The following is a 115,343-nucleotide window of genomic DNA, read 5'->3' as shown; positions in this document are numbered from 1 at the left end:
ACAACTGCGACACCAGCAACCTGCCGCGGCACGACGGCTTCCAGAAGGGCGACCGCTGCGTCACCACCGAGTTCGGTGAGGTCTCCTCGGCCGCGAACAACACGTCGCTGCTGATCACCCAGGCCCCGCGCCAGGTGACCGTGAACACGCCGTTCACGCTGCAGGTCAGCACCCGCAACCTGATCCGTGACCGGTTCCTCGCGGCCGGCGCCGGCGGTTACTACGTGGAGAGCTCGGTCCTGCAGAACGGCATCGAGCGCGGCCACTTCCACACCGCGTGCCGGATGCTGCCGAGCACCACCGAGGCTCCCGACCCGTCGCCGGTGCCTGCGTTCTTCGTGGCCACCGAGGACAAGAAGGGCGCCGCGGCTCCGGACGTGGTCACCATCCAGGTTCCGGGCATGCCCACCACGGGCACCGCGCAGTGCGCCTCGTGGGCCGGTGACGGCTCGCACCGCATCCCGATGATGGAGCGGGCCAACGAGACGCCGGCGTTCGACGCCGTGCGGATCACCGTCCGCGCCGCCCGGGGCGGCAACTAACTGATCGAGGAGTGCAGCCGAGAGCCCGGAGCCGAACCCGCCCGGGTGGGGTAACCGACATTACCCCGCCCGGGATGGGACCCCCCGTCGGAACCGGTGGTCGCCCTTCCCCCTGACGGACGACTTCACGGCAAGCTCCCCCAAGGCGACCAGGATCACTCGGGTGTCCGGTCGCCCACCGATGGCCCTGACCGGGAGCGCGGTCAGGGCCATCGGCCTGGGTAGAGTGGCTCCGGTGAGCCGCCGCCTGACCCCGCCCGAGCGTTATGCCTTCGGCGCGTCGCTCGGCTCGATCCAGGCGCGACACAGCGACCCCTGTGTGCGGGTCAGCGCGAGCGAGCTCTGGATGGCCGCCCGCACCCCCGACGGCCCGGGCACGTTCCACCTGGAGCTCTCCGCGGGCGAGCTGGTCGCCACCGCGTACGGTCCCGGCGAGGACTGGCTGCTCGAGCGGGCCGACGCGATCGCCGGTCTGCGCGACGACGTGAGCGGCTTTCCGGCCCTGGCCAAGGCCCATCCGCTGGTGCATCGGCTGGCGCGTACGTTCTCCGGGCTGCGGATGCCGGCCACCGGTCTCGTCTTCCCCCGCATCTTGCGGGCGATCCTCGAGCAGAAGGTCACCGGCGTCGAGGCCGGCCGGGCGTACCGGAAAATCTGCCGGAAATTCGGGGAGCCGGCGCCGGGCCCGGCCGATCTGCTCCTCCCGCCCGATCCGGCCGCGATAGCGGCGACGCCCTACTGGGCCTTCCACCCGTTCGGCGTCGAGCAGCGCCGCACCCAGACCCTGCTGCGCGCCGCCCGCGAGGCCGACCGCATCGAGCGCTGTGCCGACTCCGCCGAGGCGACCCGGCGGCTGACGGCCCTGCCCGGCATCGGCCCGTGGACGGCGGCCGAGGTGGTGCGCGTCGCCTACGGCGATCCCGACGCGGTGAGCGTCGGCGACTACCACATCCCGAACACGGTGGCATGGGGACTGGCCGGCGAGCCACGCGCCACCGACGAGCGCATGCTCGAGCTGCTCGAACCGTTCGGCGGCCACCGCGGGCGGGTCTGCGACCTGCTCGCGCACGGCGGCATCGGGGCGCCCCGCTTCGGCCCCCGCATGCCGATCCGGTCGTTCGCCCGGTTCTGATGAGCGTGTCCCTGCCACTCTGGGTACGTTGATCCCCTCGTGATCGGTTTGACCCGGGAGAACTGACGACAATGGGTGGCACAGGCGGAGAGATCGTCCTGGTCCTGGTGCTCGTGCTGGTGAACGCGGCCTTCGCCGGCAGCGAGATGGCGCTCGTGTCGCTGCGGGACAGCCAGGTGCAGCGCCTCGAGCGGCAGTCGCGCAGCGGCAAGACTCTGGCGCGGCTCACCCGCGACCCGAACCGGTTCCTCGCGACCATCCAGATCGGCATCACGCTGGCCGGGTTCCTCGCCTCGGCCGCCGCCGCGGTGTCGCTCTCCAAGCCGCTGCTCGGGCCGCTTTCGTTTCTGGGCGACGCGGCCCAGCCGGTCGCCATCGTGATCGTCACGGTCGCGCTGACCTTCGTGACGCTGGTGATCGGGGAGCTCGCGCCCAAGCGGATCGCCATGCAGCGCACCGAGGGCTGGGCGCTGCTGGTCGCCCGGCCGCTCGACATCCTCGCGGCCCTCTCCCGCCCGGTGGTATGGCTGCTCGGCGCGTCCACGAACCTGGTGGTCCGGCTGGCCGGCGGCGACCCGTCCGCCCAGCGCGAGGAGGTCACCACCGAGGAGATCCGCGACATGGTCGCCGCCCAGCAGGACTTCTCGGCCGAGCAGCGCACGATCATCAGCGGCGCCTTCGAGATCGCCGACCGGATCCTCCGCGAGATCCTCGTGCCCCGCCGCGACGTGCTCACCCTGCCCACCGGCGCCCCCGCGCACGAGGCGCTGCGCGCGCTGATCGCCGGCGGCCACTCCCGCGCGCCGGTCGTCGGCCCGGCCGGCCTCGACGACGTGATCGGCGTCGTGCACCTGCGCGACCTGGTCGACGCCGAGGGCCCGGTCGACGCGGTCTGCCGTCCCGGCCTGTTCCTGCCCGAGACGCTGCGGGTCTCCGACGGGCTCCGGCAGATGCGCTCCGAGCACGCCCAGCTGGCGCTCGTGGTCGACGAGCGGGGCGCGATCGACGGGATCATCACGATGGAGGACCTGGTCGAGGAGATCGTCGGCGAGATCTACGACGAGACCGACCGGGACGTGGCCGCGGTGATCCGCGAGAACGACGGCGCGCTGCTGATGCCCGGCTCGTTCCCGATCCACGACCTGCCCGACATCGGCCTGCACGACGAGTCGAACGCCCACGAGGACGGCGATTACACGACCGTGGCCGGCATGGTCCTGGCCGCGCTGGGCCACATCCCCACCGGCCCGGGCGAGGTGGTCGAATTGCCGGAGTTCACGGCTGAGGTAGTCGAAGTGACCGGCAGGGCCATCACCAGGGTGCGCCTGCGCCCGCTCCAGTCGCTGGCGGAAGAGGCGTAGGCGTCACAATTGCTGTGCGAGGAGGTGACCTCCATGCAAACTGGCGGCGTGGCTTTCACCCTGACGATCGACTGCGGCGGCGGCGGCATCAAGGGCTCGGTCCTGGACGAGGCCGGCACGATGCGGGCGCAACCCCTGCGCGTCCCGACGCCATATCCCCTGCATCCCGACCTGTTCGTGAAGACGCTGGTGCAGCTGGGCGAGCGTCTGCCGACCGCCGACCGGGTCACCGTCGGCATGCCCGGCATGCTGCGGCACGGCGTCGTCGTCGCCACGCCGCACTACATCACCCGCTCCGGCCCGCGCACGCGGATCGACCCCGACCTGGTCGAGGCCTGGCACGGCTTCGACTGCCGCACCGCGCTGGCCGAGGCGTTCGGCCTGCCCACGCTGGTGCTCAACGACGCCGAGGTGCATGGCGCCGGCGTCGTTGCGGGCACCGGCTGCGAGCTGATGCTCACCCTCGGCACCGGGCTCGGCTGCGCCCTCTTCGACGGCGGCGTGCTGGCGCCGCACCTGGAGATGTCGCAGGCGCCGGTGCGCTGGGGGATGTCCTACGACACGTACATCGGCGAGCACGAGCGGCGCCGGCTCGGTGACGCCCTCTGGTCGCGCCGCGTGCGCAACGTCGTCGACGGCCTGCGCCCGGTCTTCCTCTGGGACCGGCTCTACCTGGGCGGCGGCAACTCCCGCCTGATCACCCCGACCCAGCTGGCCCGCATGGGCGACGACGTGGTCGTGGTCCCGAACACGGCCGGCATCGTCGGCGGCGTGCGCGCCTGGTCACTGGGGACCGCCCGCTGACATGCGTCCCGGCGCCGTCCTCCTCGACTTCGGTGGTGTCCTCGCGGACGCGCCACCGCAGCGGGCCGCACCCCCGTCGCTGGTCCTGCGCATCTTCAACCTGTCGCGCGGCGCGCTGACGCCCGGGGCGATCCAGCGGTCGCTCACCGAGGGCGCGGTGAAATGGGCACGCTGGCGCGACGAGGACTGGCCGGACGAGCTGTCCCAGGCCGAGGTCTGGGAGCGTTTCATCCTGCCCGGCTGGCCGCCGGCCGCCCAGGTCCCCGTGCGCGGCGCGGTCAAGAAGCTCAGCTACGAGTGGACTTACCGCGACAATTGGGAGATCCGGCCGGGGATTCGCGAGGCGTTGTGTGCCTTCCGCGAAGCCACCATTCCGCTCGCGGTCGTCAGTAACACCCTTTCCGGTGCCGCTCACCGAGATTTCCTGATAAAGGCGGGCATCAGTGACTTTTTCGTGGTGCAGGTCTACAGCGACGAGGCCGGCGTCCGCAAGCCCAACCCCCAGATGATCTGGAACGCCACCGACGAGCTGGGCGTCCCCCCGGAATCCTGCTGGTTCGTCGGCGACACCCCCCGCCGCGACATCCTCTGCGCGCGCCGAGCCGACGTCGCCCTCGCCATCCTCATGCGCTCCCCGCGCACCGCTTCCGAGCCCGCCGGCCCCGACCCCGACGAGACGATCGCCGACGGCTTCGAATTACGAAATTTACTGAAAAAACACCTTTGACCGTACGAGGTTGACACCCACCCCAACCGCATCGGTACCCGTCCTTGCCCACCGCTTTCCAGCTGGTTGCAACTCCCAGCCGTCCGCACGCTACGGCCCGGCGGCCGCCTCTCACACCACGCCGGCGGACGCGACCCTCGGCGGTGTGGCGGGCCGCTCCACGCCTGGGGGTCTGCGCGCAGGTTCCATGTGAGGCTTGCGGGTGATCGTCCGGGCAGGTTGGTGCCGGCTCTGCTGATCGCCTGCGATACGGCGATGGCGGTGGTGTTGACCAGGCAGAACGGGCACGCCGAGAGCACGTCCGGCAGCGGGCGGCGCCGATGTTCGCGGGCGGGCCTGGGGTTGTGTCGCTGGGCCGGAAGCGGGGTGCGGCCTAGGGATGCAACCAGCCGGAAAGCGGCAGGCAGGGGCGGCCGCAGTTGCGGTTGGGTGGGCGTCAACCTCGTACGGGCAAAGGATGGGTCTGCCAGATGGTGGTTTGGCGGGTGGGGACGCTTTCCAGGGACTCGATCACCGGGACCTCGTAGGTCGCCTGCCTGATCATCGCTTCGGTGGGGAGGTAGGCGCGGCCGGGGTCGCCCACCAGGACCAGGCAGCCTCGGGCGGCGGCTCGCCGTAGGAAGGGGAGGACGCGGGCGGCCATCTCGCGGCTGTAGAAGACGTCGCCGGCGAGGATGACCGAGGCTGCGGGGTTTGTGTCGAGGACGTCGGCCTCCAGGGTTTCCAGCGCGACGTTGTTGGCGATGGCGTTGGCCTCGGCGGCGGCCAGCGAGTAGGGGTCTATGTCGTTGGCGGTCACCGGGTGGGCGCCGGCCCGGGCCGCGGCGATCGCTACCAGGCCGGAGCCGGTGGCCAGGTCGAGAACGGAACGGCCGTCGACCAGGTGGGGATGGTCCAGGATGTGGCGGGCCAGGGCCTGTCCGCCGGCCCAGGCGAAGGCCCAGAACGGGGGCGGCTGCTCCTGGCCGGACTCCTCGGTCTTCTCCCAGAGGGCTATCGGCTCGTCGGCCTGGTAAAGGGAGATCTCGGGGACGAACGGGACGGCGGCCAGCCTCGTGTGGCTGTGGATGAACTGCAGGAGCACCCGGCGATTGTCTCAGCTGCGGTTTGGTCAGGCCGATCTGCAACTCCGACTCTTATGCCGGAGGGGAGCACGATGCCGCCACGCTGGGCCGCCGGGCTGTTCGGCGGGTGGATGGTGGCGCTCGTGGCCGCGTTCGCCCTGGTGCCGGACGGTCAGGTCGTCGTGCGCCTGGGTGCGGGGCTGTCCGCGGTGGCGGCGATCTGGTGGGGTGTGCGGCGCAATCAGGCCAACGACCGGGCGGCGTGGGGGCTGCTCGCGGGAGCGACCGGGATCGCCGCGCTGCCGCAGCCGTACGCGGTTGCCGCCTATCCGGTGCTCGCCGGCGTTCTTCTGATCTTCATTCGCCGCCGTGGTGGCGGGGCGCCGGATCGCGCGGCGCTGCTCGACGCGCTGATCGTGACGGCGGGCGCGGCGCTGCCGGTCTGGACGTTCCTGCTGGAGCCGCGGCCGAGCGTGCGCGACGCGACGCTGCTCGGTGGCCTGCTCTGCGTGGGCGTGCTGACCCGGCTGCTCACCTCGTCGGGGCACCGGCCGGTGGCGGGCGGCCTGCTCGGCGCGGGGATCGTGGCGATGATCGCGGCCGGCGTCGGCGACCTGGCCGGGCCGGGGGCGTTCGCGCTCTTCGCCGGGGCCGGACTGGCCGCATTGCACCCGTCGATGACGCAGCTCAGCGTGCGCAGCGCCGACCCGCCGAGCGAGGGCGGTCACTGGCGGGTGGCGGTGCTCGGGCTGGTGATCCCGGGCGTGCTGCTGGCGGCGGGACCGTCGGTGTTGGGCCTGCTCAGCGCGTTCATCCTGCTGCTGGTGCTGCTGCGGATGGCCGGCGCCATGGCGAACCACCGGCAGGCGCTGGCCCGCGAGCGCGGGCTGCGCCAGGCGTCGGCGGCGCTGGTGTCGGCGGCCGACGTCGACGCGGTCGGCGACGCCGTGCGCACGGCGGTGGGCCAGCTGCTTCCGGCGGACACCCCGCACGGGGTGGTGCTGGCGATGGCGGTGCCCGACGACCTGCCGCTGGCCAAGGCGGCCGACCGGTGGGCCGGCATCGTCCCGACCCGGGACCTGGACTGGGCGGTCGCCGTGCGGCTCACCCACTTCAGCACGACGCTGCGCCACCCGATGGTGCTCACCGACCGGCCGGCCGGAGAGCCGCTGGTGGGCGTGCTGCACGTGGCCGCTCCGGAGCCGGCGCTGCGCGGGCTGCAGCGGGCCATCGAGGTGCTCGCGGGGCAGGCGGCGCTCGCGCTCGAGCGGATCCAGCTCAGCGACGAGGTGATCCGGCGCAACAGCGAGACGTACTTCCGGACGCTCGTGCAGAACACGGCCGACGTGATCCTGATCGTCGGGGACGGGCTGCTGATCCGGTATGCGAGTCCGTCCGCTTTGCGAATTTTCGGGTTCGATCCGGCTGGGTCCGTTTTGCCCGATTTGATCCACCCAGATGACCGCGGACTGCTCGAAGCGCCCCACGACGACGTCGATCTGCGCGGACCCGGCGACGTCCTGCTCGAGATGCACGTCTCCGACCTGCGCGACGAGCCGACCGTGGCCGGGCTCGTGATCACCCTGCGGGACGTGACCAGGCAGCGGCGGCTCGAGCAGGAGCTCACCCACCAGGCGTTCCACGATGCCATGACCGGCCTGGCCAACCGGGTGCTGTTCCACGACCGGCTCGAGCACGCGCTCGCCCGCGGCGCCCGGGACGGATCCGTGGTCGGCGTGCTCTTCATCGACCTGGACGACTTCAAGATCGTCAACGACACACTCGGGCACGCGGCCGGCGACACGCTGCTGATCGCGGTGGCCGACCGGATCGCGGGGGCGCTGCGGGCCGACGACACCGCCGCACGGCTGGGCGGCGACGAGTTCGCGGCGCTGATCGAGAACGTGAACGACCCGGGCGCGGTTGAGGAGACGGCCAACCGCATCCTGGCCGCGCTCGCCCCGCCGGTCGTCATCGACGGCCAGACCTCGCTGCACGCGGTGGCCAGCATCGGCATCACCACCACGCCCGAGGCGGACACGGCGGACGAGCTGCTGCGGCAGGCCGACCTCGCGCTGTACGTGGCCAAGGGCGCCGGCAAGAACCAGTGGCGGCGCTACCAGGCCCACCTGCACGGCGCGATGGTGGAGCGGCTGGAGCTGCGCTCGGCGCTCGACCACGCGGTGAACGAGGGCCACTTCCTGCTCGCGTACCAGCCGATCGTGGAGCTCGGCTCGCAGCAGCCGGTCGGCTTCGAGGCGCTGGTCCGCTGGTTCCATCCGACCAAGGGCGTGGTGTCGCCGGCCGAGTTCATCGAGGTCGCCGAGGAGAGCGGGCTGATCGTGCCGATCGGCCGCTGGGTGCTGCAACAGGCGCTGCACACGGTCGCCCAATGGCGCCGCGTCCTGCCGCTCGACCGGCAGCCGTACGTCTCGGTGAACGTGTCGGTGCGGCAATTCCGCGAGGCCGGCTTCGTCGACGAGATCGTGCAGGCGCTCGCCTACGCCGGCGTGCCGCCGGCGGCCTTGATGATCGAGCTGACCGAGACCTTGCTGGCGGGCGAGCACGAAACGGTCTGGCGTGACCTTGCGGCGCTTCGCGAGCATGGCGTACGCGTGGCCATCGACGACTTCGGCACCGGCTATTCGTCGCTCGGCTACCTGCGCCGCCGCCCGATCGACGTCGTGAAGATCGACAAGTCCTTCATCGACGACATGGTGGAGAGCCCGCAGCAGCTCGCCCTGGTGACGGGCATCGTGAGCCTGGCGCAGTCGCTCGGTCTCACCGTGATCGCCGAGGGCATCGAGTCGCCCGTGCACCGCGACCTGCTGGCCCGGCTCGGCTGCCCGTACGGCCAGGGCTACCTCTGGTCGAGCCCGGTCGACGGCACCGAGGCGCTGGCCCAGATGGCCAATGGTGAACAATCGATGGCGGCGTAATGTCCCCGGGATGAACATCACTTCCCTCCGTGCTCCCCGTCGCGCCGCCGTCGCCGCGGTGGCCATCACCGTGGCCGTCCTCGGTGGCGCCGGCGTCGGCTGGGCCGCCGCGACGACGACCGCCCAACCGGCGATCAAGACGATCACTCCGCGCTCCGAGAAGGACGTCACCAACATCGACGTCCTCCGGCAGCAGCTGCGCAACTATTACGGCGACCCGCTGGGCACCGGCCAGTTCGCTCCGGACAGCAACTACGCCCGCGAGGCGTCGCACGTGGCCGCCGACGGCGCCGGTTACCTGAGCCACTTCCGGTCGCACGGGCACGCCACCAAGGCGATCATCCTGGACGTCGACGACACCACGCTGGCAACCTGGAACTACGAGATCGTCAGCAACTGGGCGTTCAACCCGGCGACGAACGCCGACTACGTGAACGGCCAGCTGTTCCCGGCGGTGCCGGGCATGGTCGCGACGGTCAAGGCGGCCGAGCGCGAGGGCTACGCGATCTTCTACCTGACCGGCCGCCCGACCACGCAGGAGCCGGCCACGCTCGGCAACCTCACCGCGGACGGGGTCGGCGTGGACGCCGGATACCCGAAGCCGACGACCCTTCGCGACGGCGAGGACGGCCTGTTCACCAAGCCGGACGTGAGCGTGTACCCGGACTACCTGAAGGCGGCCTGCGCGGCCGACCCGGGCGGCAAGTGTACGACCATCCACTACAAGTCGGCGACGCGGGCGCACATCGAGTCGCTGGGCTACGACATCGTCGCCAACTTCGGCGACCAGTTCAGCGACCTGAAGGGCGGCCACGCCGACAAGACCTTCAAGCTCCCCAACCCGAACTACTACCTGCCCTGATCTCGCTTGGCCCCCATCGCCGGCACGACCTCGTGCACCGGCCGGGGGCTCAGAAGTGCGACCGGCGGCGGTAGTGTGTGCCGCCGCCGGTCGCAGCCCGCAGCTCGCAGAGCAACGTGGTCAGGGCGTGTCGGCGATTCGCCCGCTCCCCCGCATCCCGTCGGTCGAGCCGGACGACCTGGCCGGCTTCTTTCTTCTCGTCGCGCCTGCCGGCGGGCTGAAATCGCCGGGGTGCAGCCCGGGCGCTCGCGCCAAGGGCGGCGGGGTGCCCGAGCGGCGGACGTTTCAGCCCGGCCCTGCTCGGCGGTGCGAGCGGCCCCCTGTACTTCGCTGCTGAACCGGCGGGAACGGGCGTGATGTGCGTCGGGCACCCAGGTGCGCGCCGCCAGGGACTCGAACCCTGAACCCTCCGGTTCCCGGCGACGCGGGTGACGAGGGCCGTTATAGCTGGTCGGCGTGCAACGCCGTGGGCATCGGAAATCACGAGGCGGACCCCGGACAGGCCCCGGGCCGTCAAGCTGCGCAGGAACGCCAGCCGGCCCGCGCCGTCTTCATTGCTGGAGACCTTCAGACCCAGAACCTCGCGGCCGCCGTCTGCGCCGTCGTCCCGCATCGTGGCCGCTCATTCCCGCATTCCAGTCGCGGCGCCCACCCAGCGGGAGCTGTGATCGATACGTCGCGATATGGCCGCCCCGGACCCCCGTCGCCTAGGCACCCCCCGCCCAAGCGTGAAGAGTTTCTGTTCGCTACGAACAGCGGTTCTTCACCGTCGCGATAGGCGAAGCCAAGGCTGTAGATCGGGATGAAGCGCCCGCCACCCGCCGGGCCGAGCGTGCGCCTGGGAAACGGACCAGCGGCGACGCCGACACCCGCGCCGTGGACGACTCAACAGGTCGTCCTAACGCTTCCCGGCCTTTCCCGCATAGATTCGGTCGACAAGGAACGGCAGCGCCCCCGCCACCACCATCGCCGCTCGATATTTGCGGGGTACCACAATCCGTCGGCGCGGGCGGCGCAAGGCTCGCTCGATCGCCGCCGCCACGATCTCCGGGCCCGGCAGGTTCGTGCGGCTGTTGAAGCCGGTGTCGATGAATCCCGGTTCGATCAGCGTGACCCCGATGCCCGTTCCCACGAGCTCTCGCCGTACCGAGTCGTTCATCCCGCGCAGCGCGAATTTGGTGGCCGAATAGACGCCGCCGAGTCCGATCTCGCCGGCCACCGACCCGATGTTGACGATGGCGCCCGATCCCTGCTCTCGCATGATCGGCACCACCGCCCGCATGAGCCGGATCGGCGCCACCAGGTTCACGTCGATCGTCTCGGTGACCACGTCGTCGTCGGTGAGAACGGACGCCTTGCCACCCACGCCGGCGTTGTTGACCAGGCCGTCGATCCGGCCGTCCACCTCGAGGGCACGGGCCACTAGCGCGTCGATCGCCGCGGGATCGCGTACGTCGGTCGGCACCGCCACCGCCGCCGAGCCGATCTCCGCCGCCGCGTCCGCAAGCTCGGCCGCGCGCCGGGCCGCGAGCACAACCGTGAAACCGGCCCGCCCGAGCCGAACCGCCGCGGCGCGGCCGATTCCGCTGGACGCCCCGGTGATGATGACGACCGGCATGACTCCCCTTTCCGCGGGAAAAACGGCGCCGCCGACGACCGGCGACACCGTTTATCCGGCGACGGGGATCAACCTATCGCTTGCTGTGGTACGCCTCGACGATGTGGCTCGGGATGCGCCCGCGCTCCGACACCTCGAACCCGTTCTTGTTGGCCCACTCGCGAATTGCCTGGTTCTGGTCGCGGCTGGCGCGGCCCGTGCTTGCCGGTGCGCTACGCCGGCCGGCGGCGACGAGTCCGCTGCGGCCGACCCGGGTGGCCGCGTTCAGGAACGGGTCGAGCGCCTTACGCAACTTGCCGGCGTTCTTCTCGGAGAGGTCGATCGTGTAGTTCACACCGTCGAGTCCGAACTCGACGGTGCGGTCGGCCTCTCCGCCGTCGAGGTCGTCGGTCAGAAGGGTTATTACCTGCTTGGCCATGGTGTGCCTGCTCCTACAGCGATGTCATTTGAGTGACGACTATGCGCACGCGGCGTGGCGCCGCGAATGTCGATACGCATTCATTCTGTCTCTCGCCAGTTCTCAGTGCAAATTACCCCATCGCATGTCGCAATTCTGCCCGTACGCCGGTGTGGGGAAAGTCCCGTCCGCGGGCGCCGGGTGCACTCGTTCGGAGGTTCGGGGTGTCACACACTTTTCAGCTTCGTCAATGTCCTGTAACGTGTCGTGGGAGCGCTCCCACCACCCGTCCCCGCGGGATCCCCTCTCAAGGAGCTTCGCAATGAGACGTGCCATCCGAGCCCTCTCGGCCGTCGGCCTGCTGGCCGCCGCGACCGTGACGGCCTTCGCCGTCGCCGGACCAGCGGCGGCCGACACGCAGATCTGCGAACAGTACGGCAGCACCACGATCGGCGGTCGTTACGTGGTGATGAACAACCGCTGGGGCACCTCCGCCCAGCAGTGCATCAACGTCACCGGCACCGGCTTCTCGATCCAGACCCAGCAGGGCACCGGCAACACCAGCGGCGCCCCGGTCTCCTACCCGGCCGTCTACCTGGGCTGCCACTACACCAACTGTTCGCCCGGCACGAACCTGCCGATGCAGGTCAGCTCGATCTCGAGCGCGACCAGCAGCATCAACTACCAGTTCATCTCGGGCGCCACCTACGACGCCGCGTACGACATCTGGCTCGACCCGTCGCCCAAGAAGGACGGCGTCAACCAGCAGGAAATCATGATCTGGTTCAACCGCCAGGGCTCGATCCAGCCGATCGGCTCGGTGGTCGGCAACGCGACCATCGGCGGCCGTAACTGGGAGGTCTGGCGCGGCAGCAACGGGTCGAACGCGGTCGTCTCGTACGTCGCGCCGTCGGCGATCTCGAGCTGGAGCTTCAGCGTGCTCGACTTCATCAACGACGTGAAGAACCGCGGTGCGATCACCAGCTCGTGGTATCTCACCAGCATCCAGGCCGGTTTCGAGCCGTGGATCGGCGGCGCCGGCCTGGCCGTCACCAACTTCTCGGCGGCGGTCAACGGTGGCGGTCAGCCCACCACCCAGCCGACGACGCAGCCCACCACCCAGCCCACGGGCGGGACGTCTGCCTGCCGCGTCACGTACGGCACGAATGTCTGGAACTCGGGATTCACCGCGAACGTGACCGTGGCCAACACCGGCAGCGGCACGATCAACGGCTGGAGTCTCGGATTCACCCTGCCGAGCGGCCAGACGATCACCTCGTCGTGGAACGCGACGCTCACCGGATCGAGCGGTGCGATCACCGCCCGCAATGTTTCCTGGAACGGAAGCATCGCGCCGGGTGCGAACGCCTCGTTCGGATTCCAAGGCACCTACTCGGGCAGTTTCTCGAACCCGCCCTCATTCGCGCTCAACGGATCGAACTGCACCACCGCCTGACCCGATCAGGCTCGCCAGACCCGAGCCGCCTCGTCGCCGATTCTCCGGTGCCGGGGCGGTTCGTCCAATTCAGAATTGAAGCGCCGCCGGCGCCGACGCCGGAACCGCCGGTGTGCGTGGCGGGATCGGTACGACGCGTTCATATTCCGCGCCGAGCGGCGGGCGCCGATCGGTGTCGCCCTTGTTCGGCCAGAGAGACATCGCCCGCTCGGCCATCGCCGTGATGGTCAGCGACGGATTCACGCCCAGATTCGCCGGAACGGCCGCGCCGTCGACGACGTGCAATCCGGCGTACCCGTAAACGCGGTGATACGGGTCGACCACGCCGGTCTCCGGGGAATCGCCGATCGTGGCGCCGCCGAGAATATGGGCGGTCATCGGAATGTCGAAGATGTCGCCGACCGTGCCGCCCGGGAACCCGCCGATCTTCTCGGCGATCCGGCGGACCGCCTCGTGCCCCTGCGGAATCCAGGTGGGATTCGGCTCGCCGTGACCCGGGCCGGTGGTCAGCCGGCCGCGCTTGGTGCGCCGCACGGTGAGCGAGTTGTCGAGCGTCTGCATGACCAGCGCGATGATCGTGCGCTCGCTCCACCGGCGCACCGACAGCGAGCGGAGCAGGACGTACGGGTGGCGCAGCGCCTGCCCGAGGAACTTCACCGGCCGTGGCACCCGGCCGCCGCCGTCGACCAGCAGCGTGGCGAGCAGGCCCATGGCGTTGCTGCCCGGGCCGTACCGCACCGGCTCGATGTGGGTCGTGGCGTCCGGATGGAACGACGAGGTGATCGCCACGCCGCGCGAGAACGGCTCGGCGGGCACCGCGGCCGCCTGCGCGCCGAGCAGCGCCTCCGAGTTGGTCCGGGTCAGCGCGCCGAGCCGGGCCGACACCCGGGGCAGCACGCCGGTGTCACGCATGGCGTGCAGCAGCCGCTGAGTGCCGAGCGCTCCGGCCGAGAGGATCACCTGATCGGCGGTGAACTGTCCCTTCCGCGTGGTCACCACCCAGCCCGGATCGCGGAAAGCCAGCGAGACCGCCTCGGTGTCCGGATGCACGACGGCGCCCGCCTTCTCGGCCAGATACAGGTAGTTCACGTCGAGCCGGTTCTTCGCGCCCACCTTGCAGCCGATCATGCAGTTGCCGCACTGGGTGCACCCGGTACGGGACGGGCCCGCGCCACCGAAGTACGGGTCGGGGACGGTCACGCCGGGCGAACCGAAGAAGACACCCACGGGCGTACGGCGGAAGCTCGAACCCACCCCCATCTCCGAGGCCACCTCCTTGATGACCACGTCGGACGGCGTCATCGTGGGCTGCTCGACCACCCCGAGCATGCGCGAGGCCTGGTCGTAGTGCGGGGCGAGCTCGGCGCTCCAGTCGGTGATGCCCGCCCAGTGCGGGTCGTCGAAGAACGTGGCCGGCGGGCGGTACAGCGTGTTCGCGTACACCAGGGAACCGCCGCCGACCCCGGCCGCGGACAGCACGACGATGTCCTTGAGCAGCGTGATCCGCTGGATGCCGCGCAGCCCGAGCCGCGGCGCCCACAGGAAGTTCCGCAGGTCCCACGAGGTCTTCGGGAGCGTCGCCGGGGTGAACCGCCGGCCTGCCTCGAGCACAGCGACCCGGTAGCCCTTCTCGGTGAGGCGCAGCGCGCTGACACTGCCGCCGAAGCCGCTGCCGACGATCACGACATCGAAGTCCGCCATCGCATTACCCTTCCATTACCGGCCGGTAACCGGAAGGGCTCGCGACCGGCGAAGTTAAGTCGCTGTTAGGCCGGCCGAAGGTGGCGCGCGGCACGGTGACCACCATGAACAAGGAACCCACGGGACTGCTCCTCGCGCACCGCGCCATGCTCCGCGACCTCGACCGGCTTGCCGAGCTCACGGCCGCGCTGGCCGGTGGCGGAAACCTTGACCGGCGCCGGGCCGCGGCGATCGCGGCATACCTGAGCGACTTCTGCGACAGCCTCCACCACCATCACCGCGCCGAGGACGACGTGCTCTGGCCGGTCCTCGAACGGCGGGCCGGCGTGCACGTCGACCTGACCGAGCTCACCGACGACCACGGCGTGCTCGACCCCAAGCTGACCCGGATCCGCGCCGGGGCCCGGGACCTGGCCCGACGGCAGGTGGTCTCGCCCGAGCTCGCCGCCGACCTGGCCGACCTGCGGGACACCCTGACCGAGCACATCGCCGACGAGGAGCGCACGATCGTCCCGCTGATCAAGCAGTACCTCTCCGACGAGGACTGGGCGACGGTCGAGTCCGAGGTCCGCAAGCGCGGCGGCAAGATGTCGTTCGAGGTGCCCCGCATCCTCGCGGTCTGCACCGAGGCCGAGCTGGCCGCGGCCCGCAGGGACGGCGGCATCCCGCTCGCTCTGATGATCAAGCTGCTGCCGGTGCCGTTCCGCCGCCGCGAGCGGCTCGTCTTCAGCGCCTGAGCCGCTCCAGCAGAGCACCGGCGGAGTCCCGGTACGCGATATCGCCGGAGAGCGCGAACAGGGCGGCGTCGACCGGGCCGCCGTAGAGGCTGCCCGAATCGAGGCCGGCGACCCGCCCCGCGAACGGCAGCAGCTCCTCGAAGATCTCCCGCCCGGTCGCGGCGTCGCCGAGCCGGGCCGCCGCGTGCCCGCGCATCGCCGTGAGGCCGAGCCAGTAGTAGTTGCGGTCGATCGGCAGTCGCCGGGCCCAGACCTCCTCGGCCTCCGCGCGCCGGCCGGCGTCGAGCAGGGCCAGCACGAGCGGATCGCTGATCCGGCCGGCGAACGCCTCGTCGGTCGCCAGCAGCTCGTCGACCAGCGGGGACAGGTCGCCGCGGAACACGGCTACGCTGACCCGGCCGACGGTCACCATCAGCGCGCCGTTCATCGCGCCGTGGTCGGTCAGCCGGCGGCCCACGTCCTCGTACCGGGCGAGCGCCTCGTCGGTCCGCCCGGCCAGCAGCGAGAGCAACCCGTCGAAGATCGCGACGACCGCGAGCAGGCTGCTGAGCTGCCCGGTGGTCGAGCGGGCGACGGCCCGGGCCATCTCGGTCCGCGCGCCGTCCAGGTCGGTGTGCGCCGCCGAGTCGAGGAACAGCAGCCAGTGCGCCACCGCCTCGTGGTCGATCTCGCCGGCCGCGACCGAGGCGGCCAGGTACTCCTCGGCGGTGGAGCGGCGGATCGCCCGCAGGTCGGGCCCCAGCGCCGAGTACGCCCGCGCGTTCAGCGCGCCGCAGAGCAGCCGCAGGTCGCCGACCGTGCGGGCCAGGTCCAGGGCCTCGGCGCTGACCTCGGCGGCCGCGGCGTCGTCGTGGCCCTCCAGCTCGCGGAAGAGCGCCAGCAGCAGCCGCACCCGAGCCACCGGGTCCGAAATGCCATCCAGGAAATGATATATACCGTCGACAATCGAAAAATCCGGTGAACGACTCTGCCGGGTGGTCCACACCAGCGGCGCGTCCCACGCGGTCAGCAGCGCCGGATCGGGCGGCACCGAGAGGTACAGCGACCGGGCACGGACGATGTCCCCGGCCCGGGCATGGGCGTTCACCGCCGGCGCGAGCAGGTCGGTCGGCGCCCCCGTCGCCCGGGTCCCGGCCAGCGAGCGCAGCCGCAGCGCCGACCGCCACTGCGCCGCCGCCTCCCGCCACGATCCGGCCTCCTCGGCGGCACGCGCGGCATTCGTCGCGTACGGAATCGCCTCATGAGCCGTGGCCGGACCGGCCGCCGCCGCGGCGTGCCGGGCGAGAGTCGCGGCATCCGCCCGGTGGGCGCCCAGCACCGAGAGCGCCCGGCTGTGCAGCCGCGCCCGGCGCAGCAGCGGCGTGTCCTCGTAGAGCGTGTCCCGCACCAACGCGTGCGTGAACCGCACAACGCCCGGCACCGGCTCGTCGAGCAGCCCGGCGAGTACCGCCGCCTCCAGCGCGTCGAGCACCTCGTCGGGGTCGCGGCCGGCCACCTCGGCGAGCACGTCCACATCGGCCTCCCGGCCCAGCACCGCGGCCTGGCGCAGCGCCGCCGTCACTGGGTCGGGCAGCCGGGCGACCCGCCGGCGCAGGACCTCGCGCACTCCCGCCGGCACCGCGGTCCCCGCCGCGTCCGTGCCCTCGGCGGCTAGCAGCCGGGCCAGCTCGCGCACGAACAGGGGGTTGCCGCCGGTGCGCTCGGCGACCAGCGCGAGCACGTCCGGCCCCGCCGCCACCAGGCCCTCGCGTCGCGCCAGCGCGGCGATCGCCTCGGCGTCGAGGCCGCCGAGCAGCAGGTGGGCCGCGGTCGAGGTGAGCAGCGCGCCGATCGTCGCCTCCAACTCGTCGCCGCGGTCGGTGGTGCGGTACGTGACGATCACCAGCAGCGGACTGGGCGCTCGCTGGGCCACGACCTGCCGGAGCAGTTGCAGGGTCAGGTCGTCGGCGCGGTGCACGTCGTCGAGCAGCACCACGGCCTTCCCGCCGTCGAGCCCGGCCGCGATCGCCCGCCCGAGCCGGAACGGGTTGGCCGGGCCGTCGACCGGTTCCGAGCCGAGCGCCTCCGACCAGGCCCAGCCGGGCGGCGCGCCCTCGACCTCCGGGCATCGTCCACGATGGACCTTCCAGCCGCCGGTGGCGAGCGCGGCGACCGCGGCCTCGGCGAGCGTGGTCTTTCCGGCGCCGGCCTCGCCGCCGATCAGCACGACCCGGGCGCCGTGCCGCGCGGCCTCGTCGGCGGCGGCCGCGATTGCCGCGAGTTCCGCCTGTCGTCCCCAAGTTCCTTTGCCCGTACGGGGGAAAGAGTCAACCGGGGCCCTAGTGACCGATGCCGCCGGCGGCAACGGGACCGGCGCGTCGAGAGCCGGCGCCTGCGCGAGGATGTCCGCCTCCAGCGCCCGCAGCGCCGGACCGGGATCGACGCCCAGTTCGTCGGCGAGGTGCCGCCGGGTCCGGCGCAGCGCCTCCAGTGCGTCACCCTGGCGCCCGCTGCGGTAGAGCGCGAGCGCCAGCAGCCGTACCGCCTCCTCGCGGCCCGGATGGTCGTGCAGGTGCCGCTCCATCGTGGCCACCACGATCGCGGCCCGGCCCAGCGCCAGCTCCGCCTCGGCCAGCGACTCGACCGCCGCCAGCCGCAGCTCGTCGAGCCGGGCCGCCTCGGGCCGGGCCCACGCCTCGTCGGCCACCTCGGCGTACGCGCCGCCCCGCCACCCGTCCAGCGCCTCGGTCAGCAGCCGGTGCCGGGCCGCCGGGCCCTCCTCCGCCGCCTGTCGCACCAAGTCGTCGAAGCGCCACGCGTCCACCGCCTCGGCCGGCAGCCGCAGCGCATACCCGGGGGCCGCGCTGACCAGCACCGCCGCCGGGGTACGCCGCAGCCGGTCCGGCTCCAACGCCCGGCGCAGGTGCGACACGTACACCTGAAGGGTGGCCAGCTGCCGGGCCGGGACGTCGGCGCCGCCGCCCCACAGGTCCTCGATGATGCGGTCGGCCGAGACCACCTCGCCGCCCGCCACCGCGAGCCGGGCCAGCACCGCCCGCTGCCGGGGCCCGCCGAGGTCCGCCTCGCTCCCGCCGACCGTCGCTCGCAGCGGCCCGAGCACGGCCAGAGTGACGTCCCCGCCCACTCAGGCTCGCAGCAGCACTTTGATGTGCTCGCCGGAGGCCGCGTCGGCGAAGGCCGCGGCCGCCTCGTCGAGCGGCCGCACCGCGGTGGCCAGCCCGGACATGTCGACCCGGCCGGTGACGAGCAGGTCGATGGCGTCCGTGAAGTCGTCGGGGAGATACGTGGCGCTGCCCTGCACGCGCAGCTGACTGTCCTGGATCATCGGCAGCGGGATCGTCACCGGCGCCGGCGGCACCCCCACGACCACGACCGTGCCCCCCTTGTTCGCCATGGCCAGCGCCTGGTCCATCGTGGACTGCTCGGCGACGCAGTCGAAGACGACATCGGCGCTCTCACCGAGCGCCTCTCGGGCGAGGCCGACCGCGTCGGGCGCCGTCGCGTCGATCACCGCGTCCGGCCCGAACTTCGCGGCCCGTTCCCGGCTGCGCGCCGACCGGGCCGTCATGACCACGGATTTCGCGCCCTGCGCCCGGGCGACCTGCAGCGTGAGCAGCCCGATCGTCCCCGTCCCGAGAATCGCCACGGTCTTGCCGGCCAGCCCACCCACCAGCCGGGAGGCGTGCACCGGTGTGCCCAGCGGCTCGATGAACGCGGCCTCCTTCCAGTCGAGCGCCTCCGGGATCACGTGCAGCCGCCGCTGGTCGACGGTGAAGTAGTCGGCCATGCCGCCCTGGTCGTGCGCGCAGCCGAAGAAGCGCAGGTTCTCGCAGATGTTCTCCCGGCCGGCCCGGCACTGCTTGCACTGCCAGCACGGCAGGAACGGCTCCATCGTGACCCTCGTGCCGACCGCCAGGGCCGGGCCGACCCCGGCGCCGACCGCCTCGACCGTCCCGCTCACCTCGTGCCCCGGCGCGTACGGCAGGGTGATGAAGGGATGTTTGCCCTGCAGCGCGTGCACGTCCGACCCGCAGACGCCGGCCATCGCCATCCGCACGAGCACCTCGCCGTCCTTCGGCTCGGGAACGGGCGCCTCCACCAGGGTCACCCCGCCGGCGTCGACGACGACCCGCCTCACGGCAGATATCCCAGGCGGCGTGCGGTCACGATCGTCTCCATCCGGCCATGCGTTCCCAGTTTGCGCATCGCGTTGCGCAGGTAGCTCTTCACCGTCTCGGGCAGCAGCCCCAGCCGCCGCGCCGCCTCCGCGTTCCCGCAGCCCACCGCGACCATGGCGAGCACGTCGAGCTCGCGCGGCGAGAGCGGGTTGATCTCGGCTGCGCCGGGCCCTTTCGCGATCAAGCGATCGGAGATCTGCTGCAGCCGCGCCCTCAGCGCGGGGTCCGAGGTCTCGGCGGCGAGCGTACGGAGGTCGGCATGCGCCAGCCGCACGTCCTCCCACTCCCGCGAGGTGGTGCCGGGCGCTCCCCGGACGGCCGCGGTCTCGAGCTCGGCCATCCGCCGGGCAACCTCCCGCCGCACAGTCGCCTCGGTGCCCAGCCGCAGCGCGACCCGGCCCATCGCCTCCACGGCCCGGCCGCCGACGGCGATCGGCTCGCGCGTGCCCGCGTAGAGCACGGCCAGCACCGACCCGTTCAGGCCCGGGCCGCCGAGCGCCACCGGAACCGCCGCGATCGCCCGCAGGCCCTCGGCGCCCACGTGCGCGTCGTACTCGTGGCTGATCCGCGGGTCGGCCGCGTAGTCCTCGACCCGCCCCGGCCGCGCCGTCGTCACGACCCGGCCGCCCAGCCCGTTCCCCGCGCTGACGATCAGTCCATGCAACGCGGGCGTGGCCGTCCCGGCGAACTCGGAGAGCCGCAACTGCCGCCCATCGGCCGAAACCACCCCGCCGAACGCGACCGGCAGGCCGGTGACCCGGCGAATCCGGCCGAGAGCGGCGGGCAGGTCGGCTGTTTCCCACACGTTCACAGCATGTCACGCCACCCCGGTTTCCGGCTGTCATGCATCTACCCCCGAACAGGGGTGGCGGGACGGCCAGAACCGGCTCATGCTGCGCAAATGCTTGCCTACTCGTCTGGTACCAGTACCGCGCCCCTGCTCGGCGAGACGATCGGGGCCAACTTCGAGCGCGCCGTCGCCCGCTTCGGCGACCGGGAGGCGCTGGTCGACGTGGCGGCCGGCCGACGGTGGACCTACGCCGAGCTCGACGCCGACGTGAACCGGCTGGCGCGCGGCCTCCTGGCGCGCGGGATCGCCAAGGGCGACCGGGTCGGGATCTGGGCGCCGAACTGCGCCGAGTGGGTGATCACCCAGTACGCGACCGCGAAGATCGGCGCGATCCTGGTCAACGTCAACCCGGCCTACCGCACGCACGAGCTCGAGTACGTCGTGAAGCAGTCCGGGCTTTCGCTGCTGATCAGCGCCGTGTCGTTCAAGTCGAGCGACTACCGATCCATGATCGAATCGATCGGGTTCGGTGACGTCGCGTACATCGGCGAAGCCTCGTATTTCGATTTGTCGGTCGACGGGGACATGACCGAAATTTCCGGGCGGGCCGCCAGCCTCGCCTTCGACGACGCGATCAACATCCAGTACACGTCCGGCACGACCGGCTTTCCCAAGGGCGCGACGCTCTCGCACCACAACATCCTGAACAACGGCTACTTCGTCGGCGAGCTGATCAGCTACACCGAGCAGGACCGCGTGTGCCTGCCGGTCCCGCTCTACCACTGCTTCGGGATGGTGATGGGCAACCTCGGCGCGACCTCGCACGGCGCCTGCATCGTCCTGCCCGCGCCCGGCTTCGACCCGGCCGCCACGCTCGCGGCGGTGGCCTCGGAACGGGTGACCAGCCTCTACGGCGTGCCGACGATGTTCATCGCCGAGCTAGGCCTGCCCAACTTCGCCGACTACGACCTCTCCTCCCTGCGCACCGGGATCATGGCCGGCTCGCCGTGCCCGGTCGAGGTGATGAAGCGGGTGGTCGCCGAGATGAACATGGCCGAGGTGGCGATCTGCTACGGCATGACCGAGACGTCGCCGGTCTCCACGATGACCCGCCCCGACGACAACCTGGCCCGCCGCACCGAGACCGTCGGCCGGGTGATGCCGCACCTCGAGTCCAAGGTCGTCGACCCGGTGACCGGGCTCGTGGTGGAGCGGGGCGAGCCCGGCGAGCTGTGCACCCGCGGCTACTCGGTGATGCTCGGCTACTGGGAGCAGCCCGACGCCACCGCCGACGCGATCGACGCGGCCCGCTGGATGCACACCGGTGACCTGGCCACGATGGACGCCGACGGGTACCTCAACATCGTCGGCCGGATCAAGGACCTGGTCATCCGCGGCGGCGAGAACGTCTACCCGCGCGAGGTCGAGGAGTTCCTGTACTCGCACCCGGACATCGCCGACGTGCAGGTGATCGGCGTCCCCGACGCGAAGTACGGCGAGGAACTGATGGCCTGGATCGTGATGCGCCCCGACACCACCCCGCTGACCGCCGAGGCCGTGCGCGCCTACTGCGCCGAGCGGCTCACGCACTACAAGATCCCGCGCTACGTGCACATCGTCGACGGCTTCCCGATGACGGTCACCGGGAAGGTCCGCAAGGTCGAGATGCGCGAGCAGGCCATCGACATCCTGGGGCTGCAGGAGGCCGCGGCGATCAAGAAGGCATGACTCGGGCGATCTTGATGGACGAGCCGCTGCTGCCGGCCGCGGGGTAGGCCACGCTGCCGTCCGCGTACGACTTGAAGGCCTGGTAGTTGTGGTCCTTGACGGCGATGGTGAACTGCTTGCCGATCGCCGACCCGGTGCCGGAGTCGTAGAGCTGCGCCCGCATCGAGGAGCCGGACTGCCAGGCCAGAAGCATCCTTCCCGACCCGTACGAGACCAGGTGCGGATGCTGCGAGGCGGCCGACGTGGTGATGTTCTTGTTCGCCGCTGAGCTGCCGGAGAAGTGCGCGAGCCGCACCTTGCCGCCCTGGCTCCACGCCGTCCAGTAACCCGACGACTTGGCCGGCACGAGATCGCCGCCGAAGAGCGTGCCGTCGCAGGTGCCCGCCGCGACCGTGCGATAGGGGTTCGGCTGGGCGATCCGGCAGTTGTTGTCGGTGGCGCAGACCATCACGAACTTCTTGGCGCGCGGGTCCCACACGATCCGCGAGGTCCAGGCGTGACTGCAGCCGACCTCGAAGCTGCCGTGCCCGCTCACCAGCGCCCCCGACTTGCTGACCACCTGCATCCGGTCGCCCTCGTGGATGTCCACGCAGGAGCCGTTCTTCACGGTGATCGCCACCCCGAAGTACGCCGCGTAGTTGCTGCCGTCCGAGGCGAGCCGGCCGTGGTGCTGGTACCACCAGACGAACCGGGCGCCGTCGTCGTAGCCGCCGCGGGCGTCGGTCAGGTTCGTGACCTGTCGCTCCCAGACCTCCTTGCCCGCGTTGTCGAAGCGGATCATCACCATCTTGTTGCAGGGGCTGGACTCGCCCCCGCAGAGCGGCCCGGTGTGGCAGTCGCCCTTGTGGGTGAGCAGCAGGACCCCGCCGGTCGCGTCGGCCTGCACGTCCTGCAGGTCGATGCCGGTGAAGCTGGTGAGCGTGCCGGTCAGCTTGTCGTCGCAGCCGAGCCGGCCCAGGTGCACCTTGCCGTCGGTGCCCAGCCAGGCCAGCCACGATCCGCCGCCGGGGGTGGCCGCGATGGCCATCGGCAGCGGGTCGGTGTCGCTCTCGCCGCCGTACCCCTTCACGGTCGAGCCGACGCCGACCTGGGTGACCCGCGAGACCGGCGCGGCGCCGACCGGCCGGGCGCAGGCGCCGGCGGTCTTCGGCGCGGCGGAAGTGGCCTTGGCGGACCGTGCGGCGGGACCCGGTGCCGAGGCGGCGACCGCGGGCGCGACGGACGCGGAGGCCCCGGCCGCGGCGGCCTCCCCGGCGGGGGACGAGCTGGATGAGAACCACCCGTTGGCTCCGGCCGGCAGGACAAAAGCCGCAATTCCGACGAGAGCGATGACCCCGGCGGCCACCCCGATCAGGGCGAGACGACGACGCGGTTTGCGGTGACCGGGGACCTCATGCGTGCTCATCAGCGCGGCACTCTACTGGGCACGCTCCCACGAGGTCCTTTGGTGATCCTTAAGCTTTCACCGGCGGTAGATCGTGATCGAGTAGCCGACGCTGTCGATCTCCGTGCTCGACGAGATCAGCTGCTGCAGCTTGCCGGTGGCCAGCGCCACCCGCGAGTCCGACACCACGAGCAGCCCGTGCACCTGGTCGTTCGGCACGGCGAGCGGATTCTTCGCCTGGATGCCGTAATAGCCGGGAACGCCGCCTCCCTTGTAGACCAGCCATACGGGCTCGCCGGGATACTTCGTCCGCAGCCGGACCCCGAGCCGCCCGAGATCCTGCCCCCAGTCCACGTTGGCGTCGTGCAGGTTGAGGTGGGTGTGCGAGGTGCCGCCGAAGGCCTCGTTCGAGTACGGCAGGTAGTACGGGAACGTCAGCATCGAGCTGACCGCCACGAACGCGACCAGCGCCGCCGTCCCGATCCGCGCCCACCGGAACCTTATGAGCACCACCGTCCCCGCCACCACGGCCAGGAGCATGGGCATGAAGATCACGTACCGGGTGCCGTAGTCGCGCGCCCCGGTCATCGCCACCAGCATCAACGCCCCGGCCGGCACGATCAGATAGAGCGTGGCCACCCGCAGCGCCGGCTTGACCAGCATGGTGATCGTCCCGGCCACCCACAGCGCCATCATTCCGAGCGGAGTCTTGATCAGCAGCGCGGCCGGCTGGTAGTACCAGAGCGCCCCGCGGTAGGCGTGCCCGAACAGGAACCCGTTGAAGGTCCGGGTCTCGAACTGGAACTGGATCAATACCCCGTCGCGGTACGCCTTGGGCAGCGGCAGCAGATTGACGGCAAGCTCCCGGAGCCCGCCCGGGTGCGCCAGGTTCGCCGGCGGCGTCCACCGCAGTCGCGGGTCGACGGCCAGATAGACCAGCCACACCACCGCGACCGCGATCAGCCCCACGCCGATCGCCGCGACGATCCGCCAGGCCAGCTTCTGCCACCATCGGGAGGGTTTTCCCACCACAAAAGGTGACAAGAGCGTTAAAAGCAGCACCAGGGGTACGGCGGGAAGCGCGCTCATTCGGGTGGCGAGCGCGGCGCCCAGGGCCACGCCCGCCAGCGGGAGATAGAGCCGAGGCCGCTGCCGGGAGCGCCACAACAACCAGAACGTCGTGAGCAGCAGTCCGGCCGCCGGAACGTCCAGCGTGGCCAGCGAGCCGTGCGCGATCACGTCGGGGGAGAAGGCGTACAGCGCCAGCGCCACCAGCCCCGCCCACGGCCCGGCCAGGTCCCGGGCGAACGCCAGCACCACCAGCCCGAACAGCAGCGTGAGCACGATCATCGGGATCCGGGCCGCGAGCATCACCCGGAACGGGTTGTTGCCCGTCTCGTACAGCAGATGACGGCCCTGGAAGGTCTGGTCGCCCTGGTAGGACGGGTCGAGCCGCGGGTCGACGAAGGCCATCCCGGCCGCCATCGCCAGTTTCGCCAGCGGCGGGTGCTCCGGGTTGTAGAGCACGATGTGCTCCCGGGTCAGCACCTCGGCCGTCGCGACGTAGACCGGCTCGTCGGTCGTCGGCGACTGCTGGATCGCCGTGGTGACCATGGCGAACGCCATCCCACCGAGTAACGCGACCACGACAAGCAGGTAGATCAGCCGACCAGCACGCACCGCGCAACGTTAGCCGGTGAATTCGCCCTCCGGCCGGTTCTCCGGGTCGGCGTGCTTCTCCTGCTCGGCGGCGCGCAGTTCGACCCGCCTGATCTTGCCGGAAATCGTCTTCGGCAGGTCGGCGAACTCGAGCCGCCGGATCCTCGCGTACGGCGGCATGTGCTCCCGCGCGTACGCGAAAATGGTCTGCGCCGTTGATTCGGAAGCCTCCCAGCCCTCCGCGAGCACGACGTAGGCCTTCGGCACCGCCAGGCGAAGCGGGTCGGGCGAGGGGACCACCGCGGCCTCGACGACGGCCTCGTGCTCGATCAGCACGCTCTCCAGCTCGAACGGGGAGATCCGGTAGTCGGAGGCCTTGAACACGTCGTCGGTGCGGCCCACGTACGTGATGTAGCCGTCCTCGTCGCGGGAGGCGACGTCGCCGGTGTGGTAGTAACCGCCGGCCATCCGCTCGGCGGTCAGCGTGGCGTCGCCGTGGTAGCCGACCATGAGCCCGGTCGGACGAGGCTCGAGTTGCACGCAGATCTCGCCCTCCTCGGCCGGCTCGCCGGTCAGCGGGTCGATCAGCTCGATCGTGAAGCCGGGCACCGGACGGCCCATCGAGCCCGGCTTGACCGGCTGGCCTGGGGTGTTCGCGACCTGCACGGTCGTCTCGGTCTGCCCGAAGCCGTCCCGGATCGTCACGCCCCACGCCTTCGCCACCTGGTCGATGACCTCGGGGTTGAGCGGCTCGCCGGCCCCCACGACCAGCCGGGGCGGGGTGCGCAGGGCGGTGAGGTCGGACTGGATGAGCATGCGCCACACCGTGGGCGGCGCGCAGAAGCTGGTCACGCCGCAGCGCTGCATCTCGGCCATCAGCCGGCCGGCGTCGAACCGCGTGTAGTTGTAGATGAACACGCAGGCCTGGGCGTTCCAGGGGGCGAAGACGTTGCTCCAGGCGTGCTTGGCCCAGCCGGGCGAGGAGATGTTGAGGTGGACGTCGCCGGGGCGCAGCCCGATCCAGTACATCGTGGACAGATGCCCGACCGGGTACGACTGGTGGGTGTGCTCGACGAGCTTGGGCCGGGCCGTCGTTCCGGAGGTGAAGTAGAGCAGGAGAGTGTCGGTGGCGCGGGTCGGCTTTTTGGCCTCAAAACCGACATTTCCGGAATATGCCTCGTGGAAGTTTAGCCAGCCCTCTACTGCGTCGCCAACAGCGATCTTGGTGGCGTCGACGGACTCGAACTTCGCCGCCGCGGCCGACGTGGCGATCACGTGCTTGGCGCCGCCCCGGGCGACCCGGTCGGCGGCGTCGGCCGGACCGAGCAGGGGCGTCGCGGGAATCAGCACCGCGCCGAGCTTCATCACGGCCAGGATCGTGTCCCACAGCTCGACCTGGTTGCCCAGCATCAGCACGATCCGGTCGCCGCGCTCGACACCCTGGGCCCGCAGCCAGTTCGCCACCTGACTCGACCGGCGGGACATCTCGGCGAACGAGAACCGCTGCTCCGCGCCGTCCTCCTCGACGATCCACAGGGCCGGTGCGTCGTTGCCCTCGGCGATCACGTCGAACCAGTCGAGCGCCCAGTTGAACTCGTCCAGCGCGGGCCAGGCGAACCCGGCGGACGCCGTGTCGTAGTCCTCCGAGTGGGCGAGCAGGTAGTCCCGCGCTGCCCGGAATGCCGCTGTGCCCGTCGTCATCGCCCCAGCCTGCGCCCGTACGGCGGCGCGGCGCCACCCCCGTCCGGGGGTGCCGTCGTTCCGGGGTGCGCTTAGATGCCGACCGTGCGGGTGGCGACCAGGCCGCGGCGCACATCACCGGTCACGCACGCCATTTCGACCGGGGCGCCCGGGTGCTCGATGCCTCGGCTCGCCTCGTAACCCGGCGTCGCGTAGGCCGCCGCGCACGCGTCGGCGGGCAGCGTGATCTCGGCGGCGAGCATCCGGGTGCCCGGGCAGGCCACCATGCTGGGGTAGACCTCGACGTGCAGGAGCGGCCACCGGCCGTCGTGCGCGCCCGGGAAGATGCTGGTGAACCGCGCCCACCCGGCCGTGTCCGCGGTCTGCACGCCGCGCAGGTAGTTCTCCCGCTCCAGCCCAGGCGAGTACAGCGAGTAGTTGCCCTCCCGGTCGCACTGCCAGAGGTACACGGCGAAACCGGGCAGCGGCCGACCCGAGTTCGCGCTGGTCAGCCGCAGCCGGATGTCGAGCGGCACGCCCCGCGCCACCCCGTTCGCGGTGCCGAAGCCGCGCCGGATGTCGCCGCGCACGATCCCCGAGCGCGCCAGCGTGGTCGCCTCCGGCCCGGCTGCGAGCGCCGCCACCGTGACCCCGCCGGCCAGGCCCATCATGCGGCGGCGCCGCACCAGCGGGAAGTCGTCGGTCAGGCCGCTGTCGTGCCGGCTCCGCGTCTCAAGCATGCGATCCATTGGGCAGGCGTTGGGTTGCGCACCCGCATCGCTTCCGGTTTCAGCTCAGGTGTTTCGCGTACGCGCGAAAAGGGATTGTCACCGTTGCGGGCGTGCACTACTGTTTTGGGGAGTCCGCACGGAGCGCGCACGAAAGGGGATCGAGATGATGTGGCAGGCCGCCAATCGAGCTGACCTCGCCGCATTCGTTGCGACGATCGATCGTGCCGCCATGCCCCGCCCGCTGGGTGGGCGCGTGCGACGAGCGACGAAGTGGCGCTCCCCGGGAGTGAGCTGGCGAAACGGCTGACGCCGTCACGGTTTCCGCCGCCGCCCTCCCGCTCCGGGAGAGGCGGCTTTCTTCGTCTCCGGGCCTTGGAGCCTCGTCTCCGTGGCCACCGGGACCGCGCGGGAACCGTGCGATATTCGACCTGTACAGGTTCAATTCCTGCCGTCCGTGCGTGCCATTCTTCAGTCCATTTCAATAGTGTTTCTGAGATCCCAGGAATAGGGGCGAGGAGCGGCGTTCACGCGGGCCGGCTGCGGTGGGTGAGGCAACCACCGGGCTAGCTGGACGGGAATACTTGCGCTACCCGGCCAACGCGGGCGACGCCGCCCTCGCCCCAGCGACAACCACCCCAACGTCCCACGAGAGAGCCGCACGGTGGCCGCCCCCGCTGGGCGTCCGGCTTCCGCATGGCGTGGCCACTGCCGCGCGGCGGGTGCCTTCGGTGCCGTTGCCTCGGGCGTACGTCCGTGATCGAGATTTGCCCGCGTGTGCCGCCATCGGTGTCGGCGCCGCGGTCCAGAGGGCTCGTAGCTCATCGGGAAGAGCACCCGTCTTGCAAACGGGAGGTGGCCGGTTCGAGCCCGGCCGGGTCCACGTCGTGCGGAGGTCGGATGGTTCGACACCACCCGGCGACATACACCCCTGTAGCGCAGCGGGAGAGCGCGCCGGACTAGCAGTCTTCAGTCCTTGTTAAGGGCGGCTGGGCGGGGTGGTCGGATGGGAATCCGGAGGCCGGGAGTTCGAGTCTCCCCAGGGGTACGGCGCACCGACCAACCGTCAGGTGGTGACGTTCAGCCAGCCGCCGTCGACGTAGAACGTGGAGCCGACCGTGTAGGAAGCGCGGTCGGAGCAGAGGTAGACGAACAGGTCGGCTACCTCCTCGGGGGTGGCGAAGCGGCCGATCGGGGCGTTGTCGTCGGCGATCTTCTGGAGGTACTGCTCCCAGGTCTGGTCGGTGCCCTCGGTGAGCAGCTTCGCGGTCTTGACCCAGTCGCCGGTCATGACCAGGCCGGGGTTCACCGCGTTGACGCGGATGTTGTCGCCGATGAGCTCGTTCGCGAGGCATTTCGAGAACATCACCAGCGCGGCCTTGGTCACGTTGTAGATGGGCTCGTAGCCCAGCGGCTGCGTGGCGCAGATCGAGGCGTTGTGCAGGATCACGCCGCCGCCGCGGGCGCGCATGCCGGGCGCGAGCGCGCGGGCCAGCCGGACCGCGGCCATCACGTGCAGCTCCCAGTAGAACTGCCAGCGCTCGTCCGGCGCGGTCAGGATCTTTTCCTCGCTCCCGGTGCCGGCGTTGTTGACGAGGATGTCCGCCCCGCCGAACTCGGACGCCACTGCCGCCGCCAGCCGCTCGGCGCCGTCGGGCGCGGTCAGGTCGGCCGGTACGGTCACCACCCGTACGCCCTCGATCTCGGACGCCAGCGTGCGCAACCGCTCCTCGTCGCGTGCGCAAAGCACCAACTGGACGCCCTCGGCCGCCAGACCGAGGGCGACCGCCCGGCCGATGCCGGCGCTTCCTCCGGTGATCACGGCCACCTTGCCGGTCAGATGCAGATCCATGCCGCCGACGTTAGTCGCGGCGGCGGAGGTCCGTGCCGACGTCGTGCAGGTGGCGCAGGGCCTGGGCGTACGAGTCGGTCAGCGAGGTCATCTCGTACGAGACGCCGATCTCGTCGCAGAACCGCTGGACGATCGGCTGGGCCTTGCGCAGGTTCGGCGTGGGCATGGCCGGGAACAGGTGGTGCTCGATCTGGTAGTTCAGGCCGCCCAGGGCCACGTCGACCAGGACGCCGCCGCGGACGTTGCGCGAGGTCAGCACCTGCTTGCGGAGGTAGTCCTCGGTTCCGTCGGGGTGCGGCATGCCCTTGTGGTTGGGGGCGAACGTCAGGCCCAGGTAGACCCCGAACAGCGCCTGGTGCACCACGAAGAAGGCGAGCGCCTGAAGCGGGCTCAGCACCAGGAGCAGGACTCCGGCGTACGCGATGAAGTGGGTTGCCAGCAGTGCGCTCTCGACGCGGCGGCGCTTGACCGTGCCGTTGCGCAGCGCCCGGATGCTTTCCCGCTTGAGCGAGAGGCCCAGCAGGGTGAGCAACGGGAAGAAGAAGTAGGCCTGGTACTTGGTCAGGAAGCCCTTTCCGGCGGCGGCCTCGCGGCTCCACACCAGCACGCCGGGGCCGACGTCGGGGTCGAGATCGTCGTGGTTCGGGTTGGCGTGGTGCTTGGTGTGCTTGTCCATCCAGTAGCCGTAGGACATGCCGATCCCGAGGTTTCCCGCGATCAGTCCGGCGCGGCGGCTCGGCGTGTTCGTCCGGAAGACCTGCCGGTGGGCCAGGTCGTGGGCGACCAGCGCGAGCTGGGCGAACACCACGGCCAGGAACGCGGCCACGGCGAGCGTCCACCAGGAGGAGCCGACCACGAAGAAGGCGGCCCAGCCGCCCACCAGCGCCGCGCCCACGAGGCCGAGGCGCACCACGTAGTAACCCGGTCGTCGTTCCAGGAGGCCGGCGGCGTTGATGCGCCGGCCCAGCTCCGCGAAATCGCTCCCGGCCGTGCGCGGCCGCTCTGCCATCGTCGTCATGCGTCAAGCCAATCGGACGGAGAGATCAAAGTCAGGAGCGCTAGGCCCCCTTCCAGGAGTAGTGCTAGCCCTACCGCGATCAAGGCTCCCGACCGGTAAGGATGGTGGGCATGGAGACCAGGGACTGGATGCGGGACGGGTTGCGGGCGGTGGCCGGCGGCGCGCTCGCGATCGCCCTGTCCCTGACGAATGTCGTGCTGTTCCTGCTCTTCGTCCTCGCCCTGATCATGACCCCGGTCCTCGGCCTCGGGCTCGTGCTGCTGCCGCTGGTCACGTCGCTGGTCCGGCTGCGCGCCGAGGCCGGCCGCGGGGTCGCCGGCTGGTGGGGCGTGCCGGTCGCCCGGCCCTATCGCCCGCGCCCGCCGACGATCGGGTTCCTGGGCTGGCGGGCGTACCGATGGATCATCACCGACCCGGCCACCTGGCGCGACTTCGCGTGGCTGATCCCGGGCGCGATCGTGGGGCTGGGGCTCGGTCTCGGCTCGCTGCTGATCCCGCTCTACGGCCTCCAGGGCGTCGTGCTGCTTCCACTGTGGATCTGGCTGGGCACCGGGTGGTACGGCTACGGCGTGATCTGGCCCATCGAGAGCGTCAGCGAGGGCTTCCTCTCCCTGCCGCAGGGCGCCCTGTTCCTGGCCATCGGCCTGGCCGTCGCGCCCTACCTGCGCCGGTTCGACGCCCAGTTCGCGCGGCTGTTCCTCGCCCCGACCCGCAACGCCGAGCTACGCCTGCGGGTCACCGAGCTGACCGTCATCCGGGCCGACACGGTCGACGCGCAGGCGGCCGAGCTGCGCCGCATCGAGCGCGACCTGCACGACGGGGCGCAGGCCAGGCTCGTCGCGCTCGGCATGACGATCGGCCTCGCCGAGGAGATGGTCGAGCGCGACCCCGCGACCGCCCGCCGGCTGCTGGCCGAGGCGCGCGAGGCGAGCAGCACGGCCCTGGTCGAGCTGCGCCATCTCGTGCGCGGCATCCATCCGCCGGTGCTGGCCGAGCGCGGGCTCGACGGGGCGGTCCGGGCGCTCGCGCTCCACCTGCGCATCCCCACCAGCGTCGACTCCGACGTGACCGAGCGGCTCGACACGCCGGTCGAGTCGGCGGCGTATTTCGCGATTGCCGAGGCCCTGGCCAATGTGACGGTGCACAGCGGCGCCACCTTCGCGTACGTCAGCATCAAACGCGACGACAGCCACCTGCTCCTGGAGGTCGGCGACGACGGGCACGGCGGTGCCGACCCCTCCCGCGGCACCGGCCTGCGCGGCATCCAGCGCCGCCTCGCAGCATTCGATGGCACGATGACGCTGTCCAGCCCGCCGGGCGGGCCGACCATCGTGACCATGGAGCTGCCGTGCGCGTTGTCATCGCCGAGGACCACGCTCTCCTCCGGGACGGACTGACCCGGCTGCTGGAGGCGTTCGACTTCGAGGTCGTCGCGACGGTCGACGACGGCCCGTCGCTGCTGCCCACGCTGCTCGAGCAGAAACCGGACGTCGCGGTGGTCGACGTCCGGCTTCCGCCCACCTTCACCGACGAGGGCCTGCAGGCGGCCATCGCGGCCCGCACCCGGGTGCCCGGCATGCCGATTCTCGTGCTGTCCCAGCACGTCGAGCCGTTGTACGCGCGCGAGCTGCTCGGCGACAGCGTCGGCGGCGTCGGCTACCTGCTGAAGGACCGGGTGTCCAACGTCGGCCAGTTCATCGACGCCGTTCACCAGGTCGCGGGCGGCGGCACCGTGATGGACCCGGAGGTCGTGGCCCGCCTGCTCGAGCGCAGCCGCCCGCTCGACGTGCTGACCGTCCGCGAGCGCGAGGTCCTGGCCGAGATGGCGGCCGGCCGCTCCAACGCGGCGATCGCGGCCAAACTCTTCGTCACGGAGAAGGCGGTCAGCAAGCACATCAACAACATCTTCACGAAGCTCGGCCTGCCCCCGTCCGACGACGACAACCGCCGCGTGCTGGCCGTGCTCGCGTACCTCAACGCGTGAGGACGGAACGCGTGAGGCCGAAACGGGCGTGACGCCGAAACGGGCGTGACGCCGAAACGGGCGTGAGGCGGAAACGGGCGTGAGGCCGGGCCATGGTGGAGTGGCCCGGCCTCGACGCGGTCAACTACAGGTCGTGCCGTTGAGCGCGAAGCCGCTCGGTGCGGCGGTGTTACCGGTATGGGTGGCCTGGAAACCGATCGTCGTCGAGGCGCCCGGTGCCAGCGCGCCGTTGTAATTGACGTTCGTCGCGGTCACCGCGCCGCTGGTCGGCGAGTAACTGGCGCTCCAGCCGGACGTGATGTTCTGCCCGGACGCCAGGTTGAACTTCAGCGACCAGCCGTTGATGGCGGCCGAGCCCGTGTTGGTGATGGTGATGTTGTCGGTCAGGCCGTTGTTCCAGGCGTTCACCGAGTTGGTCACCTTGCAGGTGCTCGTGCCGCCGCCGGGGTTGGTCGGCGAGGTCGTCGGCGAGGTGGTCGGCGGGGTTGTCGGCTGCGTCGGGTTGTTGCCCTCGCTGACCGTGATGTTCGAGCTGCCGCTGCTCTGGTAGCCCTCGGTCGCCAGGATCTGGTAGTTGTGCGTCCCGAGGTTCAGGCCGAAGCTCGCCCACGCGTTGAAGTGGTTGGCCGTGGTGATCGTCCCGCCGGTGCGGTGCGACTGACGCACGCTCCAGTACTGGTAGAACGTCGCCGTGCCGATGATCGACGGCTGGTTGACCCGCTGCGTGCGGTAGATGTCGTAGGTGCTGCCGTCGGTGGTGACCGAGCCCAGTCGGGTGGCGCCCGAGCTCGGGTTGTACGAGCCGAAGTTGTCGACGATGTAGTACTCGATCAGCGGGTTGGTGGTCCAGCCGTACAGGGCCAGGTAGCAGTTGCCGCCGCAGTTGAAGGAGCCGGAGTAGTTCACCGTGTGGTTCGAGCCCGGGTTCCAGCCCTTGCCGACCACGGTGTTGTTGATGCCGTTCCACTGGACGCTGTAGTTGCCGCCGGCGCCGAGCGTCATCGTGACGTTGCCGCTGTCTTTCCAGTACGAGAAGAAGTAGCCGTTGTGGGTGCCGGTCGTGTTCGAGGTGACCGTGCGATCGGCCTCGGCATGGGCGACGCCGGCCACGGCCACGGAGGCGGCGGCCAGCAGGACGGCGGTGGCACCGCTGATGAGCAGTCGCATGCGGTTGCGCCCGCGACGCTGGACGGGAACGGGAACGGGGGACTCGGTCACGCGCGTGCATCCTTCCTCAAGAGGGCATGACGCGACGCAGCGTGGATGGTCAGGACGAGACCACCGCCGTCAGCGTCGGCCACGCCGGGGGATGTGCTGGTGGCGATGAAGTTCATCGATGAATGAAGTATTGGTCGGCCCCCACGCGAAGTCAATAACTTTCGGAGCGTTCCCGAAAGAACCGAGACTCATCCCGTACGCCGGGCCGAGGCATATGTCCAGTTCAGTGACCGAATCGTGGGTCGCTGGCTCAAACCGAAGCCGTTATCCGCGGTCGTCGCCGATAGCAGTTCTGTCATTGCGGCCGAAAGTTTCGGAGGTTGCGCCGAAGTGGGCGACATAGTGCCAGACGCGTTTCAGGTCCTGCTCGTCGTGGCGGCCGGTGCGGGCGGCGTCGCCGATGACGCGCGGGGTCAGCTGCCCGTCGACGGCGATCGCGGCGCCGAGGTCGACGTAGCGGGGGCCGCGGTACTCGGGGTGCCGCGCTAGCTCGGCGACGGCTAGCCGGAAGCCCGGGTGCCACTCGAGCGGGCAGGGCAGGCGCTGTGCAGCCGCCTCGACATCGGTGCCGCGATAGCAGGGATCCAGCACCAGGGCCTCGACGTCGCGGTCGAGCCGGACGGGCCCGTGGACCTGCGCCTCGACATAGTCGTCGAGACCGTCCTTCGTGTCGGCCCGGGCGAGGTCGATCAGCGACATGCGGTCGGCGACCGCGAAGGCCGTGGGCTCCAGGACGCTGTCGGGATAGCAGAAGGTCGCCCGCGCCAGCACCGCCGCGGTCAGCCGCAGATGGGCCGAGCCGAACCGCGGTGCGGCGCCGACGGCCTTGCCGCGGAAGTTCAAGGCGCCGTAGACCGGTCGCAGGTGGCCCGGGGCGTCGTCGTAGGCGCCGCCGAACATGCGCTGCTCCCACCGCCATCGGTCGCCGCCGGGGAAGGCGGTCAGCCCGCCGCTGCTGGTGCCGGTGACGAACTGCGACAGGTACATCCCGCCGTCGGCCAGCCGTTCGATGACGGCGCCGCGATCGGGGTGGAAGTTGAGCGTTATCCGCAGGGACGGGTCGACCGGGCCGCCGGTCGACAACGCGGTGACGTGACGCAGGGCCCGCCGGCCGTACGCGTGAAGATCCACTCAGGTGGTGTGCAGGAGGCCGCCCGATTGCCAGGTGGACCAGGAGAGGTTCCAGTCGCCGTAGCCGTCCCAGCTCGGCATCGTGGGGCCGCCGGTGTTGGTGTAGATGGTCACGTCGCCGACGTGGGCGAAGGCGAAGAAGCGCTTGGCGTCCGCGTCCCGGAGGTTGGTGCAGCCGTGCGAGGTGCTGCGCTGGCCGATGTTCCCGCCGTTCCAGGCGGCCGAGTGGACGAACTCGCCGGAGTTGGTGATGCGGACCGACCACGGCACCTTGAGGTCGTAACCGGGCCCGGTCATCCGCTGGACCTGGTCCCTCTCCATGACGACCTTGACGCCGGAGAAGGTGGGCGTACTCGCCTTGCCGAGCGAGACCGGGACGCTGAAGACCTGCTTGCCGTCCGAGGTGACGACCATGCGCTCCTTGTGGCCGTCGATCCGGCTGATGTTGGCGGCGATCGTGGACATGTCTAGCGTCAGGCTGTTGTCGAACACCATGCCGGTGCCCGCCGAGTGACCCTTCGTGGCCAGGTCCATGTGGATCTTGGCGTGCGCGGGCCAGTAGTTCTGGAGCCGGTAGTGGGCCTCGATCGGGTACCCCGAGTAGATCGCGGACCGCTGGAAGAACCAGGCGCCGTCGGCCGGCTCGCCGTTGACCGTGACGGTCGTGGCCGCCGCGAACTCACGAGCGTCGGTGATCTTCGCGGACAGGTACGCGATGATCGGCATGCCCACGCCCCACGAGGAGCCGTCGCCCTGGAACAGCCGCACGTGCACCGGCTTCCCGGCCGGCGTGGGGGAGGCCGACGCGGAGGCCGCCGGGGGAGCCGACGCACCGGCCGACGAGCCGCCCGAGGCCGTCCCGCCGCGCGCGGCCGAGTCTTTCGACGAGCCACCGCAGCCCGCCGGCAACGCGAGGACCAGGCCAAACGCCACCAACGTCGCCGTCGACCGCCACGAGCGAGAACGTTTCATGACTGCGACTCTGCTACGAACGAGCCGCACGTGCCACTCGCGGACCTGGTTTTAAGAAGCTGCAAAGCCCGAATTGCCGACGGTTTGAGCGCAACCGACCACTCAAGCCCGGCGGTCGCGTCACGGCCCGGTGTTTGGCCTGGCTTGCGTTGAGCTACGGGTTCGCGGCACCTGCGGTTGGGGGCCCCTCGATCCGTACGATATGGGTATCAAGAAGCGATGAAGCGGGAGTTGTCGACGGCCATGACCCGCACCTCGTCCTCCTTGAAGCCCGCCTCCAGGAGCTTGTCGGCGAAAAGGGCGAGCCCGTCCTCGACCGGTGGGTTGAACGGCTGGCCGAGGTCGCTGGAGAGCACGGAATGCTCGACCCCGACGGCGCGGATGTTGTCGAAGAGGTCCGGCCAGGCGACCTTGCCGGTGTACGGCGTGGTGAAGCAGCGCTCGAGCAGTGCCCCCTCGGCGGCGAGCGTGCGCTGATCCTCGACCGAGAGGCGCTGCGAGGTGAACTCGGGATGCGTCACGACCACTCGCCGCACGCCGAGGGCGCGTGCCTCGCGCACGACGGCGAGGATCTCGGCGGCGGAGAGATGGCCGGTGGCCAGCACCATGTCGTGCTTGGCGATCACGCGCAGGACCTTGCGGACGTCCTCCCGGACGGTGCCGTCGTCGGACAGGACCTCGACCACGTCCGGGACGATGCCCTGCGCGTGGAGATCGGCCTGGAGCGCGCCCCACATCGCCGGTTTGCTTCCGGGCAGGTCGGCGGCGGTCGTCGAGCGCTGGTTGCGGGAGTCCACCGTGGGCATCCAGACGATGCGGGCGCCGAGGCGGCCGGCGATCTCCACGGCGGCCGGGTTCATGCCGCCCATCGAGCCGTTGAGCGTGATCGCGCCGAGGACGTCGACGCCGGGCACGGCCTTGCTCACGACCGCGGCCCGTTCCGCCGTGGTTACGTAGTGCGATTTGATGATAAATCCGGCAAGCCCGACGGACGCGAACCGCGCGGCCAGGGAGAGGTCGTCGATGCGCCGGTCCATCACGTCCGGGGCGATGTGGACGTGGGTGTCGTAGGCGCCCGAGACGAGCTCGCGGGCGGCGACGGACGGAACGGGATGGTCGGTCATGACTCTCCTAGAGGGCGGCGGGTGGTGTGCGACAACGTTGATTCGACCTGTCCGAGATGGACGCGCATGGCCCTCTCGGCGGCCTCCTCGTCGCGGGACGCGATGGCCTCGACGATCGCCGTGTGCTCGGCGAACGAGTGCGTGGCCCGGCCCGGGACGAGGATCGTGCGGAACTGGAAGCGGACCAGCTGCGCCCGCAGCCCGGTGATGAGCCGGGCCGCCGTCTCGTGCCGCGCCGCGGCGATGATGGCGGCGTGCAGGGCGGCGTTGCCGTCGGAGTAGCTCAGCAGGTCACCCTCGGACAGCTTGCGGCTCATGCCGGCGAGGATGCGGCGGATCGCGGCGATCTCCTTGGCGGTGGCCCGGCGGGCGGCCTCGCGCGCGGTGAGCGCCTCGAGCACGGCGCGCGCCTGGAGGATCTCGACCGCCTCGGCGTCGGTGACGACCCGGACGCGGGCGCCGCGGTGCGGAGTGAGGATCACCACACCGTCCTGGCCGAGGCGGAGCAGCGCGGTGCGCACGACCGCCCGGCCGACCTGGAGCCGCTCCGCGAGATCGGCCTCGACGAGGCGTTCGTTGGGCATCAGCTCGCCGCTGTAGATCAGATTCCGCAGGCGCAGATAGGCGTCGTCGGCGGCGGGCGACGTCAAGCGCGGGTCCTCTCCCAGGGAACGGATTGCTCACAATCTTGTGCACAGGTCTGTGGACTGTCAACCACGTCGTGACCTGCGTAGATGTCCATTTCGGACGTCAAAAGGCAGTATACGACGTCCGGTTTGCACCGGTAAGCGTGCCATGACACGGCAACATGCCTGCTCTACGATCTCGACCGGACGCGGGCCGGACGGACGCGTGTCGATAGACGCGACGTCCACGCAGGTCGGTCGAACAGACAGCTCCGCCGGCTGGTCGGGCGGATTCTCAGGAGGCATGGATGATCAGACGCTCTCGTGTGCTGGCGGCGACGCTGCTGGCCGCAGTGCTCGTGACCGCGAGCGCGTGCTCGAGTTCGGACGACGACAAGGGAACGACCGGCAGCGCGGGGGGATCCGGCGACCTCAAGAAGGTCACCTACGTGACCGCGTTCGGCGCCGTCGGGCGGGACGCCTTCGCCTGGGTCGCCAAGGAGAAGGGCTTCTTCAAGGACGCCGGCATCGACGTCGACATCCAGAAGGGCGCGGGCAACGTCCAGAACCTCACGCTGATCAAGTCGGGCCAGGCGCAGTTCGCGGCGCTCGACTTCACCGGCGCCGAGATCCAGGCCGGCACCGGCAAGTTCACCAACTGGCGCGCGGTCGCCGCGATCCACCAGCAGACGCTGGTCTCGATCATGACCACGGCCGACACCGGCATCACCAAGCCGACCGACCTGGCCGGCAAGACGGTGGCCACCGCGACCGGCTCGGTGAGCGAGCTGCTGTTCCCGGCGTACGCGAAGCTCGCCGGCCTCGACCCGAAGACGGTGAAGCTGACCGGCGCGCAGTCCACGGCGCTCAACGGCCTCATGGCGCAGCGCAAGGTCGACGGCCTGAGCACCTTCCTGCTGTCCAAGAAGGCGCTCGAGACGGTGTCCAAGAAGGACGTCGTCGTGATGCCGTACAGCGAGTTCCTCTCCGACCTGTTCGGCAACGCGATCATCGCCAACGAGAACCTGATCAGCAGCGACAAGGACCTGGTGAAGAAGTTCACCGACGCGGCCATGAAGGGCCTGCAGTACTCGCTGGACCACCCGGAGGAGGCGGCCGCGATCCTGCACAAGGCCGAGCCGACCGCGGCAGAGCCGGCGGCCATCGGCGAGATCAACGCCATGAAGCCGTACGTGTCGTCGCCGAACGGCGCGCCGCTGGGTCACCTGGACCAGGAGCGGGTGGCGCGCAGCATCGCCATCCTGCAGGGCAACGGCCTCATGCCGGCCGGGCTCACGCCGGAGAAGGTCGTCGACTTCAGCTTCATCCCGGCAAGCTGACGCGCTGACGCCCTTGGTGCGCGGGGCGGATAGGATCCGCCCCGCGCCCAACATCGACGGAGCAACATATGACCGAATCTCGAGTGTGGAGCAACGCGGTGCTCCCCACCCTCGGCGTGATCATCGCGGTCACGCTGTGGTGGCTGGCGACCGCGGTGTTCCACATCGACCCGTTCTACGTGCCGTCGCCCGCCGACGTGGTCGAGACGTTCTTCCGGACTCCCGGCTTCCTGCTCCAGGAATCGTGGATCACGATCCAGCGGGTGCTCATCGGATTCGCCGTCGCCGTGACCCTCGGCCTGGTCATCGCCGTCGTGCTCGGCTCGTCCCGGACGATCGAGCGGATGGCGCTGCCGGTCCTCGCCGCGGTCAACGCGATCCCCAAGGTCGCGCTCGCCCCGCTGCTGCTGGTCTGGATGGGCTTCGGCGACTCCCCGAAGATCGTCATGGTGATCCTGGTGAGCTTCTTCCCGGTGATCGTCTCCACCATGGCCGGCCTCACCTCCACCCCCGCCGACCTGCACGAGCTGGCCCGCTCGCTCAAGGCGAGCTGGTGGCAGACGTTCGTGAAGGTGCGCCTGACCTGGGCGCTTCCCCAGGTCTTCGTGGGTCTCAAGGTGGCGACCCCGCTGGCCATCATCGGCGCGGTGATCGGCGAAGTGGTCAACCCCGACCACGGCCTCGGCTCGGTCATCGCCGGCTCGAGCGCCAACAGCGACACCGCCCTCGCCTTCGTCGCGCTGGTCCTGCTGGCCGTGATCGGCGTAGTCATGTTCTACCTGGTCGCCGGGCTCGAGCGCCTGCTCGTCCCGTGGGCCAAGGCCATCTCCTCCTGATCCGGGGTCAACTCATGATCACCATCGACGCGGTATCGCAGACGTTCAAGGGCAGGTCCGGCCCGGTCGAGGCGATCAGGGACATCAGCCTGACCATCGGCGAGGGCGAGTTCGTCACCGTGATCGGCCGCTCCGGCTGCGGCAAGTCGACGCTGCTCCGCATGATCGCCGGCCTGCTCAAGCCGACCGCCGGCTCGGTCACCGTCGCCGGCTCACCGGTGCGCGAGCCCCGCCGCGACGTGGCCATGGTCTTCCAGAGGCCGGCCCTGCTCCCGTGGCGCTCGGTCGAGGACAACGTCATGCTCCCGGTCGAGATCTTCGGCTGGCGCAAGTCCGAGTACCGCCCGCGCGCCGAGCACCTCCTGGAGATGACCGGCCTGTCCGGCTTCCGCAAACGCCTCCCCCACGAGCTGAGCGGCGGCATGCAGCAGCGCGTCTCCCTCTGCCGCGCCCTGATCCAGAGCCCCAAGGTCATGCTGATGGACGAGCCGTTCTCGGCCCTCGACGCGCTGACCCGCGAGGAGCTGGCGGTCGAACTCCAGCGCATCCACATGGACCTGGGCACGACGATCGTCTTCGTGACCCACTCCATCCAGGAGGCCGTCCTGCTGGCCGACCGCGTCGCGGTGCTGAGCTCCCGCCCCGGCCACCTGCGCCGGGTGGTGGAGATCCCGATCCCGCGGCCGCGCACCTTCGGCCACAACGCCCACATGGAGCAGGTGGCGGGGATATCGGCCGAGCTGCACACGCTCCTACTCAGCGACGACCATCTGCAGGCGTCCCCACAGACCTAGAGACCGATACCGTACGCATCGACGGGCGCCCAACCGCAGGTGCCGCGAACCCGTAGCTCAACGCAAGCCAGGCGAAACGCAAGGCCGTTGCGCGACCGCCGGGCTGAAGTGGGTGGTTACGCTCCGGGCGTGGACTACGACGCCGAGCTGGCCGGTTACGACGTGGCGCTGCACCGGGCGTGGGCGATCGGGGCCTACGACCGGGTTCTCGACATCGGCTGCGGCGCCGGTGGCACCACCCGGGCCGCGGCCCGCATGACCTCGGCCGGCAGTGCCTTCGGCGTCGACGTGTCGGCGCCGGCCATCGCGCGTGCCCGGTCGGTCGCCGCGGCCGAGGGGCTGTCCAATGTCGCCTTTGAGGTCGCGGACGCCCAGACGCATCCCTTTGAGCCGGGCTCCTTCGACCTTGCGATCAGCCGGTTCGGGACGATGTTCTTCGACGAGCCCGTTGCTGCGTTCGCCAACATCGGCCGTGCGCTGCGCGCGTACGGACGGCTGGTGATGTTGATCTGGCAGTTGGGCGAGCGCAACGAGTGGGACGTCGCGATCCGCCAGGCACTGCCGGGTGAGCCGCCGCCGGGGCCGGATCCGTTCTCGCTGGGCGATCGGCGGACCGTGGAAGGCATCCTGGCGGCGGCCGGCTTCACCGACGTCGAGGCCACCGGCGTCGAGGCGCCTGTCTACTTCGGGCCCGACACCGACGCCGCCCTGGCCTGGGTCCGGGGCTTCGCGTGCACCAGCGGCGTCCTGCAACGACTCGAACCGGCCGCCGCCGCCCGCGCCCTCGCCGGTCTGCGCGACATGCTCGACGCTCACCGGACCGATGACGGCATCCGGTTCGGCTCTCGCGCTTGGATCGTCACGGGCCGCCGGGCTCAGGTGATCGAGGCTTCGTAGATGGCGCCGATCGCCGCGTCCAGGGTCTTGGTGAAGTCGGCGTCGCTCTGGTCGCGCCGCAGGTCCTGCACCAGCGCCCGGGAGAAGCTGGCGATCAAGCCGTGGTTGCGGGCCAGCCGGGCGTCCGCCTCCGACTGGCTGTAGCCGCCGGAGAGGGCGACCACCCGCAACACTCGCGGGTGCTCGATCAGCTCGCTGTAGAAGTTGTCGACCGTCGGGATGGAGAGCTTCAGCATCACGCGCCGCCCGTCCGGCAGGTCGCCGAGCCGGGCGAGGATGCCCTGTTTCAGCAGCGCCTCGGCGGCGGCCTTCGAGGGGCTGTGGATGTCGACCTCGGGCTCGAGGATCGGCATCAGGCCGGCGTCGAGGATCGTGGCCGCGTACCGGAACTGCTGGTCCAGGATCGCGTCGATGCCGCCGGCCGAGTCCGAACTGATGAACGAGCGCATCTTGGTGCCGAAGACCCGGCGCTCGGCTGCGCGCGCGAGCAGGCCGTCGAGCCTGGTGAACGGCTTCATCAGGCGCACGCCGTCGGCCTCGGCGGCCAGGCCCTCGTCGACCTTCACGAACGGCACGATGTTCTTCTGTTCCCAGAGGTACCGCGGGGTGGGCAGGCCGGCGACGTCGCGGTCCATCGTCTGCTCGAACAGGATCGCGGCGAGGATGCGGGCGCCGGTGAAGGCCGGCGACGTGATGATCCGGGCCCGGAACTCGTGCATGAGGTCGAACATCTCGTCCGAGTTCGCGTAGTCCGACTCGGGCACGCCGTACTCCGCCAGCGCCTTCGGTGTGCTGCCGCCGCTCTGGTCCAGGGCGGCCAGGAAACCCGTGCCTTGAGCGATCTTCGACTGCTGGTCCATGCCTCCAGCTAAGCGCAGGCGCCCGCGTTCCGCACCGTGACCACCGGGCCGGGCCGGTGGTCACGCGCGCGAACCGGCCTCAGTGCCAGGAGAGCCGGGCGACCCGTCCCTTCTCCCCGGAGGCCCAGCACGAGCCGTCACCGGCGCACAGCACCGCGTCGAAGCTGCCGGTGTCGAACTTTCGCCAGTTCCGCCCGCCGTCCCAGCTCACGTCGCTCCCGGTCGGCCCGACGGCCAGCGCCGCCGGCCCGCGCCCGATCCAGGTCGCCCCCGACCGGTATTCGCCGGGAACCGTCCGAGCGACCGTCCAGGTGTGTCCTCGCAGATAGGCGGCTCCGTCGGGCGCCGCATCCGGCACCGCGAAGTCGCCGCCCACGGCCAGCCCATGACCGGGGTCGCGGTAGGCGAGGCTGAAGATCCCGGCGCTGGGCCCGCTGGGGATCGGCGTGGAGGTCACCGACCAGGTACGCCCGCCGTCGCCGGACGAGAAGACCCGGGACGTCGCCCCGCCCCCGGAGGCGAAGAACGCCTTGCCTCCGGACGACACGAGACAGGTCCCGCTGGCGGCGAAGGCGAACTCGCCGTCCAGCGCCGCCGGCATCCCCGCCGTCGGCCGCACCTGCCAGGATCGGCCGCCGTCGCTGGTGGCGAGGATCCGGAACTTCCCGCCGACCGGGTCGGAGAGCGCGAGGCCGTGCCGCCGGTCGAGGAACGTCATGCAGTCGTAGAACGCGTTCGCGTCCTGGTTGACGAACGCGGCCGTCCAGTTGCGGCCGCCGTCGGAGGTCGTGTAGATGCGGGAGTCGGTGCCGTTCCCGATGGTCAGGGCCACCGCGCTGCGGGCGTCGAAGGCCTCGATGTCGCGGAACTGGAGCGCCGCGGCGTCGGCCGGGCCGACCGACGCCCACCGGCGGCCGCCGTCGGTGGTGCGCAGGATCGTCCCCTCGGTGCCGGCGACCCAGGCGACCTTGGCGCTGACCGGGGCGAGCCCGCGGAACCGGATCGAGGTCAGCTGGGTGTCGGAGAGCTGCCAGTGCGGCCCGTGCCCGGTGAAGCCGGCGGTGGCGGCGAGCACGGCCACCCCGGCGATCGCGATCGACAACTTTCGCTGCAACATCATGAACCGGAAACTACCGCGATCGATCGAGCAGGTCACGCAGTCGTACGGTGTCGGCGGTCGTCCATCCCGGCGGCGGGGCCAGCGCGGCCCAGCCGTCGACGGTCCCGGACTTGTAGACGTGGCCGTGCCCGGTCGGCGCCTTGTTCGCGAAGATCAGGTCGACCGTGGTCTGCCAGAAGGTGATCACCGGGTACCAGTGCATGGCGGGCATCACGTCCGGTCCGCGCTCGCCGTGCAGCCACTGCGGCCGGTGCCAGAGCAGGCTGGGGCTCACCCAGACGACCGGGTCGGACGAGTTCTGCATGTAGACGACCTTGGGCGGCGGCCCGGTGCGATCGCGCAGCTCCGAGGCCTGGCTGGCGAACTCGATCGGCAGTGCCGGGTAGGACGGGTCCCACACCGGCGTGCCCTCGGCCCGGTCGCGGGTGAGCTGCTGGTGGATCGGGTTGGCGAAGGTCGGCCCCTCGAGCAGGATGCCGTCGGCGCCGGTGACCATCTTCTCGGCGCTGCCGAAGGTCTTCTCGGTCCCGTACGTCCCCAGGCTCTCCCCGAAGATCAACAGCTTGGGCCGGGCGTTGGCGGGCATCGCGGCCCAACGGTCGTGCACCGCCGTGATCAGGGCCGATGCCGCGTCGACGACCTGCGCCCGGCCGAACAGGAAGCAGAGCGCGCTGGGCAGGTAGGAGTACTGCATCGAGACCAGCGCGGTGTTCCCGTCGTACATGTACTCCAGGGAGCTGGTCACGTCGTTGTCGACCCAGCCGGTGCCGGTCGGTGTGAAGACCGCGACCACCGCCCGGTCGAACGCGCCGGTACGGTCCATCTCGCGCACCAGCAGCGCGGCCCGTTGCCGCACATCGTCGCTCGACTCGAGGCCGGCGTACAGCCGGATCGGCTCGGTCGCCGGCTTGCCGCTGAACGCGGAGAGCTGCGCCATGCTCGGCGCGTTGGTGACGAAGTTGCGGCCCTGCCGGCCCAGCGAGTTCCAGCTCACCAGCGAGCCCGGCGCGCCCGAGCGCAGCGTCGACATCGGCTGGACCACCCCGTGCCCGGTGCCGCTGTCGGTGATCGCGGCCGACCGGTCGGCGGTGGTGTAGAGGTTGTCGACGAGCAGGCCGTCGAACGCGCCGTAGCTGAGCACGGTGACCACGATGAAGCCGGCGCAGTACGCCGCCGACTCGGGCACCAGCCGCACGAGCAGCCGGGCGACGCCGTGCGCCGACAGCCGCAGCAGTCGCGCGGTGAGCAGCAGCAGCCCGAAGGTGAGCAGGCTGACCCCGACGGTGCGCAGGGCGTCGTACTCCTGCTGCGGCTCCATGCCCAGGCGCATGCGCAGCTCACGCTGCCAGCGGGCGCCGAGCCAGAGGAAGACGACGATCAGCAGCGGGACCAGCGCGAACAACAGCCGCCAGGCGATCATCTCGATCCGGCGGCTGGGCCACCAGCGCAGGCGCACCACGGCGCCGATCGCGGTGCCGGCCGCATAGCCCAGGGCGGCGGTCAGCCCGGCGACGATTCCCTGCAGGAGCCAGGAGCGGGGGAGCAGCGACGGGGTGAAGGAGAGGCAGTAGAAGACGGCCGACAGGCCGAAGCCGGTCACGCTGAGGCCGCAGCGCATCACCCGGCGGCGTGGCGGCGCCGCACCGGTGACGGTGGAATTCTCGGGACTGCGCCGCGGCGCGGGAAGCCAACTGCGTCGCGGCGCGGCCGAGTCAGGTAGGGCCGTCACCACCAGCCTGCGCATAGGCGCACCCCCACAGCCGCTCGTCTTGCCGCCCGGCTACCAGATCGAAGACTCGTCCGATCCTTGCGACGCCGCAACTACGTTCTGGCGTCACTCCTCCATCTTGTGCCACGCGCGCTTCCGTCGCGAGGTCACAAATCGCTCAAAGGCCGACATTTAGCGTCTTGGCCGGGGAAGACGGGGGATCTCCCCTAGGTAGGCGATTTTTCATTCAGCTTTGCGCCCGCTTGCCGATCTCAATGCGGAGGAGGGGGTGAGCTATGCGGCTGCGTACCTGGATAGCGGTCGCCGTGAGCGTGCTTTTGCTCGCCGCGGCCGGGACCATCGGCATCCTCGTGAACCGCTCGGCGCTGCGCGCGGCCGACACGGTGCACCGGGCCGACTCGCAGGCGCTGGCCGTCAACAACGGCACCCTCACCCGCCAGCTCCAGCTGTTGTCGGCCAGCGAGCTCGCCGACGTCATCACCGAACACGTGCTCCAGCTGTCCAAGAACAGCGCGCCCGACCGGCTGGTGCTCAACACGCTGGTCGCGAAGAGCTCGACGTTCGGGTACGGCGCCCTGATCACCGACCTGTCCGGCAACGTGCTCACGGCCAGCCGCACCGACGGGCTGCCGTCCGGCACCGACACCGGCTGGAAGCCGCTGCGCACGTCGCTCGCGGCCGGTGAGCCCGGCTTCTCCTCGGTCATGAAGGTGGACGGCGTCTCCCTCGAGGCGGTCGCCGTGCCGATCGTCGTGAGCGGGACCCCGGCCGGCGTTCTGATCGGCCTCAACGCCCTCGCCAGCACCTCGCTGCAGCAGTACCTCGAGACGCTCCGGGACGAGACGCACACGACCATGGTGGTCGACTCGACCGGCACGATCGGCGCCACCGACAACCCGGCCAACGTCGGCAACAAGGTCGACCCGGCGATCGTCGCGGTGATCGGGAAGACGCCACGCGGCGGCACCTACCTCGAGTACACCGCCGGCGGCACCCGGATGATCGCGATGGTGGTCGGGCAGCTGCCCGGCGGCTGGGCGTACGTGCGGGTGCAGACGAAGTCGTCGTTCGACGGCGCGGTGCACAGCAAGAGCCAGACGCTGAACCTGACGCTGCTCGCGATCATGCTGATCGGGGTCACCGCGATCTCGATCCTCGGCTACCGCACGATGCTGCAGCGGCGCCGGAACGACGCCCGTTTCCAGGCCCTCTTCCAGCACGCCCCCGACCTGGTGTCGGTCCTCGACGAGAAGGGCCGGATCGCCTACTCGAGCCCGAGCGCCGGGGCGGTGCTCGGCTTCGAGACCGGCCGGCTCGTCGGCACCAGCGTCTTCGACATCGTGCACCCGGAGGACCGGCCGTACATGCTCCACCACTTCGGGGTGCTGCTGACCGAGCGGGACGCGGTGGTGCGCCTGCAGTGCCGGATCCGGCCCGCCGACGGCGAGTACCGCTGGTTCGAGTTCACGGCGTCCAACCAGATGCACAACCCGGCCCTGAACGGCGTGGTGATCAACGCCCGGGACGTGTCGGACACCCGGGCCTTCCAGGAGCGGCTGGCCCACGAGGCGGCGCACGACCCGCTCACCGGCCTGCCCAACCGGCGGCGCATGCAGGACGTGCTGGACGCGTCGCTGCGTGACGACGCCGTGGCGGTGCTCTTCGTCGACCTCGACGGCTTCAAGCCGGTAAACGACGCGCACGGCCACGAGGCCGGTGACGAGCTCCTGCGCCAGGTGGCGGCCAGGCTGAGTGCCTGCGTACGGGAGAACGACGTGCTCTCCCGGGTCGGCGGCGACGAGTTCGTCATCCTGATGCCCGGCGTCTACGACCCGGCCGACACCGAGGCGATGTGTGCCCGCATCCGCAACTCGGTCGAGTCCCCGTTCGTGATCGAGGGCCACGAGGTCCGCATCGGGGCGAGCGTCGGCGTGCACCTGGCGCCGCTCTCCTGCGACCCGGACGAAGCCCTGCGCGCCGCCGACCACGCCATGTACACGATCAAGAAGTCCCGCTCCGGGCCTGCTCTGGCCATGGCCGGCCGACCCGGCCGGCACCGCGCGGAGCCCTGACGCGGCACACTGGAGGTTCCTGCCCCGACTCGCGAATCGGCGGTGACCGCGTGTCCCGGATCCTGTCCCGGCGTGACCTCGACTTTCTTCTCTACGAGTGGCTCGACGTCGAGGCGCTCACGGCGCGGGAGCGGTTCGCCGAGCACTCGCGGGAGACGTTCGACGCGTTCCTCGACCTGTCGGCGCGGATCGCCGAGCGCGACTTCGCCCCGCACAACCGGCGCAACGACCTCGAGGAGCCGACCTTCGACGGCGAGCGGGTGCACATCATCCCCGAGGTGGCCGCGGCGCTGCGGGCGTTCAACGAGTCCGGCCTGATCGCGGCCACCATGGACGAGGAGCTCGGCGGCCTGCAGCTGCCGGTCGTCGTGGCCCGGGCCTGCTTCCTGTGGTTCCAGGCGGCGAACATCGGCACCTCGTCGTACCCGATGCTGACCATGGCGAACGCCCACCTGCTGATCACCCACGGCTCGCCCGGGCAGGTCGAGACGTTCGTGAAGCCGATGCTCGAGGGCCGCTTCACCGGCACGATGTGCCTGTCCGAGCCGCAGGCCGGCTCCTCGCTCAGCGATGTGCTCACCCGGGCGACGCCGGCCGGCGACGGCGCGTACCGCGTCACCGGGAGCAAGATGTGGATCTCGGGCGGCGACCACGAGCTGGCCGAGACGATCGTGCACCTCGTGCTGGCCCGGGTGGCCGGCGACCCGCCCGGGGTCAAGGGCCTGTCGCTGTTCGTCGTGCCCAAGCACCTGGTCGCCGCCGACGGCACGGTCGGCGAGCGCAACGGCGTCGCGCTGGCCGGCCTCAACCACAAGATGGGCTACCGCGGCACCACCAACGCGGTGCTCTCCTTCGACGAGGCCACCGGATACCTCGTCGGCGAGCAGGGCAAGGGCCTGGCCTACATGTTCCTGATGATGAACGAGGCGCGGATCGGGGTCGGCGCCGGCGCGGTGGCGCTCGGCTACACCGGCTATCTGCACGCTCTCGACTACGCCCGGGAGCGGCTGCAGGGGCGCCCGGTCGCGGCCAAGGACCCGGCGGCGCCGCCCGTCCCGATCGTCGACCACCCCGACGTCCGACGCATGTTGCTTTCTTCGAAGTCGTACGTCGAAGGGGGTCTTGCCCTGGTGCTCTTCGCGGCGAAACTCCTGGACGAACCGTCGGCCGAGAACGACCTGCTGCTCGACGTGCTCACGCCGATCGTCAAGGCGTGGCCGTCGCAGTGGTGCCGGCTCGCCGACGACCACGCCATCCAGATCCACGGCGGCTACGGCTACACCCGCGAGTACCCGGTCGAGCAGTTCTACCGCGACAACCGGCTCAACTCGATCCACGAGGGCACCGACGGCATCCAGGCGCTCGACCTGCTCGGCCGCAAGGTCGTCATGCGCGACGGCGCCGGCCTCGCGCTCCTGCTGTCGAAGATCCGCGAAACCGCGTCGCAGGCCCCCGTAGAGTTGGGCGAGCCTGTGCTGGCGGCGGCCGATCGCCTCGCCCGCACCACGGCCAAGCTGTGGGCCGGCGGCGACCCCACCGTCGCGCTCGCGAACGCCACCGCCTACCTCGACGCCGCCGGTCATCTGGTGATCGCGTGGCTGTGGCTGTCGCAGCTGGCCGCTGTGGGGGACAAATCGGGCGACTTCTACGAGGGCAAGCGCGTGGCCGCGCGGTACTTCATCACCCACGAGCTGCCACGCACCGGCCCGCTTTTTGATCTGCTCGACTCCCGGGACACCCTGTTGGTCGATCTTAAGGACGCCTGGCTGGGCTAACGTGGGCCCATGGCTTCTCCGGCTACGGAGGTCGAGGTCGGTGACTACCAGGTCCGCGTCTCCAACCCGGGGCGGATCTACTTCCCCGACCTCGGCCTGACCAAGCTCGACCTGGTCAACTACTACCTCGCGGTCGGCGACGGCATCGTCCGCGCGCTGCGCGAGCGACCGTGCATGCTGCACCGCTTCCCCGACGGCCTGGCCGGCGAGAAGGTGCACCAGAAACGGGTGCCGCACGGCGCGCCGCCGTGGCTCGAGACGGTCCGGGTGAAGTTCCCCCGATACAACCGGCATGCCGACGAGCTGTGTGTCACCAAGGTGGCCGACGTGATCTGGGCGGTGCAGATGTCGACCGTCGAGTTCCACCCGTGGAACTCGCGGCGGGCGAACACCGAGCAGCCCGACGAGTGGCGCATCGACCTCGACCCGATGCCGGACTGCCCGTTCGACCGGGTGCGCCGGGTGGCCGGCGTCGCCCGCGAGGTTCTCGACGAGCTCGGCATCACCGGATACCCGAAGACGTCCGGCGGCCGCGGCCTGCACATCTACGTGCGGATCCGCCCCGACTGGCCGTTCGGTGAGGTGCGCCGGGCGGCGCTGGCCTTCGCCCACGAGGTGGAGCGGCGCGCCCCCGACGACGTGACCACCACCTGGTGGCGCAAGGATCGCGACCCCACCAAGCTCTTCGTCGACTACAACCAGAACGCGCGCGACCACACGATCGCCAGCGCGTACTCGGTGCGGGGCGTGCCCACCGCGACCGTCTCGACCCCGATCGACTGGTCGGAGATCCCCGACGTCGACCCGCGCGAGTTCACGATCACGACCGTGCCCGCACGTTTCGCCCGCCTCGGCGACCTGCACAAGACCATCGACGACGAGGCGTTCTCCCTGGAGACCCTGCTGGAGTGGGCCGACCGGGACGGCCTCGATCTCGCCGAGGAGGAATCATGAGGCTCACCGTCGAGCTGCAGCGCACCGGCGGCAACACCACCGGATTTCAGATCCCCGACGAGTTCGTGGCCGAGCTGGGTGGCGGCGGCCGGCCCAAGGTCGCGGTGACGGTGAACGGCTTCACCTTCCGATCGTCGATCGCCAAGATGGGCGGCACGTACTGGCTGGGCGTCAGCGGCGAGCGGCGCACCGCGGCCGGCATCGAGGGCGGCCAGGTCTACGACCTCGACATCGAGCTCGACACCGCGCCGCGCGTGATCGAGACCCCGGAGGACCTGCGCGCCGCGCTGGACGCCGAGCCCGCGGCCGGGGAGGCCTGGCAGAAGCTCAGTTACTCGCACCAGCGTCAGCACGTCGAGGCCATCGCCTCGGCCAAGACGCCGGAGACCCGCGCCCGCCGGGTGGCCAAGGCGCTGGAGATGCTGCGCCGCTGACCGGTCAGTTCGGACCGGTCAGTTCGGCTTGAACGCGATCGCCGGGTCGAGCAGGCGCACCCACCCCGGCCGCCAGGCCAGGGCCCGCGAGTCCATCTCCTCCTGCAGGTTCGTGCGCCACGGCCCCGACACCCCGTCGTCGGCCCACCACTGCGGCCACGAGTCGTACCGCCGCTCGATCTGGACCCCGTTCGCCGTCGTCCGCACCCGCAGGAACAGCCACCGGCCGTACCGTGGATCGGCCTCGGCCCGCCGCAGGCGCCGCACCAGGTCGTTCAGCTCGTGGAACGCCTGGTGGCGGGTCTCGCCGGCGCGGTCGCCGGGCGGGAGGTCGCCGGACTGCACGCTCATGCTGGCCGCGTCGGCGTAGACGAGCACCGTGCAGCGCCCGTCCCCGGCCGGGGAGCGCTCGCGCATCCACTCGGCCAGCGCGTCCAGCTCGCCGGTGGCCGGGGGAGCGGGCCGCCGTAGCTCGTCGGCGTCGTGCATGGCCGCCCACACGAGCCGGTCGTGCTCCCCCTGGCTGAGCTTGCGCACCCGGCGCATCGACGGCCGCTCACCCGGGGCGATCCGTGGCGGCCGGGTGCCGGCCGTGATCCCGCCACGCCCCGCCGCGAACAACGCCGCGCGCAGGTCGAGCGCGGGCTCGGTGAGCCGCCCGAGCAGCCGCTCGAACGCCCCGCCGGTGACCTCCCCGCGCACGGCCGTCGCGAGCAGCCGCTCGGAGGCCTCCCGCACGTCGTCGCGCTCGGCCGGGGTGTCCAGCGCGTGCTGCCCCCACTCCTCGACGATCTCGCCGAGCTCGCGCAGCGTGTTCTCGTTGCTGAGCACCGCGCCGACCGTGTCGCCCAGCCCGTCGGCGAGGCCGTCCCGGTACCGCACCCGCGACCAGCGCCCCTGGTCGTGCCAGACCACGAACCCGAGCCGGTCGGCCTCGGCGAGCGCGGCGAGGTCGTCCCAGGGCAGCCAGGCCGGCGCGCCGGTCAGCAGGTCGAGCGGCGGATCGGCCGACGCCGTCGCACTGTGATCACGGTCATACCCGAACAGCACGGCCCGCGCCCCGTCCAGCAGCGCCAGCCGGGCCCAGCTACCCCCGTGATCGTCGTGGTGAGCCCCGCGCTCGTCGACGAACCACACGTCGGCGTAGCCGATGCCGGTCAGCGCGGCGGCGAGGGTCGCCCACCGGGTCCACAGCAACCCGGGCGTGGGCAGGTCCACGTCGGTCAGCATCCGTCCACTGTGCCAAATGGCTCGGCACCGATGTCACCCACCTGGCCCCTCGCGTGCGCACTGCGAAAGGTTGCCGTTCGGTGGCAGCGATCCGATCCCGGTAAGTCCACGCACCATCCGGGCGATGGGACATCCGGCCCTGACCTCGACCCTCAGAAACGGATCATGCTCACCCACACCCTCGGCGCCGTCGGCGCCGCGCTGTCCATGTCCCTCTCCTGGCCCCAGGTGTACAAGTCCTGCATACAGCGCCGCACGACCGGCCTGTCCGCCACCGCCAGCGCCCTCGGCGCCGCGATGCCCCTCGGCTGGATCACCTACGGCACGCTCAGCGGACAGCGAATTCAGATCGTGACAAACGTGGTGACCGGCGCCGCCGGCCTGGCCATCCTGGTCGCCCTGCTCGCGACCCAGCCCGCCCTGCGCAACCCGCGGGCCCTCCGCCTGAGTGCCACCGCCTTCGGCGCCGTCCTGACCACGGTCGCCCTGAGCGGTCTGGCGGCGGCTCTTCCGGGCGTACGCGCCGGCCAGGTCGCCCCGATGCTGGGGCTCGCGCTGGCCGCCGTCTCCGTGCTCTCGAACATCCCCCAGCCCCTGGCCCTGCTGCGCGACCGCACCCAGGACCTCTCCGGCCTGTCCCCGCTGCGCTGGCGGATGGGCGCCGGCGCCTGCGCCTCCTGGCTGGTCTACGGCCTCGGCACCGCCCAGCCCGCCGTCTGGGCCTCCGCGGCAGCCGGCCTGACCGCCGCCGTGATCGTCTGCGCCGTCCTGCACCTGCGCCGCGAGCCCACCCCGGAATTCGCCACCCCCCGCTGGCGCGACGGCATCACCACCCGCACTCTCGCCATGACCGGCATCTGACCCGTCCCGCCCCGGCCACTTTGCTCTGCGCACCCATACGCCCTGCTCTGCGCACCTATACGCCCTGCTCTGCGCACCTATACGCCCTGCTCTGCGCACCTGTACGCGCGACGGGAATCCGGGCGTCTGGGAAGGAAGCTGCACGCGTCAGTTGCGCGTATATGTGAGCAGAGCAAAGGGCTGCGGAGTGGTACTGCCGTCGGAGGCATGCGGGGAGTTACGCGGGTGACCAGGCAGCGCCCGGGCCATGGGAAGCCGGCCGCGCTGCCCGGCCACCGCGACCGGCCGGCACCCAGGGTGACCAGGCGGCGTCCGGGGCGTGACGGACTAGCAGGAGCCGTTGCAGGCCAGGACTCGGAGGCGGTCCAGGGCGCCGTTCCACTGGTTCGAGTCGCCGGCGAAGGGGCCGGACGACGAGTACTGCCAGAAGGACCAGGTCGGGGCGCCGGCCGGCAAGGTGCCGGGCGCGCTCGCGTAGCGGGCCAGCCAGAGCGGTGAGTTGGCCCAGAAGCCGCTGTAGTTGCCGGTGCAGCTGGTCCACCAGTCGGTGGTCGTGTAGATGACCGCCCAGCGCCCGGTCCGGTCGTGGTAGCGGTTGAGGAACGCCGCGATCCAGGAGCGCATCGAAGCCTGCGAAAGGCCGTAGCAGGTGGCGCCGTACGGGTTGTACTCGATGTCGAGGGCGCCGGGCAGCGTCTTGCCGTCCGCCGACCAGCCGCCGCCGTGGGCCAGGAAGTAGTCGGCCTGGGCCGAGCCGCCGGCGCCGTTGGGGAGGGCGAAGTGGTAGGCCCCGCGGATCATGCCCACGTTGTACGACCCGTTGTACTGCTGCGCGAAGTACGGGTTGGTGTAGGAGCTGCCCTCGGTGGCCTTGACGTAGGCGAACCGCGAGCCGGCGCTCCACTGTGCCGCCCAGTTCACGTTCCCCTGGTAGCTGGCGACGTCCTGACCGTACGTGACGGTGGCGGCCTGCGCGGGCGAGGCTACCGCTAGCCCCGCCAGCACGGCCGCCGCGACGACAAGTGCCCGGAATGTCACGACCGAACCTCCGTTCAGTTAGGAGACCGGTCGATTCATTCATAGAAGTTGATGGATATCAAGTGATCCGGCGGAACCCGCCATCGGTGGGTTTCCAGTCGGCGCTGTCCCGCGTGTCCACGGGCAGTCCGGCGATCGACGCGAGGGTGATGAGCAGGAAAAAGATCAGAACTCCGAGTGCCATGACACAGAGTTTTCTCCGCCTCGCCCATGGTCGACAGTGGCAGAGATGCCACACACCTTCAATATCCTGCCAACCCGCCGTATGCTTCGTCACATGCTTCGAAACGTCGCGGTCATCGCGCTGCCCGAGGTGGCGGTCTTCGAGCTCGGTGTGCTCTGCGAGATCTTCGGGTATGACCGGACCCCCGAGGGCCTGCCGGGCTACGACTTCGCCGTGTGCTCGCTCGACGCCCGCCCGGTGCGCACCCACGCCGGCTTCGACATCTCCCCGAGCGCCGATCTCGCCCGGGTCGAGGACGCCGACCTCGTCGCCGTCGCGCCGTACTACCACACGGGCTACGCGGTCGACCCGGCCGTGATCGGCGCGCTGCGGCGGGCGCACGAGCGCGGCGCGTGGGTGATGAGCGTCTGCACCGGCGCGTTCGCGCTCGGCGAGGCCGGCCTGCTCGACGGCCGTCGCTGCACCACGCACTGGCGGCACACCGACGACCTGTCCGCGCGCTACCCGGCCGCCCTGGTCGACCCCGGCGTGCTCTACGTCCAGGACGGCAAGATCCTGACCAGCGCGGGCACCGCCGCGAGTGTCGACGCCGGCCTTCATCTCGTACGCCAGGAGCACGGCTCCGAGGTCGCCCGGATGCTCGCCCGCCGGATGGTCGTGCCACCGCACCGCGACGGCGGCCAGGCGCAGTTCATCGAGACGCCCCTGCAGCCCGTCGAGTGCGAGACCCTCCAGCCCGTGCTCACGATGGTGCTCGGGACGCTCGACCGGCCGCACAGCGTCGACACCATGGCCGAGCTCGCGCACATGGCCCCGCGCACCTTCGCCCGCAAGTTCCGCAGCGAGACCGGCGCGACCCCGCACGACTGGCTCACCAACCAGCGCCTGCTGCTGGCCCGCCGCCTGCTCGAGGACTCTGATCTCGGCGTCGACACGATCGCCGAGCGGGCCGGTTTCGGCAGCGCCGCCACCCTGCGGCACCACTTCGCCCAGCGGCTGAGCACGACCCCGCAGGCGTACCGTGGGACTTTCCGGTCACACGCGGTGTGATTCGGTCCCCACGCGGGGAAACTGGCGGTCATGACCGTCTTCGTGCTCTTCGGCGCCACCGGTGATCTGGCCGCCCGGCTGGTGCTGCCGGCCTTCTGGACCCTCGCCAACGAGGGCCTGCTTCCCGAGGACTGGCTGCTGGTCGGAAACGGCCGCGGCGACGTCTCCCACGAGAACTTCCGGGCACACGTACGCGAGGTCCTGGGGTCTCCGAAGAAGGGGTGGGCCGAGTTCGCGAAGCGGCTGCGTTTCGCGGGTGGCGGCTTCAACAGCGACTCGCCCGGCAGCCTGCTCGACGTGATCGGCGAGGCGCGCGCCCAGATCGGCGTGAACTCGCAGCTCGTGCACTACCTCGCGATCCCGCCGGTGGCGTTCCCCGAGATCACCAAGGCGCTCGGCGTGCACGGGCTGGCCAAGGGCAGCCGGGTCGTCTACGAGAAGCCGTTCGGCACCTCGCCGGAGTCGTTCCGCTCGCTCAACCGGCAGGTGCACGCCGTGCTGGACGAGTCGCAGGTCTACCGGATCGATCACTTCCTCGGCAAGGAGGCGACCCAGCAGCTGCATGCGATGCGCTTCGCCAACCAGACGATGGCCGCGATCTGGAGCCGCGAGCACGTCGAGAGCGTGCAGATCGACGTGCCGGAGACGCTCGACGTGGCGAACCGGGCCCAGTTCTACGACGCCACCGGCGCGGTGCTCGACATGCTGGTCACCCACCTCTTCCAGGTCGCGGCCGAGGTCGCGATGGAGCCGCCGGCCTCGCTCGGTGCCGCCGATCTGCAGGCCGCGCGCGAGACGGTGATCCGCCGGTTCCGCCCGATCGACCCGGCCGAGGCGGTGCTCGGCCAGTTCGCCGGCTACCGGGACATCAAGGGCGTGGCGCCGAAGTCGCGCACCGACACCTTTGTGGCCGCCAAGCTCTGGATCGACTCGCCGCGCTGGCGCGGCGTTCCCTTCCTGCTTCGCACGGGCAAGCGACTGGCCGCCAGCGAGCAGAGGGTTTCCCTTGTCCTGCGTACGCCCGGAGCACCGTTCCGGAAACTCCCGCCGCAAGCGAACGTGTTGTCGTTCTCGCTGGCCGGCGACGGCGAGGTCGACCTGACGCTGCTGGCCAAGAAGCCCGGCATCGCGGACGACCTGGAACCGGCGTCGGTCGCGCTGCCGCTCGCGAGCTTGCCCGAGGCGGATCCGATCCCGGCGTACTCCCGATTGATCCACGACGTGCTGATCGGGGACCGTGCCCTCTTCACGCGCCCGGACGGTCTCTCGGCCGCCTGGAAGGCGGTCCGTCCCCTGCTCGACACGCCGCCGCGGACGATCGCGTACGAGCCGGGCTCCTGGGGGCCGGCCAAGGCGCGGAAGCTCGCCGCGCCGCATCGATGGCTCCTGGGACAGTGATCCAAAACTCTTCAGTTCAAACTTGTCAGTCTGGACTGAATAGTTCTACGGTTGAGGCATGCACGAGATCCCTGCCTCGGCGATCCAGGCGGCCGGTGAGCTGCGCGCGGTGTTCAGCCGGCTGCGCCGCCGATTCCGCGAGGTCACCGACGTGGGCGACCTGACACCGTCGCAGACGTCGGTGCTCAGCCGGCTGTCCCGGTTCGGCCCGGCCTCGGCCAGCGAGCTCGCGGCGGCCGAACGCGTCCGCCCGCAGTCGATGGCGGCCACGCTGGCCGGCATCGACCAGCACGGCTACCTCCAGCGCACCCCCGACCCGCACGACGGCCGCCGCCAGCTGATCTCGCTGACCGACAGCGGCGTCGAGTTCGTCGAGGGCACCCGCCGCGAGCGCGAGGAGTGGCTCGCCNNCNCCCNCGCCGCCGAGTTCACCGAGGAGCAGCGGCAGACGATCCTGTCCGCGCTCGCCCTGCTCGACAAGCTGGCCGAGAGGTGACCGCGGCCGTCGAGACCCGCACCTTCGATCGGCGGCTCATCGTTCCGCTGGTGCTCGGCGCCGTGCTCAACCCGATCAACTCGTCGATGCTCGCGGTGGCGCTGGTCCCGATCGGCCTCACCTTCCACGCGGTGCCGGCGCAGACCGCGTGGCTGGTCTCGGCGCTCTACCTGGCCACCGCCACCGGCCAGCCGGTCGTCGGCCGGCTAGTCGACCGCTACGGCGCCCGCAGGCTCTACCTGGCCGGTACCGCCCTGGTCGGCGTGGCCGGGGTGATCGGCGCGCTCGCCCCCTCGCTCAGCTTCCTGATCGTCTCCCGGGTGCTGCTCGGCCTCGGCACCTGCGCCGGCTACCCCGCCGCCATGTACCTGATCCGCCGCTCCGGCGTCGAGAAACCCGGCGGCCTGCTCACCGCGCTGAACGTCTCGGCGCAGACCATCGTCGTGATCGGCCCGACCCTCGGCGGCCTGCTCATCGGCGCGGCCGGCTGGCGGGCGCTGTTCGCCGTGAACATCCCGCTCGCCGTCGCCTGTCTCGTGCTCGGCGCGATCCTGCTGCCCCGGCACGACGGCGACACCGAGTTCGAGCACCGCCTCGACCACCTGGGCATCGGCCTGTTCGCGGGCACGCTCACCGCGCTGATGCTGTTCCTGATGAGCCCCGCGATCGGGCACCTCTGGCTGCTCGCGCTGACGGTCCTGCTCGCGGCCGGCTTCGTGGGCCGCGAGCTGCGCTACGCCGACCCCTTCCTCGACGTCCGGGTCTTCGGGGGCAACCTGCCGCTGATCACGACGTACGTGCGGACGCTGCTGGCGATGACGGTCTCCTACGCGTACCTCTACGGCTTCACGCAGTGGCTCGAGGCCGGTCGCGGCCTCAGCGCCTCGCACGCCGGCCTGATCCTGCTCCCGATGTCGCTGGTCGCCATCACCGTCTCCACGATCACCGGCCGGCGCGCCGAGTTTCGCGGCAAGCTGCTGGTCGGCGCCATCAGCCAGGTCGTCGCCTGTGCCCTGATGCTGGTGCTCAACTCGACCAGCGCCCTGTGGATCCCCATCGTCATATCGATCATCTTCGGCCTGCCCCAGGGCCTGAACAGCCTGGCCAACCAGAACGCGGTGTACTTCCAGGCCGACCCCGACCGGATGGGCGCCTCGGCCGGCCTGCTGCGCACCTTCGCCTACCTGGGCGCCATGGTCTCGTCGGCCGCCACCGGCGCGTTCTTCAAGGACGGCGCCGACACCGCGGGTCTGCACGACCTCGCCATCTTCCTGATTGTCACCGCCGGCCTCCTGCTCGTCGTGGTCCTGGCCGACCGTTCCCTGCGCCGCATCGGCGGCGCTCCCGTCACGAAAGGTTCCCCCGCATGACCGTCTCCACCCTCGATCCCAAGACCGCGCTGGTCGTCATCGATCTGCAGGCCGGGGTCGTGGCCATGCCGACCGTGCCGCACACCGGGCCGGAGGTTCTCTCCCGGGCCGTCGCGCTGGCCGAGGCATTCCGCAAGTACGACCTGCCCGTGGTCCTCGTCCGGGTGAGCTTCCAGCCCGACGGCGCCGACGCTGCGGGCGGCCGCATCGACGGCGGCCCCGCGCCGGCCGCGCCGCGCCCCGCCGGCTGGGACGTGCTGGCCTCCGAGCTCACGGCGCCCGGCGACATCGTCGTCACCAAGCGTAACTGGGGCGCCTTCCACGGCACCGACCTCGACACCCAGCTACGCCGCCGCGGCGTCACCCAGATCGTCCTGGCCGGCATCGCCACCAGCATCGGCGTCGAGTCGACGGCCCGGGCCGCCCACGAGCACAACTACCACGTCACGCTGGCCACCGACGCGATGAGCGACCGCGACCCCGACGCCCACCGCAACAGCATCGAGAAGATCTTCCCCCGCCTAGGCGAGACCGGCACAACCGCCGAGATCCTCGAGCTGCTGGCAAAGACACACGGCTGACCGCCAATCCGGCGGCCCGCCAATCCGGCGGCCAGTCAGCCGGCGGCCAGTCAACCGTCCCGACCGCCGGTCGGCGGGCCGCCGTGCCGTATTCAGCGGGCGGCGGCCTTCAGCCAGGCGACGGCCTCATCGACAGCGCCCACCGTGGCGGCCGCGGGTGGCGCCGGCGGCCGGTCGACCAGCACGACGGGGATTCCCTGCTGGCGGGCGGCGACGAGCTTGGCGTCCGAGCCGCCGCTGTCCTTGCTGACCAGCACATCGATCCGGTGCTCCCGGAGCAGCCGAGATTCGCCCTCGACGGTGAACGGGCCGCGATCCAGCACGACCTCGAGCTGCCGGGGCATCGGCGGCGCCGGTGGCTCGACCGAGCGGGCCAGAAACCGGCAGGCGTCCAGGCCGGCGAACGCGGCGATGCCCTGCCGGCCGGTGGTCAGGAAGATTCGTCGCCCGAGTCGGGGGAGCAGGGCGGCGGCGCTCGCCAGGTCCGGCACGCGCCGCCAGTCGTCGCCGGCCTGTTCCGTCCAGCCCGGTCGCCGCAGCACAAGCAGCGGAATCCCGGCGGCCGTGGCCGCGGCCGCGGCGTTGGCGCTGATCCGCTCGGCGAAAGCGTGCGTGGCGTCGACCAGCACGTCGACGCGCCGCTCACGAAGGAAGGCGACCAGGCCGTCGACTCCGCCGAACCCGCCGATCCGCACCTCGCCCGCCGGGAGCAGGGGAGAGCTGGTCCGCCCCGCGAGCGAACTGATCACGGTGCCGTCGGGCAGCGCGCCGGCCAGGGCTCGCGCCTCGGTGGTCCCGCCGAGAATGAGGACCGTCACGAGCGGCACCGGTCGGCCGAGTACAGGTGGCTGTCGGGGAACTGGGCGGCGGTGAGGGCCCGGCCCACGACGATGACGGCGGTGCGGCGGATGTCGGCCTCCTTCACCTGGGCGGCGATGTCGGAGAGGGTGCCTCGGAGGATCACCTCGTCGGGGCGGGAGGCGTAGGCGACCACCGCGACCGGGCAGTCGGGGCCGTAGGACGGGAGCAGGTCGGCCACGACCGCGTCGATGCGCTGGACCGCCAGATGCAGGACCATCGTCGAGCGGCTGGCCGACAGCGTGGCCAGGTCTTCGCCGGCGGGCATGGCGGTGGCCCGCTCGGCGGTGCGAGTCAGGATCACGGTCTGGGCCACCCCGGGGACGGTCAGCTCGCGGGCCAGCGACGCCGCCGCGGCGGCGAAGGCGGGGACGCCGGGGACCACGTCGTAGGGGATGTTCAGGGCGTCCAGCCGGCGCATCTGCTCGGCCACGGCGCTGAAGACCGACGGGTCGCCGGAGTGCAGGCGGGCGACGTCGAGGTCTTCGGCGTGGGCGGCGGCCACCAGAGCGATGATCTCGTCGAGGGTCAGCCTCGCCGTGTCGACCTTGCGGCAGCCGGGCGGGCACTCCTCGAGAAGCGCGGACGGGACCAGGCTGCCGGCGTAGAGGCAGACCGGGGCGGACGCGAGCAGCCGCAGGCCGCGGACGGTGATGAGGTCGGCCGCGCCGGGGCCGGCCCCGATGAAGTGGACCGTCACGTCGTCACCGACCAGATCGTCACCGGCATCATCGTTCTCCACCCCGTGAAGCCGCCGACCGGCGAGCCCCGGCTGACCGTCAGGCGGGTCAGCGAACCACCCAGTTTGGCGTAGGCCGACGCGACCACGGCCTCCGACTCGACGGTCACCGCGTTCGCCACCAGCCGGCCGCCGGGCCGCAGTGCCGCGAGGCAGGCGTCGAGCACGCCGCCGGCGGTGAGACCGCCCCCGATGAACACGGCGTCGGGCGGGTCGAGCCCGGCCAGCACGGCCGGTGCCCGTCCCTCTATGACCGACAATTCAGGCACGCCGAGCAAAGCGGCATTTGTCCGAATTGTTGCGCAGCGTGCGGGCGACGCCTCGACGGTGACGGCCCGGCAGGACGGATGACTGCGCATCCATTCGATCCCGATGCTGCCCGAGCCCCCGCCGACATCCCACAGCAGCGCATCGGGGATCGGCGCGAGCGAGGCCAGGGTCACCGCGCGCACCTCACGCTTGGTGAGCTGCCCATCCGTCTCGTACGCCGAATCCGGCAACCCGGGCACGACGGCGGTCGCCGGCCCGTCGCCGCAGGAGACCGCGACCACGTTCAGCGGATCGCCGGGCGGCACCGACCAGCCCGCGGCCGTTCCCGACTCGATCCGCTCGGCCGGCCCGCCCAGCTGGGCGAGCACGGTCACCTCGGCGTTCCCGTACCCGGCGCCGACCAGCACCCCGGCCACCAGGGCCGGCGTCGACGCGTCCCGCGAGAGCACCAGAAAGCGCCGGCCCGGGTTGAGGCAGCGCCGGACGGCGTCGACCGGGGCCGTCACCAGGCTCAGCACGTCGGTCGTGGCGAGCGGCCACCCCAGCCGGGCGGCGGCGAGCGAGGCCGACGACGGGTGCGGTTCCACGCGTACGCGATCGGGGCCGAGCAACCGCACGAGCGTCGCCCCGATCCCGTGGAACATCGGGTCCCCGCTGGCCAGGACGCAGATCCGGCTCCCGCGCTCGGCGTCGATCAGGCCGGGCAGGGCCGGGAGCAGGGGCGTCGGCCAGGGCATCCGCCGGGCGGACACCGACGCCGGGAGCAGGTCGAGCTGCCGGGGGCTGCCGAAGATCACGTCGGCCACGTTGAGCGTGCTTTCCCCCGTACGGCAAAGGTCTGACCACCCGCCGGCGCCGATGCCGACCACCGTGACCAGGTCGGGTTTGTCGGCGCGCATGGCGCGACGTTATCGCGGGCCCGGCACCCGAGAATTTCCGGATCCCGTTGAGCGATGCCCGTGCCCGCTGCGTATCTCCATCAGACGGCTCCCCGAGACCGGGTCGTCACGCCGGCCGCAGGGGGTGGACGGCGCCGCAGGACGACTGCCGGACGGGTGAAGGACGATGGCGCAAGGACCGCCGATGTTCCAGACCTCTCGTGAACAGCGCTATGCGCAGGCCGACGAGGACGCGCAGTTCTTCGCCGACCTGCGCGCGATGCCGGACGAGGACGACTCGTGGGACGCGCCGGTGCGCGACGCGCGCGATTCGTCGCCGGTCGAGCAGCACGCCCGGTATGAGGAGGATGTACGGGATGTGCGGGAGGCACGTCATTCGCGGTTGTCGGACCCGCGGATGCCCGAGCCCGTCGACCCCTGGCACGACGACTACGACGACCGCGCCTCGGACGCGCGGCAGGTTCCCGAGATCGACGACCGCCGCCCGTCCACCTGGGATTCCTACATCGACGAGCAGCCGTACGTCGACGAGCGGCTCGAGCCGGACGACCCGTACCGGCGCAGCGACATCATCGTCGAGTCGCAGACCGACCCGACCGGCTGGAAGGCCACCGGCCCGGCCCAGCCGCCCATCCCCGACGACCGGCCCCCGGCCGAGGCCGTCAGCGGCAACCGCCTGCTCACGATCCTGCTGTTCTTCTCGGGTCTGGCCACCAGCGTCTCGCTCTGGCTGTTCGACACGCAGGCCGGCGCGATCAACAACACCCCCACGACGATGCTCGCGGCGGGCCGCATCACCGGCCTGATCGGCGGCTATCTCCTGTTCATCCAGCTGCTCATGATGAGCCGGGTCTCCTGGCTCGAGGAGTGGGTCGGCGCGCGCGACCTGCTGCGCTGGCACCGCTGGCTGGGCACCACGCTGGTGGTCTCGGTGCTGGCCCACATCGTCTTCATCACGTACGGCTACGCCCTCACCGCGAAGTCGGGCGTCGTCGACCAGGCGTGGACGATCGCCACGACGTTCCCCGACATGCTCAAGGCGGTCGCGGCGACGGTCATCCTCGTGGTGATCAGCCTGATCTCGATCCGGGCCGCGCGGAACAAGCTGCCGTACGAGCTCTGGCACCTGATCCACCTCACCGGGTACCTGGTCCTGCTGCTCGGGTACGGCCACCAGGTCGCCAACGGCGCCGACCTGAGCGGCAAGTTCGCCTCGGTGTTCTGGCCGGCGCTGACCGCTCTGGTGATCTCGGCCCTGGTCTGGGGCCGCCTGATCGAGCCGCTCTGGCTGAACCTCCGGCACCGCTTCGAGGTCGCCGAGGTCGTGGCCGAGGGCGCCACCAACACGTTCTCGATCTACATCGACGGCAAGAACCTGCAGAAGCTCCCGGCCCAGGCCGGCCAGTTCATGCGCTGGCGCTTCTTGACCCGCAACGGCTGGTGGCAGTCGCACCCGTTCTCGCTGTCGGCCGCGCCGAACTCGGAGTGGCTGCGGCTGACCGTGACCGCGGTCGGCGGGCACACCCAGCGCCTGGGCCTGATGAAGCCGGGCACGCCGATCTGGGCCGAGGGGCCCTTCGGCGTCTTCACGGCTCAACGGCGTACGCGTCGAAGGGCTTTGTTGATCGCCGGCGGTAGCGGTATCGCGCCGATCCGGGCCCTGCTCGAGGACATGCCCCCGGACACGATCGTCATCTACCGCGCCTCGCGGCCGGACGAGCTGGTCTTCCGGGGCGAGCTGGAGGAGCTGGCCGAGCGGCGGGACGCCTGGGTCCGGTACATCGTCGGGTCGCGCAACGACCCGGGGCCGCGGCGGCTGTTCACGCCGAGCGGCCTGCTCGGGCTGGTGCCGGACGTGTCGCGCCGGGACGTCTACCTCTGCGGCCCGCCCGGGCTGGTCGAGGCGGCCGTCGACACGCTCCGCGAGCTCGATGTCCCCGACAGCCAGCTGCATCTCGACCCGTTCGAGTTCTAACCTTTCGGACATTTCCGAATTTCGGAGGAAAGATGCGACGTAGTACCGCAGCCGCCGTGGGCACTCTCACGGGCGCCGCCCTCATCGTGGGGGTGCGCCTGAGTGTCCAGCCGCCGGCGCCGCCCGCCGCCGCACAGTCCCCGGTCGATCTGGTCGACAACCCGTCGACGCCGAAGCCGTCCGGCTCCGCCGCGGCGAAGAAACCCGCGGGCAAGAAAACGACCGCTCCGGCCCAGAACAAGTCCGGACTCAAGGACGGCACCTTCAAGGGCAAGGGCTCGACCAACCCGTACGGCACCGTGCAGGTCACCGTGAAGATCTCGGACGGGAAGATCACGGCGGTCGACGCCACGTACCCGCTCACCGGCAACAGCGCCACGATCAACCCGGTGGCGATCCCGAAGCTCAAGCAGGAGACCCTCCAGGCGCAGAGCGCGAAGGTCGCCGCGGTCTCCGGAGCCACCTACACCAGCCAGTCGTACCAGGAGTCCTTGCAGGCGGCATTGGATTCGGCCAAGGCGTAGGGTCGCTGCGTGCGCCACGTCGAGCAGGTCATGGGTACGGCCGTCAGCATCGAGCTGGCCGACGACCGCCCCGGGCCGGAGCTCCGGGCCCTGATCGACGACGTGTGCCGGTGGCTGCACGAGGTCGACGCGCGCTTCTCGACCTACAAAGAGGACAGCGAGGTCAGCCGCATGCGCCGCGGCGAGCTGACCCTGGCCGACTGCTCCGACGACCTGCGCCACGTGCTGAACGCCTGCGCCGACCTCTGGCGGGACACCGACGGCTACTTCGACGCGTACGCGGGCGGCCCGCTCGACCCGTCCGGTTACGTGAAGGGCTGGTCGGTCGAGGTCGCCTCGGCCCGGCTGGCCGCGGCCGGCTCGGTCAACCACTACATCAACGCCGGCGGCGACATCCGCATGCGCGGCCATCACCCCGACGGCGGCCCGTGGCGGGTCGGCATCCGGCACCCGTGGGAGGCCGACAAGGTCAGCTGGGTGCTGGCGCTGACCGACGGCGCGATCGCCACCTCCGGCACCTACGAGCGCGGCCACCACGTGATCAACCCGCGCACCGGCCAGCCGGCCCGCGGGCTGCGCTCGGTAACGGTGGTCGGTCCCGACCTGACGCTGGCCGACGCGTACGCGACGGCCGCGCTCGCCATGGGCGAGGCCGGCCTCACCTGGCTCGCGAAACTGGCCACCGACGGCTACGACTCGGCCGTCGTCACCGACGACGGCCGCGCCTTCAGCTCAGCCAACCTCCCCGCCGCCGTCTGACCCGCCTCGACCGGGTGGAACAGCCTGATCTGTTCGATGCGGCCGCCGGACAACCGCATCAGCCACAACACACCCGGTGGGCAGTGCTCCGGATCCCAGGCCGGGCTGAGCAGGTCGCACTCCAGGATGGTCACTCGCCGGCCGGCGGTCACCGCGGCCATGCGCTGGCGCACGCCCGCGAGCAGGTCGCTCTCCATGATCTGTACGAGCGGCTCGTGCCCGTGGAACCGCTGCCCCTGCGGGCCGATGAGCCGCAGGCCGGGCACTGCCAGGTCGGCCAGAGCCCGGCGGAATTCACCGAGCGGGGCGCAGGTCAGCAGGTCCTGCGCGTCGCGGCGACGCCGGGCGGTGAGCGCGCCGAAGTCCGTCCCGGCCCCGGCGGGCTCGGCGAGCAGTCGTCCGGTCAGGCGACGCCGCGCCTCGTGCAGCCGGCTGCGAACGGTACCGACCGGAACCTCACACGCCGCCGCGATCTGCGCGTACGAGCGGGCCTCGGTGAAGTACCGCAAAAGCACGGTCAGCTGCAATGGCTCCGGGAGCGAGTCCAGCGCCGACCACAGCCAGTCGCGCAGGGCGTGCTCCTGCACCACCTGCTCGGGCCCATCGGCGATCGCGGGCACGGTGTCGAGGTCGGCCACCGATGCCTCAAGCCGGCGCCGGCGCAGCCGGGCCCGGCACTCGTTGCGGGTCACCGCCCGCAGCCACGCGCCGGCCGCCGCCGGGTCGCGCAGATCGCCGATCCGTCGCAACGCCGCCAGCATCGCGTCCTGCACCGCGTCCTCGGCGTCCGGGCCCCACCCGAGCAGGCTGACGGCGACCGCGCGCATGGTGGCCCGATGCCGTTCCAGCAGCAGCCCGAGTGCGGCCGGCTCGCCGCCCAGGGCCGCCCGCACCAGGTCGCCGTCGTCGGGGCGAGCGTCCACGACCAAATCCTCGGCCCGGACCGCGAACTTTCCAACGGCCCCGCGCATCGGGTAACCGACACGCCCGCCGCCGGCGGGCCGAATGGATCGGAGAATCCGATGCGAACGATCGTGGATGGCGTCGATCTCTATTTCGACGTCGAGGGTGCGCAACTCGAGGTGGACGGCCTCGGCCTGGCCGAACGGCCGACCATCGTGGCCCTGCACGGCGGTCCCGGCTTCGACCAGGGCTACCTGCGGCCCGGTCTCGGCGCCCTCAGCGCGCTCGGTCAAATGGTCTTCCTCGACCTGCGCGGGCAGGGCCGCTCCGGGCGTCCGCCGGTGACCACCTGCACGCTCGAGCGGATGGCCGACGACGTCGCCGAGCTGTGCGACCGGCTCGGTATCGCCCGGCCGGTGGTGTTCGGGCACTCCGCCGGAGGTTTCGTCGCGCTGCACCTGGCCCTGCGCCACCCCGGCACGGTCCGTGCCCTGATCCTGTGCGACACGAACGCCACGCTGCGGCCGCTCGCCGATGACGACCCTCCGCCCAGCCTCGCGGAGCGCACCTCGTCCGACGCGGCCGCCCTCGCCGGGCGGATGTTCGGCGGGGATTTCTCCCCGGAGACCATGCGGGCGTTCCAGGAACAGGTCGCACCCGCGTACGCGGGACCGGCGCACCCCGACATCCCCGGCCGGCTGTTCCCGCTCAGCACCTTCAGCGGTGAGATCGCCCGGCACTTCTTCGGCGTCCTCGCGCCCGGTTACGACCTGCGGTCCCGGCTGGCCCACATCGACGTGCCCACCCTGGTCGCCGTCGGGCGGTACGACTGGTTGTGCCCACCGGTCGCCGGCCGGATCCTGGCCGAGGGCATCCCCGCGGCGGAGCTGATCGAGTTCGCCGAGTCCGGACACTTCCCCTTCGCCGAAGAACCGGCCGCGTTCCAGGCCGCCGTCGGCGCGTTTCTCGCCCGGATCGGCGTCCTTCGCGCGACCTGACCCAGACCTGACCCAGCCGGCCGGCTATGCGCTCGCTCGCCAGGCGGCCAGGCGCGCCGCCGCCTTCCGGCCGAGGGCGATCGTGTCGCCGAAATCGGCCGAGCTGCACTCCCAGCCGATCACCGCGAGGAAGGCGATGGCGTCGCCGACCCGGGCCACGGCCCAGAACATGCTCTGCTCGGAGCCGTCGTCGAGCGGGTCGCCGGCGTCATCGGTGGCCGGCCGTCGCTGCTCGATGAGGGCCGACTCGTCGCCGGCGCCGAGCTCGCCGCGCAGGAAGTTGGCCACCGGCACGCCGGCGGCGTCGGACTGCGACCCGCACCCGGCCACCGCCGCCCGCAGAGCCGTCATGAACGGCCCGGCCGCCGCCTCCCGGTAGACCAGGATGTCCTGGTAGATCTCGGCCTTCGGAGTCGCCTCGGGCGGCGAGCCCGGGCTGTTGTAGAGCAGCCGGAAGGTGGCCCGCAGGGTGAGCCGGTCGCTCTGGTCGTACGCGGCGCCGCAGAACGACGGCAGCGACCGCTCGCCGTCGGCGAGCCGCTCCGGCATTCCCTTGATCTGGCCCGGCACGTCGGCGGCGTGCAGAAAGGCGCTGTCCGGCACGGACGCCACGGAACTGGTCATCGTGAGCCTCCTTTCGACGGTCCTCATGCGACATACTGCCGTCTTTGGTCACGCCGGGGGGACCGTTCTGTCGATTTGCCGCTTAGGCTCTCCGTGTCGCTGTCATGGAGGAGGGGCCGATGAGCGTCTTGTCGGAACTGGTGTCCGGGATCAACTCCGGAACGATCGAGGTCATCGACCTCACGGCCCCGCTCTCGAGCGAGACGCCGATCCTCAAGCTGCCCCCGCCGTTCGCCGACACGATCACGTTCAGCCTCGAGGAGATCAGCCGCTACGACGACCGCGGCCCGGCCTGGTACTGGAACAACATCCACACCGGCGAGCACACGGGCACGCACCTCGACGCGCCGATCCACTGGGTCACGGCGAAGGACGGCGACGACGTCTCGCAGATCCCGGCGCGGCGGCTGTTCGCGCCGGCGGCGGTCGTCGACCTGTCCGACCGGGTCGCGGACAACCACGACTACCTGCTGACCATCGACGATCTCCGCGATTGGGAGCTGTCGCACGGCCCGCTTCCGGCCGGTGGGTGGCTGCTTCTGCGTACGGGATGGGACGCGCGCTCGGCCGACCAGGAGGCCTTCCTGAACGCGAACGAGACCGGCCCGCACACGCCCGGCATCTCGGTCGAGGCCGCGAAGTGGCTGGCCGAGGAGGCGCCGGTGATCGGGGTCGGGGTCGAGACGGTCGGCACCGACGCCGGCACGGCGCACTCGTTCGACCCGCCGTTCCCGTGCCACTCGTTCGTGCTCGGCGCCGGCAAGTACGGCCTCACCCAGCTACAGAACCTGCGCCTGCTCCCGCCGACCGGCGCGGTCGTGCTCGCGGCGCCGCTGCCGATCGTGGGCGGCTCGGGCAGCCCGACCCGAGTGCTGGCCCTCGTCGAGCGATGACTGCTTCTTCCTTTTCGGTGGCTGACGTTGTCGGCGCGACGCTGGCCCGGCTCGGCGCCGACCACGTCTTCGGTGTGGTGGGCAGCGGCAACTTCCACGTGACGAACGCGCTGGTGGCCGGGGGAGCACGGTTCGTGGCGACCCGGCACGAGGGCGGGGCGGCCACCGCGGCCGACGCGTTCGCCCGGGTCAGCGGGCGGCCCGCCCTGGTCACGGTGCATCAGGGGTGCGGGCTGACCAACGCGATGACCGGGCTGGCCGAGGCGGCCAAGAGCCGTACGCCGATGGTGGTGCTCGCGGCCGAGGCCACGGCGCCCCGCTCGAACTTCCGGGTCGACCAGGACGCGCTGGCGATCGCGGTCGGTGCCTCGCCGGTGCGCGTTCGCGGCGCGGAGACGGCGGTCGAGGACGCCGCCGCGGCCTGGCATCTTGCGGTGGGGGAGCGGCGCACCGTCGTACTCAATCTGCCCTTGGATGTGCAGTCGGCGGAAGCATCTCTCGTAGATCCCCCCGAGGTGGTTGTTGCGGCGCTGCCGGCGCCTTCGGTCATGGAGCTGGCGTCGCTGCTGGCGGGGGCCGCGCGGCCGGTGTTCATCGCCGGGCGTGGCGCCGTCGGGCATCGCGATGAGCTGCTGGAGCTGGCCGCCGCGTGCGGGGCGCTGGTGGCGACGTCGGCCGCGGCCAAGGGGCTGTTCGTCGGGGATCCGTGGGCCTTGGACGTTTCGGGCGGGTTTGCGACGCCGGTCGCCGCCTCGCTGATCGCGGATGCCGACGTTGTGGTGGCCTGGGGATCGTCGCTGAACATGTGGACCACGCGGCACGGCGCGCTGATCGGGCCGGCGGCGATCGTGGCGCAGGTCGACCTCGATCCGTCCGCGCTCGGTGGCCATCACCGGGTCGACGTGGGAATCGTCGGTGACGTGGGCTCGTGCGCCCGGGCCGTGCTGTCCGCCCTGCCCGGAACGGCCGCGGGGTATCGGTCACCGGAGGTGCTCGCTCGGCTGGGTGCCTCCGGGCGATGGCGTGATGTGCCCTACGAGGACGACGGGGACGAGCTGCACATCGACCCGCGGACGCTGACGATCGCGCTGGACGATCTGATCCCTTCCGCGCGGGTGGTCGCCGTCGACTCCGGAAATTTCATGGGATATCCGTCGATGTTCCTCTCGGTGCCGGACCAGCGCGGGTTCTGCTTCACGCAGGCGTTCCAGTCGATCGGGCTGGGTCTGGCCAGCGCGCTGGGCGCCGCCCTCGCGTCGCCGGGACGGCTGCCGGTGGCGGCCTGCGGGGACGGCGGGTTCCTCATGGCGATCGCCGAGCTCGAGACGATTTGCCGTCTCGGGCTGGGCATGCTGATCGTGGTCTACAACGACAGCGCGTACGGCGCCGAGGTGCACCATTTCGGGCCGGGCGGGCATCCGCTGTCCACCGTCGTCTTCCCGGAGACCGACATCGCCGCGATCGCCCGGGGCTACGGCTGCGAGGCGGTCACCGTGCGTGGCGCCGATGATCTGGGTCCGGTGGCGAAGTGGCTGGCCGGTCCGCGCACGGCGCCGATGGTCGTGGACGCCAAGGTCGCCGCCGGCCGGCCGTCGTGGTGGCTCGAGGAGGCCTTCCGCGGGCACTGATGGTTTTTTGCGGGGAAACGCCTGGTGAACCCTTTTGTCTGACGTCTGCTTTCCGGATCGGGCGGTTCTAAGGTTCCGGCTGTGACAAAGCCCCACGCCGCACTACTGACCGTGGCGGCCCTGACCCTGGCCGGCCTGACCGCCTGTGGCCACCACTCCGACCCGGCGGCGGTCGAGGTGAGCCGCGGCAGCTGCGGCGTCGGCTGGAAGTCCCCGCACGGCGGCGACCAGACCGTCCAGGTCCACAACGTCGGACCGGTGACCATGGAGGTCGAGCTCGTCGACCCCGCCACCCACGGGGTGTACGCGGAGATCGAGTCCCTCGCGCCGGGCACCACCCGCCCGTTCCACCTCGTGTTCGCCCGCGGGTCGTACGCGTTCACCTGCCTGCCCGAGGACAGCGACGCCGAGACCGGCCCGGTCGTGACGGTCAAGGACGGCCCGGCCACCGGCGCCGCGCCGATCGTCCCGGTCAGCGAGGTCGACCTCGGGCCGGCCGTGACCGCGTACCGAGCCAACGTCTCGGCGGGTCTGGCCACCCTCGCCGCGGATGTGACCGCCCTGCGCACGGCCCTCTCGTCGGGTGACCGGGCCCGGGCCCAGCGCGCGTGGCTGGTCGCGCAGATGGCCTACAGCCGGCTCGGCGCGGCCTACGACACCTTCGGCGACTCGGCCGACGCGATCGACGGCCTGCCCGGCAGCGGTTCCTTCGCGGGGCTGCGCCGGATCGAGCGGGGCCTGTGGCACGGCGAGTCGCTCCCTCTTCTGTCCGCGGTTGCCAAGGCTCTGGCATCCGATGTGGCGAGCCTGCGTACCGACTTCGCTCGCGCGCGAACCGACCCGAACGACCTGCCGCTGCGCGCCCACGAGATCCTCGAGAACACCCTGCAGTTCGAGCTGACCGGCGCGGCCGACCAGGGCGCCGGCGACGGCCTGGCGATCATGTCGGCCAACCTGGACGGCACCCGGATGGTCCTCGACGCGCTCGCGCCCGAGCTGCGGCCGCGCTACACCCGCTGGCCGGTCGTGAACGACGAGGTGACCGCGCTGCGGAAGCTGGTCGCCGCCCAGCACCGCGGCGACCGCTGGACCCCGGTCGGCGCGCTGTCGCGGGCCGACCACGAACGCCTCGACGGCGCCCTCGGCCAGCTCCTCGAGGACCTGGCCCCGATCGCCGCCATCGGCGAGGTCAGGAGGACACAGTGAACAGCAGCCGGCGCGGCTTCCTGCGCGGACTCGGCGCCGGCGCGGTCGGCATCGCGAGCGGCGCCGCCGTCACGGCCGCCCTGGAACGCCCCGGCCACGCGGCGTCCGCGCCGAGCCCGGTCTTCCACGGCCTCCACCAGGCCGGGGTCGTCACGCCGGCCCAGCCGCACGCCACCCACGTGGCCCTCGACGTGCTGGCCACCGATCGGGCCGGCCTCGAGGACCTGTTCCGCACGATCACCGAGCGGGCGCGCTTCCTGACCGCCGGCGGCGTACCTCCGGAGATCGGTATCGCCGGGCCGCCGGCGGATTCCGGGGTGCTCGGTCCGCTCGTGCCCGCCGACAACCTGACCGTGACGCTCGGTGTCGGCGCGTCCCTGTTCGACGGGCGGTTCGGGCTCGCGGCGCACCGGCCGCCGGCGCTCACCGCGATGCCGGCCTTCCCCGACGACCACCTGGACCCGGCCCGCACGCACGGCGACCTGATGCTCCAGCTCTGCGCCGACAACCGGGACACCGTGGTGCACGCGCTGCGCGACATCGCCCGGCACACCCGCGGCGGCATGCAGATCCGCTGGCGGGCCGACGGGTTCATCGCGCCGCCGCGGCCGTCCGGCACGCCGCGCAACCTGCTGGGCTTCAAGGACGGTACGTCGAACCTGCACGTCGACGATCGGGCCGAGATGGACCGGTTCGTCTGGCTGCCGGCCTCCTCGTGGGAGGCCGGTGGGACGTACATGGTGGTGCGGGTGATCCGGATGCTGGTCGAGTTCTGGGACCGGGTCGGCATCGTCGAGCAGGAGCGGATGTTCGGCCGCCGCCGCGACTCGGGCGCGCCGCTCGACGGCGACCACGAGACCGACGTCCCCAAGTTCGCGGAAGACCCGGTGGGCGAGGCGATCCCGCTGACCAGCCACATCCGGCGGGCCAACCCGCGTACGCCGGCCAGCGAGCCCAGCCGGATCCTGCGCCGGCCGTACAACTACGACAGTGGCGTGGACGAGGTCGGCGACCTCGACATGGGACTGGTCTTCGTCTGCTTCCAACAGGACCCGGACAAGCAGTTCGCCGAGATCCAGCGGCGGCTCGCGGGGGAGCCGCTCGTCGACTACATCCAGCCGGTCGGCGGCGGATACTTCCTGGTCCTGCGGGGAGTGCGGGACGCGACCGACTACTTCGGATCCGGGTTGCTCAGCCTAACCTAAGTCATCACTGCTTCATACAGACTTTCGCCGACCGTCCCGCGCTTGGCGATGATCGGCGTAAGCCGCGGAGAAGAGTTCCTGTCGCAAACCGTTCACGCGACAGGGAGGCAAGCATGGGGTTCAAACCCCTCTCCTGGAACCGCAAGACCAAGATCGGCTCGGTGGTCGTCGCCGCCGCGCTGATCGTCGGCGCCGGCGCGCCGGCCTGGGCCTCCGGCACCGGGCACTGGTGGGGACACGCCCCCCAGCACCGTCCGACCCGGGTGGCGCGGTCCCGCACCGCGATCGACCACGTGGTGGTGATCTTCGACGAGAACATCTCGTTCGACCACTACTTCGGCACGTACCCGGAGGCGGCCAACACCGACGGCACCCCGTTCCACGCCGCCAAGAACACGCCGAAGGTCAACGGGCTCAGCCACACGCTGCTGACCAAGAACCCGAACGCCTACAACCCGGACCGGCTCGGCCCCGACCAGGCGCTGACCTGCGACCAGGACCACGGCTACGGGCATGAGCAGCAGGCGTACGACGGCGGCAAGGCCGACAAGTTCGTCGAGTTCACCAACCACGACACCTGCACGGGCGCTCCGGTGATCTTCGGTGAGCCCGGGCTGGTCATGGACTACTACGACGGCAACACCGTCACCGGTCTGTGGAACTACGCCCAGCACTACTCGCTCAACGACAACTCGTACGACACGAACTACGGGCCCTCCACGCCCGGCGCTCTCAACCTGGTCTCCGGGCAGACCCACGGCGTGTACGCCGTCGACTCGGTGACCGGGAAGAAGACGACCGACGCGTACACGGTCGCCTCGCCGGACGCCAACGGCGTGGGCACGGTCATCAACGACCCGGACCCCGCGTTCGACGACTGCTCCGACAAGAACCACACGGCCACCTCGCCGCTCGCGGTGATGACCGGCCAGAACATCGGCGACATGCTGAACCGCAACGGCGTCACCTGGGGCTGGTTCCAGGGCGGTTTCCGGCCCACCGGCACCGCCGGCGGCTACGCGGTCTGCGGCGCGACCCACAACAACGTCGGCGGGAACGCGGCCGTCGACTACAGCCCGCACCACAACCCGTTCGCGTACTACAAGTCCACGAGCAACCCGAAGCACCTGGCCCCGACCTCGGTCAAGGCGATCGGCCACACCGACCGGGCCAACCACAACTACGACCTGTCCGACTTCGACGCCGCGGTGAAGGCGAACAACCTTCCGGCGGTCAGCTACATCAAGGCGGGCGAGTACCAGGACGGTCACGCGGGCTACTCCGACCCGCTCGACGAGCAGACGTTCCTGGTGCACACCATCAACGAGCTGCAGAAGTCGCCGCAGTGGAAGTCCACCGCCGTGGTCATCGCGTACGACGACTCCGACGGCTGGTACGACCACGTGACGGCGAAGGTCGTCAACGGCTCCTCCGACCCGGCCAACGACCAGTCCGCGCTGTGCGGCAAGGCCCAGGCCTCCGGCGGCTACGCCGACCGCTGCGGCTACGGCCCGCGCACCCCGCTGCTGGTGATCAGCCCGTGGGCCAGGACCAACCACGTCGACCACACGCTGACCGACCAGACCTCGGTCCTGAAGTTCATCGAGGACAACTGGGGCCTGGGCCGGGTCGGCGACCACTCGTTCGACATCCGAGCCGGAACCCTGAACAACATGCTCGACTTCCGGCAGCACCCGAACACCCACCCGCTGCTCCTGGACGAAAAGACCGGAGCCGTGCTCAGGCACTAGCACCACGCCGGGACGGCGCCGCGTGCTGGCGGCGCCGTCCCACCCCTTCGTCCCCGGCCTCGCCCTGCTCCTGGTCAGCGACCCGCCGCGTCAGCCGGCGGCACCTTCACCAGCTCGCATCGAATCGGCGGCGGCGCGGCAGCGGCGCTCATCGGCCGGGCGGCCGGCGGCGGCGTAGGCCGATGCGGCTTCGTGCAGCATGGCCGCGGCCTGGGCCGGTTGGTTCTCGGCGCGGCGCAGTGCGGCGCGCGCCTCCCAGATGGCCGCCGGCCATCGTCCGCCCTGCCAGAGCCCGGCGATTCGTTCGGCGTCGGCCAGGTGTCGACCTGCCCGCAGCAGCTCGCCCGTGCGGGCGGCGGTGATGGTGGCCTGGACGCGGTAGTTGATGGAACACGGCTCGCACACGACCGTGGTGTCGGCGAGCGCGCGCTCGGCTGCGGTCAGGGCGATGCGGGCGGCAGGTGGGTCGGTCGCGGCCTCCACCGCGACGCCGAGCAGGCGCACCAGGAGATGAGACCGCAACCGGGAATCCTGGACGGTCGAGCGCCCCTGGTCGAGGAGGGCAGCGGCGAGGTCGGGCCGGCCGGCCGCGGTCTCGAGCTGGGCGAGACGCTCCAGGCTCAGGCAACAGCCCGAGGTCCCGCCGGCCGCCGCGTTGTCGCGCAGCGCTCGCGTCAAGTGGTCGCGAGCCTCGTCGTAGCGGCCGGCGCCGAGCAACGCCTCGCCCAGCATGAGCCGGGCTACGCCGCGACCCGGTTTCGACGCCGACTCGTCGGCCAGTGCCAGCAGCTCACGCGCGTACTTCTCGGCATCCGGGGCCGGCACGGCGCCGGACAGGTGGTACTCGGCGAAACACAGGTGCCCGTCAAAGGCGGCCATGGTCAGCTCGTCGCGGTGGCGCAACGATGCGGTGAACTCCTCCCGGAACACCTGGTGCCAGCGACCGGTGAACGACGCGACCAGCGCGAGCAGGGTGCTCGCATCCCCGAGCTCGTGGGCCAGCCCGGCGTCGACGGCCAGATCGCGAGCCTGCCGGGCCAGCCGTTCCGCCTCGGCGAAGTCCTGCCGGTTCAACTGCACCAGGCCGGTCGCGATCAGCACCGCGGCCCGCTGCGCGGGTTCCGGCGGCTGCTCCCCCTCGGCCGCCAGCACCTGTTCGTACACCGCGATGGTGGCACGGTCCGGCCCGACCCCGACGTACTCGCGCAGCGCGTCCCGGAGCCGTTCGAACTGGCGGATGGCCTCGCGTCGGCGCCCGCCGGCCAGGTGCTCGCGCATCAGCTCACGGTGGGCCTGCTCGTCGGTCGGGTCCAGGGCGACCACCTTCGGCCAGTCGCCCGCGCCCTTGAGCGTCGCGAGATGCCGCTCCCGCAGCCGCTGCCGCGGCTCGCCGGCCCAGGCCTCGTACCGGTCGCCCGGAACGGGATCGCCGTGATAGAGCTCGGCGGCGCGGGCACAAGCGGCCGCATCCCGCGCGGCGAGCGCGGCCTCAGCGGCGGCACCGAAGACGTCCGCGTCGATGTCGACCTGGCCGGGCCACAGCGACAAGACCGCCGCCTCGGAGTGGATCGCGTCGTCCGCCCTCATCGCCCGCCGCGCGTAGTGAACCGCCTTTCGCAGGTTCGCACCCGCCGCTTCCGCACCCAGCTCCGGCCACAGCAACTCCATCACCTGCTCGCGATGCAGCGTGTGTGACGGCGCGAGGGCCAGAACCTTGACCAGATCGGCCGCCCTGCGGCTGCGCCACGCGTCCGCCGGCACCGGCCGGCCGTCGACGACGACCTCGAAGCCGCCGAGCACTCGCACCATGCACCGGCCCATGCCCGCACGATAGCGCCGGTGAGGACGGCCGGGCAGCCACTCGATCTGGGAACGGTTTGAGAACGGTGCCGCTCATAGCGTGGCCACACCGCCGCGAGAGCCGCGACGGGATCGGAGAAGGGAAACACGCCATGCCGCTGTACATGGACGTCCACAACTCGTTGCCCGACGGCGCCACCGCCGCCGCCGTTGCCACAGCTCACGCCGAGGACCTCAAGATCCAGGGCGAGCACGGCGTGCGCTACCTCAACTACTGGGTCGACGCTCCCGCGGGCAAGGTCTTCTGTCTCGTCGAGGCCCCGAACGCCGAGGCGGCGCACGCGGTCCACCGCGCCGCGCACGGACTCGTGGCCGACGAGATCTACCCGGTCGAGCAGGGCTGACGCGATGGTCGGCTGTCACCTTCAGCTACCGATCGCTGATCCTGATCGCTGCGATTGCCGATCGGGTCTCGATCAGATGCGCGGCGCCGTCGTCCAATGGGCGAGACGGCAGCTCGCCGCCGACAAGCGCTGAAAGCGGCCCGGACAACAGGAATTCGACATGCACGCATGGATACCCGGACGGCGTGGCGCCGAGCCGATCGTCATGGCCGAGGTCGATCGCCCACGACCGTCGCCGGACGAGGTCGTCGTCTCCGTCGAGGCGTACTCGATCAATCGAGGCGAGACGTTCCTGCTGGAGGCGCCACCGCCGGCCTGGCGACCGGGCAAGGATGTCGCCGGTACGGTCGTCCGGGCCGCCGTCGACGGCGGCCCGGAGGTCGGCCGGCGCGTGGTCGCGCACCCGGAGCAGGGCGGCTGGGCGCAGGAGGTGGCGGTGCCGGTCGGCAAGGTCGCCGTTCTCCCGGACACCGTGACGACCACGACGGCCGCCGCCCTGCCGCTGGCCGGGCTGACCGCCCTGCGGATGATCCGCGCGCTCGGACCGCTGGCGGGCCGCCGGATTCTGCTGACCGGGGCCTCCGGCGGTGTCGGCCACTACTTCACCGAGCTGGCCGCCGGCCAGGGCGCACTCGTCACGGCGGTCGTTTCCACGCCGCAGCGGGGCCGGCGGCTGATCGAGCGGGGAGCCACGGAACTGGTCGACGACGTGGAGAAGGCCGAAGGGTCCTTCGACGTGGTCGCCGAATCCGTCGGCGGGTCCACCTTCCCGGCCGCTTTCTCGCGGCTGCACCCGCGCGGGCTGTTCCTGTGGTTCGGCCAGGCGAGCCGGACACCGCCCACGATGGACTTCTTCGACTGGCGCGGCGGCGCGAGCGCGACGCTGCGCAAGTTCAGCTACGTGGACAGCGACATCCCGGACGGCGAGGACCTTGCCACGCTGGTCCGGCTCGTCGCCGCCGGCCGCCTGCACGCCGAGATCGGCCGCGTCGAGAGCTGGCGCAAGACACCCGAGCTAGTACGCGCGCTGGTGGCGCGGGAAATACGCGGCAACGCGGTACTCACCGTCGATTAGCGCGGTACTCACCATCGATCAGAAGGAGAAGGAATGTCCGACACCGAACGGAGCAGGGCCGTCGTCCGCGATTACGTCGCCGCCCTGCAGAAGGGCGATATCGACGGCCTGCGGGCCAGCTTCACCCCGGACGCGACCTGGTGGCTGCCCGGAGACCTGCCCGTCTCGGGAACGTGGACCGGACCGGGAGAGATCCTCGACGTCTTCCTCGCCGCGATGGTGGACCGCCTCGATGCCGGCAAGCCGCTCACCCAGGAGCTCACCGGACTCGTCGCGGACGGCGACACGGTCGTCGCGGAATGGACCAGCCGTGCCACCACCCGTGACGGCCGGCCCTACGAGAACGACTACGCCGTCGTCTTCGTGGTCAGGGACGGGAAGATCGCCGCGGTCCGCGAGTACTTCGACACCGCGTACGCCAAACGGGTCCTTTTCGGTGATCCGGCTGGCGACTAATCGTGTGCCGCTGCCGCGCAGGCCCTGATCAGGGGCGCCACCATCCGCGACGTGGCGTCCTCCCGAACCGCCAGCGCCGTCGGCATCACGAGCTCGGGATCGGTGGGGCGGAACAAAACCTCCGGCACACGCAGCGTACGAGCGTGGGCCTCGTACAGCACCGTCCAGCTCGCGGGACCGGCGGCTATCGCGGCCAGAGCGTTCTCCAGCGTGTCCGGATGAGCGCCGAGTGTCGGCGTGAACCCCGCCGCCGCGCAGGCGCCCATCACGAGGTCGACCAACGGCGGGTTCAGCCGGTGGGACACGATCCGCAACGGCAGCTCCGCCAGCGCGGCAAGCGGGACGACGCTCGGCCCCGCCAGCTCGTGAGTGGCAGGCAGCGCCACCACCAGGCGGTCCTGCCACACCTCGATCAGTTCCACGCCGGCCGCGGTGACCACTCCCCGGACGAACGCGGCGTCGAGTTGCCCGCTGGCCACCCGCTCCAGCCGTACTCGAGTCGGCGCGCTGACCAGGTCCGTCTCCGTCTCCGGCTGGGTTGCCCGCAATGCTTGCAGTACCCGCGTCAGCCGGTCGCCCAGACCGGTGCTACTGCCCAGCCGGAGGATCCGGGTCGCGGTCCCGCCCGGCGAAACCGCGACCGCCAGCCGAGCCCGATCGGCGGCGACCAGCACAGCACGCGCTTCCGGCAGCAACCGGCTCCCCTCCGCGGTCAGCCGCACGCTTCGCGCCGATCGGTCGAACAGGCTGACCCCCAGCTCGCGCTCCAGCCGCGCGACCTGCTGACTCACCGCAGGCTGGCCGATAGACAACCTCTCGGCCGCACGCCCGAAATGCAGCCCCTCGGCAACCGCCACGAAATACTCAAGCTGACGCAACTCCATGCGCCCATACTGACAAGCTTCCGAGCACCAGACAGATGCCGCAGGATCGGCATGGTCAGCAGCCGCCCCCGCTCCGGGGCCGCCAAGGTCCGGCACGTCCGTTCATCGCGAGGTTTGCAGGCGAGGGGCTGGAGAGCTCCCGTCACCGTGCCGATTGCGATCTTCTCGCCCAGACCCTGCGAGAAAGGCCAGGCACCTTAGGTGACCTGGCCTTGTGTTTGGTGGGCGATACTGGGATCGAACCAGTGACCTCTTCCGTGTCAAAATTGCCCGGACACCGCCGCTGACCTGCTAGAACATTGTTCTAGCAGGTCAGCGTTCGGTCCGGGATGTCGGTTGGCGACCGTTCAGCGCAGTTGACGCCCGTTGAATGCACCCACCAATGGGCCGTGCCGACAGCCCGGCCCAGGGAGCACCCGGGATCAGCATGCCGCCGATCGGCGGAAATCATCGTCGCGCGCTCCCCACAACCGGCCGCCGCACCCACCACAACCTGCACGAACGAGTCCGAACCAGGGAGCAACTCGGCACCCTCCCTCCCCGCGCACCGACCCACCCCTCACAACAGCCCGCCGAGCTTGTACAGCACCAGCGAGCCAGCGACGGCGACGTTGAGGCTCGACCCGGTGCCGACCATCGGGATCTCCACGGCGCCGTCGAGCAGGTCGAGCGCCTCCGCCGGAATGCCGGTGGCCTCGTGCCCGAGCACGACGACAGTGCGGCGCCGGGCCGCAGGGAGATCGGCGAGCCGGACCGCCTCGTCCGCCAGCTCCACACCAAGGATGGCCGTTCCGGACCGCCGCTCGTCGGCGAGCCACCGCAACGGGCTACCGACACGGTGCACGCAGGCGGGCTGCCGCAGCGTGTTACCGCGAGCGAGAGCCTCGTTCACCCAGCCGAACGGCGGTACCGCGAGGCAGGCACCGACGGCGTCGCAGGTGCGCAGCAGTGTGCCGAGGTTGGCGCCGTGCATCGGCCACAGCGGTGCCGCGACGAGATGCCCCCAGCACCGGTGCTGGCGGGGACGCCGGGCCGAGCGGATCTCTTGCGGGGTCCGGACCCGGATCGCGGGCTTCACCGCATGGGAGCGGAGGCGCTCCAACATTCAAAGATCATGTGTGACGTGCTTCTCGGCGCACGCGAGCCATCGACAAGGGACATGCCTGCCATCGCCAGCATACCCCGCCCCGTCGCTCTTCAAGATCAGATTCCGTCTGCTCTGGATGCCGTAATCGCGTTTCAGCATCGGGCGTCTCGGAACCGGTAGGCCCGTATGCGTGCTCAGCGTGTATCGAGGATGGGTACGGTCGGCGCCGTGCCATCGAGTTGAGTGTCGTACCCAGACGGCATCATCTCCGGCATGACATCCCGCCGCATGACCCGCGTCCGAGTGCCGGCCGTACCATCCCGTCGCGGCGACTTGATCGATCTGAGTGCGACCGCTGCTATCCACATCGACTCGCCGGGGCCGGATTTCTGTTGTCTCGCCCTACCCGCCGAGCCCCTCGTCAGGCACCGCATGACTGGCGAGGCGTACTCAGCATTGCTGCGCGCGCAGGACGGGGTCTGTGCAATCTGCGGCCGCGGCCTTTCGAGGTCCTTTGGAGCGGACGATACGGCCCGAAGCGGGCCGGCGCCGCTGTTCATCGATCATGACCATGTGTGCTGCCGACGGGGCAGCTGCGGGCGGTGCAACCGCGGTCTTCTGTGTTCTGGGTGCAACGGTGACCTCGGCGCGTTCGAGGCCAAGGGGCTTGAGCACATCGGACGTATCAGGAACGAGCGATGGGTCGCGGCAGCTCTTGCCTACTTACGCGCCTACGGCCATGACCCGACGGACCTGAATCGCAGGGCTGCAGTAAACAAGACCAAGCACGAGCATGCCAAGCAGCTCGGAGCGCAATGCACCTGCGACCAGTGCACACCGCTCGCCATCGCCCGAGCACCCGGTCGATGATGTTGAGCCGAATGCTCTGTCCGGCAGGAAGCACCTGGCCGCTATCCCTGCCGGCACCGCCAGGTTCGGACATCCGGAATATCGCTCCAGGTCGTCAACCAACCCGCGGAACGACAGCTTCCACACCCGGGGAGTGGTCACCGCTGGGGCAGGGCTACCCCATCCCGGAAGAGGTCACCCTGCGTAGGTATTTGTCAGGGTTGGAGTCGTATTGCTCCGCACTTCCTCGTTCCAGAAGCTGTCACGGCCCTGACCCAACTTCACCCAGCGAATCTCCAACCCGCCTCCGTCCCGTAGGAAGTTGTCGCTCCGGCAATCTCGATCATGCCGAGCCGGCCGGACTTCCGTAACAAGGAAGCGCTCACCCTTCACGATCGAAAGGTTGTCACCCTCCACAAAAGCGTTGACCTGCACTTTGACGCCGTTGAGCGCAGTTGACGCCCGTTGAGCGACATCCTCCGTGTCAAAATTGCCCGAACACCACCGCTGACCTGCCAAACCCCGCTCTGGCAGGTCAGCGTTCGGTACGGGACGTGGGTTGGCGACCGTTCAACGCAGTTGACGCCCATTGAATGCACCCAGCAACGGGCCGTACCGATTGCCCGGTTCAGGGAGCACCCGGGGATCAGCGTGGCGCCGATTAGCGGAAATCATCGTCGTGCGCTCCCCGCATCAACCTGCGACCGGTCCGACACCAGGGCAAACGAGGTTAGCCAGAGAGCACCCGGCAGCCCTCTCCGTCGATCCAGTAGCCGGCGCCCAAGCGGCGTCGCACCATCGCCCTCGAAACTGCCCTGAACCGGGAGGACGTACTTTTCGGCAGGTACAGCCTTCGTCCAGAACCTGCGCCGCGGACACTACGAACTCGCCGCTGACGTCCGTCCCACGATGCGGATCACCATGGCGTTCACCGAACCCGCCCAAGCGATCTGACGCCCGTCCGGCCAAGGTGGACGAGTCTCCAGAGCGCGGAATGCACCAGCGCCGGCGCCGCTTCGTCGAGGGAGGACGCTCTCGGCGGCGAACGAGCGCGATGGATTTGCTTCATTTCACACGGGCGAAAGGGCGGTATTGGGCCAGCCAGGTGGCCAGGTCGTCGGGGGGCATGGGGCGGGCGTGGAACCAGCCCTGTACGGCGTGGCAGCCAGCGGCGGCTAGGAGACGACAGATGCGCTCGTCCTCCACGCCCTGGGCCACCGCGCGCAGGCCCAGTGCCTCGGCCAGGTCGATCACCGAGCGGACGATGGCGGCGTCGCCCCGGTCGGTGGCCATGCCGAGGACGAAGGAGCGGTCGATCTTCACCTCGGCCAGGGGCAGGCGGCGCAGGTGCTGCAGCGACGAGTAGCCGGTGCCGAAGTCGTCCAGCGAGATCGCGACGCCCATGCGGTCCAGGCGGGTGATCGTGTTGAGGACGCGGTGCGGGTCGGCCATCAGGGCGCTCTCGGTGATCTCCAGCTGGAGCAGGTCGGCCGGCACGGCATACTCCCGAAGCAGTTGCTCGACCCGGTCGGCGATGTCGCGGGCGTGCAGGTCCCGGACGCTCACGTTGACCGCGGCGCGCAGCGGACGACCGGCGTCACGCCACGCGGCCAGCTGGGCCACCACGTCGTGCAGCACGCGCAGGGTGAGCAGCCGCATCACCGGGGTCGGCTCGGCCACCCGGATCAGCTCCTCCGGGCCGACCAGGCCGCGCTCCGGGTGCTGCCAGCGCAGCAGCGCCTCGACCCCGACGACATCGCCGGTCGCGGTGGCGATCTGCGGCTGGTAGAAGAGCACGATGCCGTCGTCGGGCGCGTCCTCGCGCAGCGCGCGGCGCAGGTCGGCGAGCAGGGCCAGCCGGTCCGGCGAGTGGAGCGCGTCGTATGCGGCGGCCTCGGCCTCGTGCTGCAGCAGCGTCGCGTACTCATCGTCCGACTCGCCCTGCCGGGCCCCTGCGGTGGCCAGATGCGGGCCGGGAAAGGCTGGCGGAGCCGTCGGTGGAGACGACGGCGGCGGCGCGGCATCGACGAAGCCGGGAAAAGACGGCGCGGTCGGGGGCTTCGCGCGGCCAACGAGGGCTTGATCGATCTTGCCGTGCAGCCGCCGTCTCGCCTCATCCATAGCGCAGTCGAAGAGGTCGAAGGACACGACCCCGCCGAGTAGGTCCGGCCAGCGACAGTCCCGGACTCGAATCGGGATCAGCTTGCGAGCGAATCCTTGCGGGTCGGCGCGATATGCCGCTTCCCATTCTGCTTGCCCGTACACCGAATCCAAATAGTCAGGCGAAAGGATGGCCAGCGTTCGCCGGGCGCCGACCGTGCCTTCCCGCATGCGGCTGGTCCAGTGCGAGCCGGGAACGAAATCCCACGCCTGGAAGAGGACGCGGTGGCCGGCCTCCTCCAGCTCCCACGCGATCCACTCCGCCCACGCTCGATCGACGGCGGTGTACGAGATGAAGAAGTCCCACTCGGTGCCGCCCGAGTCCGACATGGTCGATTCCCCCAAAACGACTGACTTGGCGGCCCAAGTACGGGGAGCACCCGGAATCCGATCGGTCCCGCTGGGCGGAAATCATCCCCGCGTCCGCCAGGCCGCACATTGTATGTACGGTCGTTGACCTTAGTCTGCCATCGATGGTCAGGCCCCGCCGAGCACGTCCACCATTGTGGCGTGTTGCTGCCGGAGACGATCCGGTTAGGATCGAGCCCGTCATTGCGTTCCCGGTCGAACTGGGCAGCAACGTCGGGAAATTGGATGCCGAGCGCGTTGGTGACCGACAGCCGGTAGCCCGCGCAGTATGGGCAGCCGTTGCCGTTGATCGACCGGTCGTTCACCTTGGTCTGCCAGATGTGATCAGGGCCCTCGGGACACTGCCACCACACCTTCTGACGGCTGCGAAGGGAATCCGTTTTATACGACGCCGCACCTGCGCCCGACGAGCTCGTCAGGCTGAGGATTCTCGCGGATTTCAATAGCCGCGCATAGGGTGGTGGCGTGGCGTGAGTCGTTACGGCAGCAGCGTGAGGAGCTGGGGTGCCTTCGAGCTGGTGGATCCAGTTGTCGATCGGCGAGGGCGAGGTATCGCGCGTGCTGGGCGCTCAAGCTCGCACGCGCGTGGCTGAAGCACTGAATGCCGGAAATGTGACGCTAGGCGGGTGGGTGGTTCGTCCGCCAACCCGCGTCGAGTTCGTCGTGCATGTGCCAGCTGATCATGTTCTCGAGGCTATGCCGATCGCCGATCGCGTCCGTGACGTCCTGGGCCTCGAGCCCGGGTTGACCGATGCGAAGTCTGTTGAAGAAGCCGACGTCGCCGGAATCATCGATGTGGGGTTGAGGGGAGCCGCGGGACGGGGATTGGTGTGTCTTCGTTGCGGCCGACTTGACGGTCACCATGCCGAGGGCTGCCCCGACAACGCCCGCAGACCGCATGGGGAACGCCGTGCCTGACGTTAACGGCCCCGCCGCCACCGGTACGCCGTTCGCCGGCCGCGCGACGGCGCCCACCTGGACACCTCCAACGCCGCTCGGTTATCCAGCGAGCATTCAAGCGCTAGGCGGGTTCGCCGCGCCGCTGCTGGCGGCGACCAGCTTCACGATGATCGCGTTGCTGCTCTCCAGCCCGCTGCAGAGTTTCGCGCGGTGGCCCAATGCGGCGCTGACACTCTTACTGCTCGCCGGCTTGGCTCAGATCGCAGTGGTCCAGGCGACGATGTGGACGCGCCGATATGACACCAGCCCGGCCGAGCTCGCCGCGTGGTACCCGCAGGAGATCACCGGCGGCACCCCGAGTGACTGGCTGCGCAACCTGCAGGTCGGCCACGCTGAACTCAACGAGCGGTGGGCCAACCGCACCAGGTTCATCTATCACGTAGGAATCGTGATGCTGTTGGCCGGACTGGTCGCAACGGTCGTTCCTGCCCGCCACATCAGCACGCCCCGCTGGATCCTGATTTTCACGGCGGCCGCAGGGCTCGCCGGGGAGATTTTCTGGATCGTGGCCGCCTCATCGTTTGATCCGGTGCGGCGCCGTACCGGCCTGCACCGGACCGGGTTCGCGCTGCTGTGGGCCATGGTCGTCACGGTCGCGGCGACCGCTGATTCCACAGGCGCCCGCCTACTCGTCGTGGCGCCGGCAGGCGTCCTGATCATCGCCTACCTCGCGCCAGCAGTCCTGCCCGTCGCCCGCGGCCGTGGCGCCCTGCGCATAAGCCCGGTGGACCTGGCCGGTGCGGTCATCGCCGCGGTCTTTGCCGCACTGTTCGTCCTTGCTGCGGCTACCTGGTCAGCGTGGACTCTCGCGGTGGCCGCCGTGGTATGCGGCGCGGGCGAGGTGGTGCGGTCGGCGGTGGCGCTGCGGCCGGGCACCGACAAGTCAGCCGTCGCCACGTCTGCTGGGTGATGGCTCTTCGTCGAGCACATGTTTGATGAAAGGTCGTTGTGCCTGCCCGTTTGACAGCGGCGCGCAGCCGCTGTCGCGCTGGCGGGCCTCGGCCAGTAAGGAACGGCGAAACGACGGCCGGGAGCTCAGCCCGCTCAGCAGCAGCAGCAGGCGGGAGTCCGGGTAGGTCCGGTCGACAAGTTCGAGCATGAGGTGGGCTTTCACCGTGGTGGGACTGCCCATCTCTGCGGCGCGTACGCGGGCGCGGTAGACGGCCTGTTTGACGGCGGGGCTTGGCCGCACATCCAGGTTGGTCCCCGCACGTTCTCGTTCGCGTCGCAGCAGTTTGACCACGCCGGCGCTACCGAACGTGAACAACGCTTCCTGCCCGAGGTAGGTCTGGAACATCTCCGTCTCTGCCTCCAGATACTCGCGCACTAGATGCCCGGTCGTCACCACGCTCTGATGGAGTTCGCGTGCGGTACGGGCCGCTCCGGTTAGCAGCGCCGCCAGGCCCGACGACAGTGACGGCAGCGGATCGCCGAGGGCTGTGTCGCCGCCGTGTGGGTTAGGCCCGCCGTGGCGCCGGCCGATCAGCGAATGGCCGGCCCAATGCACCGGGCTGTACCAATCGGCGCCCGTTCGTGTCCATTCGGTGAGGCACTCCCGTTGCCAGCGTGACACGGCATCGGCAAGGCTGAGCCCTTCGACCAGTAGCGATAGCAGGTCGGACTCGGCCGGTGCGTCCTTGAAGATCGGGTACAGCGTCACCAGCGCCTCGTCGGCGCCGGCCCACAGCATGGCCGGTCCCAGCGTCAACCATTCGGCTCCTGCCGCCCCTGAGATGTCGGCGGATTCGCAGCCGAGGATCACTGCTGTGCGGGGCAGTGGGTAGCGGCGGTTCCCTTCATCGTCGGCGAGCAATTCCTCGGCGGTGAGGTAGCCGGGGTCGCCGTCGCCGGGGCGCAGCCGTAGCGCGCTGGTCGAGGGCTGGTTTGGTGTGGCGATCTCGGCATGGCATCCGAACACCACCGCGGAGGCGCGGTCGAGTCCAGTCAGCGCGCGGCTGACGTTGGCTTTGGTCGCCGGGACGCCCGCGGTGCCGTCGTCCAGCAGCAGGGTTCGTTCCGGCAGTTGAAAGCGCAGGTTATGTGTTTCCGGGAGATCGCCGGTGGGGTTGAGAACCGCGAGGCGAACGGGCCCGACAGGGGCGACCGGGCGCTGCGACACGACATCGATCATTGCTGCGCTTGGTGCGAGGGTCACGTCTGCCGCGTGCAGCATCCGCGCCGCAACACCGTCGGTGGTCTCGACTCCGATGCCAAGGGTTATCCAGGGCAGCCATGGCAGCGCCCGTGCGGGTGCTATCGCCAGGGGCAGTGGGGGTTCACCCCCCTGCAGGCGCCGCACCAGTTCGGCGCGCAGGGGACCGGGTACGAGCAGGGCGCCTAGCGAGACCATCAGTTGCTGTTCGGTTTGTAGGTCGAACATTTCGCCGGTCGTGACGCGGCGGTGTATCTCGGTGTCGGTCTCGCCCATGTGCTGGATGGGCAACGCCGCATGGAGACGTTCGAGCAGATGGGCCAGATCCGAACCCGGGCCCCAGTCGATCCGGCCGGCGCGGACCTCGCCGGTAGGTGGAACAAGCGACCAGTAGACGCCGTCTGCAGTCGACCACTGGCCCCACCACCACGCGCCATTGCCCGCCGCGACAGACGCGATGAACTCGATGTCCAGCGCGGCGGGACGCTCCGCCGCGTGGGGTCCGAGCAGCCGCGCGTCGCCGCGGACCCGAATGACCGGCGGCGGCCGAAGCGGCAGTTCTCCGCGCAGCTGCAGCGCGACAGAGCGCCTGGCGGCGTCGAACCGGGCAGCCGCACCGCCGGCGTAGGAGGGTTCCGGCGGCGCCATCGCCGTGTGCCGAGCCTCCGGCTTGGGCACCCCTTGTAACCTCGCCGCCTCCATGATTTGGGCTGCCGCTGACGGGTCGGCGGCGGACATCGCGCACGACAACGCCGCGTCAACGGCGTCGGTGTAGTTCACCGCCCATGCCAGCCGGTCGGTTTGTGACCGTAGCCGGTAGCGGCGCTCATCAAGGGCGGCGACGGCGGTCAACCGCAGGACCAGAGCGTCGACGGGTCTGCTGTCGTCCTCGAGGCGCCGTCCTGCCAGGCCGAGTGCCTGGGCCTGGCCCACGGCGTCGTCGAGGTCCGCGCACATGGCGGCGACACCTGTGTCGGGGCCGACATTGTCCACGTACTCCTCGGTGTCGTCGGCGGTGTCGACGGTGAGTCTCGCCAGCTGCAGTCCTACGCCGGTGTACTGGCGAATCGCCGCACGATAACGCGCCGGAAAGCCTTCCTGGATCAGCTCGCGACGCCAACTGAGGACATAGTCGATGAGGATCCGCTGCCCGTCATACAGAACCTTCTCCGCCACTTCGGCCGAACCCGCTGCCACCAGGGACAGGGCCCGGCCGCGTAAGGCACCGGCGAGGTCGACGAAACGGCTGTGCGAGAGGAACCGTGTCGCCGCGGCCAGGAACCTCGTCTCGGCTTCCCCGAAACGCCCCTCGTCCAGCAACGCTTCCCCCACCGCCAGCTCCGCGTCCGCGCGCAGCAGGTCCGGACCGGCGACGGACTGCTGCTCGGCCCAGGCGAGCGCAGTAAGCGCCTCTGCGTGACGACCGATTCGCAGCAACGCGAGACCCTCGCACATCGCGAGATACGCGCGGTCCGGGCGCGACATTGCGAGCAGATTGAACCCTCGCCGGGCCCGGATCTCCGCGCAAGCGTCGAGGACCTGTTGTAGGTCACCGGCGCGCAGCGCGGTCACAGCGATACGCAAGAGCACACTCTGCCGGGCCCGCCGCGGAGCCAGCGCCAACAAGCCGGTTAGAAGCCGCAGTGCATCGGCCGGGTAGTCGAGACGCTGTAACCGTTGGGCGCGCGCCAACTGCATCTGCAGTCCAGGATGTGGCATCAACGCCAGATACCCACCCCGCAGCACACGGCGATGCCCGTAGGGCGCCTGCAATACCCGCAGCACAACCGGACAAAGCACGGCGGCCACAGCAAACGCGATAAGTACCTGCCAGCCGCGGGAGACGAGCAGACCAACGAAGACGATCCCGACCGCGACCATCAACCGCCGAAGCGACCCGACGACACCGATGACCAAAACGACGACCACCGCTACCGCCAAAGCGGGCGAACCGACGACAGTCACGGCGGCCAGCGCGGCGAGCCAGAACACGACGCGTCTCTCGCGTGCCTGGAACTTCAGGTAAGTGGCCTTGGCGTAGTCAACCTCCGGTGCCGGTACCGCCTGCCCAAGCGTCGCCGCCGGGTTGCGCGTCGCCGCCGCGACTCTCCTCGCCCGGCTATCGCTTAGCTGCGCAGCGCGGCGCGCATCCGAACTACGCTCCTCGCGGAAGGCGCGAACGGCCTGGTCGAGGTTCTCCAGCTCACCGTCGAGGAAAGCGTCGACAAGACCGCTGACCGCTTGGCCGAACTCTCTCGCGCCCCCGCGGACAGCATTGCCGGCGAAGCTGCCCGGCGTGAGAACCGACGCCACGACCAGAAGCCCGTTCGGAATGGTGTCGAACCCGTACCACCGCCCCAGGAACGAAGCGAGCCGAGCGGCTTCCGCCAGCGTCGCCGTCATCGGTCTGCCGAAAATCTGCGTATCAGCCGCAGCAGCCTCCGGCGTTGCCGCGTCGCGCCGATACATAGCTGAATCAGGCAGATCCAGGTGAATCAATGCCCGAAGCCACCGATTCGGCTCCTGCGACGATATGGCGTTAAGGACGTCCAGGGTGTCGGCCGTGCGAAGTGCCTGATCGGCCGCTAGCCGTAGGAGGCTTCCCGCGGGTCCGTCCAAGAGCGGGACTGTCATCCGACCCCCAAATGCGGCAGGTGCCACAACGCTACGGGGAGAAATGGCAACCACGCGTCACCCGTTCGAGTTGACGTGGCTGCCCGGATTCACCCCTAGTGCCCCTGTGGCTCCCGGGCCTTGCCCCCTGATCTTGGACACTTGAACCTGGGATATTGAGGTTCCAGGTAGATCAGGAGTCCCGAAGCAAGATGGCGAACAAGCACTATCCCGTGGAGTTCAAGGCCGATGCGGTGGCGTTGTACCGGTCTCGGCCGGGCGCGACGATCGCGTCGATCGCTGACGACCTGGGTGTCAACCGGGAGACCCTGCGCAGCTGGGTGCGGCTTGTCCCCGGCCCGCGCGTGGGGTCCCGGCGGCGGGTGAGGCGACCGGGACGGTCGAGCAGGAGAACGCCGAGTTGCGGCGCCGGGTCCGGGAGCTGGAGGAGGAACGCGACATCCTGCGCAAGGCGGCCCGGTATTTCGCCGGGGAGACGCGCTGGTGAACCGCTTCCAGTTCGTCGCCGACCTCGAAAGGCATCTTGCGCGACGGGCCTGCCCTCCGAGAGCGCGGCTGGCTGCACTCGTTTCGAGCTGGCCGCCGCATGCAATGGCCGGGCAGGATGGCGGGGTGTCCACACTAGATCGGTTGATCGCCTCGCTGAACGCCAGGATCGACGCTTCCCGCAAGGGAGATCCACAGCCGGTGCTGGAAGCGCACGCGATGAACGAGGCCCGTGAACTCTTCGCTCACATGAGGCCGGACGACGCTAGCAGGACCGATGTCATGATCGTGCTAGCCAACTTTCACTGGCAGCGTTCCCGGGCAGTGCCTGAGGAAGCGAGCTATCAGGATTTGATGTTGGCTCTCATGGGTTTCGGTGAGGTACGGCATACACGGCCGGATGTTGTGCCCGAGGCGTTGCGTGGCTACCTGAGCGATGCCCAAGCAGACGCTGACCTGCAGGCGCAACGCGCGATCAGCCTGTTGGAGCAGGCGCAGCGACGCCACGACGTGGGGGCGTTGGAAGAAGCGATCATGCTAGGTCGTGAGGCTGTGGCCGCCACTGGCAACGGCCATCCGGGCCGCGCCGGGATGTTGTCTCGTCTCTCCAACTCGTTGCGGATCAGGTACGCGTGGGGCGGTGACGATATTGCCCTCGAGGAGGCGATCGCTTTCGGTCGAGAAGCCGTGAACGCTGCGCCCGTCGGCCACCCCGACCGCGTGTTTTGTCTGTCTGACCTCGTGGGGGCATTGGGCAGCCGATTCGAGCGGACCGGAAATCGCGAAGATCTGCACGAAACAATCATGCTCGGCAGGGAGGCGCTGGACGCCACACCCGTCGATCACCCCTACCGCGCCGTGTGCCTGTCGAGCCTCAGTAACTGCCTGCGAGTCAGGTTTGCGCTGCGCAGTGATCATGCTGATCTCGAACAGGCCATCGCACTTAGTCAACACGCCGTAGCAGCCACACCGGAAGGCCATCCCCACCTCGCTATGTACGTATCCAACCTGGGTGCGGCCTTGATGTCCCGGTATGAATGGACGAGGAATCCTGAGGATCTGGACTCTGCCATCACACAGTTTCGGCGGGCTGTAGGGGTCAGTTTCGATAACGACCCGCAAGGAGTCGAATACCTCAGTAACCTCGGTAGCGCCATGCGAGCTCGATTCGATCGGACTGGGAACCGATTCGACTTGGACGAGGCTATTGACCTCCTTCAGAAGGTCATTGCGGGAACGGCGCCTGATGTTCCGAACTACCCGATCCTCTTGTCCAACTTCGTAGCGGTATTGACCGTTCGCCTCGAACAGACGGGGGGCTCGGCGGGTTTGAATGAGTCGATCGACCTCCTCCGGCGAGCATTGGATGCCATCCACCCGAACAGCCCGAGCCGCCCCGAACTTCAGTCGATGCTCGCTGGAACGCTGCAGATGCGATTCGGGCGCGCAGGGATTGTCGCCGACCTAGACGAGGCGATCAAGCTCGGTCGCCAAGCCGTGGCTGGTGCGTCGGCCGACCATCCCAGCCGTCCGGCGTACCTGTCCAACCTTCTCACCGCATTCGGAATCCGGTTCGGGCAGACTGGCGATGAGGCCGATCTGGAGGAGACGATTGCGCTGGGCCGTCGGCTCGCCTCCGCCACCACCGCTGGGCATCCCCACCACACCACGTGTTTGTTCAACCTTGGTGCCGCGCTGCGAACTCGGTACGAGCGGACCGGAGACAGTGACGATCTTGAGCAGACGATCACCCTCTTCCGGCAGGCGGTCGACGCGACAGCAGATGACCACCCAGCCCACGCGATGTGTCTGTTCAACCTTGGTGCCGCGCTGCGGCTGAGGTTCGATCTGACCAAGGCCAGCGTGGATCTGAACGACGCGATCAGCTTCGGGGAAAAGGCCGTGACCGCAATCCCGGGCGGCCATCTGGACCATGCGTCGTATCTCTCCCACCTTGCAACTGCGGTGCGGCTGCGGTTCGAGCACACCGGACAGTCCGAGGACCTGAACAGCGCGATCGAACTTGGCCGGCAGGCGGCTGCAGAGATACCACTCGACCATCCCGGCCGTGCCAGGTGCCTGTCCGGCCTGGCTTCCGCGCTGCAGCTCCGATTCGTCCGGCTCAGAGCTGACGCTGACCTCGACCAGGCGGTCGCCCTTGGGCGAGATGCTCTGAGCATCACGCCCGCTGGTCACCCTCAGCGTCCTGGTTATGCGTCCAATGTCGCCAACACGCTGATGCTCCGATTCCAGCAGACTGGGGACAGCGTGCAGCTGGACGATGCGATTGTCCTCTTCCGGCAGGCCGTGGCTGCAACGCCAGACAACCATCCCCACCACGCCAGTGTCCTGTTCAACCTCGGCCAAGCGCTTCAACTTCGGTTCGAGCGGGATGGTGTCAACGCCGATCTCGACGAGGCAGTGAGCGGATGGCAACAGGCAAGCCAGTCGATCGCCGCAGCGGTCACGACCCGCCTAACGGCAGCCAGTTGGTGGGCGCGCGCCGTCGGGCGTTGGCGAGGACCAGCCGAGGCGGTCGAGGCGTATGCCGAGGCGGTCGCCTTGCTGCCCTTGCTGGCGTGGCGGGGAATCAGCCACCGTGACCAGCATCGATTGCTCAACCAATACGCGTCCGAGCTCGCTCGCGAAGCGGCCGCATCCGCGATAGCCGCCGGTCAACTTCCCGGCGCAATCGAACTTCTGGAAACCGGCCGCGGCGTCTATTGGTCCCAACTGCAAGGCAGCCGCGCCGACCTGAACGACCTGCGCCGGGCAGCACCCGACCTCGGCAAAGAAATGACCGAATGCCGGGCCTTGCTGGAACAACCTTCGCCAGACTCAAACACCAACCCAAGCCACGTCGCGCAAGCACGCATGACCGCAGCCCGCCGGTTCGACCGGCTTGTCGAACAAGTTCGCGCCTTGCCACCGAGTACGGAGTTCCCGCGGCCCGACCGGTTCCTCAAGACCCCGGAACTGCACGGGCTGCTCCCCGGCCCCGACGAGCCACCGGTCATCGTGGTCAATGTCAGCCACTGGCGGTGCGACGCGCTCATCCTCACTCCGGCCGGCGTCGACCTCCTTGCCTTACCGACGCTGACCGAGGAACAGGTCATCGACCGAACCAACCGCTATCTCCTGGCTCTGCAAGCCGATGACGACAGGCTGGAAGAAGCGATCACCAGCACCCTCGAATGGCTGTGGGAATCGGTCGCGGCGCCCATCCTCGAGCACATGGGCCACAGCGCCACCCCGACTGGCCAGTGGCCGCGAGTTCAGTGGTGCCTCACCGGCGCACTCACGGTCCTGCCCGTCCACGCGGCCGGCGTTCACAGCCGCACACCCGACACTGTCCTCGATCGAGTGGTCAGCTCCTACACCCCGACCCTAAGTACCGCGAGGCGTGCTTCTGCTGATCTCGCCAAGTCGGAGACCAAGATCCTCGTCATCTCCCTGCCGGAAACGCCCGGGCAGAGCCCACTCCTCGCGGCAGGTAGGGAAAGGGAAACACTGGCGAAGATCTTCGGACCCAGCGCATGCACGATCCTCAGCGGTGCGGACGCCACACACCACGCTGTGCTGGAGAAGATGCGCCGCCACCAGCGGCTACATGCCTCCTGCCACGGCACGCAAAGCCTGGCCGACCCGACCACCGGAGGGCTCATGCCGTTCGACTGGAAGACCGCCGGCCTGGTCACTATCAGCGACTTGACCCAGATCGCCAACACCGGAGGCGAGTTCGCGTTCCTGTCCGCCTGCCAAACGGCCACCGGGAGTGTCACCAGCCCCGACGAAGCCATCACCGTCGCCGCCGCCATGCAGCACGCCGGGTGGCGGCATGTCATCGGCACTCTCTGGAGCGTCTCCGACAGCGGCGCCGCAGTCGTTGCCCGCAATCTGTACTCACGCCTCGTTGACGGCTACGGGCTCGATCTCGCCAATACCGCCAGTGCCCTGCATCAAACTGTCCGGGAGTTGCGCGACGCCAGACCCGACCGCCCCAGCCTCTGGGCCCTCTACATCCACACCGGCCCGTAGTGCGCAGCAAATATTACGGCCGCGAGATCCGTTTTGAATCACTACCCGGCCCTCGTGGTCACTAACGGAAGCAGGGCCACCTCGTCCCGGAAGATGTCACCCGGGTGGGGAGATTCGGCCGATCAGAGATGAATTGCTCCACACTTCCTCGTTCGGGAAGCTGTCACGCCCCCTCGCTGAACTCCGCCCAGCTCGCCTCCGTTACGTGGGAACTTGTCGCTCCGGCGACCCCAATCATGCCGAGCCGTCCGGACTTCTGTAACGAGGAAGCGCTCACCCTCCGCGACGGAATGGTTGTCACCCTCCACAACGCCATTGACCTGGACTTTGACGGCGTTGAGCGCAGTTGACGCTCGTTGAGCGACAGCCTACGTGTCAAATTGCTCGGACCACCGGAGCTGACCTGCCAAAACACTGTTCTGGCACGTCAGCATTCGGTACCCGAGGTCGGTTGATGACCGTTCACCGCCGTTCACGCCCGTTGAATCCACCCACCACCATGCCCTGTCGACGGCCCAATACGGGGTACCCGGAATCCGATCGGTCCCGCTGGGCGGAAATCATCGCCGCGTGCTCCCCGCCTCCGCCGGGGCATATACCAATGCCAGGGCAAAACGAGGCTGGGCCAGGGAGCACGCAGTCCGTCCTTCCCGCCCCTCCGGGAATCCGACGCCGCCGTCATTGCGACCGCCGCGCCCAACACCGGGGAAAGACGCCGGTATTGACAAGCACCCTCCAGGCACGGCCGACCCACCAGGACCGGCCCGCGATCCGCGCGGCCCGACGCTCTCCCGCTGCCTCAGCTACGCACCGACGATCTGTCTGCGTCCCCAGCCCTCATGATCGAGTGCACGGACGTGGCCGATGAGAGTGCGTTAAGCGTCATCCTCTGTCGTGCGGCGTCACAGTTCCGTCATGAGCTGCGTCAGAGCGTCTGTAGCAGCAGTTATGAGTTCGGATGGAGGTCCCTCCGTGAACTAACTGGTTTCTGAACCTTCGCAATGCGTCCACCTCACCGCGCAACGAAGGATCGATAATCCCCAACGAAACCAGCTTCTAGCGGAGCCGCGCATGCTAACCGCATAAGAGCAACCGCGGACATCGGTGAACGCGGCGATCTGTCGAAGACAGCGTCAATACCGCCGCCTCCAGCGAACAGATCAAGCAGCGCCCAGCCGACCCTGCTTCTTCGACTGTCTCTTCTCACTCGGCCGGCTTTCCTGCGTCATCACGAGCTCCAACATCCGTCGCTCAGTTAACGCCGCTTCCTTGATCTGAGTGCGCTTCGTCTCACCCCACTGCTTCGCGATCTCTCGGACCGCAAGCCACACGCCACCACCGGCACATAGTGCCGTGATGATCGAACCAAGGACAGCGGCAGTCATGACAGGAATCGTCCCAAAGGGTCGGCGTCTTCCGTTTGCGGCATAACAAAGACTGCGGATAGAGGAGGCAATGCCGCGAGCTGAGAACTCTCATCTTACGGTCTAGAGTCCGATTGGCTGATCTACTTGCAGGCATCGCGCCGACACATTGCGCAATTCCCGCGATTTCTCAGCTCCGATGCAGTTGCCGTGCATCGTGCTTGTTCAGAACGATGAAGTCGCTCTTCGACCGTATGACTTTCAGCTCGGGAAAGTCGTTTAGGACGGGCCATATCTCTGGAGGTCGATGACTCGCGGTGCTGCCCCTTCTGGGGAGTTTGAATCCATCAACGTATCGGACGGCCACCCAAGACCGTTCGGTCCTCATTACCTCGGCCGCATGCCATTCCTCCGACCACGCCCAACATGGATCACCGGACCGATACCATGCGGCTGGGATATAGGCGCCGACTTGCGTTAGGCCGTCGATGTAGCCGCCGGGCCATCTCGGATCTCCTGCGAGGACCCGGTAGTCAGACGGCCGGATAAGAGGCTTGTGGGAATATGGATCCCATCCCGGGTCCCGCTCCACTCGACGTAGCCTGTTGGGCGAGTGATGAAAATAGATCGGTGTCCCATGCGGGATTAATCGGTGCCGCTCTTCCCAGTATGGAAGGTCGAGGTAGTAGGCGACAGTAACCCAGCCGTGGCTCCAACCTATGACCCGACCATAAGTAGTCCTGCCGAGAGTTCGATCCAAAGCGACCTTATCGCCACGTGTGAAGATTTCGGCGTTCCCGCTGTCCGCCCTCGTTCGTCGGTCCGCGTACATTCCAGAGACTTTAGAACGCGTTTTCCTCAATTACCCCATGTGCATTATCACGGCGCAAGCCAACTTTGGGCGCATATGTCAGAGCTTATCCCACTAAATGCGCTGTGCCAATGTTTGTCAACGCCGGTCGGATCAGGGACACTTCCAGCCCTTAAGGTTGGCAGGCGCGTGGCCAAATGGCCGGCGTCGTGGCTCTAGCGAGCGAACGAGCTTTTGGGTCGCCCTTTTGGGCCAAGATGAGTTTTACTCATATGCCGCGGATAGCGTGCTGCTCGTTGTCCGTTAGCTTAATGGCGAGCGGAGCCAGGACGGCATTGCTCCACCACGGTTCACCCGTGCCAGCCCATCGAGCATCTCGACGAGCCGCTGCCCCGTGATGCCGTCTTCGCCGCCGGCGTACATCCCGTCGTCCGGTTGCTGCGGCAGAAACGCCGCAATATCGACACGCGATCCATAGAACAGCCGTACCTCAGCATCGAGTAACGGCCCTGGACATGCGGAGCATCCAGGTGGGTTCCATGCCGGGAGCGTCGAGCGGACCTTCGAGTACGACAGACACAGATGACGCTCTCGCCTCGATCCAGGACCGTAGGACGTCGCCGAGTTCCAGGTCCCGGCTTTGATAGGGCTCGTCGGCTCGCTGATCCGGTTCTCGCATACGCGGAAAGTAGCGGAGACCGTCAGACTGCTAGCGCAAGGCACGCAAGTTTAATTCACTCTGCCGCGACAGCCTCGCTCAGCAGTCATGGGCGCTGACTGGCTCGGCGGCAATCGTGCTTGGGCGGGGTTTGTGTCGGAGCAGGGCGGCTTCGTTGGCCGTCCACGCTTCGTGAAGTGCCTGCCACCGGATCTTCTCCGCGTCGGCCCTAGCGTCATCTCTAATGCGTTTGGCTTCCAAGGACGCTTCAACAATGATCAACTTGGCTTCCCGGTGGGCGCAGTCAAGGATGCGCTGCAGCTGCGCGTCCACGGCCCGGCCCTGGCATTCACCGCTTCGGCGGAATTCGGCGAGTTCCCGCCACGGATCGTCGGCCGGGCTGGCGACGACGGCGTCGGTCGCCTCCCACCAGCGCCGTGCCGCGTCGGCGTTGGCCTGCTCCCGCGGGTCACCCCTGCCAGCACCGGTGGCGCCAAGGAGAACGTCGGCCGTTTCAGGGCCTGCCTTGGGCTCTTGCTCGGTGCCGTAGCCGAGAGCGCGGAGCGTGCGGTCCAGTCGTTGGCCCACTTGCTCGTCGGAAAGGCCGGCAAGGTCAGCATCAATCAGGTCGAATACCGGGTCGGGAAGGGCCATTCCACGATCCGGAACAGGCTGCTGGGGCGTGGAGTGTGGGCTCATCGGGCTTCCTCCCTACCGGCTGCAGGGGCTGCGGGTGGAGCTATTCTGCCGCGGGCGTACGGCCGCAGCCGACGTCGGATGTTGCTGAGATTCCGGCGCACTGTGGCCGGGGTGGTGCCCAGGATCAGGCCGATCTCCTCGGGTGTTCGATCAGCTAGGAGCAGTTCGACGACGCGACGCTGGGTATCCGTGAGAACCGCCAGCAGCTCGCTCCGCGTCGCCGGGTCGTCGAGGCAGCCCGGCTCCGCCGGCCGCTGGTAGGTGTCGGCAACCCATCTGCCCTGCCGGATGAGGCGGCGTCGTTGTTCCCGGCGTAGATCCATGAGGTTGTTGATTAGTGCCCGGCGTGCCCAGGCGAACGGGTCGCTCAACGTCGGCCAGGTGTCGTACATCTGGCGCAGCGTGTCCGCGGTGAGCTCGTCGGCCTCGTGCGATGTCGCGTTGGCGTGCATGGCGATCACCATCATCGTTCGGTACTGGCTGCGGTAGAAGAACTCGTAGTCGGCCGGAGGTTGGGCCGGCCGGGGTGGTCTTGCGGGGGTGTCGTCGCCGGTCTGCGTAACCGCGTTGTCCGCATTCACGTGACGTCCTTCGATTGGTCGGAGAGGTGAGAGCCGATCCCTCGATAGGCTCCGCATCGAAGGCGTCACAAGCCAGGAGAACGAGAATGCGGTGAGCTGAACTCACCCGAAGGAGGGAACCATCGCGTCACCGGGCCGATGGTCGCCGAACCGCTTGATGTGATCGCGGATCCGGGCGTCGAACCGATGGCGCGTCAATTTCGGGACGATAGCGTCGTGGAGAACAGGTCTTCGGCTGGGGTCGTTGCCGGCCTATCGCTGACCTGTCCGTCGCCGAGCTCGACCACCCGCCATCTCCCGTCCACCCGCCGGGCCAGGTCGACGGTCACGAACGGCAGACCGGGCCCGACCACGGCAGCCGCCAATCCGGGTACGTCCGCGCGTACCGGAACTGGCTGGTCCGCGGTATCGGGGTGCGCAGTCATCAGTCGGCACCCACCGTCGACCCACCACGTGCGCACCTCGGCTCCCGTGGACGACGTGGCTGCCCGGAGCGGGCGCTGGCGCGCCGAGCAGGTAATTGCTGCTGGCGGTAGTGGAACAGCGGCATCATGCTTGGATAGCTGCCAACAGGTCGGGAAAGTAGTGGGCGACCCCGAAGACCGCCCTCCTCTATCGTGACTGTTTGTGCGCAGCGGATTTCGATTTGTCTCGGTGGTGCTGCGCGGTCTTGGGTGGCGGAAGCCGCGCACCTCGCAGGCCGGTCTGGAGTATCGCCGCGGCGTGGATCTTGTTCGACAGTTGCTCGCTGCGTCGCGGGCGGGGCAGACCCTGCGGTGCGGGTCGGCCGAGATCGAAGCCCGTGATCTGCGGCGGGCTACAAATCCTGGGGCGAGCTCGTCCTTGCCGCACCCGACCACGAGCGCGACCAGCAGCGGCCTGTCGCCTGGCAGATCGTCCGCCGCCGCCGCGAGCGGCAGATCAAGGAGGCGATGCAGGCGCTGGAGACCAAACACCGGCTGCTGAACTTCGGCCTGACGACCACCGGCCGGCAGCGCCGCGACTACGACAAGCTGACCCTGCTGGCCGAGGACAGCAACCCAGACGCCCAGGCCCGCTACGCGATCGCTGACGAGCAATGTTTCGCCCTGCCGCGAGAGTTCTTCACCAACCTGTGGATCTTCACGCTGACCGACACCGAGCTCGCCTGCTACCTCGCGCTGCGCTGGGCCCAGCAGCAGGCCCCGATGGCCGACCGGGCCAGCTTCGTCATCGTCAGCCAGGAACGCGAGACCAGGCTGCGCCTGAAACGCCCCACCTGGGACAGCGTCGAGCGGCTGCAGGCGTACGGGCTGATCCGCCGCACCGACGACACCCATCGCAACCCGGTCACCGGCACCATCGAAAGCTTCCGCGACCGGTGGCAGGCCGGCGAGGTCGCCACTCCCCACTACGCCTTCACCCTGGACGGCGTCCAGCGGCCGGCGCTGGCCGTCGTCCGCCTCGCGCTCGAGAACCCCGTCGCCCCGGCCTGGGGCGAGATGTTGGAGCTCGACGTGCTCGGACCGGCCACGGCTGCCGTCCCGAGAGCGTGAACTACCCGGTCCCGGCCGGTCGGGCTGCCCTGATGCCGTGGCAGACGACGCGCCCGACACCTCCGCCGCACGCCTGGCAGCGATCGCGGCCCGGCTGGGTCTGACGGCGCCCGGCTGGACACCGCAGGACGAGACCGGCTACCAGGACTGGATGGCCGCCGACGACGCCGCGCTCAGCAAGGCGCTCGCCCGGTGCGCCCCGCGCGCCGCGTGACCGTCGCTCACCACGCCCCCGGGTCCTCGACGCCTCCGCACTTGTCGAACTGATGCAGGGCCACCCGGTACTGATGCGGCTGCTCGCCGACGCCGAGGACGGCCAGGTCAATCTCCTGCTCCCCGCCGTCGCGGTCGCCGAAGCCCAGGCGGTCCTGGCGATGCCGGGCTCGATGTGGGACCACATCTTCGCCTTTCGTGGCGTCGTCGTGCTCGAGCTCACCGGACGCAACGCCGTCGAGGCCGGCACGCTCGCCCGGCCCCGCCTGCAGCACCACCCGGTCCAGCCCCCGCTGACCGGCCCGCTCATGGCCGGCCATGTGCTCCGCGAGGCGATCGACACCAACGCCGTGATCGTCACCCGCATCCCTGAGCTGTACGGCGGCCACGACGTCGCGGTCAGCCCTCTTCCCGGGCTCGACGGCTGAGGTCCACCGCGCCGCCAACCGCAACGTCAACCCCGCCATCAACACCCTGCTGCGAACGTAACGGGATCTGCCTCATTCCCGCATCTACGAACGCATTCAGGGAGAGCATCGTGGATTTTGACCTTCTTCGGCCCGCCCGAGATGCGGCCCCGGCGGCTCCGCTTGTGGTACGGAGGTACCGGGTCTGCGCCCTCCAACCACGTACCGTCCGTGCACGCCCGACGCGGCCGGGCCACAATCCGAACACGTGGCGTGGCTGCCCGCCTGCGCACGGGAGCTGGGCGTGACCCGGCCACGTCCAGACCGCACCCGCGACGCCGGATGGGAGGCACACCGCGCGGCGATCGCCCACCTTGACGCGTGCGGGGAAGCGCTCTACGCCGAGGAGGAGACCAGCGCCTGGCGAACGCCAGATCACCGGCAATCGGCCCGTACTGTGGCTGCGCCGACTGCGACGTGCGCGACACGCTGGCGATCGCCTGGCCGATCCTGCTCGACGACGCGGCCATGATCGCGGACCAGGCCGGGCATACCGCCACGGCCGAACTTCTCCGCGCCGAGACCGCTCGGGTGCGCAGGGTTCTGGCGGTCGACTGTTCGGAGCAACTCGCCGAGCCTCTTGCCGCTGGTGAATGAGCTCGCCCGCTGCCCCCACGGCGTTGATAGCAGGTGGCTCCGGCGTCTGTCGTGCAGTACGGATCGTGATGACGGCAACGGCACATCGTGGGACGACGACGAGTTTGGGCAGGACGGCGCCCGGTTCCCGTTTTGCGACCTGAATTGAGTGACGGTGCGTAGCTGCAGCGGCGTATGCCATTCACCGACCGACGCCGCGTCGTCGAGCCGACGTTCCTCGATCAGCCAGCAGCGCGCGGCGCGTCTTGAACGTCGCGGCTCTGGGCTCGAACCGGGGCCAGTCTCCCATGCCGCGACCCACGTGGATGCCGAGGGTAGCCAGGTACCGGTGGCGGGGCTTGGCCTAGAAGCTCGTCGTCGGGCTGGCCGGCGTCACGCATCGAGGCGGCGCAGAAAGGCCAGCTTCTCCAGCTCCGATTTCACCGCGGCCGGGCTCGACGACGTCGGCCCCACTCCCAGCCAGGCCAGCGGCGTGCGGCCGAGGTAGGCGTCCGAGACCCAGCAGCAGATCCAGCTCGGCGCATCGCCGGTCAGTGAGCAGGTGCCGCACCCGCGCCCAGGTCTCCGTCCGCGCGCACGGGCCGCGGCCACCCGGCGCAGCAACAGGATTACGCCAGGCCGGATCATCCGCGACGACAGCAGGTACTCGCAGGCCAGCCGGAACAGCAGCTTCGGCTAGTCGCGCTCCATCGCCCGGGCGAACAGGAACTCGTCGAGGTCCTTCCACTCGGCTGTATCCATCGACCGCCAGCCGGCATAGCCGGCCACCTCCCGCAGATAATCTGTACGGGTCTGCTCCCGCTCGACGTACCCGCGCAGCTCACCCATCGCGATCCCGAGCTGCTGCGACAACCGGCCCACGGCGGCGTCCGGCGCCAACGCCACCTCATCGGGCACGAACCCGAGCCACGGCAACGTGCACAATTGGACCGCCCCGTCCAGCATGTTGCGGCCCGTACGGAACTGGCGCACGAACGCCTCGTCCGCACCCTGCTGAAGCCGAATCCGCACGCTCCCGGCCGCGCCGAGCACTAAGGAACCGAGCGCACTGGTACGGCGACACCGCAATCGAAGCCCCGGGCGCTCGCCGTCAGCCAGGCCCGAGGAGCAGGGAGCCCCACCGATGTCCCGATCGTCTTCACCGTCCGGTCCCGAAGCCATGCCGATGCGCTGGGTGGTCATCCTGATGGCCGGCCTGCTCGCCGCGATGCTGATCGGCGCGCTCACCTTCGCGCAGACCCTGAGCTGGCCCGCCGCGCTGCTGGCCGGCTCGGCCGGGGCCGGAATGACGATCACCGCCCTGCACCAGCTCGTAGGCCCCTGACAAAAACCGCCGGCCGGGGCGCACGACCCCGCCGCCCGGGCGCACTACTCCACCGAGGGGCACCGGACGGTGGGCGAACGCCCCGGGTGGAAAAGGAGGGTTGCGTAGTGGTTATCTCGACGCGGGACGGCAGGAAGCAGCCGGTGACGCCGACGATGGCCGGCGCCCCGCACGGCCGGGCCGCCCAACCCGCACGGTTACAGACCTGTCCCCGCGGCGAGCTCGGCACCCTGCCGCACATCTCGAGGAGCCGTCATGGACGACGAGCCCGCTGACACAGGCGTCGGGGCCCCACCCGCTGGCGGTGGCTTGCCCGCCACCGAACCTGCCCAGGCGCTGCCGGTTGCACAACCCGACACCGAGCAGACAGCCGACAAGGTTGCCCGTGACCTGGAGTTCACCCTGTTCTACAGCGACCAGATGCCCCGACTGGTCGCCTTCCTGATCGTCCACGGCGCCCATGCCGTCATCGCCCGGGAGGTAGCCCAGGATGCGATGACCGAGGCCTACCGGCAGTGGGACAGACTGGACAATCCCCGGGCGTGGATCCGGACGGTCGCTTCGCGCACGTGGTGGCGCCGGATCGAACAGACCCGCGCTGAGGACCTCAGTGACGATCTCGACGACCAGGCGAGCACCGCGGCGATCACGGAGCTCGACGAGATCGAGAACCGGCACGCGTTCCTGACTATCCTCAGATCCCTGCCGCCGGGGCAGCAGCAGGTGATGGCCTGGATCTACGACGGCTACCAGCCGACCGAGATCGCCGCCATGCTCCGGATACCCCCGGCCACGGTCCGGTCCCGGCTGCGCGACGCCCGGGCCGCGTTGCGGAAGGCCTTCGGCTCGGACGAGGAGACACCATGACCACCCCGGACCGGATGCGGGAACCCGCCCAGCCCCCGTACGCCACGGCCCACGCCGCCCTCGTCGCCGACCTGGCCCGGACCCTGCCGATGGCCGCGGGCCTGGCCACCATTCTCGGCACGGCTGCCGTGCACCCGTCAGCGGAGCCGGGCCAGGCCGACCAGGCCCAGCTCGTCGCCGATCTCGCCGACACGCTCAACATGGCCGCCGGCGCCACCGACATCCTCCACACCGAGGGCGGCTACGCCGCGCTGCTCGCCGACGTGAACACGACGGTCGACCTCGCCGCCGGACTCGCCAACATCCTCGATCCGATCGCACCCAACCCCGCCCTACCCGGCCCGACGACGACAGCGGAGCCGATCACCGTCGGGTCTTCCGCCATCGCTACCACCGGCGTCATCGAGCCGACCACGCAGGCCAACCTCGAGAAGATCGCCGCCGCCGGCGGCGCCAGCCGGCTGCTGCTGCGCCTCAACGGCCGATACCGGAACCTCCGGACCGCGATCGAGGCCATCAACGACATCAGCACCTACTTGACGCACCCGGCGATCAACCTCGCTGCCGATCCGTCCCTCGACGAGATCCCGGCGACACTGATCCAGCACCAAGATTCGCTGGAGAGGGTCATCGCCGCCCTCGCCAACACTCTTTCCTTCCGCAGCGTTTTCATCGTCGGCGTTCGGCAGACCCTGATCGTGGGAGGAAGGCAGATTGGCGGCATCGAGGACTGCCTCATGGAGGCAGAGGAGGAACAAATAGGCGACGTCGAGGTCGCGGCTCGGCTGTTCCGCGAGGCTGCCGATCGCGGTGACGCCGGTGCGATGCGGAACTTGGCCCGGCTACTCCTGCAGGCTGCCGAGCGCGGCGATGCCGGTGCGTGGGCCGGACGGCTGGAGCTAAGCCCTGACGTGGCCCGGTGGGTCGATCTGGCTGCCCAGCGCGGTGACGCCGGTGCGCAGGACTTGCCCCGGCTGCTCCGCGAAGCTGCGGAGCACGGCAACGCCGGTGCGCTGGCCGGCGTGGCCCGGCTGATCGATCAGGCCGCCGGTTCAGGCGACGCCGGATTCTTGGTACGGGTGGCCGCGGCATGGGAGCAGGTTGGCGATCTCGACGCCGCGGTCCGGCTGCTCGGTGAGGCTGCCGATCGCGGTGACGCCGGTGCGGTGCGGGAGTTGGCCCGGCTGCGGGCGGAGGCTGGCGATCTCGACGGCGCGGTCCGGTTGTTCCTTGAGGCTGCCGATCGCGGTGACGCCGACGCCATACGGGCTCTGGCACTGCTACGCGAGGAGCGTGTCGGCGGTGACATCGGCGGACAGGTCTGGTACGCCGCAAAGTCCAGCGACCCCGCTGACGAGAACACCCCCGCGGACGAAATTACGATCTCCGTCCCGCTGAGCTCGGGAGAGGATCTCGCCGTCGATACTGCTAGTACGTTGATTCCACCCACCGAGGCCCCCGGCCAGCGCCGAGATCGACATGACGGTCACTTCCCCCCTAGCACCGTGACCCAGGCTGACGCCGTGCTGCGCCAGGTAGCAGGCAGCCTCCAGCAGCTCAACGAACCGGGACTGATCTACCGGCTGAGCGTCGCGCAGCGGGAGGCCTGCCGGGACAGCGCCGCCAGCCTGGCACTCATCCTCGATCGCATCTCCGACGCGCTCGCCAACTTCAACGGAGCTGACCTGCGCGACGCCGACATCCATCACGGAGACCTGGAGGACACGGACGGCGCCCACTGGCGCGATCTCACCTCCGGCGAAGAACCCACCCGCTGGCCGGCGACCATCGAAAGCCAGATCATCGAACACTCCGAGGCCGTGCCCTGGGCACCGGGAGAGTTCGTGGTGCGCTTCGGCGCGCGGATCTCCACCCCGGGCTGACACCCGGTCCGCGAGCGGGGCTCCCGCGTTGGCTCTCTGGCCTAGTCGGGCGCTGCCTTCATAACTGATCTGGCTGCCTGCCCGCGCTGCAGAGCGCAGTCCTGGCTCGCCCTGGCCGGCAGCGACCGGTACGAGCGCACCTTCCCGAAGAACGGGACCATTTCTCGGCGGCACCGCTGTGCGTGCGCTGCAACCTCGGCAGCGACTACACCAGCGCGCCTACTCCCATGCGTAAGGTGTCGCTCCCGCTACGTCCAGTGGCTTCCGTTGATATCATCGCCGTCAGGATGGTGACCACTGTGCCGAAAAGCAGGACACGGCGGCCGGCTGGCCGGTCGTCGTCCAAGCCGACGCTGCGCCGCCCGTCGGTGGATCTGGTCCGCGGTGTCGCCGGACCGGGCGGGATCCGGATCCGATGTTCGCGACCGGCCTGCAGCGGGCGCTGCAGCAGGGGCCGCAGAGCGTTGTTTGCCCGCATCGCCGCGCCGGATCCGTACGACTTCTTCCTCAGTGTGTCGCTGCTGCTGGTCGCGACCGACCCGCACGGCGCGGTGATCGGGGTGTTGATGGCGCTGCCGCCGGTCCAGATCCTCGGACAGGCTCGGCAGGCGGGCGTGCCGATCGCGGACGTGCGGGTCGCCGCCAAGACCGTTGTGAAGATCAAGGCGGTCGCGGTAGCCCCAGACGCCCGCGGAGCCGGCGTGGGCAGCGCGCTGATCGACCAGTGCCTGGCCGTCTACACACAACTCGGCTGGCGGCTGATCTACGGACAGATCGACGCCGACAGCACCCTGGACGTCTACTACAGCCGGCTCGGGTTCGCCGTGCTCGACCGCGGCCAGGGCATCGACCTGGACGACCTGCTGGGCTTCCCGCTCAGCATCCACTCGCTGCCGGTCGAGCGGCTGTTCCTACGCCGTACGCCCGACGACGGGCCTGGGCCGGCCGAGCCGGGATCGTCGTGACCGCGGCCGCAGCGTTCTTTACGGGGTGACCCACCAGGTGCAGTAGATATCGGACACCGTCGGTGGCCGCGAGATGCCTTGCGGGTCGTACCACTTCACGTCCGGCTTGACGTTCTGCCGCAGGTATTGGCCGCACGCGCGCACGGCGTTGTACCCCTCGGTGCTGTAGGCGGATGTGTACGTGCTCGTGTTGACGCCGGCGGTCTTTCGCACCTCGCTCTTCACCCAGGTCGCTCCGCCGTCTGCGGAGCGGTCCACCCAGATCCAGGCGCGCATCCCCGGCAGCGCCCCGGCCACCACGCCCCACGCGCATCCCCGGGTCGACGAGGTACGCAGCGCCAAGGAGAGAAGTTCCATTTGGTCGGCCGCCTCAGTGAAGTCTCCTGCGGCGGCGAGTTCGCGGGCGGTCGCGCGGCCCTCCACGCAGCTGGCAGCCTGCGCCGGTGAAGCCACGACGAGCAGCCCGGCTGCAGCGGCCGATGCCGCGAACAAGGCGGCGGCGCTATTCGTTGTCATGGAGTGTCCCCTCTCGGTCGGCGGCACCGGTTCGATGTGCCACGTCCCCCGACACTCCGCTCCCGGCGAGACCGGTTCAGTTCAGCGTGAAGATGCCCTCGAACGGGTGAACCCCGGGAGATTGTTGCGCGCCAGGCGGTCAGTCGAGCGTGCCGAGGCGGAACGCGGCGGCGGCGCAGCCGCGTTCTGCCAGCTCGCGCACCTCCGCCGCGTCTGGCACTCACCGCACACGCGCCGGTCGTCGCCCTGGCAGCCGTCGGGCCACCCGACGCAGGCGTTCTTGGTTCCAGAGTCCTGGCCCGATCCTCGTCAGTTCGGACAGTGAACGATGCGGTCATACTGTTTGAAGGGAAGGACGGGGGTCTTCGGCCGCACCGGAGGATACAGTGACGAATTACCTCGCCATCGTGAGCTCGATCGTCGCACTAGTCGGTGTCTGGATAGGTGGTCGCCTGTCATTTCGAACACAGGAGAAAGGTTGGAAGGAGGCTGAATCTCAACGATGGCATGACCTCCGACAGGCCACATACGGCGATTTCCTCGCTGCGGCCCGTCGTTACCGAACGTATGTAGGGCGCAGCGAAACCCGTTTCGAGCTTACGCCATATGCAGACGGCACCCGGCTGTCGCCGCGCTTCGATGAGCAGGGTACCGTTCACAAGCAGGCGCTCGATGCAGCGCTCGCTCAGGTTCAGTTTGTCGCTCAGTATCAGCAAACTGCTAGTGCTGCTCGGACCCTCGTTGGCATGGCGGACAGGACCGCGGTTGCGAAGACGGTCTACGGATCAAAAATGGTTCCCGCTCGTATTGATGATCTGTTTTGGGATTCGGAGATGGAATTTGTTAACGCGATCAGGGCGGAACTCGGGTTGATGCCTCTTGTTCGAGACATATACGACGGCCCCAGGAAAACTGTTGATTGTGAACTATTTGACGCATATCGAGCTACTCAGAAGCAGTCGTTGAAAGATCTCGGCGGCGACCCCGCTTAACTCTGGTCTCCCGCTCCTGAGCTGAGAGTGTCAATGCGCCCTGGATCGATGCGGTCGGCGAGATAGATCAGCGGAGCTTGGGTGTCGAGGCCCATATCTGCGGCAACGACCTTCGGGTCAAGGGTATTAATCAGGTCGACCAGGCGGGTGCTGCGGTTCGCTCGAGGCGAGTGCCCGCACAGGTCGAGCACATGGCTGAGGTATGCCGTCGATGCCGGCGCCCGGCTCGCCTTGGTGCCCTTGGTGACGATGACGTGCGGGTTAGCGGTGTTCAGTCCGGCCCGGTGATCGAGGCAACGCAGCAGCACCGCCCAGGTGACCGGGTCCAGCGGCACAGGATGCGGCCGTTCGCCCAGACGCGCTGCAGCGGGTGTGGTCGATATCGGCGAGGCCGATCAGGCGAGCCTCCTGGTTGGAAGCGGCACGCAGCAGGATGAGCATGCCAACGATCGCGGCGAGCGTCGGTGTGCTACCAGTACGACATGGCCGAACCGTTGCTGACGGCATTGACGTCGAAGGCCGCCACGACTGTCGCTCCGTGGTTGTTGAAGGCCCTCGGCCGACGCCAGGAGAACCGGCAGCGCGAGGCAGTCGGGTCGCTCCTCGACCCATCGCGGCTGGCCACCACGCTGTCGGTGGTGTCCGTCGACTGGCCGGCGAGCATCGAACCTGCGGTCGTGCGCCGATTTCTGCGCTCGCCCGAAGCCGACGCGGTCGTACAGGAGCTGCTGACATTTCGGCTCGCGGCACACGCCGGCGAGCAGCCTGCGCAGATCGGCGACACTTGGCTGCGGACCGGCACGGCGGCGTTCGGCGGCACCGTCGACGCCTCGGTCACGCGCTTTCTCGACCAGGCTTTCGAGGCGATCGACGGGCAATGCCAGATCGTTGCCGACGACGTCCGGCGTGTCTACCCGAAGATCGCCACCGACATCCGCGACCAGGCTGTTCTGCACCGCATGGTCAACATCCTCGAGGCCATCGATCGGCACAACCGGGCGTTGTCCGCTGCCCCCGACCCACGCACGGCAGAACGTGTGTTGCAGCAGTACAGGCAGCAGGTCGCTCAGGCGCACGGGGCCATCGAGCCACCGGACTTCGAGACCCGGCGTCAGGTGCCAATCGATGACCTGTATGTCAGCCCGAGATTCCTGTCCGCTGACCTGCTCTATCCGATTGCCCTACCGCAGCTGGAGTCGGTCATTGACCGGACCGTGCTGTTGGGTGATCCGGGGGCGGCAAGTCGACAGCGGCGCAGGTGCTGGTCCACCGTGCCGCGGGCCAGATCCACGGCCTGGTGCCTTTCATAGTCGTCCTGCGTGACTTCGCATCCCATCGGCACGAGCAGTCGATCGTAGAGTATCTCGAGCAGCGTGCCCGTACTTACTATCAGTGCGATCTGTCCGCAAGCCTTATCGAGTCACTTCTGCTCGCAGGGCGGGCGATTGTGATCTTCGACGGCTTGGACGAACTCATCAACACGAGCATGCGCCGGCAGGTTTCCGATGTTGTGCGACTGTTCTGCGAGCGGTTCCCGCTTGCACCGACGCTCATCACGTCCCGCATTGTCGGATATGACCAGGCACCGATGAACCCAACAGCGTTCTCCACCTTCCGCATCTGCGACTTCGACGATGAGAAGGTCGAGGAGTACGTCGGCAAGTGGTTCGCGCAGCAGAAGAAGCTCCCCGTGGTGGAACGCAACCGGCTCGCCAAGACTTTCATCGAGGAGAGCCGTATCTCGCCTGACCTGCGGCGAAACCCTCTCATGCTAGCGCTGCTGTGCATCCTGTACCGCGGTGCGAAGTACATCCCACGTAATCGTCCGGCGGTCTACGAGAAATGTTCGAACCTGCTGTTCGAACAATGGGACAGCAGTCGGCAGATCTACGTCGAACTTCGCGCGGGCCACGCTGTCGACCCAGTCGTTAAACATCTCGCCTATTGGATATTCACCCGAGCCAGCGCACAGGACGGCGTGCCGGAGCGGATCCTCGTCGCCGAAACCGCGAAGTACTTACGAGTTCGCATGTTCGACGACGACCATAAGGCGGAGTTGGCGGCCCGCGAGTTCGTCGACTTCTGCCGCGGGCGAGCGTGGGTCTTCAGTGACGCCGGCACGGACGCCGCCGGCGAGCCGTTGTACAAGTTCACTCATCGGACTTTCATGGAATACTTCGCCGCCTGTTCGATCACCAGGACCACCGATACTCCCGAGGCGGCGGCCGAACTGTTGAGGCCTCGCATCGCCCGCGAGGAATGGGATGTTGTCGCGCAACTGGTCGCGCAGATCCTCGACCGTCACACCGACGGCGGTGCCGACCGCCTAATCACGGCCCTGCTTGACCGTCAGCCATCGCGATTGACGTGGCGATTCGCCTGCCGGTGCCTCGGGCTGGTCCCGATGTCAGCAAAATTGGTTCGGCGCATCATTAGCGCGGTCGTCGAGCCGATGTTCACCGCCGGCTACCGGCGCGGCGGCGGCCACCTGGCCGTCGCGGCCCTCGAAGCCTACACGGGCCCGAACGGCCAGGCATTCGAAGATCATCTGACTGACATGCTGGACGCGGCGATCACCGCCAATGACATCGAGACCCGCCGCCTGGCGATCAACTTCATCGTCTACGAACGCTACGTGTTCGGAACCTCCAAGGCAGTCGGCGACTACTGGTACACCCGCCTGATGCCGGTACTCGACCAGCATCGGAGCCGCGTGCGAGCCGCGATCGCCGACCATGACGGCCTCCGGAACGTCGCGTTCGCCATCGGGCAGGCTACGGTCGCCGATGTCGTCGGTCATGGTCACGCTGCGTTCTTCAGGAGAGCGAAGAGCCTCGTCGGAAATGTCGTGATCCACGCGCCGATCTGGCAGATCCTGTCCCCATTCATTCCCGGCGGCTACGGCGGCTCGACCACGGTCCTGCGCATGCACGCTGCTGATCTCGCCGCGGAAGTCATCAGATTCGGACGGCCGTGGCCAGTCGACATGCCCAACCCTTCGCCGCCCTTCGCGGACAAGTTCCACATCGCCAACGAAGCGGACGCTTTCACGGACCGCGAGAGGTTCGGCGTCGCCGTCGCCCTGTGCATGCTCGCTGAGCTACAGCCGAGGTATATCGAATCCTTCGTGGAGTCGTACAAGGGCGGGTCTCTTGTCGCGGACCTGGCACCTTTCGTCCTTTGCCGCCAGACTGGGAGAGCTGATCAGCTTGCGGCACCGGATCGGATGGAGCGCGGGGAGCTGATTCTGGACTGGGCAAGACGCAGGAGGAATTTCCTCGACATCGGGTCCTAGTACTGCAACGGCTCACGTGCCCGGCGCAGGTCAGGGGTGAGATGGTCGTTCTGTGCACTCGGCCGTCGACCAGGTCGCGGTCAGGGTCCACCCAAACCACCAACAGCGACCCTCCCAAGCAGGCCAGTTCATGGCTGCTTCCGTGGTCGCGCGGACGATCCCGCCGAGAAAAGGACCTCGACGAGCCGGGATACGTCGAGATCGCCTGGGCGACCGGGATGACTCCTCTGGCGAGTGGAGTGCTGCTAAGTGCAGACCAGGAGCTTTTAACGTCGTCCGTCGACCTATTCACCCACGCGTCAGCCTGGACATCGACCCTAATCGGCCGCTGCGCCACATCCGAGGCCGACGGAACTCGCGCTGTCTCGCCGCGCTGTCCTCGAATCCATCGGAACAGCTTTGCGAGCAAGACCGCCAAGGGGAGGTGGATGGTTGAGGCGGCCGGGATTGTTTGTCGTTGTCGGTGTGGGGTCTCAGGACATGTTTGACGGTTTGTTATCGGGACATGCTTGACGATCGTGCCTGATGGTTGATCTTCTTCTCGGCGTCTATTCGGGTGGCTCGGGGCGGTCGTGGATCAGCAGGCGTTCGTGGAGTACCGCTATCAGGCGGTGCGTGAGGTGCTGGCGGGTTCGTCGATCTCGCAGGTCGCTGCCCAGTACGGGACGTCGCGGCAGTCGCTGCACACGTGGCGGGCCCGGTTCGAGGCTGACGGCAAGCCTGGGCTGGCGGACCGGTCGAGGCGTCCCCGGAATAGTCCGAGTCGGCTGCTACCGGCGGTCGAGTCGTTGATCTGCGAGCTGCGTCAGCAGCATCCGCGGTGGGGCGCGCGGCGCATCGTTCACGAGATCACCACCCAGCAACTGCTCGAGGCGGCGCCGGCCCGGGCGACAGCGCATCGGGTGCTCGTGCGCAACGGGCTGGTCGCCGAACAGGAACAACAACACCCGCGCAATACCGGCGCTGGCAGCGCGAGGCACCGATGCACCTCTGGCAGCTCGACCTGGTCGGCGGGATCCCGCTCGCGGACGGCCGGGAATGCAAAATGGTCACCGGCATCGACGACCACTCCCGCTTCGTGGTGATCGCCGCAGTTGTCGCCGTCCCATCCGGCCGGGCGGTCTGCGCCGCCTTCACCGCCGCGATGCACCGCTACGGCGTGCCGTTCGAAGTGCTCTCAGACAATGGCAAGCAGTTCACCGGCCGGCATCACCGGCCACAGCCGGTAGGGTGATGTTCGAGAAGGTGTGCCGGGAGAACGGCATCCTGCAGCGGCTGACCAAGCCGCGTTCACCCACCACCACCGGCAAGATCGAACGCTGGCACAAGACACTGCGACGAGAACTGCTCGACCACGTCGCCCCGTTCGAATCGCTGGCCGCAGCACAAGAAGCGATCGACGGCTGGGTCCACGCCTACAACCATCAGCGGCCACACCAGTCGCTGGACATGGCAACGCCGGCCAGCCTGTTCCGCCTACACGGGGGCCCACCCGCGACCTCGCAAAGACACCGCCCGGCCCAGACCCGACAGCGCCCGGGCAGGACCGCCCAGTCGCGGAAGCCTTCGAAGTATCGGCGGCTGACGGCGTGGCGGTCGAGTTCGAGACCCGGGTCCCGCCCAGCGGAACGGTCACCGTGGTGTCGGGCAAGCAACAAGTCGACGTTCATCCCGCGCTGGCCGGCCGAACCCTGACCATCTGGGCCGACCAACGCAGCATCCACCTCATCCTCGACGGCCACGTACTGCGCACCGTCTCCTCACGGCTGCGGCCCGCCGACCTGAATTTCCTGCGCATGCGCGGCGCCCGTCCTGCAGGCCCTGCACCTACTGGCGCAGCCCTTCCACGGGTCAACGGCAAGGTCCACCTCGGCGCCGGCCAAGCCATCGAGTTCGACCGCAAAGTCCACCGCGACGGTCACGTCCTCATCGCCGGCGGCAAGACCCAGGTGGGGGTTCGCGCTGGCCGGCAGCACCGTCGTCATGCGTCTCGACGGGCACCTGATGCACGCCATCGCCAACGGCGCCCTCGTCGGCACCTGGCCCTGCCCGCTACCAGCCGATCGGATCGCCAGCCTGCCCGGAGCCCGAATCGCGGCCACACCGCTACCGCCCCCGCCATTACCGCCGGGGTCGATCCAGGCTCAACGCCGCGTCCACGCCAACGGCAGGATCATGGTCAACAAGCAGCGCATCAAGCTCGGCCAGCGCCACGCCGGGAAACTCGTCACCGTCGTCATCGAGGACACCCACTACCGAATCCTGCACGACGACGAAGAACTCGCCATCCGGCCCCGCAAAGACACCACACCGATCACCCGCCTGCACGTCCGCGGCAAAGGCGCCCACCCCACCTGACGACGTCAAGCATGTCCCGACGACAGACCGTCAACGATGTCCTGAGCCCACACAGCGTTTCCCGGTGAGTTTTGCCGAGTCTCAGGACCTGCGTGACGGATCTGTCTCGGGACGTGGGTGACACGTCCGGCTAGGAAGCTGTCGAACGGTGATGCTAGTTGTCGGGCGGCCCAATGGTCGGTTCAGCGCGTTGTTCGGTGCTAGCGTCCGAGCGTGAGTCAGAGCGCGAGCCAGGCGGCGGCATTCTTTCGGGACCTCGCCGTCCATCGCGTCGTCTGGCAGGTCGAGGATGAGCAAGGACGGCCGGCGCCGATGACTGCCAGCGGGCAGCGTGCCATGCCCTTCTGGTCGTCGCGGGCGCGTGCTCAGCGGGCCGCCAACTTGGGGTTCTGGGGCGGAGACCTACGCGCCACGCAGGTTCCCGTCGAAGTGTGGCGAGACACCGATCTGCCCGACCTCGAGACCGAGGGACTGCTCATCGGCATCAATTGGACGGGGCCTCGCCTGGTCGGCTATGAGTTCACCGTCCCGGAAGTCCTCAACCGCATCGCTCACGCTCTTAAGGAAGGTCCCTATGCCGACGGCTGACTCCGTGGTGGTTCCGGCTTACGGGCTTTGAACCGTGTGACCTGCTTTGTCGTGGTGCGCAGAGCCTCGGCGATCAACTGCTCCGCGTCGTAGACCCGGAACGTCGTGTCGCCCTGTTCAACGGTGACGGTCCGACCGGCGTGGCTGATACCGACCTGGATCTTCTGCCGGGCGATGCTGATACTGCCGCGGCAGCTGACTCGCCGTTCGACGCGTCGCGGCTCCGCGGCAGGCGCCGGTGCTGGACCGCCGGGACGAGCGTCGCGGATCCGCGACACTTCGGCCGCGGTGAGCGGGTTGGGCAGCGATCGCAGCATGACGCGGTCTGGACCGAGTAGATGCAGGACGCCGTGGTCGACGCGGACGGTGACGCGTTGCCCGGCGAGGTGGAATCCGACCGGGTGTTGCCGCCCGGCCAGAGCGAGTAAGCCGGTGGCGTTGATCGTTCGTTCGACCTCGACCGCCGTTCCGGGCTGTCGTGGTGCAGAGCTGATCGGTGGCGGCCCGGCCGGTCTGCCACCATCGGCGAGCAGCTGATGCAGCTGGGTGAGGCTCAGCCGGGACGGGACCGTCTTGAGTCGGATCCCGTCGAGCATCAGATGCACGACGGTTGCGTCGGCCCAGAGCGTGATCGAGCGGCCGGCGTGGGCCGGTCCCAGCCAGAACTGCTGTCCGCTGACCGTTAGGTTCCCTGAGCCCGGGACTGTCTTGGTCACTTCAACCGCAACCTCTAGCGGCGCTGCCGGCAGCACGACCGGTGTGGTCAAGGGTTGCCGTGGTGGCGTGACCGGCGTGGGTGGTTCGCCGGCCAAGGAGGCCAGTGACGAGGGCAGCCTCAACGCGATGCCGTCGCCGCCAGCCGGTCTGAACCGATCTGCGGGGAACGCCATATTCAATGCCTGGTGGGGCCGCTCGGTGTTGTAGTGCCGCCGGAACCCGTCGATCGCGGCCTGGGCGTCGCAGACGGAAGCGAAGGGCGGGTGGTCGTCGAGCAGTTCCCGGCGCAGGCTCAGGTGGAATCGTTCGATCTTCCCGGTGGTCGTGGGACTGCGGGGTTTGGTCAGCCGATGGGTGATGCCGTTCTCCCGGCAGATCCGGTCGAACATCACCTCACCGCCACCGGCATTGAACCGGGCGGTGAATTGCTTGCCGTTGTCAGTGAGCAACTCTTCAGGGATGCCGTATTCGCGCAATGCGGCCGCCAGAGCGAGGCAGACGGCCCGGCCGGTGGCCTTCGGAACAACGGCGGCGATGACGCAGAACCGGGAATGGTCATCGACCCCGGTCACCACCTTGGCTTCCCGCCCGTCGGCGAGCAGAACACCGCCGACGATGTCCATCTGCCATAGCTCCATCGGCCGATCGCGTTCCCACCTCACGTAGTCCTCACGGCGGCGACGGCGAGGCCGCTCATCGACCAGACCGTGACGGACAAGCACACGATGCACCGTGATCCGCGACGGAATCGGACCCGGACAACCCATCCGGCCGAGCTCGAACAGCACCCGGCGAGCACCCCACCGCGGATGATTCCTGCGCAGCTCGCAGATCATCGCTTCCACCTCGGGCACGGTCTGCGTCGGTGACGACCGAGGCCGACTCGAACGATCAGCCAGCCCGGCCAACCCTTCCTGCTCATACCAGGACAGCCACCGATGCACCGCTTGCCGGGACACCCCGAACCTCGCTGCCACGTCCGTAACTGTCGATCCGGCCTGCACATCCAAGACGGCTTGATACCGCTGTTCCGTCACGCTGATCTCCACCAACACTCGGCGGAGTGTCACGCAGGTCCTGATACCGATCTGTCACGCAGGTCCTGAGACTCGACACTCACCGGGAAACGCGGCCGTTCCAACTTTCCTTACGAGTTCAAGGCGGCCCGCCAGCGGGCCGCTCGCGCCGCCCAGCAGGGCCGGGCTTAAGCCCCGCCGCCGACGCCTAAACCTTCGGCCCGGCGCCGGCGGTTCCAGCCCGGCGGCAGGCGCGACCCATGACAGGAAGCCCCGGACCGCCGAGGATAGTCCCCGTTCCGGGGCTCTCTCTCTTGGCGGATCATGGTGCCTCTAGCGGGGGCCCTCGTCGTGGATAAGGTGGCACTTCACCTCATCAGCGCAGAGCAGAAATCCCGAGGTAAAGAACGCGGAGGTTGGCTGCTACTTCTTTTTGCTCGTTGTCAAAATCGCCGCCAACGCGATCGGAACTGTGATGCTCACTGGTACGTTAAGAACGTCGGCGGCATCTTGGTGATACGCCGTCATGTCTAGCCACCAAATACAGAAAAGGACGAGTGCGAGGCCGCCAATCGCCTTCCTGGCTGCGGTAGTGTCCGCCCGAGCAGTTGCGGCGCAGAGAGCTTCAGCCCAGATCGTTCGCAGTGATGTTAGCTGCGTCGGATCGAGGTCCCCATCTTCGGGCGCGCAGACCTCAGGCTCCATACTCCCAGTCGCGTTAGCAATGCCGAGCTTCATGTCGGTAAGTGCAGCGCTTAGGTTTAAGTTCGGGAATATCGAGGCGATGTCGAATTTCGGGAACATCGCGGCGGCGTCGATCGTCGGGAACGTGGCGATGGCGCTGCCCTTGGGAAACATGCTCGCCGTGTCGAATTTCGGG

At 69.6% G+C, this 115,343-nt stretch carries 95 protein-coding genes, 2 tRNA genes and 7 pseudogenes (1 of these 104 running past the window's edge); 58 read left to right on the top strand and 46 right to left on the bottom strand.

What is annotated here, in order from left to right:
- The 5 genes from A3CQ_RS0118775 to A3CQ_RS0118755 all read left to right on the top strand — a co-directional run.
- A protein-coding gene (locus A3CQ_RS0118775; RefSeq protein WP_040432580.1) for a hypothetical protein crosses the window boundary here: on the top strand, positions 1-542 show its 3' portion. It extends 616 nt beyond the left edge of the window; the window shows 542 of its 1,158 coding nt (coding positions 617-1,158); its start codon lies beyond the left edge, outside the window; the stop codon is at positions 540-542.
- 181 nt (positions 543-723) lie between these two features.
- Positions 724-1,674: a DNA-3-methyladenine glycosylase family protein gene (locus A3CQ_RS0118770; RefSeq protein ID WP_051115283.1), complete on the top strand. Its 951-nt coding sequence runs from the start codon at positions 724-726 to the stop codon at positions 1,672-1,674.
- A 71-nt stretch (positions 1,675-1,745) separates the two neighbouring features.
- Positions 1,746-3,035, top strand: a complete 1,290-nt coding sequence (locus A3CQ_RS0118765; protein ID WP_020512485.1) for a hemolysin family protein — start codon at positions 1,746-1,748, stop codon at positions 3,033-3,035.
- Positions 3,036-3,083: 48 nt separating this feature from the next.
- A complete protein-coding gene (locus tag A3CQ_RS0118760) occupies positions 3,084-3,839 on the top strand; it encodes an ROK family protein (RefSeq protein WP_020512484.1) in 756 nt (251 codons plus the stop codon).
- A 1-nt stretch (position 3,840) separates the two neighbouring features.
- Positions 3,841-4,566 carry an HAD family hydrolase gene (locus A3CQ_RS0118755; protein WP_020512483.1) on the top strand — a complete coding sequence of 242 codons (726 nt, stop codon included), beginning with the start codon at positions 3,841-3,843 and terminating at the stop codon, positions 4,564-4,566.
- 436 nt (positions 4,567-5,002) lie between these two features.
- Here A3CQ_RS0118755 and A3CQ_RS0118750 read toward each other — a convergent pair whose 3' ends face one another.
- Positions 5,003-5,650, bottom strand: coding sequence for a class I SAM-dependent methyltransferase (locus A3CQ_RS0118750; protein WP_020512482.1), 648 nt, complete (start codon positions 5,648-5,650; stop codon positions 5,003-5,005).
- A gap of 72 nt (positions 5,651-5,722) precedes the next feature.
- Here A3CQ_RS0118750 and A3CQ_RS0118745 point away from each other — a divergent pair, with 72 nt between their 5' ends.
- Positions 5,723-8,569 (top strand): EAL domain-containing protein, encoded by a 2,847-nt coding sequence (locus A3CQ_RS0118745; RefSeq protein WP_040432576.1) that lies wholly within the window; start codon positions 5,723-5,725, stop codon positions 8,567-8,569.
- 10 nt (positions 8,570-8,579) lie between these two features.
- Complete coding sequence (locus A3CQ_RS0118740; RefSeq protein ID WP_020512480.1) at positions 8,580-9,431, top strand: HAD family acid phosphatase; 852 nt, start codon at positions 8,580-8,582, stop codon at positions 9,429-9,431.
- A gap of 466 nt (positions 9,432-9,897) precedes the next feature.
- Here A3CQ_RS0118740 and A3CQ_RS59175 read toward each other — a convergent pair.
- From A3CQ_RS59175 to A3CQ_RS0118730, 3 genes and pseudogenes are all read right to left on the bottom strand, one after another.
- A pseudogene (locus A3CQ_RS59175) lies at positions 9,898-10,029 on the bottom strand (transposase); the annotation flags it as partial.
- 300 nt (positions 10,030-10,329) lie between these two features.
- Positions 10,330-11,049, bottom strand: a complete 720-nt coding sequence (locus A3CQ_RS0118735; protein WP_020512479.1) for an SDR family NAD(P)-dependent oxidoreductase — start codon at positions 11,047-11,049, stop codon at positions 10,330-10,332.
- A 73-nt stretch (positions 11,050-11,122) separates the two neighbouring features.
- On the bottom strand, positions 11,123-11,467 hold the full coding sequence (locus tag A3CQ_RS0118730; protein WP_020512478.1) for a histone-like nucleoid-structuring protein Lsr2: 345 nt from the start codon (positions 11,465-11,467) through the stop codon (positions 11,123-11,125).
- Positions 11,468-11,768: 301 nt separating this feature from the next.
- Here A3CQ_RS0118730 and A3CQ_RS0118725 point away from each other — a divergent pair, with 301 nt between their 5' ends.
- On the top strand, positions 11,769-12,902 hold the full coding sequence (locus A3CQ_RS0118725) for a glycoside hydrolase family 12 protein (protein WP_020512477.1): 1,134 nt from the start codon (positions 11,769-11,771) through the stop codon (positions 12,900-12,902).
- A gap of 69 nt (positions 12,903-12,971) precedes the next feature.
- On the opposite strand, the gene A3CQ_RS0118720 is transcribed toward A3CQ_RS0118725, so the two are convergent.
- Entirely contained in the window at positions 12,972-14,603 is a 1,632-nt protein-coding gene (locus A3CQ_RS0118720) for a GMC oxidoreductase (protein ID WP_020512476.1), read from the bottom strand.
- Between the two features lie 104 nt (positions 14,604-14,707).
- On the opposite strand from A3CQ_RS0118720, the gene A3CQ_RS0118715 reads away from it, so the two are divergent.
- Positions 14,708-15,340, top strand: a complete 633-nt coding sequence (locus A3CQ_RS0118715; protein ID WP_040432600.1) for a hemerythrin domain-containing protein — start codon at positions 14,708-14,710, stop codon at positions 15,338-15,340.
- On the opposite strand, the gene A3CQ_RS63680 is transcribed toward A3CQ_RS0118715, so the two are convergent.
- The 3 genes from A3CQ_RS63680 to A3CQ_RS62145 are packed head-to-tail and all read right to left on the bottom strand — an operon-like array spanning position 15,330 to position 20,323.
- A complete protein-coding gene (locus A3CQ_RS63680; RefSeq protein ID WP_020512474.1) occupies positions 15,330-18,464 on the bottom strand; it encodes an ATP-binding protein in 3,135 nt (1,044 codons plus the stop codon). The two genes, A3CQ_RS0118715 and A3CQ_RS63680, sit on opposite strands and share 11 nt — an antisense overlap.
- Positions 18,465-19,478 (bottom strand): zinc-dependent alcohol dehydrogenase, encoded by a 1,014-nt coding sequence (locus tag A3CQ_RS62150; protein WP_020512473.1) that lies wholly within the window; start codon positions 19,476-19,478, stop codon positions 18,465-18,467.
- Positions 19,475-20,323 carry a helix-turn-helix transcriptional regulator gene (locus A3CQ_RS62145; protein ID WP_211216640.1) on the bottom strand — a complete coding sequence of 283 codons (849 nt, stop codon included), beginning with the start codon at positions 20,321-20,323 and terminating at the stop codon, positions 19,475-19,477. Before A3CQ_RS62145 ends, A3CQ_RS62150 begins: the two co-directional genes overlap by 4 nt.
- A 96-nt stretch (positions 20,324-20,419) precedes the next feature.
- On the opposite strand from A3CQ_RS62145, the gene A3CQ_RS0118695 reads away from it, so the two are divergent.
- Entirely contained in the window at positions 20,420-22,036 is a 1,617-nt protein-coding gene (locus A3CQ_RS0118695; RefSeq protein WP_020512471.1) for an AMP-binding protein, read from the top strand.
- Here A3CQ_RS0118695 and A3CQ_RS0118690 read toward each other — a convergent pair.
- The 4 genes from A3CQ_RS0118690 to A3CQ_RS53360 form a co-directional block, all read right to left on the bottom strand.
- Entirely contained in the window at positions 22,023-23,441 is a 1,419-nt protein-coding gene (locus A3CQ_RS0118690) for a hypothetical protein (protein WP_063713580.1), read from the bottom strand. The genes A3CQ_RS0118695 and A3CQ_RS0118690 overlap by 14 nt on opposite strands.
- Before the next feature lie 57 nt (positions 23,442-23,498).
- Positions 23,499-25,046 carry a glycosyltransferase family 39 protein gene (locus A3CQ_RS0118685; RefSeq protein ID WP_020512469.1) on the bottom strand — a complete coding sequence of 516 codons (1,548 nt, stop codon included), beginning with the start codon at positions 25,044-25,046 and terminating at the stop codon, positions 23,499-23,501.
- Positions 25,047-25,109: 63 nt separating this feature from the next.
- The gene (locus tag A3CQ_RS0118680; RefSeq protein ID WP_020512468.1) at positions 25,110-26,780 is read right to left on the bottom strand and encodes an AMP-binding protein; all 1,671 of its coding nucleotides are present in this window, start codon (positions 26,778-26,780) and stop codon (positions 25,110-25,112) included.
- A gap of 71 nt (positions 26,781-26,851) precedes the next feature.
- Positions 26,852-27,499, bottom strand: a complete 648-nt coding sequence (locus A3CQ_RS53360; protein WP_051115282.1) for a dioxygenase family protein — start codon at positions 27,497-27,499, stop codon at positions 26,852-26,854.
- Between the two features lie 798 nt (positions 27,500-28,297).
- Between A3CQ_RS53360 and A3CQ_RS0118670 the strand changes: the two genes are divergently transcribed.
- Together A3CQ_RS0118670 and A3CQ_RS60915 are read left to right on the top strand one after the other, a co-directional pair.
- Positions 28,298-28,370 (top strand) — tRNA-Ala (locus A3CQ_RS0118670).
- 44 nt (positions 28,371-28,414) lie between these two features.
- Positions 28,415-28,535: transfer RNA gene (locus A3CQ_RS60915), tRNA-OTHER, on the top strand.
- Between the two features lie 18 nt (positions 28,536-28,553).
- On the opposite strand, the gene A3CQ_RS0118665 is transcribed toward A3CQ_RS60915, so the two are convergent.
- Together A3CQ_RS0118665 and A3CQ_RS0118660 are read right to left on the bottom strand one after the other, a co-directional pair.
- On the bottom strand, positions 28,554-29,339 hold the full coding sequence (locus tag A3CQ_RS0118665; RefSeq protein WP_020512466.1) for an SDR family NAD(P)-dependent oxidoreductase: 786 nt from the start codon (positions 29,337-29,339) through the stop codon (positions 28,554-28,556).
- 10 nt (positions 29,340-29,349) lie between these two features.
- On the bottom strand, positions 29,350-30,357 hold the full coding sequence (locus A3CQ_RS0118660; protein WP_026205859.1) for a fatty acid desaturase family protein: 1,008 nt from the start codon (positions 30,355-30,357) through the stop codon (positions 29,350-29,352).
- 110 nt (positions 30,358-30,467) lie between these two features.
- Between A3CQ_RS0118660 and A3CQ_RS0118655 the strand changes: the two genes are divergently transcribed.
- Positions 30,468-31,754: a sensor histidine kinase gene (locus A3CQ_RS0118655; RefSeq protein ID WP_040432596.1), complete on the top strand. Its 1,287-nt coding sequence runs from the start codon at positions 30,468-30,470 to the stop codon at positions 31,752-31,754.
- Positions 31,706-32,341 carry a response regulator transcription factor gene (locus A3CQ_RS0118650; RefSeq protein WP_020512463.1) on the top strand — a complete coding sequence of 212 codons (636 nt, stop codon included), beginning with the start codon at positions 31,706-31,708 and terminating at the stop codon, positions 32,339-32,341. The genes A3CQ_RS0118655 and A3CQ_RS0118650 overlap by 49 nt, the downstream gene beginning before the upstream one ends.
- 120 nt (positions 32,342-32,461) lie before the next feature.
- On the opposite strand, the gene A3CQ_RS53355 is transcribed toward A3CQ_RS0118650, so the two are convergent.
- The 5 genes from A3CQ_RS53355 to A3CQ_RS0118625 form a co-directional block, all read right to left on the bottom strand.
- The gene (locus A3CQ_RS53355; RefSeq protein ID WP_020512462.1) at positions 32,462-33,508 is read right to left on the bottom strand and encodes a glycoside hydrolase family 11 protein; all 1,047 of its coding nucleotides are present in this window, start codon (positions 33,506-33,508) and stop codon (positions 32,462-32,464) included.
- 315 nt (positions 33,509-33,823) lie between these two features.
- Positions 33,824-34,690: a DUF3626 domain-containing protein gene (locus A3CQ_RS0118640; RefSeq protein ID WP_020512461.1), complete on the bottom strand. Its 867-nt coding sequence runs from the start codon at positions 34,688-34,690 to the stop codon at positions 33,824-33,826.
- Positions 34,691-35,662 carry a L,D-transpeptidase gene (locus tag A3CQ_RS57550; protein WP_084699138.1) on the bottom strand — a complete coding sequence of 324 codons (972 nt, stop codon included), beginning with the start codon at positions 35,660-35,662 and terminating at the stop codon, positions 34,691-34,693.
- Positions 35,663-35,871: 209 nt separating this feature from the next.
- Positions 35,872-36,786 carry a DUF6282 family protein gene (locus A3CQ_RS0118630; RefSeq protein WP_020512459.1) on the bottom strand — a complete coding sequence of 305 codons (915 nt, stop codon included), beginning with the start codon at positions 36,784-36,786 and terminating at the stop codon, positions 35,872-35,874.
- Positions 36,783-37,436 carry a GntR family transcriptional regulator gene (locus tag A3CQ_RS0118625; RefSeq protein ID WP_020512458.1) on the bottom strand — a complete coding sequence of 218 codons (654 nt, stop codon included), beginning with the start codon at positions 37,434-37,436 and terminating at the stop codon, positions 36,783-36,785. The genes A3CQ_RS0118630 and A3CQ_RS0118625 overlap by 4 nt, the downstream gene beginning before the upstream one ends.
- Before the next feature lie 284 nt (positions 37,437-37,720).
- On the opposite strand from A3CQ_RS0118625, the gene A3CQ_RS0118620 reads away from it, so the two are divergent.
- The 4 genes from A3CQ_RS0118620 (at position 37,721) to A3CQ_RS0118605 (ending at position 41,279) form a co-directional block, all read left to right on the top strand.
- The gene (locus tag A3CQ_RS0118620) at positions 37,721-38,752 is read left to right on the top strand and encodes an ABC transporter substrate-binding protein (protein ID WP_026205858.1); all 1,032 of its coding nucleotides are present in this window, start codon (positions 37,721-37,723) and stop codon (positions 38,750-38,752) included.
- Between the two features lie 68 nt (positions 38,753-38,820).
- Positions 38,821-39,588 (top strand): ABC transporter permease, encoded by a 768-nt coding sequence (locus A3CQ_RS0118615; protein ID WP_040432574.1) that lies wholly within the window; start codon positions 38,821-38,823, stop codon positions 39,586-39,588.
- A gap of 14 nt (positions 39,589-39,602) precedes the next feature.
- Positions 39,603-40,382, top strand: a complete 780-nt coding sequence (locus A3CQ_RS0118610; protein WP_020512455.1) for an ABC transporter ATP-binding protein — start codon at positions 39,603-39,605, stop codon at positions 40,380-40,382.
- Between the two features lie 129 nt (positions 40,383-40,511).
- On the top strand, positions 40,512-41,279 hold the full coding sequence (locus A3CQ_RS0118605) for a class I SAM-dependent methyltransferase (protein WP_020512454.1): 768 nt from the start codon (positions 40,512-40,514) through the stop codon (positions 41,277-41,279).
- On the opposite strand, the gene A3CQ_RS0118600 is transcribed toward A3CQ_RS0118605, so the two are convergent.
- From A3CQ_RS0118600 to A3CQ_RS0118590, 3 genes are all read right to left on the bottom strand, one after another.
- Positions 41,258-42,139 (bottom strand): fructose bisphosphate aldolase, encoded by an 882-nt coding sequence (locus A3CQ_RS0118600; RefSeq protein WP_020512453.1) that lies wholly within the window; start codon positions 42,137-42,139, stop codon positions 41,258-41,260. The two genes, A3CQ_RS0118605 and A3CQ_RS0118600, sit on opposite strands and share 22 nt — an antisense overlap.
- A gap of 79 nt (positions 42,140-42,218) precedes the next feature.
- Complete coding sequence (locus A3CQ_RS0118595) at positions 42,219-43,259, bottom strand: YCF48-related protein (RefSeq protein ID WP_026205857.1); 1,041 nt, start codon at positions 43,257-43,259, stop codon at positions 42,219-42,221.
- A gap of 10 nt (positions 43,260-43,269) precedes the next feature.
- Positions 43,270-45,003 (bottom strand): alpha/beta hydrolase, encoded by a 1,734-nt coding sequence (locus A3CQ_RS0118590; RefSeq protein WP_026205856.1) that lies wholly within the window; start codon positions 45,001-45,003, stop codon positions 43,270-43,272.
- A 260-nt stretch (positions 45,004-45,263) separates the two neighbouring features.
- Between A3CQ_RS0118590 and A3CQ_RS57545 the strand changes: the two genes are divergently transcribed.
- The 4 genes from A3CQ_RS57545 to A3CQ_RS0118570 are packed head-to-tail and all read left to right on the top strand — an operon-like array spanning position 45,264 to position 50,223.
- Positions 45,264-47,060 carry a sensor domain-containing diguanylate cyclase gene (locus A3CQ_RS57545; protein ID WP_020512450.1) on the top strand — a complete coding sequence of 599 codons (1,797 nt, stop codon included), beginning with the start codon at positions 45,264-45,266 and terminating at the stop codon, positions 47,058-47,060.
- Positions 47,061-47,110: 50 nt separating this feature from the next.
- The gene (locus tag A3CQ_RS0118580) at positions 47,111-48,835 is read left to right on the top strand and encodes an acyl-CoA dehydrogenase (protein WP_020512449.1); all 1,725 of its coding nucleotides are present in this window, start codon (positions 47,111-47,113) and stop codon (positions 48,833-48,835) included.
- Between the two features lie 9 nt (positions 48,836-48,844).
- Positions 48,845-49,789, top strand: a complete 945-nt coding sequence (ligD, locus tag A3CQ_RS0118575; protein WP_020512448.1) for a non-homologous end-joining DNA ligase — start codon at positions 48,845-48,847, stop codon at positions 49,787-49,789.
- Complete coding sequence (locus A3CQ_RS0118570; RefSeq protein WP_020512447.1) at positions 49,786-50,223, top strand: YdeI/OmpD-associated family protein; 438 nt, start codon at positions 49,786-49,788, stop codon at positions 50,221-50,223. The genes ligD and A3CQ_RS0118570 overlap by 4 nt, the downstream gene beginning before the upstream one ends.
- 18 nt (positions 50,224-50,241) lie before the next feature.
- Here A3CQ_RS0118570 and A3CQ_RS0118565 read toward each other — a convergent pair whose 3' ends face one another.
- A complete protein-coding gene (locus A3CQ_RS0118565) occupies positions 50,242-51,453 on the bottom strand; it encodes a hypothetical protein (RefSeq protein ID WP_020512446.1) in 1,212 nt (403 codons plus the stop codon).
- A 165-nt stretch (positions 51,454-51,618) separates the two neighbouring features.
- Here A3CQ_RS0118565 and A3CQ_RS0118560 point away from each other — a divergent pair, with 165 nt between their 5' ends.
- Positions 51,619-52,314, top strand: a complete 696-nt coding sequence (locus tag A3CQ_RS0118560) for a SemiSWEET transporter (RefSeq protein ID WP_020512445.1) — start codon at positions 51,619-51,621, stop codon at positions 52,312-52,314.
- A 327-nt stretch (positions 52,315-52,641) separates the two neighbouring features.
- Here the strand turns inward: A3CQ_RS0118560 and A3CQ_RS0118555 are convergent, their stop codons facing one another.
- Positions 52,642-53,352, bottom strand: a complete 711-nt coding sequence (locus tag A3CQ_RS0118555) for a lysozyme (RefSeq protein ID WP_020512444.1) — start codon at positions 53,350-53,352, stop codon at positions 52,642-52,644.
- A gap of 58 nt (positions 53,353-53,410) precedes the next feature.
- Positions 53,411-53,536 (bottom strand): hypothetical protein, encoded by a 126-nt coding sequence (locus A3CQ_RS63675; protein WP_020512443.1) that lies wholly within the window; start codon positions 53,534-53,536, stop codon positions 53,411-53,413.
- A gap of 93 nt (positions 53,537-53,629) precedes the next feature.
- On the opposite strand from A3CQ_RS63675, the gene A3CQ_RS0118545 reads away from it, so the two are divergent.
- The 5 genes from A3CQ_RS0118545 to A3CQ_RS0118525 all read left to right on the top strand — a co-directional run bounded on the left by A3CQ_RS0118545 (position 53,630) and on the right by A3CQ_RS0118525 (position 58,431).
- Entirely contained in the window at positions 53,630-54,586 is a 957-nt protein-coding gene (locus A3CQ_RS0118545) for a GlxA family transcriptional regulator (RefSeq protein ID WP_020512442.1), read from the top strand.
- 30 nt (positions 54,587-54,616) lie between these two features.
- Positions 54,617-55,984 (top strand): glucose-6-phosphate dehydrogenase, encoded by a 1,368-nt coding sequence (locus A3CQ_RS0118540; protein ID WP_020512441.1) that lies wholly within the window; start codon positions 54,617-54,619, stop codon positions 55,982-55,984.
- Positions 55,985-56,042: 58 nt separating this feature from the next.
- Entirely contained in the window at positions 56,043-56,480 is a 438-nt protein-coding gene (locus tag A3CQ_RS0118535; protein WP_020512440.1) for a MarR family winged helix-turn-helix transcriptional regulator, read from the top strand.
- Positions 56,477-57,850, top strand: coding sequence for an MFS transporter (locus A3CQ_RS0118530; RefSeq protein WP_020512439.1), 1,374 nt, complete (start codon positions 56,477-56,479; stop codon positions 57,848-57,850). The genes A3CQ_RS0118535 and A3CQ_RS0118530 overlap by 4 nt, the downstream gene beginning before the upstream one ends.
- Positions 57,847-58,431 carry an isochorismatase family protein gene (locus tag A3CQ_RS0118525; protein ID WP_020512438.1) on the top strand — a complete coding sequence of 195 codons (585 nt, stop codon included), beginning with the start codon at positions 57,847-57,849 and terminating at the stop codon, positions 58,429-58,431. The genes A3CQ_RS0118530 and A3CQ_RS0118525 overlap by 4 nt, the downstream gene beginning before the upstream one ends.
- A gap of 92 nt (positions 58,432-58,523) precedes the next feature.
- On the opposite strand, the gene A3CQ_RS0118520 is transcribed toward A3CQ_RS0118525, so the two are convergent.
- The 3 genes from A3CQ_RS0118520 to cbiE are packed head-to-tail and all read right to left on the bottom strand — an operon-like array spanning position 58,524 to position 61,197.
- On the bottom strand, positions 58,524-59,249 hold the full coding sequence (locus tag A3CQ_RS0118520) for a cobalt-precorrin-6A reductase (RefSeq protein WP_026205855.1): 726 nt from the start codon (positions 59,247-59,249) through the stop codon (positions 58,524-58,526).
- Positions 59,246-60,031 carry a precorrin-4 C(11)-methyltransferase gene (gene cobM / locus A3CQ_RS0118515; protein ID WP_020512436.1) on the bottom strand — a complete coding sequence of 262 codons (786 nt, stop codon included), beginning with the start codon at positions 60,029-60,031 and terminating at the stop codon, positions 59,246-59,248. Before cobM ends, A3CQ_RS0118520 begins: the two co-directional genes overlap by 4 nt.
- The gene (cbiE, locus tag A3CQ_RS0118510) at positions 59,986-61,197 is read right to left on the bottom strand and encodes a precorrin-6y C5,15-methyltransferase (decarboxylating) subunit CbiE (RefSeq protein WP_020512435.1); all 1,212 of its coding nucleotides are present in this window, start codon (positions 61,195-61,197) and stop codon (positions 59,986-59,988) included. Before cbiE ends, cobM begins: the two co-directional genes overlap by 46 nt.
- Before the next feature lie 184 nt (positions 61,198-61,381).
- On the opposite strand from cbiE, the gene A3CQ_RS0118505 reads away from it, so the two are divergent.
- The 3 genes from A3CQ_RS0118505 to A3CQ_RS0118495 are packed head-to-tail and all read left to right on the top strand — an operon-like array spanning position 61,382 to position 64,455.
- Positions 61,382-63,172, top strand: coding sequence for a ferric reductase-like transmembrane domain-containing protein (locus A3CQ_RS0118505; RefSeq protein ID WP_020512434.1), 1,791 nt, complete (start codon positions 61,382-61,384; stop codon positions 63,170-63,172).
- 56 nt (positions 63,173-63,228) lie between these two features.
- Positions 63,229-63,696 (top strand): FMN-binding protein, encoded by a 468-nt coding sequence (locus A3CQ_RS0118500; RefSeq protein WP_020512433.1) that lies wholly within the window; start codon positions 63,229-63,231, stop codon positions 63,694-63,696.
- 30 nt (positions 63,697-63,726) lie between these two features.
- Entirely contained in the window at positions 63,727-64,455 is a 729-nt protein-coding gene (locus A3CQ_RS0118495) for an FAD:protein FMN transferase (RefSeq protein WP_040432591.1), read from the top strand.
- Here A3CQ_RS0118495 and A3CQ_RS60910 read toward each other — a convergent pair.
- On the bottom strand, positions 64,386-65,378 hold the full coding sequence (locus tag A3CQ_RS60910) for an RNA polymerase sigma factor (protein ID WP_245577265.1): 993 nt from the start codon (positions 65,376-65,378) through the stop codon (positions 64,386-64,388). The genes A3CQ_RS0118495 and A3CQ_RS60910 overlap by 70 nt on opposite strands.
- 99 nt (positions 65,379-65,477) lie before the next feature.
- Here A3CQ_RS60910 and A3CQ_RS60905 point away from each other — a divergent pair, with 99 nt between their 5' ends.
- The gene (locus A3CQ_RS60905; protein ID WP_020512430.1) at positions 65,478-66,356 is read left to right on the top strand and encodes an alpha/beta fold hydrolase; all 879 of its coding nucleotides are present in this window, start codon (positions 65,478-65,480) and stop codon (positions 66,354-66,356) included.
- Between the two features lie 24 nt (positions 66,357-66,380).
- Here A3CQ_RS60905 and A3CQ_RS57540 read toward each other — a convergent pair whose 3' ends face one another.
- On the bottom strand, positions 66,381-66,980 hold the full coding sequence (locus A3CQ_RS57540; RefSeq protein ID WP_026205852.1) for a hypothetical protein: 600 nt from the start codon (positions 66,978-66,980) through the stop codon (positions 66,381-66,383).
- Between the two features lie 119 nt (positions 66,981-67,099).
- Between A3CQ_RS57540 and A3CQ_RS0118475 the strand changes: the two genes are divergently transcribed.
- From A3CQ_RS0118475 to A3CQ_RS0118455, 5 genes are all read left to right on the top strand, one after another.
- The gene (locus A3CQ_RS0118475; protein ID WP_020512428.1) at positions 67,100-67,873 is read left to right on the top strand and encodes a cyclase family protein; all 774 of its coding nucleotides are present in this window, start codon (positions 67,100-67,102) and stop codon (positions 67,871-67,873) included.
- Between the two features lie 17 nt (positions 67,874-67,890).
- Complete coding sequence (locus A3CQ_RS0118470; protein ID WP_020512427.1) at positions 67,891-69,501, top strand: thiamine pyrophosphate-binding protein; 1,611 nt, start codon at positions 67,891-67,893, stop codon at positions 69,499-69,501.
- An 81-nt stretch (positions 69,502-69,582) separates the two neighbouring features.
- Complete coding sequence (locus tag A3CQ_RS0118465) at positions 69,583-70,707, top strand: EfeM/EfeO family lipoprotein (RefSeq protein WP_063713579.1); 1,125 nt, start codon at positions 69,583-69,585, stop codon at positions 70,705-70,707.
- The gene (gene efeB, locus A3CQ_RS0118460; RefSeq protein ID WP_020512425.1) at positions 70,704-71,912 is read left to right on the top strand and encodes an iron uptake transporter deferrochelatase/peroxidase subunit; all 1,209 of its coding nucleotides are present in this window, start codon (positions 70,704-70,706) and stop codon (positions 71,910-71,912) included. Before A3CQ_RS0118465 ends, efeB begins: the two co-directional genes overlap by 4 nt.
- A gap of 113 nt (positions 71,913-72,025) precedes the next feature.
- The gene (locus A3CQ_RS0118455; protein ID WP_020512424.1) at positions 72,026-73,663 is read left to right on the top strand and encodes a phospholipase C; all 1,638 of its coding nucleotides are present in this window, start codon (positions 72,026-72,028) and stop codon (positions 73,661-73,663) included.
- Between the two features lie 90 nt (positions 73,664-73,753).
- Here the strand turns inward: A3CQ_RS0118455 and A3CQ_RS0118450 are convergent, their stop codons facing one another.
- Positions 73,754-75,484, bottom strand: coding sequence for an AfsR/SARP family transcriptional regulator (locus A3CQ_RS0118450; RefSeq protein ID WP_026205849.1), 1,731 nt, complete (start codon positions 75,482-75,484; stop codon positions 73,754-73,756).
- A 131-nt stretch (positions 75,485-75,615) separates the two neighbouring features.
- Between A3CQ_RS0118450 and A3CQ_RS0118445 the strand changes: the two genes are divergently transcribed.
- The 3 genes from A3CQ_RS0118445 (at position 75,616) to A3CQ_RS0118435 (ending at position 77,398) form a co-directional block, all read left to right on the top strand.
- Entirely contained in the window at positions 75,616-75,867 is a 252-nt protein-coding gene (locus tag A3CQ_RS0118445; RefSeq protein ID WP_020512422.1) for a nickel-binding protein, read from the top strand.
- A gap of 160 nt (positions 75,868-76,027) precedes the next feature.
- Positions 76,028-76,942, top strand: a complete 915-nt coding sequence (locus A3CQ_RS0118440; RefSeq protein WP_020512421.1) for a zinc-binding dehydrogenase — start codon at positions 76,028-76,030, stop codon at positions 76,940-76,942.
- Positions 76,943-76,975: 33 nt separating this feature from the next.
- Positions 76,976-77,398, top strand: a complete 423-nt coding sequence (locus A3CQ_RS0118435; protein ID WP_020512420.1) for a nuclear transport factor 2 family protein — start codon at positions 76,976-76,978, stop codon at positions 77,396-77,398.
- Here the strand turns inward: A3CQ_RS0118435 and A3CQ_RS0118430 are convergent.
- Positions 77,395-78,282: a LysR family transcriptional regulator gene (locus tag A3CQ_RS0118430; RefSeq protein WP_020512419.1), complete on the bottom strand. Its 888-nt coding sequence runs from the start codon at positions 78,280-78,282 to the stop codon at positions 77,395-77,397. The genes A3CQ_RS0118435 and A3CQ_RS0118430 overlap by 4 nt on opposite strands.
- 559 nt (positions 78,283-78,841) lie before the next feature.
- Complete coding sequence (locus A3CQ_RS0118425) at positions 78,842-79,387, bottom strand: TrmH family RNA methyltransferase (protein ID WP_026205848.1); 546 nt, start codon at positions 79,385-79,387, stop codon at positions 78,842-78,844.
- Positions 79,388-79,642: 255 nt separating this feature from the next.
- Between A3CQ_RS0118425 and A3CQ_RS64045 the strand changes: the two genes are divergently transcribed.
- Positions 79,643-80,239 (top strand): endonuclease domain-containing protein, encoded by a 597-nt coding sequence (locus tag A3CQ_RS64045; RefSeq protein WP_157296057.1) that lies wholly within the window; start codon positions 79,643-79,645, stop codon positions 80,237-80,239.
- A gap of 1,044 nt (positions 80,240-81,283) precedes the next feature.
- Here the strand turns inward: A3CQ_RS64045 and A3CQ_RS61695 are convergent.
- The 3 pseudogenes from A3CQ_RS61695 to A3CQ_RS64040 form a co-directional block, all read right to left on the bottom strand.
- Positions 81,284-82,018: pseudogene (locus A3CQ_RS61695) on the bottom strand (EAL domain-containing protein); the annotation flags it as partial.
- A 309-nt stretch (positions 82,019-82,327) separates the two neighbouring features.
- Positions 82,328-82,708 (bottom strand): annotated as a pseudogene (locus tag A3CQ_RS62850) (toll/interleukin-1 receptor domain-containing protein); the annotation flags it as partial.
- A 110-nt stretch (positions 82,709-82,818) separates the two neighbouring features.
- Positions 82,819-83,190, bottom strand: a pseudogene (locus A3CQ_RS64040) (zinc-ribbon domain-containing protein); the annotation flags it as partial.
- Between the two features lie 61 nt (positions 83,191-83,251).
- Between A3CQ_RS64040 and A3CQ_RS60900 the strand changes: the two are divergent.
- Together A3CQ_RS60900 and A3CQ_RS0118405 are read left to right on the top strand one after the other, a co-directional pair.
- Positions 83,252-83,665 (top strand): hypothetical protein, encoded by a 414-nt coding sequence (locus A3CQ_RS60900; protein ID WP_157296055.1) that lies wholly within the window; start codon positions 83,252-83,254, stop codon positions 83,663-83,665.
- Complete coding sequence (locus tag A3CQ_RS0118405; RefSeq protein WP_020512416.1) at positions 83,646-84,617, top strand: hypothetical protein; 972 nt, start codon at positions 83,646-83,648, stop codon at positions 84,615-84,617. The genes A3CQ_RS60900 and A3CQ_RS0118405 overlap by 20 nt, the downstream gene beginning before the upstream one ends.
- Here the strand turns inward: A3CQ_RS0118405 and A3CQ_RS0118400 are convergent.
- The gene (locus A3CQ_RS0118400) at positions 84,591-88,328 is read right to left on the bottom strand and encodes a CHAT domain-containing protein (RefSeq protein ID WP_026205845.1); all 3,738 of its coding nucleotides are present in this window, start codon (positions 88,326-88,328) and stop codon (positions 84,591-84,593) included. The genes A3CQ_RS0118405 and A3CQ_RS0118400 overlap by 27 nt on opposite strands.
- Positions 88,329-88,684: 356 nt before the next feature.
- On the opposite strand from A3CQ_RS0118400, the pseudogene A3CQ_RS62845 reads away from it, so the two are divergent.
- Both A3CQ_RS62845 and A3CQ_RS0118390 read left to right on the top strand, forming a co-directional pair.
- Positions 88,685-88,813 (top strand): annotated as a pseudogene (locus A3CQ_RS62845) (transposase); the annotation flags it as partial.
- A gap of 163 nt (positions 88,814-88,976) precedes the next feature.
- Positions 88,977-93,017, top strand: a complete 4,041-nt coding sequence (locus tag A3CQ_RS0118390) for a CHAT domain-containing tetratricopeptide repeat protein (RefSeq protein ID WP_245577264.1) — start codon at positions 88,977-88,979, stop codon at positions 93,015-93,017.
- Positions 93,018-94,177: 1,160 nt separating this feature from the next.
- Here A3CQ_RS0118390 and A3CQ_RS60895 read toward each other — a convergent pair.
- The 4 genes from A3CQ_RS60895 to A3CQ_RS63670 all read right to left on the bottom strand — a co-directional run bounded on the left by A3CQ_RS60895 (position 94,178) and on the right by A3CQ_RS63670 (position 97,822).
- Positions 94,178-94,402, bottom strand: a complete 225-nt coding sequence (locus tag A3CQ_RS60895; RefSeq protein WP_026205843.1) for a hypothetical protein — start codon at positions 94,400-94,402, stop codon at positions 94,178-94,180.
- A gap of 1,547 nt (positions 94,403-95,949) precedes the next feature.
- Positions 95,950-96,504 (bottom strand): hypothetical protein, encoded by a 555-nt coding sequence (locus A3CQ_RS0118375; protein WP_020512411.1) that lies wholly within the window; start codon positions 96,502-96,504, stop codon positions 95,950-95,952.
- A gap of 41 nt (positions 96,505-96,545) precedes the next feature.
- Positions 96,546-97,130, bottom strand: coding sequence for a sigma-70 family RNA polymerase sigma factor (locus tag A3CQ_RS0118370; RefSeq protein WP_020512410.1), 585 nt, complete (start codon positions 97,128-97,130; stop codon positions 96,546-96,548).
- Positions 97,131-97,324: 194 nt separating this feature from the next.
- A complete protein-coding gene (locus A3CQ_RS63670) occupies positions 97,325-97,822 on the bottom strand; it encodes an ATP-grasp domain-containing protein (RefSeq protein ID WP_281171495.1) in 498 nt (165 codons plus the stop codon).
- A 240-nt stretch (positions 97,823-98,062) separates the two neighbouring features.
- Between A3CQ_RS63670 and A3CQ_RS62835 the strand changes: the two genes are divergently transcribed.
- From A3CQ_RS62835 to A3CQ_RS0118345, 4 genes are all read left to right on the top strand, one after another.
- Positions 98,063-98,665, top strand: coding sequence for a hypothetical protein (locus A3CQ_RS62835; RefSeq protein WP_020512408.1), 603 nt, complete (start codon positions 98,063-98,065; stop codon positions 98,663-98,665).
- A gap of 37 nt (positions 98,666-98,702) precedes the next feature.
- Positions 98,703-98,879 (top strand): hypothetical protein, encoded by a 177-nt coding sequence (locus tag A3CQ_RS60890; protein WP_020512407.1) that lies wholly within the window; start codon positions 98,703-98,705, stop codon positions 98,877-98,879.
- A 52-nt stretch (positions 98,880-98,931) separates the two neighbouring features.
- Complete coding sequence (locus tag A3CQ_RS0118350) at positions 98,932-99,306, top strand: hypothetical protein (protein ID WP_020512406.1); 375 nt, start codon at positions 98,932-98,934, stop codon at positions 99,304-99,306.
- A 456-nt stretch (positions 99,307-99,762) separates the two neighbouring features.
- The gene (locus tag A3CQ_RS0118345) at positions 99,763-99,942 is read left to right on the top strand and encodes a hypothetical protein (protein ID WP_020512405.1); all 180 of its coding nucleotides are present in this window, start codon (positions 99,763-99,765) and stop codon (positions 99,940-99,942) included.
- Positions 99,943-100,317: 375 nt separating this feature from the next.
- Here A3CQ_RS0118345 and A3CQ_RS63915 read toward each other — a convergent pair.
- Positions 100,318-100,935 (bottom strand): annotated as a pseudogene (locus tag A3CQ_RS63915) (DUF4158 domain-containing protein); the annotation flags it as partial.
- A 130-nt stretch (positions 100,936-101,065) separates the two neighbouring features.
- Here A3CQ_RS63915 and A3CQ_RS60885 point away from each other — a divergent pair.
- From A3CQ_RS60885 to A3CQ_RS60880, 4 genes are all read left to right on the top strand, one after another.
- Positions 101,066-101,266: a hypothetical protein gene (locus A3CQ_RS60885; protein ID WP_157296053.1), complete on the top strand. Its 201-nt coding sequence runs from the start codon at positions 101,066-101,068 to the stop codon at positions 101,264-101,266.
- Positions 101,267-101,521: 255 nt separating this feature from the next.
- Positions 101,522-102,133: an RNA polymerase sigma factor gene (locus A3CQ_RS0118325; RefSeq protein WP_084699133.1), complete on the top strand. Its 612-nt coding sequence runs from the start codon at positions 101,522-101,524 to the stop codon at positions 102,131-102,133.
- Positions 102,130-104,016 carry a tetratricopeptide repeat protein gene (locus A3CQ_RS0118320; RefSeq protein WP_026205839.1) on the top strand — a complete coding sequence of 629 codons (1,887 nt, stop codon included), beginning with the start codon at positions 102,130-102,132 and terminating at the stop codon, positions 104,014-104,016. Before A3CQ_RS0118325 ends, A3CQ_RS0118320 begins: the two co-directional genes overlap by 4 nt.
- 464 nt (positions 104,017-104,480) lie before the next feature.
- Positions 104,481-104,981 (top strand): GNAT family N-acetyltransferase, encoded by a 501-nt coding sequence (locus tag A3CQ_RS60880; RefSeq protein WP_020512402.1) that lies wholly within the window; start codon positions 104,481-104,483, stop codon positions 104,979-104,981.
- Between the two features lie 18 nt (positions 104,982-104,999).
- Here A3CQ_RS60880 and A3CQ_RS60875 read toward each other — a convergent pair whose 3' ends face one another.
- The gene (locus tag A3CQ_RS60875) at positions 105,000-105,497 is read right to left on the bottom strand and encodes a hypothetical protein (RefSeq protein ID WP_157296051.1); all 498 of its coding nucleotides are present in this window, start codon (positions 105,495-105,497) and stop codon (positions 105,000-105,002) included.
- Positions 105,498-105,904: 407 nt separating this feature from the next.
- On the opposite strand from A3CQ_RS60875, the gene A3CQ_RS60870 reads away from it, so the two are divergent.
- On the top strand, positions 105,905-106,489 hold the full coding sequence (locus tag A3CQ_RS60870) for a hypothetical protein (RefSeq protein ID WP_157296049.1): 585 nt from the start codon (positions 105,905-105,907) through the stop codon (positions 106,487-106,489).
- Here the strand turns inward: A3CQ_RS60870 and A3CQ_RS0118305 are convergent.
- Positions 106,486-106,824: a hypothetical protein gene (locus tag A3CQ_RS0118305; RefSeq protein ID WP_020512400.1), complete on the bottom strand. Its 339-nt coding sequence runs from the start codon at positions 106,822-106,824 to the stop codon at positions 106,486-106,488. The two genes, A3CQ_RS60870 and A3CQ_RS0118305, sit on opposite strands and share 4 nt — an antisense overlap.
- Positions 106,825-106,971: 147 nt before the next feature.
- Here A3CQ_RS0118305 and A3CQ_RS57535 point away from each other — a divergent pair, with 147 nt between their 5' ends.
- The 4 genes and pseudogenes from A3CQ_RS57535 (at position 106,972) to A3CQ_RS0118275 (ending at position 112,730) form a co-directional block, all read left to right on the top strand.
- Positions 106,972-107,799, top strand: coding sequence for a hypothetical protein (locus A3CQ_RS57535; protein WP_157296048.1), 828 nt, complete (start codon positions 106,972-106,974; stop codon positions 107,797-107,799).
- Positions 107,748-109,784 carry an NACHT domain-containing protein gene (locus A3CQ_RS57530; protein WP_020512398.1) on the top strand — a complete coding sequence of 679 codons (2,037 nt, stop codon included), beginning with the start codon at positions 107,748-107,750 and terminating at the stop codon, positions 109,782-109,784. The genes A3CQ_RS57535 and A3CQ_RS57530 overlap by 52 nt, the downstream gene beginning before the upstream one ends.
- A 572-nt stretch (positions 109,785-110,356) precedes the next feature.
- Positions 110,357-112,142 (top strand): annotated as a pseudogene (locus A3CQ_RS64225) (IS481 family transposase).
- 213 nt (positions 112,143-112,355) lie between these two features.
- Entirely contained in the window at positions 112,356-112,730 is a 375-nt protein-coding gene (locus A3CQ_RS0118275) for a DUF2750 domain-containing protein (protein WP_020512393.1), read from the top strand.
- On the opposite strand, the gene A3CQ_RS0118270 is transcribed toward A3CQ_RS0118275, so the two are convergent.
- Both A3CQ_RS0118270 and A3CQ_RS60865 read right to left on the bottom strand, forming a co-directional pair.
- Positions 112,715-114,490, bottom strand: a complete 1,776-nt coding sequence (locus tag A3CQ_RS0118270; protein ID WP_370657614.1) for an IS481 family transposase — start codon at positions 114,488-114,490, stop codon at positions 112,715-112,717. The two genes, A3CQ_RS0118275 and A3CQ_RS0118270, sit on opposite strands and share 16 nt — an antisense overlap.
- 396 nt (positions 114,491-114,886) lie before the next feature.
- A partial coding sequence (locus A3CQ_RS60865) for a hypothetical protein (protein ID WP_157296046.1) occupies positions 114,887-115,343 on the bottom strand: 457 nt, incomplete at its 5' end.

Origin of the sequence: Paractinoplanes globisporus DSM 43857 (assembly GCF_000379645.1) — a bacterium.
Classification (GTDB): domain Bacteria; phylum Actinomycetota; class Actinomycetes; order Mycobacteriales; family Micromonosporaceae; genus Actinoplanes; species Actinoplanes globisporus.
This window is presented reverse-complemented; position numbering and strand designations above follow the sequence as displayed.

Bases quoted from the DNA above. Each gene is read 5' to 3' on its own strand.
- A3CQ_RS0118770 (WP_051115283.1), top strand. From the start codon at position 724: ATGGCCCTGACCGGGAGCGCGGTCAGGGCCATCGGCCTGGGTAGAGTG.
- A3CQ_RS0118765 (WP_020512485.1), top strand. From the start codon at position 1,746: ATGGGTGGCACAGGCGGAGAGATCGTCCTGGTCCTGGTGCTCGTGCTG.
- A3CQ_RS0118755 (WP_020512483.1), top strand. From the start codon at position 3,841: ATGCGTCCCGGCGCCGTCCTCCTCGACTTCGGTGGTGTCCTCGCGGAC.
- A3CQ_RS0118745 (WP_040432576.1), top strand. From the start codon at position 5,723: ATGCCGCCACGCTGGGCCGCCGGGCTGTTCGGCGGGTGGATGGTGGCG.
- A3CQ_RS0118740 (WP_020512480.1), top strand. From the start codon at position 8,580: ATGAACATCACTTCCCTCCGTGCTCCCCGTCGCGCCGCCGTCGCCGCG.
- A3CQ_RS0118735 (WP_020512479.1), bottom strand. From the start codon at position 11,049: ATGCCGGTCGTCATCATCACCGGGGCGTCCAGCGGAATCGGCCGCGCC.
- A3CQ_RS0118730 (WP_020512478.1), bottom strand. From the start codon at position 11,467: ATGGCCAAGCAGGTAATAACCCTTCTGACCGACGACCTCGACGGCGGA.
- A3CQ_RS0118725 (WP_020512477.1), top strand. From the start codon at position 11,769: ATGAGACGTGCCATCCGAGCCCTCTCGGCCGTCGGCCTGCTGGCCGCC.
- A3CQ_RS0118720 (WP_020512476.1), bottom strand. From the start codon at position 14,603: ATGGCGGACTTCGATGTCGTGATCGTCGGCAGCGGCTTCGGCGGCAGT.
- A3CQ_RS0118715 (WP_040432600.1), top strand. From the start codon at position 14,708: ATGAACAAGGAACCCACGGGACTGCTCCTCGCGCACCGCGCCATGCTC.
- A3CQ_RS0118695 (WP_020512471.1), top strand. From the start codon at position 20,420: ATGCTTGCCTACTCGTCTGGTACCAGTACCGCGCCCCTGCTCGGCGAG.
- A3CQ_RS0118690 (WP_063713580.1), bottom strand. From the start codon at position 23,441: ATGAGCACGCATGAGGTCCCCGGTCACCGCAAACCGCGTCGTCGTCTC.
- A3CQ_RS0118685 (WP_020512469.1), bottom strand. From the start codon at position 25,046: ATGGCGTTCGCCATGGTCACCACGGCGATCCAGCAGTCGCCGACGACC.
- A3CQ_RS0118680 (WP_020512468.1), bottom strand. From the start codon at position 26,780: ATGACGACGGGCACAGCGGCATTCCGGGCAGCGCGGGACTACCTGCTC.
- A3CQ_RS53360 (WP_051115282.1), bottom strand. From the start codon at position 27,499: ATGCTTGAGACGCGGAGCCGGCACGACAGCGGCCTGACCGACGACTTC.
- A3CQ_RS0118665 (WP_020512466.1), bottom strand. From the start codon at position 29,339: ATGGATCTGCATCTGACCGGCAAGGTGGCCGTGATCACCGGAGGAAGC.
- A3CQ_RS0118660 (WP_026205859.1), bottom strand. From the start codon at position 30,357: ATGACGACGATGGCAGAGCGGCCGCGCACGGCCGGGAGCGATTTCGCG.
- A3CQ_RS0118655 (WP_040432596.1), top strand. From the start codon at position 30,468: ATGGAGACCAGGGACTGGATGCGGGACGGGTTGCGGGCGGTGGCCGGC.
- A3CQ_RS53355 (WP_020512462.1), bottom strand. From the start codon at position 33,508: ATGCGACTGCTCATCAGCGGTGCCACCGCCGTCCTGCTGGCCGCCGCC.
- A3CQ_RS57550 (WP_084699138.1), bottom strand. From the start codon at position 35,662: ATGAAACGTTCTCGCTCGTGGCGGTCGACGGCGACGTTGGTGGCGTTT.
- A3CQ_RS0118630 (WP_020512459.1), bottom strand. From the start codon at position 36,786: ATGACCGACCATCCCGTTCCGTCCGTCGCCGCCCGCGAGCTCGTCTCG.
- A3CQ_RS0118620 (WP_026205858.1), top strand. From the start codon at position 37,721: ATGATCAGACGCTCTCGTGTGCTGGCGGCGACGCTGCTGGCCGCAGTG.
- A3CQ_RS0118615 (WP_040432574.1), top strand. From the start codon at position 38,821: ATGACCGAATCTCGAGTGTGGAGCAACGCGGTGCTCCCCACCCTCGGC.
- A3CQ_RS0118610 (WP_020512455.1), top strand. From the start codon at position 39,603: ATGATCACCATCGACGCGGTATCGCAGACGTTCAAGGGCAGGTCCGGC.
- A3CQ_RS0118600 (WP_020512453.1), bottom strand. From the start codon at position 42,139: ATGGACCAGCAGTCGAAGATCGCTCAAGGCACGGGTTTCCTGGCCGCC.
- A3CQ_RS0118595 (WP_026205857.1), bottom strand. From the start codon at position 43,259: ATGATGTTGCAGCGAAAGTTGTCGATCGCGATCGCCGGGGTGGCCGTG.
- A3CQ_RS0118590 (WP_026205856.1), bottom strand. From the start codon at position 45,003: ATGCGCAGGCTGGTGGTGACGGCCCTACCTGACTCGGCCGCGCCGCGA.
- A3CQ_RS57545 (WP_020512450.1), top strand. From the start codon at position 45,264: ATGCGGCTGCGTACCTGGATAGCGGTCGCCGTGAGCGTGCTTTTGCTC.
- ligD (WP_020512448.1), top strand. From the start codon at position 48,845: ATGGCTTCTCCGGCTACGGAGGTCGAGGTCGGTGACTACCAGGTCCGC.
- A3CQ_RS0118570 (WP_020512447.1), top strand. From the start codon at position 49,786: ATGAGGCTCACCGTCGAGCTGCAGCGCACCGGCGGCAACACCACCGGA.
- A3CQ_RS0118565 (WP_020512446.1), bottom strand. From the start codon at position 51,453: ATGCTGACCGACGTGGACCTGCCCACGCCCGGGTTGCTGTGGACCCGG.
- A3CQ_RS0118560 (WP_020512445.1), top strand. From the start codon at position 51,619: ATGCTCACCCACACCCTCGGCGCCGTCGGCGCCGCGCTGTCCATGTCC.
- A3CQ_RS63675 (WP_020512443.1), bottom strand. From the start codon at position 53,536: ATGGCACTCGGAGTTCTGATCTTTTTCCTGCTCATCACCCTCGCGTCG.
- A3CQ_RS0118545 (WP_020512442.1), top strand. From the start codon at position 53,630: ATGCTTCGAAACGTCGCGGTCATCGCGCTGCCCGAGGTGGCGGTCTTC.
- A3CQ_RS0118540 (WP_020512441.1), top strand. From the start codon at position 54,617: ATGACCGTCTTCGTGCTCTTCGGCGCCACCGGTGATCTGGCCGCCCGG.
- A3CQ_RS0118525 (WP_020512438.1), top strand. From the start codon at position 57,847: ATGACCGTCTCCACCCTCGATCCCAAGACCGCGCTGGTCGTCATCGAT.
- cbiE (WP_020512435.1), bottom strand. From the start codon at position 61,197: ATGCGCGCCGACAAACCCGACCTGGTCACGGTGGTCGGCATCGGCGCC.
- A3CQ_RS0118505 (WP_020512434.1), top strand. From the start codon at position 61,382: ATGTTCCAGACCTCTCGTGAACAGCGCTATGCGCAGGCCGACGAGGAC.
- A3CQ_RS0118495 (WP_040432591.1), top strand. From the start codon at position 63,727: ATGGGTACGGCCGTCAGCATCGAGCTGGCCGACGACCGCCCCGGGCCG.
- A3CQ_RS60905 (WP_020512430.1), top strand. From the start codon at position 65,478: ATGCGAACGATCGTGGATGGCGTCGATCTCTATTTCGACGTCGAGGGT.
- A3CQ_RS57540 (WP_026205852.1), bottom strand. From the start codon at position 66,980: ATGACCAGTTCCGTGGCGTCCGTGCCGGACAGCGCCTTTCTGCACGCC.
- A3CQ_RS0118475 (WP_020512428.1), top strand. From the start codon at position 67,100: ATGAGCGTCTTGTCGGAACTGGTGTCCGGGATCAACTCCGGAACGATC.
- A3CQ_RS0118455 (WP_020512424.1), top strand. From the start codon at position 72,026: ATGGGGTTCAAACCCCTCTCCTGGAACCGCAAGACCAAGATCGGCTCG.
- A3CQ_RS0118450 (WP_026205849.1), bottom strand. From the start codon at position 75,484: ATGGGCCGGTGCATGGTGCGAGTGCTCGGCGGCTTCGAGGTCGTCGTC.
- A3CQ_RS0118445 (WP_020512422.1), top strand. From the start codon at position 75,616: ATGCCGCTGTACATGGACGTCCACAACTCGTTGCCCGACGGCGCCACC.
- A3CQ_RS0118440 (WP_020512421.1), top strand. From the start codon at position 76,028: ATGCACGCATGGATACCCGGACGGCGTGGCGCCGAGCCGATCGTCATG.
- A3CQ_RS0118435 (WP_020512420.1), top strand. From the start codon at position 76,976: ATGTCCGACACCGAACGGAGCAGGGCCGTCGTCCGCGATTACGTCGCC.
- A3CQ_RS0118430 (WP_020512419.1), bottom strand. From the start codon at position 78,282: ATGGAGTTGCGTCAGCTTGAGTATTTCGTGGCGGTTGCCGAGGGGCTG.
- A3CQ_RS0118425 (WP_026205848.1), bottom strand. From the start codon at position 79,387: ATGTTGGAGCGCCTCCGCTCCCATGCGGTGAAGCCCGCGATCCGGGTC.
- A3CQ_RS64045 (WP_157296057.1), top strand. From the start codon at position 79,643: ATGACATCCCGCCGCATGACCCGCGTCCGAGTGCCGGCCGTACCATCC.
- A3CQ_RS0118405 (WP_020512416.1), top strand. From the start codon at position 83,646: ATGGGGAACGCCGTGCCTGACGTTAACGGCCCCGCCGCCACCGGTACG.
- A3CQ_RS0118400 (WP_026205845.1), bottom strand. From the start codon at position 88,328: ATGTATCGGCGCGACGCGGCAACGCCGGAGGCTGCTGCGGCTGATACG.
- A3CQ_RS60895 (WP_026205843.1), bottom strand. From the start codon at position 94,402: ATGACTGCCGCTGTCCTTGGTTCGATCATCACGGCACTATGTGCCGGT.
- A3CQ_RS0118375 (WP_020512411.1), bottom strand. From the start codon at position 96,504: ATGGCCCTTCCCGACCCGGTATTCGACCTGATTGATGCTGACCTTGCC.
- A3CQ_RS62835 (WP_020512408.1), top strand. From the start codon at position 98,063: ATGCAGGCGCTGGAGACCAAACACCGGCTGCTGAACTTCGGCCTGACG.
- A3CQ_RS0118350 (WP_020512406.1), top strand. From the start codon at position 98,932: ATGCAGGGCCACCCGGTACTGATGCGGCTGCTCGCCGACGCCGAGGAC.
- A3CQ_RS60885 (WP_157296053.1), top strand. From the start codon at position 101,066: ATGTCCCGATCGTCTTCACCGTCCGGTCCCGAAGCCATGCCGATGCGC.
- A3CQ_RS0118325 (WP_084699133.1), top strand. From the start codon at position 101,522: ATGGACGACGAGCCCGCTGACACAGGCGTCGGGGCCCCACCCGCTGGC.
- A3CQ_RS0118320 (WP_026205839.1), top strand. From the start codon at position 102,130: ATGACCACCCCGGACCGGATGCGGGAACCCGCCCAGCCCCCGTACGCC.
- A3CQ_RS60875 (WP_157296051.1), bottom strand. From the start codon at position 105,497: ATGACAACGAATAGCGCCGCCGCCTTGTTCGCGGCATCGGCCGCTGCA.
- A3CQ_RS57535 (WP_157296048.1), top strand. From the start codon at position 106,972: ATGGCCGAACCGTTGCTGACGGCATTGACGTCGAAGGCCGCCACGACT.